Source organism: Streptomyces sp. DSM 116795, from assembly GCF_055792905.1.
This window is the reverse complement of the sequence record NZ_CM147707.1, coordinates 4,691,026-4,805,000: the sequence shown is the minus strand read 5'-3', so window position 1 is coordinate 4,805,000 and position 113,975 is coordinate 4,691,026. Positions and strand designations below refer to the sequence as shown.

Annotated in this window: 96 protein-coding genes and 1 tRNA gene (2 of these 97 only partly in view); 44 read left to right on the top strand and 53 right to left on the bottom strand. The window is 71.1% G+C overall.

Features of this window, described 5'->3' with window-relative positions; genetic code table 11:
• Nucleotides 1–371, top strand: partial view of an RDD family protein gene (locus ACSMXX_RS20730; protein ID WP_473180204.1) — the final stretch only. It extends 586 nt beyond the left edge of the window; the window shows 371 of its 957 coding nt (coding positions 587–957); its start codon lies beyond the left edge, outside the window; its stop codon occupies nt 369–371.
• A 69-nt stretch (nt 372–440) separates the two neighbouring features.
• Here the strand turns inward: ACSMXX_RS20730 and ACSMXX_RS20725 are convergent, their stop codons facing one another.
• From ACSMXX_RS20725 to ACSMXX_RS20690, 8 genes are all read right to left on the bottom strand, one after another.
• Complete coding sequence (locus ACSMXX_RS20725; protein ID WP_473180203.1) at nt 441–1,055, bottom strand: hypothetical protein; 615 nt, start codon at nt 1,053–1,055, stop codon at nt 441–443.
• Nucleotides 1,056–1,184: 129 nt separating this feature from the next.
• Nucleotides 1,185–2,642, bottom strand: a complete 1,458-nt coding sequence (ahcY, locus tag ACSMXX_RS20720; RefSeq protein ID WP_473180202.1) for an adenosylhomocysteinase — start codon at nt 2,640–2,642, stop codon at nt 1,185–1,187.
• 433 nt (nt 2,643–3,075) lie between these two features.
• Nucleotides 3,076–4,008 carry a cation diffusion facilitator family transporter gene (locus ACSMXX_RS20715; protein ID WP_473180201.1) on the bottom strand — a complete coding sequence of 311 codons (933 nt, stop codon included), beginning with the start codon at nt 4,006–4,008 and terminating at the stop codon, nt 3,076–3,078.
• Between the two features lie 132 nt (nt 4,009–4,140).
• On the bottom strand, nt 4,141–5,391 hold the full coding sequence (gene manA, locus ACSMXX_RS20710) for a mannose-6-phosphate isomerase, class I (RefSeq protein WP_473180200.1): 1,251 nt from the start codon (nt 5,389–5,391) through the stop codon (nt 4,141–4,143).
• A gap of 71 nt (nt 5,392–5,462) precedes the next feature.
• Nucleotides 5,463–6,821, bottom strand: coding sequence for an SIS domain-containing protein (locus ACSMXX_RS20705; RefSeq protein WP_473180199.1), 1,359 nt, complete (start codon nt 6,819–6,821; stop codon nt 5,463–5,465).
• Nucleotides 6,822–6,950: 129 nt separating this feature from the next.
• Nucleotides 6,951–7,124 (bottom strand): Trm112 family protein, encoded by a 174-nt coding sequence (locus tag ACSMXX_RS20700; RefSeq protein WP_473180198.1) that lies wholly within the window; start codon nt 7,122–7,124, stop codon nt 6,951–6,953.
• 195 nt (nt 7,125–7,319) lie between these two features.
• Nucleotides 7,320–8,681, bottom strand: a complete 1,362-nt coding sequence (locus ACSMXX_RS20695) for a phosphomannomutase/phosphoglucomutase (RefSeq protein ID WP_473180197.1) — start codon at nt 8,679–8,681, stop codon at nt 7,320–7,322.
• Between the two features lie 179 nt (nt 8,682–8,860).
• Nucleotides 8,861–9,259 (bottom strand): DUF3499 domain-containing protein, encoded by a 399-nt coding sequence (locus ACSMXX_RS20690; RefSeq protein ID WP_473180196.1) that lies wholly within the window; start codon nt 9,257–9,259, stop codon nt 8,861–8,863.
• Nucleotides 9,260–9,584: 325 nt separating this feature from the next.
• On the opposite strand from ACSMXX_RS20690, the gene ACSMXX_RS20685 reads away from it, so the two are divergent.
• From ACSMXX_RS20685 to ACSMXX_RS20675, 3 genes are all read left to right on the top strand, one after another.
• On the top strand, nt 9,585–10,061 hold the full coding sequence (locus ACSMXX_RS20685) for a metallopeptidase family protein (RefSeq protein ID WP_473180195.1): 477 nt from the start codon (nt 9,585–9,587) through the stop codon (nt 10,059–10,061).
• A gap of 146 nt (nt 10,062–10,207) precedes the next feature.
• A complete protein-coding gene (locus ACSMXX_RS20680) occupies nt 10,208–10,552 on the top strand; it encodes an ArsR/SmtB family transcription factor (protein WP_473180194.1) in 345 nt (114 codons plus the stop codon).
• A 79-nt stretch (nt 10,553–10,631) separates the two neighbouring features.
• Nucleotides 10,632–11,165 (top strand): SRPBCC family protein, encoded by a 534-nt coding sequence (locus tag ACSMXX_RS20675; protein WP_473180193.1) that lies wholly within the window; start codon nt 10,632–10,634, stop codon nt 11,163–11,165.
• 51 nt (nt 11,166–11,216) lie between these two features.
• On the opposite strand, the gene ACSMXX_RS20670 is transcribed toward ACSMXX_RS20675, so the two are convergent.
• The 3 genes from ACSMXX_RS20670 to ACSMXX_RS20660 form a co-directional block, all read right to left on the bottom strand.
• Nucleotides 11,217–12,800 carry a DUF5719 family protein gene (locus ACSMXX_RS20670; protein ID WP_473180192.1) on the bottom strand — a complete coding sequence of 528 codons (1,584 nt, stop codon included), beginning with the start codon at nt 12,798–12,800 and terminating at the stop codon, nt 11,217–11,219.
• Nucleotides 12,797–16,618 carry a glycosyltransferase family 2 protein gene (locus tag ACSMXX_RS20665; RefSeq protein ID WP_473180191.1) on the bottom strand — a complete coding sequence of 1,274 codons (3,822 nt, stop codon included), beginning with the start codon at nt 16,616–16,618 and terminating at the stop codon, nt 12,797–12,799. Before ACSMXX_RS20665 ends, ACSMXX_RS20670 begins: the two co-directional genes overlap by 4 nt.
• A gap of 312 nt (nt 16,619–16,930) precedes the next feature.
• Entirely contained in the window at nt 16,931–17,194 is a 264-nt protein-coding gene (locus ACSMXX_RS20660; protein ID WP_473180190.1) for a WhiB family transcriptional regulator, read from the bottom strand.
• A gap of 706 nt (nt 17,195–17,900) precedes the next feature.
• On the opposite strand from ACSMXX_RS20660, the gene ACSMXX_RS20655 reads away from it, so the two are divergent.
• The 3 genes from ACSMXX_RS20655 to ACSMXX_RS20645 all read left to right on the top strand — a co-directional run bounded on the left by ACSMXX_RS20655 (nt 17,901) and on the right by ACSMXX_RS20645 (nt 20,920).
• Nucleotides 17,901–18,404, top strand: a complete 504-nt coding sequence (locus tag ACSMXX_RS20655) for a cysteine dioxygenase (protein WP_473180189.1) — start codon at nt 17,901–17,903, stop codon at nt 18,402–18,404.
• 84 nt (nt 18,405–18,488) lie between these two features.
• Nucleotides 18,489–19,490, top strand: a complete 1,002-nt coding sequence (gene cofD / locus ACSMXX_RS20650) for a 2-phospho-L-lactate transferase (RefSeq protein ID WP_473180188.1) — start codon at nt 18,489–18,491, stop codon at nt 19,488–19,490.
• On the top strand, nt 19,487–20,920 hold the full coding sequence (locus ACSMXX_RS20645; RefSeq protein ID WP_473180187.1) for a coenzyme F420-0:L-glutamate ligase: 1,434 nt from the start codon (nt 19,487–19,489) through the stop codon (nt 20,918–20,920). The genes cofD and ACSMXX_RS20645 overlap by 4 nt, the downstream gene beginning before the upstream one ends.
• A gap of 100 nt (nt 20,921–21,020) precedes the next feature.
• Here the strand turns inward: ACSMXX_RS20645 and ACSMXX_RS20640 are convergent, their stop codons facing one another.
• The 3 genes from ACSMXX_RS20640 to ACSMXX_RS20630 all read right to left on the bottom strand — a co-directional run bounded on the left by ACSMXX_RS20640 (nt 21,021) and on the right by ACSMXX_RS20630 (nt 24,733).
• The gene (locus ACSMXX_RS20640; protein WP_473180186.1) at nt 21,021–21,938 is read right to left on the bottom strand and encodes a DNA-3-methyladenine glycosylase family protein; all 918 of its coding nucleotides are present in this window, start codon (nt 21,936–21,938) and stop codon (nt 21,021–21,023) included.
• A 109-nt stretch (nt 21,939–22,047) separates the two neighbouring features.
• A complete protein-coding gene (manB, locus tag ACSMXX_RS20635) occupies nt 22,048–23,130 on the bottom strand; it encodes a mannose-1-phosphate guanylyltransferase (RefSeq protein ID WP_473180185.1) in 1,083 nt (360 codons plus the stop codon).
• A gap of 148 nt (nt 23,131–23,278) precedes the next feature.
• A complete protein-coding gene (locus ACSMXX_RS20630; protein WP_473180184.1) occupies nt 23,279–24,733 on the bottom strand; it encodes a peptidoglycan recognition protein family protein in 1,455 nt (484 codons plus the stop codon).
• 173 nt (nt 24,734–24,906) lie between these two features.
• Between ACSMXX_RS20630 and ACSMXX_RS20625 the strand changes: the two genes are divergently transcribed.
• From ACSMXX_RS20625 to ACSMXX_RS20610, 4 genes are all read left to right on the top strand, one after another.
• Nucleotides 24,907–25,665, top strand: coding sequence for a TIGR03089 family protein (locus tag ACSMXX_RS20625; protein ID WP_473180183.1), 759 nt, complete (start codon nt 24,907–24,909; stop codon nt 25,663–25,665).
• 198 nt (nt 25,666–25,863) lie between these two features.
• Complete coding sequence (locus ACSMXX_RS20620) at nt 25,864–27,201, top strand: LCP family protein (RefSeq protein WP_473180182.1); 1,338 nt, start codon at nt 25,864–25,866, stop codon at nt 27,199–27,201.
• Between the two features lie 164 nt (nt 27,202–27,365).
• Complete coding sequence (locus tag ACSMXX_RS20615; protein WP_473180181.1) at nt 27,366–29,048, top strand: LCP family protein; 1,683 nt, start codon at nt 27,366–27,368, stop codon at nt 29,046–29,048.
• A 218-nt stretch (nt 29,049–29,266) separates the two neighbouring features.
• A complete protein-coding gene (locus ACSMXX_RS20610; RefSeq protein ID WP_473180180.1) occupies nt 29,267–30,805 on the top strand; it encodes an LCP family protein in 1,539 nt (512 codons plus the stop codon).
• Nucleotides 30,806–30,970: 165 nt separating this feature from the next.
• On the opposite strand, the gene ACSMXX_RS20605 is transcribed toward ACSMXX_RS20610, so the two are convergent.
• Nucleotides 30,971–31,954: a glycosyltransferase family 2 protein gene (locus ACSMXX_RS20605; RefSeq protein ID WP_473184882.1), complete on the bottom strand. Its 984-nt coding sequence runs from the start codon at nt 31,952–31,954 to the stop codon at nt 30,971–30,973.
• A gap of 158 nt (nt 31,955–32,112) precedes the next feature.
• On the opposite strand from ACSMXX_RS20605, the gene ACSMXX_RS20600 reads away from it, so the two are divergent.
• Nucleotides 32,113–33,606 (top strand): LCP family protein, encoded by a 1,494-nt coding sequence (locus ACSMXX_RS20600; protein WP_473180179.1) that lies wholly within the window; start codon nt 32,113–32,115, stop codon nt 33,604–33,606.
• A 55-nt stretch (nt 33,607–33,661) separates the two neighbouring features.
• Here the strand turns inward: ACSMXX_RS20600 and ACSMXX_RS20595 are convergent, their stop codons facing one another.
• Nucleotides 33,662–34,222 (bottom strand): acyl-CoA thioesterase, encoded by a 561-nt coding sequence (locus ACSMXX_RS20595; RefSeq protein ID WP_473180178.1) that lies wholly within the window; start codon nt 34,220–34,222, stop codon nt 33,662–33,664.
• A 148-nt stretch (nt 34,223–34,370) separates the two neighbouring features.
• On the opposite strand from ACSMXX_RS20595, the gene ACSMXX_RS20590 reads away from it, so the two are divergent.
• A complete protein-coding gene (locus tag ACSMXX_RS20590; protein ID WP_473180177.1) occupies nt 34,371–35,588 on the top strand; it encodes an LCP family protein in 1,218 nt (405 codons plus the stop codon).
• A gap of 12 nt (nt 35,589–35,600) precedes the next feature.
• Here the strand turns inward: ACSMXX_RS20590 and ACSMXX_RS20585 are convergent, their stop codons facing one another.
• Nucleotides 35,601–35,978: a VOC family protein gene (locus ACSMXX_RS20585; RefSeq protein WP_473180176.1), complete on the bottom strand. Its 378-nt coding sequence runs from the start codon at nt 35,976–35,978 to the stop codon at nt 35,601–35,603.
• A 76-nt stretch (nt 35,979–36,054) separates the two neighbouring features.
• Between ACSMXX_RS20585 and ACSMXX_RS20580 the strand changes: the two genes are divergently transcribed.
• On the top strand, nt 36,055–36,606 hold the full coding sequence (locus ACSMXX_RS20580; protein ID WP_473180175.1) for a CGNR zinc finger domain-containing protein: 552 nt from the start codon (nt 36,055–36,057) through the stop codon (nt 36,604–36,606).
• Nucleotides 36,607–36,826: 220 nt separating this feature from the next.
• On the opposite strand, the gene ACSMXX_RS20575 is transcribed toward ACSMXX_RS20580, so the two are convergent.
• Nucleotides 36,827–38,179 carry a UDP-glucose dehydrogenase family protein gene (locus ACSMXX_RS20575; protein ID WP_473180174.1) on the bottom strand — a complete coding sequence of 451 codons (1,353 nt, stop codon included), beginning with the start codon at nt 38,177–38,179 and terminating at the stop codon, nt 36,827–36,829.
• Nucleotides 38,180–38,411: 232 nt separating this feature from the next.
• On the opposite strand from ACSMXX_RS20575, the gene ACSMXX_RS20570 reads away from it, so the two are divergent.
• Nucleotides 38,412–39,599 (top strand): acyl-CoA dehydrogenase, encoded by a 1,188-nt coding sequence (locus ACSMXX_RS20570; protein ID WP_473180173.1) that lies wholly within the window; start codon nt 38,412–38,414, stop codon nt 39,597–39,599.
• Nucleotides 39,600–39,742: 143 nt separating this feature from the next.
• On the opposite strand, the gene ACSMXX_RS20565 is transcribed toward ACSMXX_RS20570, so the two are convergent.
• Nucleotides 39,743–40,753: an alpha/beta hydrolase gene (locus ACSMXX_RS20565; RefSeq protein ID WP_473180172.1), complete on the bottom strand. Its 1,011-nt coding sequence runs from the start codon at nt 40,751–40,753 to the stop codon at nt 39,743–39,745.
• A 163-nt stretch (nt 40,754–40,916) separates the two neighbouring features.
• Entirely contained in the window at nt 40,917–42,419 is a 1,503-nt protein-coding gene (locus ACSMXX_RS20560; RefSeq protein WP_473180171.1) for a peptide MFS transporter, read from the bottom strand.
• 539 nt (nt 42,420–42,958) lie between these two features.
• Here ACSMXX_RS20560 and ACSMXX_RS20555 point away from each other — a divergent pair.
• Together ACSMXX_RS20555 and ACSMXX_RS20550 are read left to right on the top strand one after the other, a co-directional pair.
• Nucleotides 42,959–43,639: a response regulator transcription factor gene (locus tag ACSMXX_RS20555; protein ID WP_473180170.1), complete on the top strand. Its 681-nt coding sequence runs from the start codon at nt 42,959–42,961 to the stop codon at nt 43,637–43,639.
• A gap of 22 nt (nt 43,640–43,661) precedes the next feature.
• Nucleotides 43,662–44,945, top strand: a complete 1,284-nt coding sequence (locus ACSMXX_RS20550) for an ATP-binding protein (protein WP_473180169.1) — start codon at nt 43,662–43,664, stop codon at nt 44,943–44,945.
• Here the strand turns inward: ACSMXX_RS20550 and ACSMXX_RS20545 are convergent.
• On the bottom strand, nt 44,859–45,395 hold the full coding sequence (locus tag ACSMXX_RS20545; RefSeq protein ID WP_473180168.1) for a GtrA family protein: 537 nt from the start codon (nt 45,393–45,395) through the stop codon (nt 44,859–44,861). The two genes, ACSMXX_RS20550 and ACSMXX_RS20545, sit on opposite strands and share 87 nt — an antisense overlap.
• Nucleotides 45,396–45,589: 194 nt before the next feature.
• On the opposite strand from ACSMXX_RS20545, the gene ACSMXX_RS20540 reads away from it, so the two are divergent.
• From ACSMXX_RS20540 to ACSMXX_RS20530, 3 genes are read left to right on the top strand one after another with little or no spacing between them, the layout of a single operon-like run.
• Nucleotides 45,590–46,861 (top strand): 5-(carboxyamino)imidazole ribonucleotide synthase, encoded by a 1,272-nt coding sequence (locus tag ACSMXX_RS20540; protein ID WP_473180167.1) that lies wholly within the window; start codon nt 45,590–45,592, stop codon nt 46,859–46,861.
• Entirely contained in the window at nt 46,858–47,394 is a 537-nt protein-coding gene (purE, locus tag ACSMXX_RS20535) for a 5-(carboxyamino)imidazole ribonucleotide mutase (RefSeq protein ID WP_473180166.1), read from the top strand. Before ACSMXX_RS20540 ends, purE begins: the two co-directional genes overlap by 4 nt.
• The gene (locus ACSMXX_RS20530) at nt 47,394–48,605 is read left to right on the top strand and encodes a dipeptidase (protein ID WP_473180165.1); all 1,212 of its coding nucleotides are present in this window, start codon (nt 47,394–47,396) and stop codon (nt 48,603–48,605) included. The genes purE and ACSMXX_RS20530 overlap by 1 nt, the downstream gene beginning before the upstream one ends.
• Nucleotides 48,606–48,655: 50 nt before the next feature.
• On the opposite strand, the gene ACSMXX_RS20525 is transcribed toward ACSMXX_RS20530, so the two are convergent.
• A complete protein-coding gene (locus tag ACSMXX_RS20525) occupies nt 48,656–49,174 on the bottom strand; it encodes an ATP-binding protein (protein ID WP_473180164.1) in 519 nt (172 codons plus the stop codon).
• A gap of 512 nt (nt 49,175–49,686) precedes the next feature.
• Entirely contained in the window at nt 49,687–50,067 is a 381-nt protein-coding gene (locus tag ACSMXX_RS20520; protein WP_473180163.1) for an STAS domain-containing protein, read from the bottom strand.
• A gap of 260 nt (nt 50,068–50,327) precedes the next feature.
• Between ACSMXX_RS20520 and ACSMXX_RS20515 the strand changes: the two genes are divergently transcribed.
• Nucleotides 50,328–51,269: an RNA polymerase sigma factor SigF gene (locus ACSMXX_RS20515; RefSeq protein ID WP_473180162.1), complete on the top strand. Its 942-nt coding sequence runs from the start codon at nt 50,328–50,330 to the stop codon at nt 51,267–51,269.
• 149 nt (nt 51,270–51,418) lie between these two features.
• Here the strand turns inward: ACSMXX_RS20515 and hutI are convergent, their stop codons facing one another.
• The 4 genes from hutI to hutU form a co-directional block, all read right to left on the bottom strand.
• The gene (gene hutI, locus ACSMXX_RS20510) at nt 51,419–52,597 is read right to left on the bottom strand and encodes an imidazolonepropionase (RefSeq protein WP_473180161.1); all 1,179 of its coding nucleotides are present in this window, start codon (nt 52,595–52,597) and stop codon (nt 51,419–51,421) included.
• Nucleotides 52,598–53,575: 978 nt separating this feature from the next.
• Complete coding sequence (locus tag ACSMXX_RS20505) at nt 53,576–54,976, bottom strand: formimidoylglutamate deiminase (RefSeq protein WP_473180160.1); 1,401 nt, start codon at nt 54,974–54,976, stop codon at nt 53,576–53,578.
• Complete coding sequence (locus ACSMXX_RS20500; RefSeq protein WP_473184881.1) at nt 54,973–56,232, bottom strand: allantoate amidohydrolase; 1,260 nt, start codon at nt 56,230–56,232, stop codon at nt 54,973–54,975. Before ACSMXX_RS20500 ends, ACSMXX_RS20505 begins: the two co-directional genes overlap by 4 nt.
• A gap of 227 nt (nt 56,233–56,459) precedes the next feature.
• The gene (hutU, locus tag ACSMXX_RS20495) at nt 56,460–58,151 is read right to left on the bottom strand and encodes a urocanate hydratase (protein ID WP_473180159.1); all 1,692 of its coding nucleotides are present in this window, start codon (nt 58,149–58,151) and stop codon (nt 56,460–56,462) included.
• Nucleotides 58,152–58,288: 137 nt separating this feature from the next.
• Between hutU and ACSMXX_RS20490 the strand changes: the two genes are divergently transcribed.
• On the top strand, nt 58,289–59,857 hold the full coding sequence (locus ACSMXX_RS20490) for a type III PLP-dependent enzyme domain-containing protein (RefSeq protein WP_473180158.1): 1,569 nt from the start codon (nt 58,289–58,291) through the stop codon (nt 59,855–59,857).
• A 64-nt stretch (nt 59,858–59,921) separates the two neighbouring features.
• Here ACSMXX_RS20490 and ACSMXX_RS20485 read toward each other — a convergent pair whose 3' ends face one another.
• Nucleotides 59,922–60,875 carry a LysR family transcriptional regulator gene (locus ACSMXX_RS20485; RefSeq protein ID WP_473180157.1) on the bottom strand — a complete coding sequence of 318 codons (954 nt, stop codon included), beginning with the start codon at nt 60,873–60,875 and terminating at the stop codon, nt 59,922–59,924.
• 165 nt (nt 60,876–61,040) lie between these two features.
• Here ACSMXX_RS20485 and ACSMXX_RS20480 point away from each other — a divergent pair, with 165 nt between their 5' ends.
• On the top strand, nt 61,041–61,277 hold the full coding sequence (locus ACSMXX_RS20480; RefSeq protein WP_473180156.1) for a hypothetical protein: 237 nt from the start codon (nt 61,041–61,043) through the stop codon (nt 61,275–61,277).
• Between the two features lie 86 nt (nt 61,278–61,363).
• On the opposite strand, the gene ACSMXX_RS20475 is transcribed toward ACSMXX_RS20480, so the two are convergent.
• Nucleotides 61,364–62,533, bottom strand: coding sequence for a 5-methyltetrahydropteroyltriglutamate--homocysteine S-methyltransferase (locus ACSMXX_RS20475; RefSeq protein ID WP_473180155.1), 1,170 nt, complete (start codon nt 62,531–62,533; stop codon nt 61,364–61,366).
• Nucleotides 62,534–62,792: 259 nt separating this feature from the next.
• On the opposite strand from ACSMXX_RS20475, the gene ACSMXX_RS20470 reads away from it, so the two are divergent.
• The 3 genes from ACSMXX_RS20470 to ACSMXX_RS20460 all read left to right on the top strand — a co-directional run bounded on the left by ACSMXX_RS20470 (nt 62,793) and on the right by ACSMXX_RS20460 (nt 65,405).
• Entirely contained in the window at nt 62,793–64,172 is a 1,380-nt protein-coding gene (locus tag ACSMXX_RS20470) for an APC family permease (RefSeq protein ID WP_473180154.1), read from the top strand.
• A 74-nt stretch (nt 64,173–64,246) separates the two neighbouring features.
• A complete protein-coding gene (locus ACSMXX_RS20465; protein WP_473180153.1) occupies nt 64,247–64,621 on the top strand; it encodes a VOC family protein in 375 nt (124 codons plus the stop codon).
• 46 nt (nt 64,622–64,667) lie between these two features.
• Nucleotides 64,668–65,405, top strand: a complete 738-nt coding sequence (locus tag ACSMXX_RS20460; RefSeq protein WP_473180152.1) for a maleylpyruvate isomerase family mycothiol-dependent enzyme — start codon at nt 64,668–64,670, stop codon at nt 65,403–65,405.
• Nucleotides 65,406–65,946: 541 nt separating this feature from the next.
• Here ACSMXX_RS20460 and ACSMXX_RS20455 read toward each other — a convergent pair.
• The gene (locus ACSMXX_RS20455; protein ID WP_473180151.1) at nt 65,947–66,798 is read right to left on the bottom strand and encodes a MurR/RpiR family transcriptional regulator; all 852 of its coding nucleotides are present in this window, start codon (nt 66,796–66,798) and stop codon (nt 65,947–65,949) included.
• A gap of 121 nt (nt 66,799–66,919) precedes the next feature.
• Entirely contained in the window at nt 66,920–68,440 is a 1,521-nt protein-coding gene (locus ACSMXX_RS20450; RefSeq protein ID WP_473180150.1) for an aromatic amino acid ammonia-lyase, read from the bottom strand.
• 161 nt (nt 68,441–68,601) lie between these two features.
• Between ACSMXX_RS20450 and ACSMXX_RS20445 the strand changes: the two genes are divergently transcribed.
• Genes ACSMXX_RS20445 through ACSMXX_RS20420 form a run of 6 tightly spaced genes read left to right on the top strand, consistent with a single transcriptional unit; the run spans nt 68,602 to nt 74,236 of the window.
• Nucleotides 68,602–69,843, top strand: a complete 1,242-nt coding sequence (locus ACSMXX_RS20445; RefSeq protein WP_473180149.1) for an ABC transporter ATP-binding protein — start codon at nt 68,602–68,604, stop codon at nt 69,841–69,843.
• A gap of 41 nt (nt 69,844–69,884) precedes the next feature.
• The gene (locus ACSMXX_RS20440; RefSeq protein ID WP_473184880.1) at nt 69,885–70,574 is read left to right on the top strand and encodes an ABC transporter permease; all 690 of its coding nucleotides are present in this window, start codon (nt 69,885–69,887) and stop codon (nt 70,572–70,574) included.
• A 2-nt stretch (nt 70,575–70,576) separates the two neighbouring features.
• The gene (locus ACSMXX_RS20435; protein WP_473180148.1) at nt 70,577–71,248 is read left to right on the top strand and encodes an ABC transporter permease; all 672 of its coding nucleotides are present in this window, start codon (nt 70,577–70,579) and stop codon (nt 71,246–71,248) included.
• Nucleotides 71,249–71,276: 28 nt separating this feature from the next.
• Nucleotides 71,277–72,230 (top strand): ABC transporter substrate-binding protein, encoded by a 954-nt coding sequence (locus ACSMXX_RS20430; protein WP_473180147.1) that lies wholly within the window; start codon nt 71,277–71,279, stop codon nt 72,228–72,230.
• A 34-nt stretch (nt 72,231–72,264) separates the two neighbouring features.
• Nucleotides 72,265–73,785 carry a purine-cytosine permease family protein gene (locus tag ACSMXX_RS20425; protein ID WP_473180146.1) on the top strand — a complete coding sequence of 507 codons (1,521 nt, stop codon included), beginning with the start codon at nt 72,265–72,267 and terminating at the stop codon, nt 73,783–73,785.
• 10 nt (nt 73,786–73,795) lie between these two features.
• Nucleotides 73,796–74,236, top strand: a complete 441-nt coding sequence (locus ACSMXX_RS20420; protein ID WP_473180145.1) for a hypothetical protein — start codon at nt 73,796–73,798, stop codon at nt 74,234–74,236.
• A gap of 410 nt (nt 74,237–74,646) precedes the next feature.
• Here the strand turns inward: ACSMXX_RS20420 and ACSMXX_RS20415 are convergent, their stop codons facing one another.
• Complete coding sequence (locus ACSMXX_RS20415; RefSeq protein ID WP_473180144.1) at nt 74,647–76,038, bottom strand: cystathionine beta-synthase; 1,392 nt, start codon at nt 76,036–76,038, stop codon at nt 74,647–74,649.
• 397 nt (nt 76,039–76,435) lie between these two features.
• Between ACSMXX_RS20415 and ACSMXX_RS20410 the strand changes: the two genes are divergently transcribed.
• The 3 genes from ACSMXX_RS20410 to ACSMXX_RS20400 all read left to right on the top strand — a co-directional run bounded on the left by ACSMXX_RS20410 (nt 76,436) and on the right by ACSMXX_RS20400 (nt 80,558).
• Nucleotides 76,436–77,464 (top strand): SGNH/GDSL hydrolase family protein, encoded by a 1,029-nt coding sequence (locus tag ACSMXX_RS20410; protein ID WP_473180143.1) that lies wholly within the window; start codon nt 76,436–76,438, stop codon nt 77,462–77,464.
• Nucleotides 77,465–78,203: 739 nt separating this feature from the next.
• Nucleotides 78,204–79,424: an acetyl-CoA C-acetyltransferase gene (locus tag ACSMXX_RS20405; protein ID WP_473180142.1), complete on the top strand. Its 1,221-nt coding sequence runs from the start codon at nt 78,204–78,206 to the stop codon at nt 79,422–79,424.
• 240 nt (nt 79,425–79,664) lie between these two features.
• Nucleotides 79,665–80,558, top strand: a complete 894-nt coding sequence (locus ACSMXX_RS20400) for a hypothetical protein (protein ID WP_473180141.1) — start codon at nt 79,665–79,667, stop codon at nt 80,556–80,558.
• Here ACSMXX_RS20400 and ACSMXX_RS20395 read toward each other — a convergent pair.
• Nucleotides 80,542–80,880 (bottom strand): hypothetical protein, encoded by a 339-nt coding sequence (locus tag ACSMXX_RS20395; RefSeq protein ID WP_473180140.1) that lies wholly within the window; start codon nt 80,878–80,880, stop codon nt 80,542–80,544. The two genes, ACSMXX_RS20400 and ACSMXX_RS20395, sit on opposite strands and share 17 nt — an antisense overlap.
• A 98-nt stretch (nt 80,881–80,978) precedes the next feature.
• On the opposite strand from ACSMXX_RS20395, the gene ACSMXX_RS20390 reads away from it, so the two are divergent.
• The gene (locus ACSMXX_RS20390; RefSeq protein ID WP_473184879.1) at nt 80,979–81,206 is read left to right on the top strand and encodes a DUF4287 domain-containing protein; all 228 of its coding nucleotides are present in this window, start codon (nt 80,979–80,981) and stop codon (nt 81,204–81,206) included.
• Between the two features lie 103 nt (nt 81,207–81,309).
• On the opposite strand, the gene ACSMXX_RS20385 is transcribed toward ACSMXX_RS20390, so the two are convergent.
• Complete coding sequence (locus ACSMXX_RS20385) at nt 81,310–82,167, bottom strand: Bax inhibitor-1/YccA family protein (protein WP_473180139.1); 858 nt, start codon at nt 82,165–82,167, stop codon at nt 81,310–81,312.
• Nucleotides 82,168–82,433: 266 nt separating this feature from the next.
• Nucleotides 82,434–82,679, bottom strand: a complete 246-nt coding sequence (locus ACSMXX_RS20380) for a hypothetical protein (RefSeq protein ID WP_473180138.1) — start codon at nt 82,677–82,679, stop codon at nt 82,434–82,436.
• A gap of 25 nt (nt 82,680–82,704) precedes the next feature.
• Here ACSMXX_RS20380 and ACSMXX_RS20375 point away from each other — a divergent pair, with 25 nt between their 5' ends.
• Together ACSMXX_RS20375 and ACSMXX_RS20370 are read left to right on the top strand one after the other, a co-directional pair.
• Nucleotides 82,705–83,220 (top strand): DUF6153 family protein, encoded by a 516-nt coding sequence (locus ACSMXX_RS20375; RefSeq protein ID WP_473180137.1) that lies wholly within the window; start codon nt 82,705–82,707, stop codon nt 83,218–83,220.
• Nucleotides 83,221–83,312: 92 nt separating this feature from the next.
• Complete coding sequence (locus tag ACSMXX_RS20370; protein WP_473180136.1) at nt 83,313–83,942, top strand: DUF305 domain-containing protein; 630 nt, start codon at nt 83,313–83,315, stop codon at nt 83,940–83,942.
• Between the two features lie 103 nt (nt 83,943–84,045).
• On the opposite strand, the gene ACSMXX_RS20365 is transcribed toward ACSMXX_RS20370, so the two are convergent.
• Nucleotides 84,046–84,843, bottom strand: a complete 798-nt coding sequence (locus ACSMXX_RS20365; RefSeq protein WP_473180135.1) for an SAM-dependent methyltransferase — start codon at nt 84,841–84,843, stop codon at nt 84,046–84,048.
• Between the two features lie 223 nt (nt 84,844–85,066).
• Here ACSMXX_RS20365 and ACSMXX_RS20360 point away from each other — a divergent pair, with 223 nt between their 5' ends.
• A complete protein-coding gene (locus tag ACSMXX_RS20360) occupies nt 85,067–86,584 on the top strand; it encodes an MFS transporter (protein WP_473180134.1) in 1,518 nt (505 codons plus the stop codon).
• Between the two features lie 313 nt (nt 86,585–86,897).
• Here ACSMXX_RS20360 and ACSMXX_RS20355 read toward each other — a convergent pair whose 3' ends face one another.
• Nucleotides 86,898–87,800: a DMT family transporter gene (locus ACSMXX_RS20355; protein WP_473184878.1), complete on the bottom strand. Its 903-nt coding sequence runs from the start codon at nt 87,798–87,800 to the stop codon at nt 86,898–86,900.
• A gap of 267 nt (nt 87,801–88,067) precedes the next feature.
• On the opposite strand from ACSMXX_RS20355, the gene ACSMXX_RS20350 reads away from it, so the two are divergent.
• The gene (locus tag ACSMXX_RS20350; protein WP_473180133.1) at nt 88,068–88,394 is read left to right on the top strand and encodes a hypothetical protein; all 327 of its coding nucleotides are present in this window, start codon (nt 88,068–88,070) and stop codon (nt 88,392–88,394) included.
• Between the two features lie 368 nt (nt 88,395–88,762).
• Entirely contained in the window at nt 88,763–91,192 is a 2,430-nt protein-coding gene (locus ACSMXX_RS20345) for a SpoIIE family protein phosphatase (RefSeq protein ID WP_473180132.1), read from the top strand.
• A gap of 62 nt (nt 91,193–91,254) precedes the next feature.
• On the opposite strand, the gene ACSMXX_RS20340 is transcribed toward ACSMXX_RS20345, so the two are convergent.
• A tRNA-Leu gene (locus ACSMXX_RS20340) sits at nt 91,255–91,340 on the bottom strand.
• Nucleotides 91,341–91,791: 451 nt separating this feature from the next.
• On the opposite strand from ACSMXX_RS20340, the gene ACSMXX_RS20335 reads away from it, so the two are divergent.
• A complete protein-coding gene (locus ACSMXX_RS20335; protein WP_473180131.1) occupies nt 91,792–92,583 on the top strand; it encodes an ABC transporter ATP-binding protein in 792 nt (263 codons plus the stop codon).
• Between the two features lie 115 nt (nt 92,584–92,698).
• A complete protein-coding gene (locus ACSMXX_RS20330; RefSeq protein WP_473180130.1) occupies nt 92,699–95,260 on the top strand; it encodes an ABC transporter permease in 2,562 nt (853 codons plus the stop codon).
• 153 nt (nt 95,261–95,413) lie between these two features.
• Here ACSMXX_RS20330 and ACSMXX_RS20325 read toward each other — a convergent pair whose 3' ends face one another.
• The 4 genes from ACSMXX_RS20325 to ACSMXX_RS20310 all read right to left on the bottom strand — a co-directional run bounded on the left by ACSMXX_RS20325 (nt 95,414) and on the right by ACSMXX_RS20310 (nt 99,996).
• Nucleotides 95,414–96,610, bottom strand: coding sequence for a Gfo/Idh/MocA family protein (locus ACSMXX_RS20325; RefSeq protein ID WP_473180129.1), 1,197 nt, complete (start codon nt 96,608–96,610; stop codon nt 95,414–95,416).
• A gap of 101 nt (nt 96,611–96,711) precedes the next feature.
• The gene (locus ACSMXX_RS20320) at nt 96,712–98,067 is read right to left on the bottom strand and encodes an ABC transporter substrate-binding protein (RefSeq protein ID WP_473184877.1); all 1,356 of its coding nucleotides are present in this window, start codon (nt 98,065–98,067) and stop codon (nt 96,712–96,714) included.
• A 44-nt stretch (nt 98,068–98,111) separates the two neighbouring features.
• On the bottom strand, nt 98,112–99,059 hold the full coding sequence (locus tag ACSMXX_RS20315) for a carbohydrate ABC transporter permease (protein ID WP_473184876.1): 948 nt from the start codon (nt 99,057–99,059) through the stop codon (nt 98,112–98,114).
• Between the two features lie 28 nt (nt 99,060–99,087).
• A complete protein-coding gene (locus ACSMXX_RS20310) occupies nt 99,088–99,996 on the bottom strand; it encodes a carbohydrate ABC transporter permease (protein ID WP_473184875.1) in 909 nt (302 codons plus the stop codon).
• A gap of 294 nt (nt 99,997–100,290) precedes the next feature.
• Here ACSMXX_RS20310 and ACSMXX_RS20305 point away from each other — a divergent pair, with 294 nt between their 5' ends.
• The gene (locus ACSMXX_RS20305) at nt 100,291–101,397 is read left to right on the top strand and encodes an ROK family protein (protein ID WP_473180128.1); all 1,107 of its coding nucleotides are present in this window, start codon (nt 100,291–100,293) and stop codon (nt 101,395–101,397) included.
• 95 nt (nt 101,398–101,492) lie between these two features.
• Here the strand turns inward: ACSMXX_RS20305 and ACSMXX_RS20300 are convergent, their stop codons facing one another.
• The 11 genes from ACSMXX_RS20300 to ACSMXX_RS20250 form a co-directional block, all read right to left on the bottom strand.
• Nucleotides 101,493–102,833, bottom strand: a complete 1,341-nt coding sequence (locus ACSMXX_RS20300) for a class I SAM-dependent methyltransferase (RefSeq protein ID WP_473180127.1) — start codon at nt 102,831–102,833, stop codon at nt 101,493–101,495.
• A gap of 237 nt (nt 102,834–103,070) precedes the next feature.
• The gene (locus ACSMXX_RS20295) at nt 103,071–104,495 is read right to left on the bottom strand and encodes an NAD(P)/FAD-dependent oxidoreductase (RefSeq protein ID WP_473180126.1); all 1,425 of its coding nucleotides are present in this window, start codon (nt 104,493–104,495) and stop codon (nt 103,071–103,073) included.
• Nucleotides 104,496–104,925: 430 nt separating this feature from the next.
• The gene (locus ACSMXX_RS20290; RefSeq protein ID WP_473180125.1) at nt 104,926–105,852 is read right to left on the bottom strand and encodes a Ppx/GppA phosphatase family protein; all 927 of its coding nucleotides are present in this window, start codon (nt 105,850–105,852) and stop codon (nt 104,926–104,928) included.
• Nucleotides 105,853–106,012: 160 nt separating this feature from the next.
• On the bottom strand, nt 106,013–106,552 hold the full coding sequence (locus tag ACSMXX_RS20285; protein ID WP_473180124.1) for a DUF501 domain-containing protein: 540 nt from the start codon (nt 106,550–106,552) through the stop codon (nt 106,013–106,015).
• 196 nt (nt 106,553–106,748) lie between these two features.
• Nucleotides 106,749–107,222, bottom strand: coding sequence for an FtsB family cell division protein (locus tag ACSMXX_RS20280; protein WP_473180123.1), 474 nt, complete (start codon nt 107,220–107,222; stop codon nt 106,749–106,751).
• A 230-nt stretch (nt 107,223–107,452) separates the two neighbouring features.
• On the bottom strand, nt 107,453–108,733 hold the full coding sequence (gene eno / locus ACSMXX_RS20275) for a phosphopyruvate hydratase (protein ID WP_473180122.1): 1,281 nt from the start codon (nt 108,731–108,733) through the stop codon (nt 107,453–107,455).
• A 287-nt stretch (nt 108,734–109,020) separates the two neighbouring features.
• The gene (locus tag ACSMXX_RS20270) at nt 109,021–109,893 is read right to left on the bottom strand and encodes a transglycosylase family protein (RefSeq protein WP_473180121.1); all 873 of its coding nucleotides are present in this window, start codon (nt 109,891–109,893) and stop codon (nt 109,021–109,023) included.
• A 353-nt stretch (nt 109,894–110,246) separates the two neighbouring features.
• Entirely contained in the window at nt 110,247–111,497 is a 1,251-nt protein-coding gene (locus ACSMXX_RS20265) for a cytochrome P450 family protein (RefSeq protein ID WP_473184874.1), read from the bottom strand.
• Between the two features lie 185 nt (nt 111,498–111,682).
• A complete protein-coding gene (locus ACSMXX_RS20260; RefSeq protein WP_473180120.1) occupies nt 111,683–112,072 on the bottom strand; it encodes a DUF6479 family protein in 390 nt (129 codons plus the stop codon).
• A gap of 366 nt (nt 112,073–112,438) precedes the next feature.
• On the bottom strand, nt 112,439–113,500 hold the full coding sequence (locus tag ACSMXX_RS20255; RefSeq protein WP_473180119.1) for a nucleoside triphosphate pyrophosphohydrolase: 1,062 nt from the start codon (nt 113,498–113,500) through the stop codon (nt 112,439–112,441).
• A 106-nt stretch (nt 113,501–113,606) separates the two neighbouring features.
• A protein-coding gene (locus ACSMXX_RS20250; RefSeq protein ID WP_473180118.1) for a SurA N-terminal domain-containing protein crosses the window boundary here: on the bottom strand, nt 113,607–113,975 show its 3' portion. It continues 324 nt past the right edge of the window; the window shows 369 of its 693 coding nt (coding positions 325–693); its start codon lies beyond the right edge, outside the window; its stop codon occupies nt 113,607–113,609.

Genomic DNA, 113,975 nt, shown 5'->3' with positions numbered 1-113,975 from the left:
AGCTGGACGAGGCCGTGAGCCGTTCCATGGCGGAGCAGCTCGCCGCCGATCTCGTCTCGTGTACGGGCGTTCCGGCGCCGTACGGCGTGCCCGCGGCGGCGTATCTGGCGGGTGTCGTCGCGGAGCGGCAGGCCAGGGAGGCACATCGGACTTTCGGCGCCGAGGGGGTCGTGTCACCTTCGGGGCCGCTCCCGTCCGCCGCCTCCGCCGGAGCCTCCTCGTCCGCGGACTCCGGGGGGCAGAAGTCCGGCGGGCATCCGTGGGTGCCGGTTTCGGGGCCGCCCGCGAACGCGCGGCCGGTGCCGCCCGGGGAGGTTCAGGAGAAGGTGCCCGAGGCTCCGCGCCGGACGGGCTTCGTACCGCCGTCCTGAGGCACGGCGCGGTAGGAGGCGGCCTCGTGGTACGGCAACGTGGCATGGCCCCGTGGCCCGGGCGGCCGTTCAGCCGAAGCCGGAGGGTGGTGACTCCAGCTCCTCCAGTTCGATGCCGGGGGCGGAGAGTACGACGTCACCGGCGATGTGGACGGGGTGCTGTTCACCGGTGTCGACCTCGCCGACCTGGTAGTTCCCGACTGCGAGGGCGCCGCTGTCAGTGGCGTGTGTTTCAGTTCCGGTCAGCGTCCATGACTGGTCGAGCGTGCGCGGAGCGAGTACGGGGGGTGTGAGGGCGACGAGGCGGACACGGACGGCGGGCCCGCCGGAGGCCGGCCGCAGCAGCCGGGACGTCGCGACGAGAAAGGCGGGGGACGCGCCGGTGAAGGAGTGGGCGGCGGCGTTGCCCTCTTGAGCGTGTTCGCCGGCCGGGTCGGTACGGACCCAGGTGACCCCGTCCAGGACGGCGCCGCGCACCTGCCAGCCGCCGGCGTGGAGTTCGAGCCGGACCGGGCGGCCGAGTTCGTCGATGGCCAGATCGACCGAGCCGGCGTGGTCGCCGGAAGGGGTGGTGATCTGCGAGACGTAACGCCAGCCGGAGGGGCCGGTGGCGCAGTGGAAGTGCTCGTCGCCGAGGGGGGTGTGATCGTGCGGGTCGTGAAGCGAATACCGGCCGCGTGGCATGCGTGGACTCTACGTGCGGGCCTGAAGGGCAAGCCGAAGGCCCCCGCCACGGGGGCAGGGGCCTCGGCCTCGTTCAGGGGTGCCCGCCGACGCCCCGGCTGAGGGGTCGGCTCGACGGGCGGCCGCCTGTCAGTACCGGTAGTGGTCCGGCTTGTACGGGCCCTCGACGGGGACGCCGATGTAGTCGGCCTGGTCCTTGCGGAGCGTGGTGAGCCGCACTCCGAGGGCGTCCAGGTGCAGACGGGCGACCTTCTCGTCGAGGTGCTTGGGCAGCACGTAGACGTCGGTCGGGTATGCGTCGGTCTTCGTGAACAGCTCGATCTGGGCGATCGTCTGGTTGGCGAAGCTGTTGGACATCACGAACGAGGGGTGCCCGGTCGCGTTGCCCAGGTTCAGCAGTCGGCCCTCGGACAGCACGATGATCACCTTGCCGTCCGCGAAGGTCCAGGTGTGCACCTGCGGCTTGAGCTCTTCCCGGACCACGCCCTTGATCTCGGCGAGGCCGGCCATGTCGATCTCGTTGTCGAAGTGACCGATGTTGCCCACGATGGCCTGGTGCTTCATCCGGGCCATGTCCGAGGCCATGATGATGTCCTTGTTGCCCGTGGTGGTGATGAAGATGTCCGCCGTCTCCACGACGTCTTCGAGGGTCACCACCTGGTAGCCGTCCATCGCGGCCTGGAGCGCGCAGATCGGGTCGATCTCGGTGATCAGGACGCGGGCGCCCTGACCGCGCAGCGAGTCCGCACAGCCCTTGCCGACGTCGCCGTAGCCGAAGACCACGGCGGTCTTGCCGCCGATGAGGACGTCCGTGGCGCGGTTGATCCCGTCGATCAGCGAGTGCCGGCAGCCGTACTTGTTGTCGAACTTCGACTTGGTGACGGAGTCGTTGACGTTGATCGCCGGGAAGAGAAGCGCCCCCTCCTGGTGCATCTCGTACAGACGGTGCACGCCGGTGGTGGTCTCCTCGGTCACACCGCGGATCTCGGACGCGAGCTTGGTCCACTTCTGGGGGCTCTCCCGCAGCGTGCGGTTCAGCAGCTCCAGGACCACCCGGTGCTCGTCGTTCTCCGCCGTGTCGACGGAGGGGGCGGCGCCGGCCTTCTCGTACTCGACTCCCTTGTGAAGCAGGAGCGTGGCGTCACCGCCGTCGTCGAGGATCATGTTCGGTCCGCCGGTGGCGGCGCCGGGCCAGGTGAGGGCCTGCTCCGTGCACCACCAGTACTCCTCCAGCGTCTCGCCCTTCCAGGCGAAGACCGGGACGCCCTGGGGGTTGTCCGGGGTGCCGTCGGGGCCCACGACCGCAGCCGCGGCGGCGTGGTCCTGGGTGGAGAAGATGTTGCAGGACGCCCAGCGGACCTCTGCGCCCAGGGCGGTCAGAGTCTCGATCAGGACTGCCGTCTGCACGGTCATGTGGAGCGACCCGGTGACACGGGCCCCGGTGAGGGGCTTGTCAGCGGCGTACTCCCGGCGGATCGCCATCAGGCCGGGCATCTCGTGCTCGGCCAGGCTGATCTCCTTGCGGCCGAAGGCCGCAAGCGAAAGGTCCGCGACCTTGAAGTCCTGGCCGGTGGAGGTCGTCGTCATGCGAGCTGCTCTCCTCGATGTCGAGGTCATGGCTGACAGGTCCGTGCTGCGGCGCTCGGGCTCCGTGTGCGGTGCCTGCACTGCGTAACACACCACAGCGCACACGGGCACACTGATCCCTTGCTCGCAGCCCAGTCCGTCGGAGGCCCTCTCTCCCTCGGTGGCCCACGTGGCGGGCCGGCCGATCTGCCATCAGCAGCGACGTCTGTGCACTACGAATTTACACCGCTCGTCCAGTCGAACGGATTGCTCACGGTGCGAGCAAGGGCGGACCTGGTCTGATTTCGGCCGCACAGTGCGCGCAGTTGTGCCGATGCCCAACACTGGGCCCTCCCACACCTCTGCACATAATTTGACAAACGGCGCGAAGTGATGCATTCCCCCTGCGACGGGGGGAGTTCAGCGACGAGCGAACCCGGACGATACGGGGCGATCAGGTCGACGAAGCCGACGCCTCCGGCCGGTAGATGTCCGGCTCGAGATAGATCACACGGGCGCTCGGCACCGACTCCCGGATGCGGTCCTCCGCGGCGTCGATCGCACGCGCGATCTCGACCGCGGTGTCGTCGTGCTGCACCGCCACCTTCGCGGCGACCAGCAGTTCCTCCGGGCCCAGATGCAGCGTCCGCATGTGGATGATCCCCGTCACGGTCTCGCCGTCGACGAGCGCGGAGCGGATCTTCTCCCGCTCCTCCGGGTCCGCCGACTCGCCCAGCAGCAGCGACTTGGTCTCGGCCGCCAGGACTATCGCGATCACCACCAGAAGCACGCCGATGCACAGCGTGCCGATGCCGTCCCAGACGCCGTTCCCCGTCGCGAGTGCTGCACTGACTCCGAAGAGGGCGAGGATGAGACCGACGAGCGCGCCGAGGTCCTCCAGCAGGACGATGGGCAGCTCGGGCGCCTTGGCACGCCGTACGAACTGGCCCCAACTCAGCTTGCCGCGTACCTCGTTGGACTCCTTGATGGCCGTACGGAAGGAGAGGGTCTCGGCGATGATGGCGAAGACCAGCACACCCACCGGCCAGTACCAGTCCTTGATCTCGTGCGGGTGCTTGATCTTCTCGTAGCCCTCGTAGAGGGCGAAGACGCCGCCGATGGTGAACAGGACGATGGAGACCAGGAATCCGTAGATGTAGCGCTCACGGCCGTAGCCGAAGGGGTGCTCCTCGCTCGCGTCCTTCTTGGCCTTCTTGCCGCCGAGCAGCAGCAGGGCCTGGTTCCCGGAGTCGGCGACCGAGTGCACGCTCTCCGCGAGCATTGAGGACGAGCCGCTGAAGATCCAGGCGACGAACTTGCCCACGGCGATGGCCAAGTTCGCGCCCAGCGCGGCGATGATCGCCTTCGAACCGCCTGATGCACTCATACGAGTCGGTCGTCCCTCTCTCGGTGATACGCGTGCTTTCGGTGATACGCGTGCTCTCGGTGATCCCCGTGAACCCGCGGAGTCGTGGGTGCTTTCCGCCCGTGGCCGTCCACGGCCGCGCGGGTGTGCGCGTCAGACATCCACTGTGGCCCGGAAGAGCGTACCGTCACCCGTCATCCCGACCCGCTCGCCCGCTCGTACATATGCGGACTGGCCACGTTCCAGGGGCAGTTCGTCCCCTTCGCCCCCTTCGTCCCGACCGGTGGCGGCGCGCAGCACGACGCGGCCGGAAGTGCACAGCAGGATCTGCGGCGTACGGGCGCCGACGGGGCCCACCGCCGCGCCCGGTGCGACGACATAGCGGGAGAGGCGGAATTCGCCGATGGGGACCTCGTACAGCTCCTCGCCCCCCGGACCGGCCTCCGGGCGCAGAACAGCCGGTTCTCCCGGCTCGAAGCGGACGATCCGCAGCAGCTCCGGCACGTCGACGTGCTTCGGAGTCAGGCCGCAGCGCAGCACGTTGTCGGAGTTCGCCATGATCTCCACGCCGAGGCCGCTCAGATAGGCGTGCGGCACCCCTGCGCCGAGGTAGAGGGCCTCCCCCGGGTGCAGACGTACGTGGTTGAGCAGCATGGCCGCGATGACGCCGGGGTCGCCGGGGTAGTGGTGGGCGAGCGAGGCGCAGACGGCGTACGCACCGGCGTGGGTGTGGGCCCCGGTGCCGGTGTCCGTGTCGTTGCGCCCAGCGTCGGAGAGGCGAGCCGCCGCCCGTGCGGCCTCACCGACCGTGGCGGCGATCTCGTCCCGGTCGGCGGTGAGCACGGCGGTCAGGACCTCGCGCAGCGCCGCGCTCTCGGGGCTGGCCCGCAGGATGTCGACGTACGGCTTCAGCGCGTCGACGTCGAGCCCCGCCAGCAGATCCGCCGCGTCCCTCGCCCGCCGGAACCCGCAGAGGCCGTCGAAGTCCGTCAGCGCGCAGATGAGTTCGGGCTTGTGGTTGGTGTCCTTGTAGTTGCGCTCGGGTGCGTTGACGGGGACGCCGCGCGCCTCCTCGTCTGCGAAGCCCTGCCGCGCCTGCTCGCGGTCCGGGTGGACCTGGAGCGACAGCGGCGAGGCGGCAGCGAGCAGCTTCAGCAGGAAGGGCAGACGCGGCCCGAAGGCCCGTACGGCCTCCGGCCCCAACTCCCCTTCCGGGTCGGCCGCGATGACGTCCGTGAGCGGCTGCTCACGGCCGGCGCGGCCGACGGTCGAGGGGGCTCCCGGGTGGGCGCCCATCCACAGTTCGGCCTGCGGTTCGCCCGTGGACGGCGTCCCGAGGAGCTCGGGGATGGCTGACGTCGAGCCCCATGCGTAGGGCCTGACTGTGTTGTTGAGGCGGTCCATGCGGTGGTGCTTCGCTTCCTTACGGCAACTGCGGGGGCGGGGAGGGGACGAGGGCAGGGGCAGGGGCGGCGTTACGGCGACGATGATGCGCCGCCGTCGGCCAGCGCGAGGTAAACGGCGGCGAAATCCACGGTGGCGATCAGCTCGGCGGCGGCCTCGAGGGGGCCGCTGCCCTCGGCGGGTTCGAGTTCGCCGAGCGGGACGTCGTGCGCGTACGCGAGGTCCCGTGCCGCGACGACGGCGGACTCCGCGGACGGGGCACGGTCACGCAGCAGCAGGATCCGGGCGTGCAGCGATTCCGGCTCCTCCACGCGGTCGCGGAAGAAGTCGTCCGGGTCAGAACCTGCCGCGAGCGTGCCGGACAGCAGCGCGCTGTGTGCCGCCATCGCCTCGGGAAGCCCGGCGGCCAGCGCGGGAACGCCGGGGAGCGCGGCCAGGTTGCCGGCGCTGTACCGTGCGACGGCGCCCGCGAGGGGCCCCTCGCTCCACAACAGCGGGAAGGTTCCGGAGAGTTCGGTGGCGAGCGACTTGGCCGGATTGCTGTACGTGGCCACGGCGGGGCCGCAGCGTTCCGCGACCTGGTCGAGCCGGTCGGCCAGCGACGCCAGCGCGGGCTCGGGGGCGGCGAACAGACCGAGGCGGTCGGAGAGCACGAGGAGCGGGGTCAGCAGAGTCCACAGGAGGCCGGGAGCGGCCGTCGTCCGCGGCTCGGCGGCCGTCGTCCGCGGCTCGACGGGCGGTGCATGCGGTACGGCGGGACCCTCGGCACCGTCCGTGCCCCGGCTGTCCGGTGCGCCGGTGAGGTGCGTCGCGGTGGCGTCGTCGTCGCCGTTCGCGCGCTTCGCACCGTTCCCGGGGTCGTCGCCGCCCGCGGCCGCGGCCCCGTACCGGCCCGGGGAGCCGTCCCGTCCCGGGGAGCCGTCCCGTCCCGCCGGCGCGGGCGACGCCAGGGGCACCGCCAGCCCGTGCGTCTCCCCCGTCGTCTCCGCCACCGGCGAACCGGCCCGGCAGAGCGTCACGACGGTGCATCCGCGCCTGTACGCCTGCTCGATCAGGGCCGTCAGACCGGCCTCGGACCCGTCCGGTGTCGTCACCAGCAGCAGATCGAGCGAACCGGCCCAGCCGGGCAGGGTCCAGCGCAGCGCACCGGGCGCGGCGAGGGCGCCGGTTGGACGCAGCAGCGTGACGGGGACGGCGTCGTTGCTGAACGCCCCGAGCAGTTCCGCAACGCAGGCCGTCGCAGGTCCGGGACCGGCGACGAAGATCGCACGCGGCCGCCCTTCGGGGCGCAGTGCTGCCAGCCCCGTCTCGGTGGCCTGGCGCATCGCCGTACGTACGCGGGCTCCTGCTTCGGCGGTGCCGCGCAGCAGCGCCTCGGTGTCCGCACGGGCGATGGCTTCTGGAGAGTCGAGCAGTGACTCGTCGAGCATCTTCCGGAGCCTCCGATCGGCCGCTGGACGACGAGCTGCCCGCGCCGTGTGGTGTGAATGAAGGGGCGTGTTGCCGGGGACGGTCGGGCCGGCCCGGCGTTCAGCCGGGGCCGTTCAGCCGGGTGCCGTTCAGCCGGGGCGGCGCGCCTCGTCCACCAGAAGAACCGGAATCCCGTCGCGCACCGGGTAGGCGAGTCCGCACTCGGCGCCGCCCGTGCAGACCAGCTCCTCGGCCTCCTCGCGGAGCGGCGAGTGGCACGCCGGACAGGCGAGGATCTCCAGAAGACCGGCTTCGAGCGGCATGGGTTGTCCCTTTCGGACGGCGGGCGCGGCTGGCGGCCAAGCGTACCGCCGGGCGCCGGGCCCCCGCCCGCGGGCTGCGGGGCCTGCGGGCGGGGACGGGGACGGGTGCTGCGGGTGCGCCGGGGCCGCGGCCGGGCCCCGCCGGTTCTGGAGGTGTGGAAGGGCGTGCGGTGGCCGCGTGCCCGAACAGCACACCTAGGCCCGCACGATGGCGAGGACCTCGTCCCGCACCGTGTCCGCCGTCGCCTGGTCGCGCGCCTCGACGTTCAGCCGCAGGAGCGGTTCCGTGTTGGAGGCCCGCAGGTTGAACCACCAGTCGGCGGCGGTGACCGTCAGCCCGTCCAGCTCGTCGGTCTCGACGCCTTCCCGGTCCTGGTAGGCCGCCCTGACCGCCGCCGCGCGGCCGGCCTGGTCGTCGACCCTGCTGTTGATCTCGCCTGAGGCCGCGTAGCGGTCGTACTCGGCGACGAGTCCGGACAGCGGCCCTTGCTGACCGCCCAGCGCGGCGAGTACGTGGAGGGCCGCGAGCATGCCCGTGTCCGCGTTCCAGAAGTCGCGGAAGTAGTAGTGCGCGGAGTGCTCACCGCCGAAGATCGCGCCGGTGCGGGCCATTTCGGCCTTGATGAAGGAGTGCCCGACGCGCGTGCGTACCGGCGTGCCGCCGTTCTCCCGTACGACCTCGGGCACGGACCACGACGTGATCAGGTTGTGGATGACGGCGGAGCCGGGCGACTTGGCGAGTTCGCGCGCCGCGACGAGTGCGGTGATCGCCGACGGCGGGACGGGGGCGCCCTTCTCGTCGACGACGAAGCAGCGGTCGGCGTCGCCGTCGAAGGCCAGCCCGATGTCCGCACCGGTCTCTCGCACACGCTGCTGCAGGTCGACGATGTTCTTCGGATCGAGCGGATTGGCCTCGTGGTTGGGGAAGGTGCCGTCCAGTTCGAAGTACATGGCGTCCAGTTGGAGCGGCAGGCCCTCGAACACGGTCGGGACGGTGTGACCTCCCATGCCGTTGCCCGCGTCCACGACGACGGACAGCGGCCGGATGGAGGTGAGATCGACGAGCGTGCGCAGGTGCTCGGCGTAGTCGGAGAGCACGTCGCGCTCGCCGATCGTCCCTTCGGGTGTGCCTCCACGCTGGGGAGGGCCCGACTCGGCCCAGCTCTCGACGAGTTCGCGGATCTCGGCAAGCCCGGTGTCCTGGCCGACGGGGAGCGCGCCCGCGCGGCACATCTTGATTCCGTTGTAGCGCGCTGGATTGTGGCTGGCGGTGAACATCGCGCCGGGCAGGCCGAGTTGGCCGCTGGCGAAGTAGAGCTGGTCCGTCGAGCACAGGCCGATCTCCGTCACGTCGGCGCCCTGCCCTGCCGCTCCGCGCCCGAACGCCCGTGACAGGCCCGGCGACGAGGGCCGCATGTCGTGTCCCACCACGATCGCGGACGCGTCCGTGACGCGTACGAAAGCGGCTCCGAACAGCGCCGCCAGCGACTCGTCCCACTGGTCCGGCACGACGCCGCGCACGTCGTACGCCTTCACGATCTCCGACAGATCAGCCACGGGACAGCCCTCTCCTGGGTCCTCGGGTTCTCGGTTCTCAACAGCTCACTGAGTGCCCAAACCTACCTGCTGAGAACGCGATCTCCGGTGCCGTCAGGGCCTGTCGGACGCGCCGCGTGAGACCGGACGGAGTCCGGGAGAGGGACGTGCCGGGAGCAGAACTCAGGGCTCGGGCGACCTCAGGGCTCCGGCGACCTCAGTACGCGGAGATGGCCGCGGCGCGCGACCTCCATCGGATCGGAATCGCGCCCTTCCGGTCCGCCGACGGCATCCGGAGGCGCCGCCGCGGACGGATCGCGCCGCGGCGTACGGGCCGCCTCACGCACGGCGTTGGCGAGCGCTTCGAGATCGTCGCCGCTCGGGCGGGCCGGGCCCGACTCGACTGCCAGGCGCACGACTTCCCATCCGCGGGGGGCCGTCAGACGCTCGGAGTGCTCCGAACACAGGTCGTAGCAGTGCGGTTCGGCATATGTGGCCAACGGGCCGAGTACGGCGGTGGAGTCCGCATAGACGTACGTCAGCGTCGCGACGGCGGGACGGCCGCAGGCGGTTCGCGAACAGCGACGTACAGGGCTCACGACGATGGACCGTACCGCACTCTTGAGCGGCCTGCGACGACTCTCCTTGACGTCACTCCGTCGTGTCGTCCCGGTTGGCCGGAAACACCTGATCTGCGGGAAAGCGAAAGCGCCGACACCCTTGCGGCCGGGGAGAGTCGGGGATCTCACACGAAGTGGTCGGGAGTGGTCTGGAACAGGAAAACGGTCGCGAGATCACCGGTCTCTACGGGTACACGAAGCGACCCGAAAGACCCTGAGACCGATCACCCTGTGACACGGCCGTGAATGTTCCTGTGACCGCGGTTCCCGTCCGCCCGACCGCCCGACCGCTAGGCTCATGACGATGAACAGCCCTGTACCGCCTCGCGGTCCCGGCCGGGCCGACGAGCCCGGTGACTCCGAACACGGACCGCGCCGGCGCGACCGTCACGGGCGCGGCATGCGCGGACCCGTCGCACCGCCCCAAGTGCCCCTCGCCGTCAGCCGTTCGGAAGCCTTCGACGATCTGGTGCGCGATTCGGTCAGCAGGCTGGAGCGGCGCTGGCCGCAGCTCACCGGCGTCGAGTTCGCGGTGCAGGAGGTGCCACACAGCGACGACGGCGAACTCGACGAACAAGCCGAGGCCGTGCCGCTCGGGAGGGTCGCCGAGTCGAAAGGCGGGCGGCCCGACCGGATCGTCGTCTACCGCCGCCCCGTCGAGATCCGTACGCGCAACCGCGACGAGAGGGCACTGCTGGTGCACGAGGTCGTCGTGGAGCAGGTCGCCGAACTGCTGGGCCTCTCACCGGAGTCGGTCGATCCCCGTTACGGGCAGGATTAGGCCACCGTCGACTTCACGGCGCAGACACCGGAGTTGGACACGGTGCGTGTATTTCCCACTACTCACCGCATCAACAGCTCGCCTGCTCGCGACTGTACTCTTATATTCCTTGACACGTATATACGCGAGGAGGCATATTGCCTTCCGTGACGGATGCCACATGGACGGCGCTGGCCGATCCCCATCGCCGGGCGATGCTCGACGTGCTGCGCGTACGCGCATGTGCGGTGGGCGAGATCGTCGACGAACTGGGCTTCACACAGCCGACTACGTCCAAGCATCTGCGGGTTCTGCGCGAGGCGGGCCTGGTGAAGGTGCGCACCCACGCACAACGGCGCATCTATTCGGTCGACCTCGAGCAGATGGCCGAACTCGACGCCTGGCTGGCCCCGTTCCGCCGGCTGTGGAACGAACGGCTCGACGCGCTCGGCAAGCACCTCGACATGAGCGAGGACGTGGCCGGAAGCGAGAACCCGGAGCGCGGACGCTGACAGCGCAGCGCGCGCAGCAGAACTGCCGGAGAGCACCCGAGAACAAGAGCCCAGGAGCACGAGAGCAGGGGAGCAAGTCATGGACCGTGGAAGCTACTTCAAGTACGAGGGCCGCCCGGCGGTGCGGTTCCAGCGGACCTACCCGCACCCTGCCGAAAGGCTGTGGGCAGCGGTGACCGAGTCCGGGGAACTGGCGCACTGGTTCCCCAGCGCCGTGCGCATGGACGCGTACGCGGGCGGAAAGATCGAGTTCTCCGACGACCCCAACATCGAAGCGTCCGCGGGCACCGTCCTCGTCTACGAGCCACCGCGGCGCCTCGCATACACCTGGGGCGGCGACGAACTGCACTTCGAAATCGAGCCCGTTGACGACACCGCCTGCACCCTCACGCTGATCAACGTGCTGGAGGCGGAGGACACCGCCGCACGCAACGCCGCCGGCTGGACGGTGTGCCTGGCCGAACTCGGCAAGAGCCTCTCGGGCGCGACCGCGGAAGGCCCGCACAGCGAATCCGCACAGCCCTGGCGTCCCCTCTACGACGACTACATCGCCTCCGGCATGCCCTCGGGCGCCCCGATCCCGGGCGATCCCGAGTTCGAGTCCGGGCGCTGATCCGGGTCCGAGTCCGAGTCCGGCGGGCCTTCGCACGGGAGCTGAGCGGGCTCAGCCGCCGTCCGTCAGCACCGACAGGTCCTGCCCCGATTCGGGGACCAGCACCTTGCCGCGGTCGTCCGGCAGTGTCTGCACGGTGAAAGCGGGCAGCTTGCCCTTCTTCTCCTCCAGCATCCGCGAGGCGTACAACTGCCCGCCTGAGAGCCGGTCGACGGTCACCGCGTAGCCGCCCTTGACGCCCTTGGGCCGGGGCGGGACGAAGGACTTGGTCGTCTTCCCCTTGACCGTGTACGTCTCGCTGACGGGGCTGCCGCCCTCGCTGCCCGCCGACGCCGTCACCCGCACCTTCACGGCCTTGCCGGTGGCCGTGAGGGAGAGCTTGGAGCCCTTCTCGCGGTTGTCGGCGGCGGTGGCACGGTCCGTGAGGGGCGCGGTGCCGGGGATGAAGGCCGTCTCCTGGTTCTTCCCCTTGCCGCGGACCACGCGCAGCGCGGCGACCACCGGGGTCGCATCGCTCCCGCCCTCGGTCGGAGAGAGGACGAGTGAGCCCGCCTCCCCCTTGGTGAGGTCCTTCAGATCGACGGCGGTGGCCATACCGCCGCGTACATGCAGCGTCTCGTGACCGGCCGGGGCGATCTGCCCGGACGAGCTCGCGAGCCTGACCTTCAGATCGGCGTCGTTCTCACCCGGCGCGAGCACGACCAGCCGTACGGCCGTGGCGTCACCGGGGATTCCCGGCAGCACGGCGCCCGTGCCGGGGTCGGCGACGGAGGACACCCAGTCGCCGCCGAGCTTCTCGTCGACCGCCTGCAGTTGCGCGCCCACGCGCCCGGCACGGGCCACGACATGGACGCCGAGGTTGGTCACCGGCTCCGGTGTGAGCGTGGAGAGGAGCACGGGCACGGTCGAACGGGGCGGGATCGTGATGCCCTCACCGGTCTCGGAACCCACCCGGCCCTCCTTGCCGTACAGGTTCAGGTCCACGACGGCGCTGGAGTCGTCGGGGTTCGTGAGATGGACGTAGTCCTGCCGCTCCTTGTCCGTGCTCGCGCCCGGGAACCAGAAGTCGGTGTCCGGCACGGTGCAAGCCGTCCCCTGCATTCCGCGGCCGGCTCCTACGGCGACGTTCGTCGTCTGCTGCACCGTCCAGCCGGGGGCCAGCCCGCCGTCGGCGGAGCCGAAGAGGGCGGCTGAGCCCGGGGCCTTGGAATCGGCCGTCACCGGCTTGCCCGGCGTACGCAGCGGGGCGAACGGCTTCGGCTCGGACTTCTCCTTGTCCTTGCCGTCGCCCTTGTCCTTGTCCTTGTCGTCGCCCTTGCCCTTGCCGTCGCCCTTGTCGCCGCCCTTGCCCTTGTCGCCCCCGTCGTCGGAGCCGCCGGTGTCCGCCTTCTCCGCCGGATAGAGCTCGGCGCCGCCCTTCCCCTGACCGCCCTTCGGCGTGAAGGCCGTGTACCGGGTCTCCGCGACGTCGGAGACGCTGGGCTGCGGACAGACCAGCGTGGAACGCTCGACGGGCCTGCGTCCGGCCGCGGCCGCGCCGGACTCCCCGGCGTCCGGCGCCGCGAGCGCCGCGACGCCGGTCAGCGCGGCCAGCGCCGTGGCCGCGCCGATGAGGGTCGTGCTCGTGCGGTTCACTGCTGATCGCTCCTGTTGCCGTACCTCGGGTCGTAGCCGTACGGGTCGGCCTGCCCTTCGTACGCGTCGTACTGCCGCGCCGGGTAGCGGTCGCCGTAACCCTGCTCGTATCCCTCGTCGTAGGGCGGCGGGTCGCCGTAGGGCCGCTGCTGGGGCTCGAACGGCGAGGGCTCGTACGACGAGGTGTCGTACCCCGGGGACCCGTACTGCGGGTCGTACTGCGAAGGCTCGAACTGCCGCTCGCCGTAACGCTGTTCGTACTCCTGCCCGTACGGCGCCCCGCTGCCGGAGTCCGTCCCGAACGGCACCTGCTCGGGTACATGAGGAGCACGGACCGGGGGCTCAGGCACACCCGCGCCCCCTGCCTCCCCGGCCTCGGCGGCCCGCGCCGCCTCCGCCGCGGCCAGCCTGCGCGCCCGGCGGCCGCCCGCCTCGGCGCCCTGCGCGGGAACAGCCGGAGCCGCAGCCTCCGGAAGGTCGTCGTCCACCTGACGGCGCCGGCCGGGCAGTGCGAGTACGACCACCACGAGCGCCAGGAAGCCCTGCAGCCACACCCAGCCGGTGTGCGCCGCGCTCGTCTCGTGCGTGAGGTCCAGCCGGCCGCCGCCCGCCGGAAGTTCGAAGCCCTGCGCCCAGCCGTCGACCGTCACTGGGTCCAGCGGCTTGCCGTCGAGCGTCGCGCTCCAGCCGGGGTCGGCGGCGTCGGCCACCCGCAGGATCCGCCCGGACTCCCCCGGCCGCAGATCCGTGTGCACCTCCAGCGGGCCTGCCGCCACGGGCACGGCCGCCGCCTCGTCACCGGCGGCACCGCTGCCCTTTCCGGCACCGGCGGGCACCACGGTGACCCGGGAGACCTGACGGTCCACCCGCCACAGTGCGCTGCCGTCCTCCTGGCTGAGCCGGGTCATCCCGGGCGTCGCGTCCAGCACGCGGCTCATCTGACGGGGCGCCCCGTCCTGCACGAGCACATAGCGCACCGCGTAGCCGCCGAGCTGCTCCGTCTGGTCGGCACCCGAGCCCGCCACGAGGTTGGCGACCACCCGTTCCAGCCGTGCGTCGTCTCCGCCGGCGGCCGCCAGATCGCCGTCGCCGAGCCTCGCTCCGGAGCCGCGGACGATCGAGTACGAGACATCGGACGGCGCACGGGAGGCGTCGTCCGCCTCGCCGGACAGCACGAGGGTGCGGGCCTGGTCCCGCGTGTTGCCCTCCTCCGCGACGAACGCCGGCACCTGCACCGGATCACGCCGCGAGAGGGGCCCGTCGGCGCCGCCGGCCATCCAGCCGACGGCAGCGACGAGCGGCGCGGCGACAGCGGCCGCGGCCACGATCGCCGCCGCCGGCTGCTTCCAGCCGAAGCTCTGTTCCGCGACCCGCTCCTTGGCGCCCTCGGCGCCCATCACGGCGGCGCACAGCAGCGCCAGCCCGTACACGAGAGTGGCCGGTCCGGCCCAGGCGACGCTGTTCGCCAGCCCCGCATACAGCAGCCCCACCAGGGCCACGGCCCATGCGGCGCGTACGGCAGGCTGCCGTTCCCCGCGCAGCAGTGCGGCCAGCGCCGCGAGCACAACGCCGATCAGCAGCAGCCCGCCCGCGGCACCCGGGCCGCCCGGCGTCAGGGTGAGCAGGCCGAGCGCGTCACCGGAACCCGCGCCGTACGGCAGCCCCGCCTCACGGAAGAAACCTGACGGGCTCATCAGCAGCGACAGCGACCACGGGGCCAGCAGAACCATGGGCGTCACGAGAGCGACTACGGCGCGCACGGCCGTTCCCCGCACAGGCCCGTCGGCCGCACCGCCGAAGGCGCCGGAGACACCAGAGACACCGGAGACACCCGCACCGGAGACCCCGGCACCGGAGCCGCCCGCCTCCGGCTCCCCGCCCACCGTGTCCGCCAGACCCAGCCGCCGCAGTACGAACAGCACCACGGCCAGCGTCAGTGCGATCAGCCACACCAGCGGCGTGAAGGCGGTCGTCAGGGTCAGCAGCAGCGCATACCCCCACACGGCACGCCATCCCGGCCGCCCCCGCAGACCGCTCACGGCGACGGCTGAACGCGCCAGCAGCGGCAGCGTGATCGCCAGTACGGCCGTGCCGATCCGCCCGCCCGCGAGCGCACCCGTCGCCGCGGGCAGGAAGGCGTACGCGACGCTTCCCCAGGCGCGCAGCAGCCGCGACTCCACCAGCGGCCGCGATGTGAAGTACGCGGTGAAACCGGCCAGCGGCACCGAGCAGACCAGCAGCAGCGTGAGCGCGAAGCCGGTGCTGCCCAGGAAGACGGTGGCGACCATGGCCACGATCGCCAGGTACGGCGGCGCCGTCTGCGTGCCGCCGATGCCGACGGGATGCCAGCCGTCGACGTAACGCCCCCACAGGTCCGACACGTCGGCGGGCGCCGGCAGCAGCGCACCCCCGGCGAGCGCACCGCTTCCCAGCAGTTCGCGGCATGCGATCAGGGAGACCACGAGCAGGACCGCGAAGAGCACCGGCCCCGGCTTCCGGCCGATCTGCTTCAGCCGCGCGAACTGCTCGACCTGCAGATAGTCCGCCTCGTCATCCCCGGGCCCGGACTCCACGGCGCCGTGCCGGCCCCCTGACGACATGTCCGGTTCCGCGCGGCCGCCGAAGTTGCTGGCGACCTGCTCGGCGGTGGCCCGCACGGTCGCGCCGGGCGGCGGGAAGAGATGCCGCAGTTCGTTGTACGGAACGGCCGGCTTGCCTCGCCTGCGGCGCGCCCCCAGGAGCCTCCCGGGCCGCAGCAGCGTCCCGGTCAGCCCTCGCACCTCGTCGAGGGCCTGCCCCGGCGCCTTCCCCACGAGATAGGCGAGCGTGCGCAGCATCGTCCCGAGTACGAGACGCAGCATCACCCAGACGAGCTTCGAGGCGGGCACGTTGGCGAGCAGCGTGTAGACGGCTCCGGCCTTGTCGACGCGGTGCGGGCTGGCGCCGCCGCGCGCTCCCCGGCCGACGCAGTCGACGGGGCGCCGCTCACGCGAGGCCGCCTCCGCGTGCCGTACCACCGCGTCGGGGACGATCAGCACCTTGTGCCCGGCGGAGTGCGCACGCCAGCACAGGTCGACGTCGTCACGCATCAGGGGCAACCGCCGGTCGAAGCCGCCGAGTTGCTCGAAGACGTCCCGCCGGATGAGCATTCCGGCGGTGGAGACCGACAGGACCGTCCGCACCTGGTCGTGCTGCCCCTGGTCCTGCTCGCGCCGTTCGACGCCGGTCCAGCGGCGGCCGCTGTTCGCGATGGACACCCCGGCTTCCAGCAGCTGCCTGCGGTCGTACCAGCTGCGCAGCTTCGGGCCGACGAGAGTGGCACCGGGGTCGGCGTCGACGATCCTCAACAGCCGTGCCAGGGCGTCCGGTTCGGGAGCGCAGTCGTCGTGCAGCAGCCACAGCCACTGGACGGGCTCACCGTGCGGCAGCTCCGGCATGTCGTACGCGTCGTCGCGCCAGGTGCGCGTGACGGGGTCCCAGCCGCTGGGGCGTTTCAGATACGGAAGGTCGTCCGGGGTCGGTACGTGCGCGGTCCTTGCGGCCTCGTCCACGGCCGCGCCGAATCCCGTACGGCGGGCCATGTGCAGCACGCGGTCGGATCCGAGGGTCTCCGTGAGCAGCTGAGCCGACTCGTCCGCACTGCCGGTGTCGGCCGTGATGACGTCCTGCACCGGGCGCTCCTGGGAGAGCAGGCCCGACAGCGCCTCGGGCAGCCACCTCGCGCCGTCGTGCGAGACGAGCACGGCGGTGACGACGTGCCGAGGGAACTCAGGTGTGGCCGCCTCGTACTGGGCAGCCGTGTGGCTGTGCACGGACATCGAGGTGCGGGCCCCTCCCCGGGGGTGCGGGGGCGATCCCCCGAAGACGCTGCTACGGACTCGTAGGCGCACCGCCCCGCGGAGGGGCCGCGCACCAAGGACGGGCCACACACTAACGGCTCAGTGCGCACTCCCCATCCGGTCCTGCAAGCTGTCGCACAACCAGGGGTACTTCACGTCGGCGAAACGCAGCGGCTGCGGGGATGCACCCGCGGTCCCACGGGCCACGGCTGCGGGATTCCCTTTGCACCCGAAGCCGTTGCCGGGGACTTCTGCGACGCGAAGCCGTGGGCTTTCGAGCCCCGAACTCCCTCAGACGGCGGCCTTCTTCAGGCGCCGCCGCTCACGCTCGGACAGTCCGCCCCAGATACCGAAACGTTCGTCGTTCGCGAGGGCGTACTCAAGGCATTCGGAACGGACCTCGCAGGCGAGGCAGACCTTCTTCGCCTCCCTGGTGGAGCCACCCTTCTCGGGAAAGAAGGACTCGGGATCGGTCTGGGCGCACAACGCGCGTTCCTGCCAGCCGAGCTCCTCGTCAATCTCTTCGACCAGCACTTCCTGGAACAGCTCGGTCATGTGCGCCCCTCGTCCGTCTTTGCGTCCCCGTGATGCCGTCGTTATCGATCGCAGCTGAACGACACGTGTGAAATTACAAGTGTGCCGATCCGCGCCAGTCAAGCCGAGATCTGCTATTGAGTCCGTTATTCACTCTGCGGAACCAAGCAGAACCGGAAAGTGTTGATATCACCATGAACCATCCCAAACACTCCGGTGATCATTCTCCGAACCTTTGTCGACCGGAGTCCGTACGCCCGATCCCGGCGAATCGCCGCCACCGGCCCGGACAGCCGTGATCACGGCTCGGTCACAGATGCACAACGACGTTCACGTGCACGGGTGTTGCGCCATTTGTCCTCGATCCACGGAGAACAAACCTTTCGCCGTGCACCCCTACCGGATGTGATGAACCCCCCACGCCGGACACGACGTCCGAGTTGACAGCGCCACGGGTCAGTCGGTCTCCTTGACCCCATGCCAGTGACTCCCGAGCTCTTCACGGCCGCCGCCGCGCGGCCTCTTCGCGCGGTTCACGCTGCTCGCGTCGCCACGGGTCACTGCCGCTGTCGCTGTCGCTGCTGTTGAGGCACCTCTTCCGGCCGGTCACCGGCCGGAATCCGGCCGGTGCACGCTCCGGCCCGTTTCCCGACCGGTCGCACGGTCGTCTCCGGTTCCTCGCCCGGTCCGCTCCGGGCTTCCTCCAGCGCGAAAGACCATCACCGACGTGAACAGCGACAACGAGATCGCGGGCGACCCGCTCGCCCTCCCTCACCTGATGCCGCCGGCCCCCGGCCACCCCTCGACCGTGGCGGGCTTCGCGGGGCTGGCCCGTACTATCGCCGCCGACCGCGCGAGCTGGGAGCCGCTGGTGCGGTACGACCCGGCCACCCGCTGGTATCACCGGCTGCGCACCGGCCCCGGCTACGAGGTGTGGCTGCTGAGCTGGCTGCCCGGGCAGGGCAGCGGGCGTCACGACCACGGGCCGTCCTCCGGTGTCTTCACCGTCCTGCAGGGCGAGCTGACCGAGCACGCACGCGGGGCGGTCCGAACGCTCGGGACCGACGCGTTGCGCACCTTCGCGCCCGGATATGTGCACGAGGTCGTCAACGACAGTCTGCTTCCGGTCGTCAGTCTGCACATCTACTTCCCGGGGCTGACCGAGATGCCGATGTACGAGCCCGTCGCCGCGTGCAGTGCCGCGGACCAGGTGCCCCTGACCGCCGACTGAGCACGGTCCACCCCGGTACGGGGCGCGCAGCCGGGCGGTGACCGCCCTGCTGTTCGACTGCTGTCTGCTGACACACTGGTCCGCATGGAGCGGATTGTGGTTCTGGCCGGGGGCATCGGTGGTGCCCGCTTTCTGCGCGGACTGAAGTCCGCCGTGCCCGACGCGGACGTCACCGTCATCGGCAACACCGGTGACGACATCCATCTCTTCGGGCTGAAGGTCTGTCCCGACCTCGACACGGTGATGTACACGCTCGGCGGCGGCATCAACGAGGAACAGGGCTGGGGCCGCGCCGACGAGTCCTTCGCGGTGAAGGAGGAGCTTGCGGCCTACGGAGTGGGCCCCGGGTGGTTCGGGCTCGGCGACCGCGACTTCGCCACCCACATCGTCCGTACGCAGATGCTGAGCGCCGGATATCCGCTCAGCGCCGTCACGGAGGCCCTGTGCGCGCGCTGGCAGCCGGGGGTGACGCTGCTGCCGATGACCGACGACCGCGTCGAGACGCATGTGCTCATCGACACCGCGGACCTGGACGAGTCTCAGCGCGGCGAGGGCGGCGAAGGCGGCGAGAGCCGCAAGGCCGTGCACTTCCAGGAGTACTGGGTGCGGCTGCGCGCCTCCGTCGACGCGCACGCGGTGGTGCCGGTGGGTGCCGAGTCCGCCAAGCCCGCGCCCGGCGTGCTCGACGCCATCGCGGACGCTGACGTGATCCTCTTCCCGCCGTCCAACCCCGTGGTCAGCGTGGGCACGATCCTCGCCGTGCCCGGGATGAGGGAGGCCATCGCCGAGGCCGGGGTGCCGGTGGTCGGGCTGTCGCCCATCGTCGGGGACGCGCCGGTGCACGGCATGGCGGACAAGGTGCTCGCCGCGGTGGGCGTGGAGGCCACGGCGGCCGCTGTCGCGCAGCACTACGGCAGCGGCCTGCTGGACGGCTGGCTCGTGGACACGGTGGACGCCGGTTCGACGCAGGCCGTCGAGGATGCCGGAATCCGCTGCCGCGCCGTCCCGCTGATGATGACCGGCACCGATGCGACCGCCGCCATGGCGCGTGAAGCACTCGCGCTGGCGGCAGAGGTGAGCGCGTGACGACAGGCCCGGGCGCCGGTACGGGCGAGTCCGCCGGAAGCCCGCAGCCCCCCGCGTACCGGGTGTGGGCGCTGCCCGGAATCCCCGAAGTGCGCCCCGGCGACGACCTGGTGAAACTCATCGTGAACGCGGTGACGGGCGCCGGGCCCGGGCCCGATTCCCCCGGACTTGCCGACGGTGACGTGCTGATCGTCACGTCGAAGATCGTGAGCAAGGCCGAGGGGCGGATCGTGCGTGCGGACGACCGCGAAGCGGCCATAGACGCGGAGACCGTACGGGTGGTGGCGCGCCGCGGCCCCGCGCGCATCGTGGAGAGCCGGCACGGCTTCGTCATGGCGGCGGCGGGCGTGGACGCGTCCAACACCCCCAAGGGGACTGTGCTGTTGCTGCCAGAGGACCCGGACGCCTCGGCCCTGCGGATCCGCGAGGGCGTGCGGGACGCGCTGGGCGCCGATGTGGGCGTGGTCGTCACGGACACCTTCGGACGGCCGTGGCGCGAAGGGCAGACCGATGTGGCGATCGGCGCCTCGGGCGTACGTGTCCTGGAGGATCTGCGCGGCGGCCGCGACACGTTCGGCAACCCCCTCGGCGTGACGGTCACGGCCGTCGGGGACGAGCTGGCCGCGGCCGGCGAGCTCGTCAAGGGCAAGGCGGACGGCTTCCCCGTCGCCGTCGTGCGGGGGCTTCCGCAGCATCTGCTGCAGCGTCAGGAGACAGAGGTGTCCGAGGAGACAGCGGGGCCCGGGGGCTCGGCGGAGCCGGGTCCGGCCGCCGGGTCCGCCCGGGCACTGGTGCGGGACGCCGCGCAGGACATGTTCCGGCTGGGCACCTCCGAGGCCGTACGGGAAGCGCTCGCGCTGCGCCGTACCGTTCGCGAGTTCACATCCGAACCGGTGGACGGAGGTTCGGTGCGCCGAGCCGTCGACGCGGCGGTGACGGCGCCGGCGCCGCACCACACGACGCCGTGGCGCTTCGTACTGCTCGAGTCGCCTCAGTCGCGGCTGGCGCTGCTCGACGCGATGCGCGGGAAGTGGATCGCCGATCTGCGGGCGGACGGCAAGAGCGAGGAGAGCATCGCCAAGCGGGTCCGGCGCGGCGACGTACTGCGCAACGCGCCGTATCTGGTGGTGCCTTGCCTCGTGACGGACGGCTCGCACGACTATCCGGACGCGCGGCGCTCCGCGGCGGAGCGGGAGATGTTCGTCGTCGCGTGCGGCGCGGGCATCCAGAACTTCCTTGTGGCGCTGGCCGGTGAGCAACTGGGCTCGGCGTGGGTGTCGTCGACGATGTTCTGCCGTGACGTGGTACGCGAAGTACTCGAACTGCCCGGCGAATGGGACCCGATGGGCGCTGTGGCCGTCGGACATGCGGCGGCCCCGCCTCGGCAGCGGCCGCCGCGCCGGGGCGACGACTTCACCGAGGTGCGCTGAGCGGCCCGGCGGCCGCAGGAAGGGGCACGAGCCGGGCCGCGTCACAACCCGCCGTACCCGTCGGGCACCCGGCCGCACCGCCGCGGGAGCGGCCGCCGCGTCACAGACGCGCGATGTCGCCGATGGGGAACCGGGGCTGACGCCGTGCCGGGGCCCGCCCCGCGAGCAGGATCAGCCGCGCCGCGCGGTGCCGCTGTCCCTCGTACGGGGCGAGCAGTTCCAGCATTCCGGCGTCGTCGGTGTCCCGCGCACCGGTGAGCGAGTAGCCGACGATGCGCGGCAGATGCAGATCTCCGACGGTCAGCGCATCGGGGTCGCCGTTGCTGCGCTGGAGGGTCTCGGCAGCGGTCCACGGGCCGATGCCGGGGATGAGCTGGAGCCGCCGCATCGCGGCCGCCAGCTCCATCGACCCGGCCTCCTCCAGCCGGGGCGCCCGCTGGGCCGCCCGTATGACGGCCGCGGAGCGCTTGCTGTCGACGCCCGCACGGTGCCACTCCCAGGAGGGGATGCGGCACCAGGCGCGGGGCTCCGGCATGACGTACAGGTTCTCGTGCGGGCCGGGCGCGCGCTCTCCGTACCGGCGCACCAGGAGCCGCCACGCGCGGTACGCCTCATGGGTGGTCACCTTCTGCTCCAGCACCGACGGGATCAGCGCCTCCATGACCAGTCCGGTGCGCGGCAGCCGGAGCCCGGGGTGGCGCCGGTGCGCCTCCCTCGTAAGCCGGTGGTGCGGGACGAAGGCTGACGGGTCGTCGTCCGCGCCCAGCAGCGAGGGCAGCCGCTCCAGGCACCACTCGCCGCCCGCGCCCCATGCTTCGGCGTGTACGGCGGCGGCCCCGGCGTCCGCGGTGATGCGCAGCGTCGCCGGCCCGTCCGGGGTGCGGGTCGCCCGCCACACCGCGCCGCCCTCGGTGCGGTAGCAGGGGTCGTACGGTCCGCGCCGCAGCACGCGCAGGTTGCTCCGCAGGTCGTACGACGCGGGCGCGGTCCAGGAACGGGTGGTACGGGCGGCAGGCACGCCCGACAGCGTATGCGCGCGGCGTCCGGTGCTCCCCGGGCGGGGCACGACCGGCCCTCGGACGAGGGTCGATCGACGTACCGCGGTCAGGGAGTTCGCCGTACCGCGGTCACTGGTCGGACGAGAAGCGCACCGCGCCCGCCGGAATGCGCGCGCCGCACCACACGCGGATGCCGTCGCGCAGCTCGTTGCCCTCGCCGACGACGGCTCCGTCGCCCACCACGGCACCGTCGAGGACCGTGGCCGAGCCGATGCGGGCTCCGGCGCCGATCAGCGAGTCCCGCACGTCGGCGCCGGGTTCGATGACGGCGCCGTCGAGCACCGTCGAGCCGTCGACCCGCGCGCCGGCGCCGACCGACGCACCCTCGCCCACGACCGTCCCGCCCGTCAGCTTCGCGTCGGGCGCGACGCGCGCCGTGTCCAGTACAAGCCGGTCGCCGCAGCGGCCCGGCACCGCCGGCGAGGGCGCTCTGCCGAGCACGAGATCGGCGGAGCCGCGTACGAACGCCTGCGGTGTGCCCAGGTCCAGCCAGTAGGTGGAGTCGACCATGCCCTGCAGGTGCGCGCCGCCGGAGAGCAGACCGGGAAAGGTCTCGCGCTCCACCGAGACCGGACGGGCCGCGGGAATGGTGTCGATGACGGAGCGGTCGAAGACGTACGCACCGGCGTTGATCTGGTCGGTGACGATCTCCTCGGGAGTCTGCGGCTTCTCCAGGAATGCGGTGACGCGCCCGTCGTCGTCCGTCGGCACCAGGCCGTACGCACGCGGATCGTCGACGCGGGTGAGGTGGAGCGAGACGTCGGCCCCGGTGCGGGTGTGCACGTCCACGAGCTCGCCGATGTCGAGGCCGGTGAGGATGTCGCCGTTGAAGACGAGCACCGGGTCGGACGGGGCGGAGTGCAGCCGAGGCGCGACGTTGCGGATGGCTCCGCCCGTGCCGAGCGGCTCCTCCTCCGTGACGTACTCCAGGTGCAGCCCGAGTTGTGAGCCGTCGCCGAAGTACGGCTCGAAGACCTCGGCCAGATAGGACGTCGCCATCACCACGTGGTCCACGCCGGCCGCACGCGCCCTCGCCAGCTGATGAGCGAGGAAGGGCACGCCTGCCGCCGGCACCATCGGCTTCGGCGTGTGCACTGTCAGCGGGCGCAGCCGGGTGCCCTTGCCGCCGACAAGGAGGATCGCTTCTGTCACCGGTTTGTCTTCGCTTCCTGACTGGCTGAGCCGGCGGAGGAGGCCTGAGCCGGGTGGTCGGCGGCCAGTTTATGCAGCGGTGCCGGGCCGCAGGGGCGGACACCCGCAGGCGCCTGTCGCCCCCGCGGCGGAGCCGGCGGCACCTGTGTCAGCGGCGGCCCTGGAGCCGTGCCGCGTCGGTGCGTACGGAGGGGAGTTCGCGGTAGAGCTTCTCGCCGGGGCACTCCGTGACGAATCCGTCGCGGTGCCCGGAGACGGCGTTGAACACCACCTTGCTGCCCTTCTTGTGCTTGGTGCCGCCTGCGGACGTCAGGGTCACCTTGCCGTTCGCGGCGACGCCGTGCACTCCGAGCTTCCAGGCCGTCAGCTTGGAGAGCGCCTCCTTGGCGGCCTTCGACGGCACTTCTTTCGAGTACGTGCCGAGGACCGCGATCCCCGTGGTGTCCGCGTTGAAGCCGAGCGTGTGGGCGCCCATGACCGGCTTGGCCACTCCGCCGGCGCGGCCCTCGTAGATCTTGCCGCACTTGTCGACGAGGAAGTTGTAGCCGATGTCGCGCCAGCGGCTGCTCGACACGTGGTAGCGGTAGATGCCGCGGATGATGGCCGGCACGTCGCCGCAGTCGTAGTCGTTCGTCTCGGCCGAGTGGTGCACGAACGCGGCCTTCATGGCCTTGCTGTAGCTGAACTCCCGCTCCCGCATGCCCTCGTCCGCGCCCCAGCCCTTACGGGTGACGATCTCCGGGCGGGGTCCGATGCGGCTGTCCTCCGCCCGGTCCTTCCTCGAGGGAGTCGCGTCGGCGGCGTCGTCTCCGTACGTGGAACGGGTATCGGCCCTGCTGAGACCGGGCAGGACACCGCCGGGGCGCTTCGCCGGGTCGTCGCCGCGTGCGGTGTCGCCGGCGCCGTCGCCCGCGCGGGAGCCGGAGCGCGGTGACTTGCCCGGGTCGACGAGTTCAAGGCGCGCGCCGTCGGGCAGCCCGGCCTCTCCCTTCCGGCCGCCCGAGGCGCCGCCCGCCTTCGTCCCGTCGGTGCCCGGCAGGATGCGTACGCGCACCGCCGTGGAGTCCCCGACCCACATGGGGGCCGAGGCGCCGAGCGCCCCCCGGCCAGTGCGGTCCCGCTCGGCCGGCCCGGGTCTGCCGTCGCCGTGCGTGTTCAGAGTCCGCCACGCGGACCACTTGTCCGTGTCATCGGCACGCGTCTGCACCTGGAGCCGGCCGGGCGGCACGGCACCGGGATCGTTCCAGACCACGCCGACGAGCGAGAAGGGCTTCACCTTCCGGGAGGTCACGCGTCTCCCGCCCGACGGGTCGTCCTCCCATGCGGAGAGCAGTCTGTCCCCGGAGCGGGTGCCGTCACCGCGTGCGCGGAGCGGGAGCGACTGGGTGCTGCCGGGGACCGAACCGTCCCTGTCCGCGGCGGCGGCACGGGTGCCGCTTCCCGCGGCACCGGGCCCGCGGGGGGCGGCGGGGGGTGCGGCGTCCTCGGCGGACTCCGAGTGCTTGCCCGACAGCATGGATTCGGCGGACTCGGTGGGCGCGAGCGGCAACAGCACAGCTCCTGCACACGCGACACCGATCGTGGTGACTAGTAGTGCTCGCATGACGCGATCGTGCACATAGGCCTAGATATCTGTCTATTCGGGACAGAATGGTGCAGCTGATGCTCCGTCCGATACCTCTGGTCACACTCCGTCAGTACGGAGGAGGCGGCGGGCCGTCCGCCGCAGTGGCCGTCCCCGCAGAGCCGCCGCACCCGCACGCGTAGGCTTATCGAGTGAGCACTCCCCCACGCACCCCCGCCGACCTGCTGCGTTCCGCCCTCGACCAGGATTCCGGGCGTCCGCTGGTGACCTTCTACGACGACGCCACCGGCGAGCGCGTCGAGCTCTCCGTCGCCACTTTCGCCAACTGGACGGCGAAGACCGCGAACCTGCTCCAGGACGAACTGGCCACCGAGCCCGGTGACAGGCTCGCCCTGCTGCTGCCCGCGCACTGGCAGACCGCCGTCTGGCTGCTGGCCTGTTCCTCCGCCGGCGTCGTCGCCGACATGCAGGGGGATCCGGCGGGCGCCTCGCTCGTCGTCACCGGCCCCGAATCACTGAAGGCCGCGCGCGCGTGCGGCGGCGAACGCGTCGCGCTGAGCCTGCTTCCGCTCGGGGCGCGCTTTCCGGAGCGTCCCGAGGGCTTCGTCGACTACGCGGCCGAAGTGCCGGGCCAGGGCGACCAGTTCATGCCGTACGTGCCCATCGACCCCGGCGACCCATTCCTCGTCCCGCCCGGCGGACCGGCGGCCCTGACGGGGGGCGAAGCCGTCGATCGCGCGCTCGCGGACGCGGAGTCGCTGGGCCTGGGGCCCGGCTCGCGAGTGCTCTCGCGCCGCCCGTACGACAGCTGGGACGGACTGAGCGCCGGGCTGCTGGCCCCACTGGCCGTCGGCGGTTCGGTCGTACTGTGCCGCAATTCCCAGCACCTGGACGCCGCTGCGCTCGGCAAACGCGGTGAGGACGAGCGCGTCACCCACACCATCGACTGAGCGGGCTCTCCGACCCGCCTCTCCTCCCCGCCCGACTCGGCACGGTCAGCGATGATCAGCGGTATTCATCAGTGATCAGCAGCGATCAGCCTTGCGTACAACCTTGTACGGGTATCGGGCGTCTGCCTTCGTGACCGGCGCCCACACGCCTGTACGCGTCCCGCACGCGCCGCCGAGACCACGAGGGATGACGCAGACGTGACCGACTCCGGGCCGGACGACGACAGAGCAACCGAGAACGGCACCCCAGGCACCGCAGTTACCGCAGGCGCCGCAGGCACTTCAGGCACCGCGGATGCCACCCGCCCCGCGCCACCGCCGCGCCGGCGCCCCCGCCGCTGGCTGCGCGTCGTCTCCCTGGCCGCCTCGGTGCTCGTACTCGCCGCGGCCGGCGCCGGCTGGACCCTCTACAACAAGCTCGACGGCAACATCCGCACGGATGTCGGCACCGCGCAGCAGCTCGAACACTACGAGGCTCAGCGCCCCGACCCCGCCGCGGGCGAGGCCGAGAACATCCTGCTGCTCGGCTCCGACAGCCGCCGCGGCGGCAACAGCGAATACGGACACGACCAAGGCGGCCAGCGGTCCGACACCGCGATCCTTCTGCACATCTCCGCCGACCGCCGCAGCGCCACCGGCGTCTCGCTCCCCCGCGACCTGATGGTCGACATCCCCGCGTGCACCGGCAGCGACGGCAGCCGCACCCGGGCACGCTTCGCACAGTTCAACAGCGCGTTCCAGACCGGCGGCGCCGCCTGCACCATCCGTACCGTCGAGACGCTCACGGGGCTGCGCGTCGACCATCACCTCGTGGTCGACTTCACCGGCTTCAAGTCACTGGTCGACAAGGTGGGCGGAGTGGAGGTGTGCCTCCCCGGCGCGGTGCGCGACCGCGACGCCAAGCTCGAACTCCCGGCGGGCCGGCAGACACTGGGCGGCGAGGACGCCCTCGGCTACGTACGGACCCGGCACGGGCTCGGAAACGGCAGCGACACCGACCGCATGAGCCGGCAGCAGCAGTTCCTCGGTTCACTGGTGAAGAAAGTGCGCAGCAATGGTGTCCTGCTGAATCCGGCGAAGCTTTATCCGGTGCTGCACTCGGCGACCTCCGCACTCACCGCGGACCAAGGGCTGGATTCCCTCGGTGAGCTGTACGAACTCGCGCGCGGTGTACGGAACATCCCCGAGAACCAGGTGCGCTTCCTCACCGTCCCGAGACAGTCGTACAGACTCGACGGAAACCGCGACGAACTGGTCCAGCCGGACGCCGGCCGCCTCTTCACGCAACTTCGCGAAGACCGCGGAGTGCGGGTCGGCAGACCGGCCGGCGACGGCACCGGCGGAAACGGGCAGACCACCCCGGGCCGCTCCGCAGGCCCTGATCAGGGAGACAGGAACCAAGCCGCGGGCAATGCCGTCAGATCCTCGGTGCGCAGGGGGCCGGCAGGCCCCGCACCGGACGGCAGTCGTCATCCGGAAGAACCGGCGCCGGTTTACCGGGGGACGACGGCGGCGCGGGATGTCTGCCGCACATGACATCTCCACCACCGACCAGGCTGGGATTGGAACGAATTGACCACTTCTGAGGTCGTGGAATTTGTCACCGCCGTCGCTCGGCGCCGAACCTGCCGGATAGTGTGGCCGCTCCGGTCCGCCCCGACAGGGCGGTGCCAGGCGGCAAATGGAGGACTTACGCAATCGTGAACGCGCAAGGCCGTGGGCGCGCGGGAGACGTAGATCCCGCGGATCAGTGGGTGTTCGATCCGAGCACCGGCAGCTACAAGCTGCGACTGAACTCTGATGCCGGCGACTCCCGGAGTCCGTCGGCCGGCAGCCGTCCCGACGCCCCGCGCCAGAGGAGAGCCTCCGCTGCAGAGGAGGCCGAGCCCCGGCTTCCCTCGCAGCGCCGCCGCGGTGGCCGCTCCCAGCCGCCGCCCCCCGTCGCGGGCCACGGCCGCCGCAAGCGCAGGCCGGGCCCGTCGAAGAAGCAGAAGGTGCTGCGCTGGGGCGCCGGGACCCTGGGGCTGATACTGGTCGCCGGGGGCGTTGCAGGCTACTTCCTGTACGACCACTTCAACGGGAACATCAGCAAGGTCGACGTCGGCAAGAACAACGCCGCGGTCACCGACGGCCCCGTGAACATACTCGTCCTCGGCACCGACTCCCGTAAGGGCAAGGGCAACGGCGGCTACGGCGACGCCGCGAGCGTCGGCCACGCCGACACGACGTTCCTCTTCCACGTCTCCGAGGACCGCACCAACGCCACCGCGCTGTCCATCCCGCGCGACATGATCACGGACATCCCCGCCTGCCCCACGAAGCAGGGGGACGGCTCGACGAAGACCATTCCCGGTCAGACGGACGTACGGTTCAACACCAGCCTCGGCCAGTCCGGCCGCGACCCCGGCTGCACGTGGCGCACGGTCGAGAAGATGACCGGCCTCAAGATCAACCACTTCATGATGGCGGACTTCAACGCCGTCAAGGAGCTCTCCACGGCGGTCGGCGGCGTGCAGGTGTGCACCGCGAAGCCGATCAAGGACCCCAAGTCCCATCTGAACCTCACGGCCGGCAAGCACACCGTCAAGGGCGAACAGGCCCTGGCCTTCGTGCGTACCCGGAAGACGGTCGGCTTCGGGAGCGACCTGGACCGCATCAAGCTCCAGCAGCAGTTCCTCAGCTCGATGATCCGGAAGATGAAGTCCGGAGACACCCTCAGCGACCCGTCGAAGCTGTTCGACCTGGCCAACGTCATGACCAAGGCGCTGACCGTCGACACCGGCATCGGCACCGTCGGGAAGCTGACGGACCTGGCCAAGGACCTTCAGCGAGTGGACGTCAAGAACATCACCTTCGCCACTGTCCCGGTCGTGGACAACCCTGAGGACCCGGCGACCGTCGTACTCGATGAAGCGAAGTCGAAGCCCCTCTTCAAGATGGTGCAGGCGGACAAGTCGCTCACCAAGACGAAGAAGGGCTCCAAGGGGAAGGATCCGTCGAAGGCGAAGAAGGTGCCGGCCTCGCAGGTGCGCGTGGATGTGCGCAACGGCGGCGGCCCGGTGGGTGCGGCCCAGCAGACCGTCGACTGGCTGCAGAACCAGAAGGGCGTCGGGCTCTCGACCAACGCCGGCAACGCCCCGTCCCAACTGTCCAAGACCAGGCTGGAGTTCTCCTCCAGCCAGGCCGGGCAGGCGGCCACGCTCGCGGACCTGATGGGCCTGCCGAAGTCGGCCCTGAAGCAGTCCTCGAGCGTGGGCAAGTCCATGGAACTGACCCTTGCCAAGGACTTCACCGCGGCAGGCGAGCCGGTCGCCGCACCCGAGAAGGCGCCGGACGGCGTCCAGAACGTCAAGGCGAACGACAAGAAGGTCTGCGCGAAGTGACGTAGTGCCCTCGGGGCGCCCCGCCGGGTGACCCCAGGGCACGCACACACCGCGTGGGACGGAAACGGGGAGGTCCCGTGCGGCAGCGGAACGGCACCGGTGGTGACAGGGGGATGCAGGGCGGCGTGCCTGTGCGCGACCGCCGGTGGGACTCGCAGCACGAAGCAGGCCGCGTGCCGCGACAGCGACAGAGGTACACACAGACAGGCGGCGGCGGTATGGACTCGGACGGTTTCGGCGGCGGCGGGGACGGAGGCGGCGACACCCCTCCTCCCCGTAAGAAGAGACGCGTCCTGCGATGGTTCACGATCTGCCTGTCGCTGCTGATACTCGCGACCGCGGGAGCGGGCTACTTCTACGTGGAGCATCTGAACGGCAACCTCGGCAGGGACGTGCTCAACCTCGGCGACAGCAAGCTGGACAAGAGCAGTCCCAACGCCGCCGGGCAGACCCCTATGAACATCCTGCTGCTGGGCTCGGACTCACGGCAGTCGAAGGAGAACGTCGATCTCGGCGGCGCGAAGGGCGACGGCGAAAGGCCGCCCCTCGCCGACGTCCAGATGCTGCTGCACGTCTCGGCGGACCGCAGCAACATCTCGGTGATCTCCGTCCCGCGGGACACGAAGGCGACGATCCCCAAGTGCACGGACCCCGATGACCAGAAGGTCTACGAGGAGACCACCGGCAAGATCAACTCCAGCCTCCAGCGCGGCGGACCCGGCTGCACCGTCGCCACCTGGGAAGAGCTGACCGGCATTCCCGTCGACCACTTCATGATGATCGACTTCGCAGGTGTCGTCTCCATGGCGGACGCGGTGGGCGGCGTCCCCGTCTGCGTGAACAACAACGTCTACGACCCGCAGTCCAAGCTCCGGCTGAAGAAGGGCAAGTCCGTCGTACGCGGCGAGCAGGCCCTGCACTGGCTGCGCACCCGCCACGGCTTCGGCGACGGCAGCGACATCGGCAGGGCCCGCGCCCAGCACATGTACATGAACTCGATGGTCCGGCAGCTGAAGTCCGGTACGAAGCTCACCGACCCCGGCCAGATGCGCGATCTCGCCGAGGCGGCCACCAAGGCCCTCACGGTCGACGAGGGCCTCGGAAGCGTGAAGAAGCTCTACGACCTCGGCAACGACCTCAAGCGCGTGCCCACCAAGCGCATCACCATGGCGACGATGCCCTGGGAGTACGCCCCGGGCGGCTACGTCGTACCGAAGAAGGGCGACGCGGACCACACGTTCTCGCTCGTACGCAACGACATCGCCCTGGACGGCAAGGACAAGAAGAAGACCCCCGCGAAGAAGCCGGAGCCGAGCGAGCCCACCGTGCCGAAGTCGGAGATCCCCGTACGGGTGATGAACGGCACCGGAAGCGCGCTCCAGGCGCCGGTGAGCGGGCGGGCCGGCGTCATCTCCGAGCAGCTCGGACGGAAGGGCTTCGCCCAGGCCACGGCCGACCAGACGCCCAAGTCCCAGGCGGACACGACGATCCGCTATCAGCGCGAGAACCAGCGCGGCAACGCCCTGGCCGTCGCCAAGGCGATCGGTCTGCCGGACAGCGCCGTCAAGCACTCCAGCGGGGTGCAGGGCGTGACGCTGGTGATCGGCGGCGACTGGCGCGACGGGTCGGTCTACCCGAAGGACGCCGGAGGCGGCTCCGGCAAGAAGAAGGAGAACAAGGCGCCCGACAGCGCCGACGCCCTGCGCGGCGACGACGACCGGGCCTGCATGGAGGTCAACCCGGCCAACCAGTGGTGACCTGAGGACCGGTCGGCCCAGCGAGAGCCGCCGGGACGGCAGGGAGCAGGGAGCAGGCAGCGGAAACGAGAGAGGAGGGGCGGCCGCTTCGGCAGCCGCCCCTCCTCTGTGTGGTCGTCGTGGTCGTCGTGGTCGTCGCGGCACCGGGGCCCGCGACGACCGGCGTCACTGCGTCGCCGGCACCGGAGCCCTGCGGGACGCGATGACCCTGCGTGCCAGCTTCCGCGGGCTCGTCAGGAAGCCCCAGCCCCAGGACATGTGCATCGTGGCCAGCGCGACGGGAATCCACGCCCTGCTCTTCACCGGCAGCCCGCTGCCCGCCGGCAGCGAACCGAGCACGACGGCGGCCAGATAGCCGCCGGGGACGACGAACCCCACAGGCAGCCCCGCAAGCCCGGCGCCCGTGCCCAGCGCGATGGCGCACAGCGCGACGGGCGGCGCCAGATAGCGCAGGTTGATCGACCCGGGGTGGTACCGCGCGACGACGTGCCGCCAACGCCCGTAGTTGCGGTACTGCTTGGCCAGCGCACGGACGCTCGGCCGCGGGCGGTATTCGACCTTCAGCTCCGGCGAGAACCAGACCTTGCCGCCCGCCCCGCGGATGCGGAAGTTCAGCTCCCAGTCCTGAGCCCGGATGAACTCCTCGTTGTAGCCGCCCTGTTGCTCCAGTACGTCACGCCGGAACACCCCTAGATAGACGGTCTCGGCCTCGCCCGCCTGCCCGCCCGTGTGGAAGGCGGCGTTGCCGACGCCGATCTTCGAGGTCATGGCGGCGGCGACGGCGCGCTCCCAGTCGTTCTCACCCTCGGCGTGCATGATGCCGCCGACGTTGGCGGCGCCTGTCTGCGACAGCAGCCGTACGGCCGTGGTGATGTACCCGGGCGAGAGCATCCCGTGCCCGTCCACCCGCACCACCACCGGATGCCGGGACGCCTTTATGGCGGCGTTCAGCGCCGCGGGCGTGCGGCCGCTCGGATTCGGGACCGTGTGCACCCGGGGATCCTCGGCCACCAGCTCCGCCGCGATCTCGTCCGTACGGTCCTCCGAGGGCCCGAGGGCGATGACGACCTCCAGCTCTCCTTCGTATTCCTGCTGGAGGATGTGCTTGACGGAGCTGCGCAGATGCCGTTCCTCGTTGAGAACCGGCATGATCACCGAGACCGCGGGCAGCTCCGCACCCGGGGAAGTCCATTCAGTCACCTGTTCACGTTACCGCGACGGAACGAGGCCCCCGCACGCCAGCCGGGTGCCCTCCTGATCGCGCGACGGCGTGTGTTCAAGTGCCGCAGATCGTATCGCCCTACGGTATGGCAATGCGCGCGGAAGCTCACAAAAACGGCCGTAACCCCCGCTGGGGGGTGCGCCTGGCGACGGCCCTCTCCGTGCTGGTGCTCGGGGCGAGCGGCGTCGGCCATCTCATGGTCAGCGGACTCAACGCGGACGTGAGCCGGGTGGATCCCTTCCAGGGGCTCACCGACCGCCCACGGGACACCGGCGGCGTCAACTTCCTTGTCGTGGGCACCGACCGGCGCGACAAGCTCTCCGACGAGGAGCGGCAGAAGTACCGTCTGGGCGGCTCGGCCTGCGACTGCACGGACACCCTGATGCTCGTGCACCTCTCGGCCGACCACGACCGCGCGAGTGTCGTCAGCCTCCCCCGCGACTCGTACACGAAGCTCCCCGCGCACACCGACCCGGGCGGCGGCGGCAAGCAGCACCCGGCCGAGCCCGCGAAGCTCAACTCTGCCTACGCGCACGGCGGTGCGCATCTGACCGTCCGCACCGTCGAGTCCATGACCGGCATCCACATCGACCACTACCTCGAGGTCGACTTCACCAGCTTCATGCGCACGGTCGACGTGCTGGGCGGGGTGCCCGTCTGCACGGAGAAGGCCCTCCACGACAGCCACTCCGGCCTGAATCTCCCGGCGGGCACGACCAATCTCAACGGCGGTCGCGCCCTGCAGTACGTACGCGCACGGCACCTGGGCGACGGCTCCGACCTGGGCCGGATGGAGCGCCAGCAGCACTTCCTCGCCGCCGTGATCGAGAAGGCCACAGACAGCGGCGTACTGATGAACCCCGTGAAGCTGAAGAAGGTCGCCTCCACGGTCCTCGACTCCGTACGGGCGGACGACGGACTCGGCAGTGCGGAGATGCTCGAACTCGGGCGTGCGCTGCGGCGCTTCAACTCCGACTCCTCGGAGTTCGTCTCCATTCCCGTCCAGGACGCGGACTACCGGGTCCCGAAGCTGGGCTCCACCGTGAAGTGGGACGAGCGCAAGGCCCGCAAGCTCTTCGCGGCCCTGCAGGACGACAAGCCCCTGACGGAGAAGAAGCCCCAGGACACCGAGCGGGCGCAGGGCTCCGGCAAGAAGGAGGGCGAGGACGCCGCCCCTGCCGTGGTCGTCGGCATCCCGCCGGGCGCCGTCCAGGTGCAGGTGGACAACGGCACGCGGCGGAAGGGACTCGCGCGCGGCGTCGACAGGGAACTGCACGCCACCGGCTTCGCCACGACGGGCTCGCCGGGGTCGGCGGACCGCGACGACGCCTCCCGTACGACCATCTCCTACGACCCGCGCTGGGACCGCTCCGCGCGGACGCTGGCCAAGGCCCTGCCGGGCGCCGAGCTGGTGGAGGAGCCCGGCCGCGGGCCCGTCATGAGGGTCACGGTCGGCGGGGAGAACCAGAGCGTACGGAAGGTGCGCGTCAGTTCGCCCTCGGCCGAGGCGCCCTCGCCGGGTGCCGACGCACCCGACCACGGGGCGGTCAAGGGCGGCGAGCAGGCGTCCTGCGCCTGACGGGCATGGTCTTCAGTCAGGTCCTCGGCCGGGTCCGTCCGTTCCGTTCGCGGCGTCAGCCGGTGCTCTCCGGCATGGAACGCTCCCGCTGCTTGCGGGCCCGCAGCTCCTTGATGGCGCGGCGGCTCGCCAGCCGGTGCGTGCGGCGGATCTGCGCCTCCTGATGACGCCGCTCGTCCTGCTCCGTCTGCGGCAGGACCGGAGGTACGGTGCGGGGCCTGCCGTCGGAGTCGACGGCGGCGAAGACCAGATACGCAGAGCCGACGTGGGTGGCCGGCACCGCCTCGTTCCAGCGTTCTGCCAGGACCCGCACGCCGACCTCCATCGAGGAGCGGCCCGTCCAGTTCACCTGCGCCTTGACGTGCACGAGGTCGCCGACGCGCACCGGCTCCAGGAAGACCATCTCGTCCATGGAGGCCGTGACCGCGGGCCCGCCCGAGTGCCGTCCCGCGACCGCGCCCGCCGCGTCGTCCACGAGTTTCATGATCACGCCGCCGTGCACGGTGCCGAGGAGGTTGGTCTCGTTGCCCGACATGATGTGCGACAGCGTGGTCCGGGAGGCGGCGGTGGGCTTGCCCTGCAGGCCGTTCCCCGAGGCGGGGGCATGGTCGGTCATGCGCCCCACCCTAGAGCTTGCTCCGCTGTGACCAGCCGGTGGCCTTACAGGGGACGAACAGTGCCTTTGCATCAGAACGGCTACAGCATCTGTCCGATCTCGCCCCCGGACTGTGTTCCGCCGGGCGGGTCAAGGCAGACTGCCCTCCATGAATGAGTGGCCCGGATGGAACGACTCACACGACAGGTATGGCAGCCCGCGAGCCCACAGAGGCGTGCCGCCGCAGTCGAGAGGCGGCTATGACGCGGGCTACGGCGGGCAGCCGGGTTATTACGACGACCCGGCGGCCGGCTACGACTCGGGATACAACACCGGTCAGGTCTACGGCGGGAACCGCGGTTACGACGACTACGCCCCGTACGACGACTACGACGAGCCGCGCCGGAGGCGCAGGCCGCGCTTCAAGACCGTGGTCATATCCCTGCTCGTCATCCTGCTGGCGTGGTCGGTCGGCACGTACTTCTGGGCCGACTCCAAGCTCCGGCGCGAGGTCGATCTCAGCATCGTCCAGGACCGTCCGGAGACCGGCCAGGGCACCAACTACCTGATCGTCGGCTCGGACAGCCGCGAGGGCCTGTCCGCTCAGGAGAAGAAGGACTTCAAGACGGGCTCGGCCGAGGGCAAGCGGACCGACTCGATGATGATCCTGCACGTCGGCAGCGGCGGCCCGACGCTGATCTCGCTGCCGCGTGACTCCTGGGTCGAGATCCCGCCCTTCAAGGGCTCCGAGTCCGGCAAGCAGTTCGAAAACACCCAGCAGACCAAGCTCAACGCCGCCTACTCGCAGGACGGCGCCCCGCTTCTCGTCCGTACGGTCGAGCACAACACCGGGTTGAAGATCGACCACTACGCCGAGATCGGCTTCGGCGGCTTCGCGCAGATCGTGGACGCGGTCGGCGGCGTGGAGATGAACATCCCGCAGGACATCAAGGACAAGGACTCCGGCGCGGACTTCAAGAAGGGCAAGCAGGTACTGGACGGCAAGCAGTCCCTCTCCTTCGTCCGCAACCGTCACGCGGGGACCGGCGACAGCGACCTCGGCCGTACGAAGAACCAGCAGAAGTTCCTGGCGGCCCTGGCGAACCAGACGGCGACCCCCTCGACGGTCCTCAACCCGTTCCGGCTGTACCCCACCATGGGCGCGGGCCTGGACACCCTCGTCGTCGACACGGACATGAGCCTGTGGAACCTGGGCTCGATGTTCTTCGCGATGAAGGACGTCAACAGCGGTGAGGGCAAGCGGATGAACATGCCGATCTCCGGGCCCGCACCGGCCGGTTCGCTGCAGTGGGACAAGGCGAAGGTGAAGCAGCTCACCGAGCAGCTGAAGAACGACGAGAAGGTCACCGTCACGTCGGACCGGTGACCGTTCGGCTCGTCAGTCGCAGGCGCACAGACAGAACGGGTGCCCGGCAGGGTCCAGATAGACGCGGAAGCCCCGCTTGCCTCCGTCGTCGCCCTGGATCAGCCGGGCGCCCAGTTCGATCACCTCTTTCTCCGCCTCGTCGAGGCGGTCCTTCGGCACGTCCAGATCCAGATGCAGCTGCTGGGCGTGCTCCAGGCTGGGCCACTGCGGCGGGATGAATCCGGTCGACTCCTGGAATGAGAGCCGCTGACCGGTGGGGCCGGTGACGTCAACCCATTCCTTCGTCCCGTCCGGGTCGACCTTCCAGTCGAGGACCTGTGCGTAGAACTCGGCGAGGCGCTGGGTGTCGGGACAGTCCAGGACCACGGTCTGCAAGCCGGCAATCGCCATTGTTACCCCTTGAAGTCGTTAACCGGTAACGCTCTCGGTTACCACATCATGGCCCTTCGTCGGTAACGTGGCAAGGGTGACGGACCGACCGCCCCCGGAAGCACTCGTCCTGGTGCAGGAGCTGACGAACACGCTCGACGTCGAGACGGGCGAGGACTCCCTCGCCGCGCCGGGCGGCGTCGAGGAGTTCGCGCGGCGTCACGGGATCGAGGGGCTGGGAGGCGAGACCTCCGCCGGGCGTCAGCTCGCCGTGCTGCGCGAGCTGCGGGAGGCCCTGCGGGCCGCGTGCCTCGCGCACACGGGCACGGACATGCCGTCCGGGGCGTCCGAGGCGCTCGGCCGACGCCTGGCGGAGGCACCGCTCGTCGTCGCCGTCGACGGAGCGGGACGCGCCACGCTGCGTCCCGCGGCAGGGCTGACGGGCCCCGCCCTGCTCACCGCCCGTATCGCCGCGGGCATCGCCGCGGCGGAGTCCGACGGCACATGGCAGCGCCTCAAGGCCTGCGAGGCGCACGACTGCCTCTGGGTCTTCTACGACCGCAGCCCGGCGGGGCGGGGCCGCTGGTGCTCCATGGCGGTGTGCGGAAGCCGCGCGAAGATGCGCACGTACCGCGCGAAGCGCCGGTAGTCGCTCCGGCTTTCCGGGGACCGCTCCCCGCTCCCCGCGGGGCCGCACGTCCGGCCGCGTGTCGCGCGTGAACTGTGCGCCGCCGCCCATCGGTTGCGGGGGACGGCCGCCGCACACCGGGCAGCGGCTCCGGCTACGGGGCGCCCGCACCGACCCCGTACGGAGTTGCCGGAGGCCCCAAGGCCTCCGGGTCCCGGCATGCCGGAGGGTGCGCGGCGCGCTACGCCGTTGGGCGGCCCAGCGCGCGGAACTTCCAGTTCGCCTTGCGCCACAGGGCCGGATCAAGGGTGTTGCGCCCGTCCAGTACGTGCCGTACGGCCACGACCTCGCCCAGCGCCGCCGGGTCCAGCTCCTGGAACTCCCGCCACTCCGTCAGATGCAGTACGACGTCCGCGCCGCGCACCGCCTCCACCGCGCTCGGCGCGTAGCGCAGGGTCGGGAAGAGCGCGCGGGCGTTCTCCATGCCCTTGGGGTCGTAGACCGTCACCTGTGCGCCCTGCAGATGCAGCTGCCCGGCGACGTTCAGCGCGGGCGAGTCCCGTACGTCGTCGGAGTCCGGCTTGAAGGTGGCTCCCAGGACGCCGATGCGCGTGCCCAGCAGCGTGCCGCCCACCGCGTCACGGGCCAGCTCGACCATCTGGGCCCGGCGCCGCATGTTGATGGAGTCGACCTCGCGCAGGAACGTCAGGGCCTGGGAGGCGCCGAGTTCGCCGGCGCGGGCCATGAAGGCGCGGATGTCCTTGGGCAGGCAGCCGCCGCCGAAGCCGATGCCGGCGCGCAGGAACTTCCTGCCGATGCGGTCGTCGTGCCCTATGGCCTCGGCGAGCTTCACCACGTCGCCGTCGGCGGCCTCGCACACCTCGGCCATGGCGTTGATGAAGGAGATCTTCGTCGCGAGGAAGGAGTTGGCCGAGGTCTTGACCAGCTCGGCCGTCGGGAAGTCGGTGACGACGAAGGGCGAACCCTCGGCGAGCGGCTTCGCGTACACCTCGCGCAGCTGCTGCTCGGCGCGCTCACTGCGCACGCCGACGACGATGCGGTCCGGGTGCAGCGTGTCCTTGACGGCGAGGCCCTCCCGCAGGAACTCCGGGTTCCAGGCCAGCTCCGCGTCCTTGCCGGCGGGCGCCAGCTCCGCCAGCCGGTCAGCGAGCCGCGCGGCGCTGCCGACCGGCACTGTCGACTTGCCGACGACGAGAGCGGGGCGCGTCAGACGGGGCGCGAGCGACTCGACCGCGCTGTCGACATAGCTCATGTCGCACGCGTACTCACCGTGCTTCTGCGGGGTGTTGACGCAGACGAAGTGGACGTCGCCGAACTCCGCCACCTCCTCGTACGAGGTGGTGAAGCGGAGCCGTCCGCTCGAACCGGGGTGCCCCGCGACGTGCTTGCGCAGCAGCTCCTCGAGACCCGGTTCGTACATCGGGGTCTCGCCGCGCTCCAGCATCGCGACCTTCTCCGGCGAGATGTCCAGGCCCAGCACCTCGAAGCCGAGTTCGGCCATGGCGGCGGCGTGCGTGGCGCCGAGATAGCCGGTGCCGATCACTGTGATCTTGAGCGGTGCCCTGTTGGCCATGGTTGGGTTGCTCCTGTAGGACGACGCGGACGGCGCTCGGGCCGCTCCGGAAACGCTGCCCGCGCAGCATATCGGGGGCCGCCTGTCGCGAAACTCACGTATCCCGTGCGGACCGGCGGGCCCTAGAATTCGGGTTACTTAACGGTAATTAGCAGATGCCCGCGCGTGCTGGTGCCGGGAGGGGCACTGGTCGCCGTGCCGGCACAGCACAGCTGATGAGGAGTGAGACACCTTGGCGTCATCGGGAAAAAGCGCAGCCGCTGACTTCGGCCTCTACCGGCCTTCCGAAGAGCACGACATGCTCAGGGACTCGGTGCGCGCCCTCTCCGAGGCGAAGATCGCGCCCTTCGCCACCGAGGTGGACGAGGAGGCCCGCTTCCCGCAGGAGGCCCGGGACGCGCTGGAGGCCAACGACCTGCACGCCGTGCACGTGCCCGAGGCGTACGGCGGCGCGGGAGCCGACGCCCTCGCGACCGTCATCGTCATCGAGGAGGTCGCCCGTGTGTGCGCGTCCTCCTCGCTGATCCCGGCGGTCAACAAGCTCGGGTCGCTGCCCGTCATCCTCTCCGGCTCCGAGGAGCTGAAGAAGCGGTACCTCTCACCGCTCGCCGCCGGAGAGGCGATGTTCTCGTACTGCCTGAGCGAGCCGGACGCCGGTTCGGACGCGGGCGGCATGAAGACCAAGGCCGTACGGGACGGCGACCACTACGTCCTCAACGGCGTGAAGCGCTGGATCACCAACGCCGGCGTCTCCGACTACTACACCGTCATGGCCGTCACCGACCCGGACAAGCGCACCAAGGGCATCTCCGCCTTCGTCGTCGAGAAGGACGACGAAGGGGTCTCCTTCGGCGCCCCGGAGAAGAAGCTCGGCATCAAGGGCTCCCCGACCCGCGAGGTCTACCTCGACAACGTGCGCATCCCCGCCGACCGGATGCTCGGCGAAGAGGGCACGGGCTTCGCCACCGCCATGCTGACCCTGGACCACACCCGCATCACCATCGCGGCCCAGGCCCTCGGCATCGCGCAGGGCGCCCTCGACTACGCCAAGGGGTACGTCGCTGAGCGCAAGCAGTTCGGCAAGCCGATCGGGGACTTCCAGGGCGTGCAGTTCATGCTCGCCGACATGGCGATGAAGCTGGAGGCGGCCCGCCAGCTGACGTACGCGGCGGCCGCCAAGTCCGAGCGCATCGCCCTCGGCGGCGAGGGCGAGGACCTGACCTTCTTCGGCGCGGCCGCCAAGTGCTACGCCTCGGACGCGGCCATGGAGATCACCACGGACGCCGTACAGCTGCTGGGCGGGTACGGCTACACGCGTGACTACCCGGTCGAGCGGATGATGCGCGACGCCAAGATCACGCAGATCTACGAGGGCACCAACCAGGTCCAGCGGATCGTGATGGCCCGCAACCTGCCGTAGGGCGGCGTCCGGAGCGACTCCGGAGCGACTCCGGAGCGACTCCGGAGCGACTCCGGAGTGGCACGTGCGCACAGGACAGGCTGAGGGCGCTCCCTGCGCGGGAGCGCCCTCAGCCTGTGCAGTGCGTACCGCCGGCGCCGGCCTCAACCGCGGCCGCCGCCGCGCTGGGCGACGCCGGACACCGGTGTGCGTGCCGCGATCCAGCTCATCACCATCCGCTCGACACCGGGCCTGTTCAGGAGCCCGCCGCCGTGCTCCGCGCCCGGCACCGTCGCGACGGTGACGTCGCCCGGCGCCATGCCGCGCCGCAGCTCGGCCGCGCGGAGCGCCTCCGAGTGCGCGACGGGTACGAAGTCGTGCCGGGAGTGGACCAGCAGCATGGGCGGATCGTCGCCGCCGGAGGCGTGCTCCGTCGCCGACATGTCCTGCCACACGCGCCGGCACAGCCCGGCCTTGTCCTGCCTCCCGCGCTCCTGCTTCCCTCTCCCCTGCTTCCCCCGCTCCTGCTTCCCGCGAGGCGGGTCGGGCTCACAGCCCGCCAGCCGCGCGGCGTTGGCGCGCAGCACCGCCATGCCCGCGCTGTCGCCGTCGGGTGCGTTCGCGGTGCTCCAGGAGCGGTACGGGTCGACCACCGGGGAGAGCGCGACGACCCCGGCGAGGTGCCGGCGCCCCGCCCCGTACGTACCGGCGCTCGTGGCGAGCTGCCCGCCCGCCGAGGAGCCGAGGAGGACGATCCGGTGCGGGTCCACGCCGAAGTGCCGTGCGCGCTGCCTGATCCAGCGCACGGCGCGCAGCACGTCCTCGCGCTGGGCGGGCCAGGAGGCGTCGGTGTTGCGGCGGTAGCCGAGGTTGAAGACGGCGGGGCCGGCGCCGGCGATCCGCCGGGCCCACCTGTTCCACCCGGCCGACCTGTCCTGGTACCAGAAGCCCCCGTGCACGATGACGACGCCCGTACGGAGCGGACCGGGGCGTGCCGCGTTCCCGTCGCTGACTGCGACCAGCTTCTGCCGCGGCAGCGGTCCGTAGGAGTACGTGCGACGCTCCGATTCCGGCCGGGACTGCCCGGGCCCGCGCTCCTGGCCGCCGCGCACCACGGGCGACGTGCAGAGAATCAGCGCCAGACATGTCACGAGGACGACGGGGAGTCTGTGCACGTCACCAGCGTCAGGGCCGCTCGTCCAAGCCGCAACAGCACTCTCCGTGACCGGAAGCCGCCGGCCGGACATGCGGCGGCCCCGGCTCCGCGAGTACGGAACCGGGGCCGCCGGACAGACGCAGGACAGGCCGCTGGAAGCCCGCCGCGCACGCGGCGCGGTGCTACTTCACAGTGCCCAGCAGCGGATTGATCCGCTTGCGGGCCGCCAGGAAGACGAAGCCCGCGAGGGCCGCTAGCACGCCCTGGACCGCGAAGCTCGTCGTGCTGCTCGCCGCGTCGCCGAGTACGAGCTGGACGATCGCGAAGACGCAGTCGCCGGCGGTGACCGCCAGGAACCACACGCCCATGAGCTGGCTCGCGTACTTGGCGGGCGCCAGCTTCGTCGTGACCGACAGCCCGACCGGCGAGAGGCACAGCTCCGCGACGGTCTGCAGCAGGTAGACGGTGATCAGCCACAGCGGAGTGACCTTGTCGCCGCCGGAGGCCGAGGCGATGGCCAGCATCATCACGCCGAAGGAGACGCCGATGCCGATCAGGCCGAAGGAGAACTTCGTCGTCGTGGCCGGATTGCGGCTGCCGAGCTTCACCCACAGCGCGGCCAGCACCGGGGCAATGATCATCACCCACAGCGGGTTGACCGACTGGAACCAGCTCGTGGGGAACTCGATCCCCAACAGGTCGGTCGAAGTGCTCTTCTCGGCGAACAGGTTCAGCGTCGAGCCGGCCTGGTCGAAGATCATCCAGAAGATGGCGGCCGCGACGAAGAACCAGATGTAGCCACTGAGCTTCTTCCGCTCTTCCTCGGTGACCTCGCGGTCGCGGCGCATCTTCACGAAGTAGTACGTGGGCAGCACCAGGCCCGCGATGCTCAGCGGCCACAGCACCCAGTCGATGGTGAAGGCCTCGGCGAGCACGACGGCCGTGTAGAAGACGCCGACCACGGCGGCGGCGATCAGGGTGTTGCGGATCGCCTTGTTGCGCTCGCTCACATCCAGCGGCTGCGGTACGACGCTGGACTGCGCAGGCAGCTGCCGGGTGCCGATCAGGAACTGGATCAGGCCCAGGGCCATGCCGACCGCGGCCAGGCCGAAGCCCAGGTGCCAGCTGACCTTCTGGCCCGCCCAGCCGATCAGCAGCGGGGCGGCGAACGCACCGATGTTGATCCCCATGTAGAAGACGGTGAATCCGCCGTCCCTGCGGGGGTCGTTGGGGCCCGCGTAGAGGTGGCCGACCATCGTGGAGATGTTGGCCTTCAGCAGACCGGAGCCGACGCCGATGAAGACGAGCCCGGCGAAGAAGAGCGCGTTGACGCCGGTGGCCAGCAGCGCGTGGCCGATCATGATCACGAACGCGGATATGGAGACCGTCTTGCGCGGCCCCCAGACGCGGTCGCCGAGCCAGCCGCCCGGCATCGCCATCAGATAGACGGTGGCGTTGTAGACCGAGTAGAGCGCCACGGCGGTGGCCGAGGCCATGCCCATGCCGCCCTCGGAGACGGCGGCCGTCAGATAGAGGACGAGCAGGGCGCGCATTCCGTAGAAGCTGAAGCGCTCCCACATCTCGGTCATGAAGAGGGTGGCGAGACCGCGGGGGTGACCGAAGAAGGTCTTGCCGTCGGCCGCAGGCGGTTGCTGCGGCGCGTCCTTGGACGTTGTGGACGCCATGTGGGGGGTTTCCTCGCTGTGTGAGAAGGGGGCCGGTGCCGGCCGCCGGCAAGGTGCGCAGGCGTCCGGTACAGCCCCGCGTGCTTCTCACAGCGCAGGGCCCGGCACTGGGGACAGTGAGCTGGTGCGGCTTCCGCCGTACGTCCCCGAGGCCGGGAGGTGACGGGAGGGTCTTTGCGTACGGACGTTCCTGAGGTCCGGGCAGAGGGGGACCGGATCGTACGCGTGCTCGTCCGCCCCCTCGGCGGAAGTCCGCCGCCGGACCGGCCGGCCGAGGCGCTGGGCGCAGACGGCCGACGACACAGGATCACCACCGCACTGACTCCGCCGGGGTCCGTCCGTCCCCTGGGTGATCACGCCGGAAGTCGGCTCACCATACGTCACGGGGGTACTGGTAACGGAAGGGATTGGGAGCGAGATCACAGGCACTGGGGGTAAATTCCCAGTCAATTCGAAGGTAACGAGTTCGCATCTCCGACGATCTGCGCTGGTTGGCAGGGACCGGCCTTACGCTCGGCGACGAGGACTACCATCGGGCCATGACCCGTGTACTGCTCGCCGAGGACGACGCCGCGATCTCGGAGCCCCTGGCCCGCGCGCTGCGCCGTGAGGGATACGAGGTCGAGGTGCGCGAGGACGGCCCCGGAGCGCTCGACGCAGGACTCAAGGACGGCATCGACCTGGTGGTGCTCGATCTCGGTCTGCCCGGCATGGACGGCCTGGAGGTCTGCCGCCGGCTGCGCAACGAGGGACACACCTTCCCCGTGCTCGTCCTCACCGCGCGCGCCGACGAGGTCGACACCGTTGTCGGCCTGGACGCGGGCGCCGACGACTACGTCACCAAGCCGTTCCGCCTGGCCGAGCTGCTCGCGCGGGTACGTGCTCTGCTGCGCCGGGGCGCGGCCGCCGAACCCGCCGCGCCGCCCGCCACCCACGGCGTGCGCATCGACGTCGACTCGCACCGGGTGTGGATGGGCGAGGACGAACTGCAGCTGACGGCCAAGGAGTTCGACCTGCTGCGGGTCCTCGTGCGGGACGCCGGCCGGGTCGTCACCCGCGACCAGCTCATGCGCGAGGTCTGGGACACCACGTGGTGGTCGTCCACCAAGACCCTGGACATGCACATCTCCTGGCTCCGCAAGAAGCTCGGCGACGACGCCGCCAACCCGCGCTACATCGCCACCGTGCGAGGCGTCGGGTTCCGCTTCGAGAAGAGCTGAGAGACGGCGTGGAGGGCTGCACGTGCGCCGCAGGCTGATCCTCTCGACGCTGGCCGTCGTGCTCGTCGTGGTCGCCGTCTTCGGCATCTCCCTGATCCTCGTCGAGTCCCGCTCCATCGAGAACAGCGCCCGCGACAGCGTGAAGTCGGAGGCCGTACAGCTGGTCTCCGTCGTGGAGAGCCGCATCGTCGCCGGGGAGCAGGTGTCTCCCGCGACCATGAACAACGCCGTGCCCGAGAACCGCCACGTCCGCATCGACGTGCCGGGAAAGAAGACCATCACCCTGGGGCAGCGCCCCGAGGGCAAGGTCATCGAGGCGTCGCAGACCGGCGCTCACGGCGAGCGCATCACCGTACGGCAGGGATACAGCACGGTTCAGGACGAGCTCGGCCGTACGCTGCTGATCATCCTCGCCGTCGCGCTGCTCGCCGTCGCTGCCGCCGCCATCCTCGCCGTACGCCAGGCGCACCGCGTCGCCGCTCCGCTCACCGACCTCGCCGAGACCGCCGAGCGCCTCGGCTCGGGCGATCCCCGTCCCCGGCACCGGCGCTACGGCGTACCCGAACTGGACCGCGTGGCCGACGTGCTGGACGGCAGCGCGGACCGGATCGGCCGGATGCTGACGGCCGAGCGCCGGCTCGCCGCGGACGCCTCGCATCAGTTGCGTACGCCGCTGACCGCTCTGTCGATGCGGCTGGAGGAGATCATCGCCACCGCCGACACCGACGACCCGGACGACCGGGCGACCGTCAAGGAGGAGGCGACGATCGCGCTGGCCCAGGTCGAGAGGCTCACCGACGTCGTGCAGCGTCTGCTGACCAACTCCCGCGATCCGCGGTCCGCTTCGGCCGTCGGTCTCGACCTCGACGAGGTGATCAAGCAGCAGGTGGAGGAGTGGAAGCCCGCCTACAGAAGCGCGGGACGCGCGATCGTACGTTCCGGAAAGCCCGGGCTGCGGGTCGTGGGCACGCCGGGCGCGATCGCGGGAGTGCTGGCGACGCTCATCGAGAACTCCCTGATGCACGGGGCCGGCCGGGTCGCGCTGCGTACCCGCGTGACCGGCAACCAGGTCGTCGTGGAGGTGACGGACGAAGGCCCCGGCGTGGACTCCGAGCTGGGATCGCGCGTCTTCGAACGGACCGTCAGCGGCCACAACTCCACCGGCCTCGGACTCGCCGTCGCCCGCGATCTGGCGGAGGCCGACGGCGGCCGGCTGGAGCTACTTCAGCATCACCCGCCGGTTTTTGCCCTCTTCCTCAGCCGGGAGACCGTCGCCCGAGGCGGAACCGGCGAGAATGCGGCCTGAACGGGAGCGGAAGACCCAGGTGCGGTACGTCCAGAAGCGGAAGACCGTGCCGATGCCGAGTCCGACGACGTTCTTCGCGATGTTGTCCGCGAGCGGCGAGGTGTAGTCCAGACCGTAGTGGGAGACGGCGAGGACGGCGTTCTCGATGACGAGCGCGATGCCGCTGAAGAAGAAGAAAAGGACCGTCTCGCGGTGGATCTGGCGCTTGTCGGTGTGCCGGTACGTCCAGTAGCGGTTGCCGAGGTAGTTGGTGCCGATCGCGACGACCTGGGAGATCACACCCGAGCGGATGGGCGCCAACTGAAAAGTGTGGATGCACAGATTGAAGACGGCCACGTTCACCAGGAAACCGACCGCGCCCACGGCGCCGAACTTCGCCGCCTCGCGGACGAGCCGTTCGAGCCGGGTGCGCAGCCCTCTGAGCGTGCGTGCCGCACTCCAGTCACCCATGGTGCCGATTCCCCGTTCCGGTCGCCGTCGTCCTTCCCCCAGGCCACATGCTAACCAGCACGCATCAGCTCTCGCAGCGCAGCGAAGCGCGGGCCCGTGCGGGCAGGACACCGGGCGGCGCGTCGGCCTGCGGGCCGTCTGCCGTGCATTCCACGGCGGCCGCTGCCGCGCTTCGTACGGTCACCCACCGCGCTATGCGTGGAGACGCGTGCGGATACGCTGAGGTTGTGACGTTCCCCGTAGTCGGCATGGTCGGTGGCGGCCAGCTAGCCCGCATGACCCATGAGGCGGGCATCCCGCTCGGCATCAGATTCAGGCTTCTGTCCGACACCCCGCAGGACTCCGCGGCGCTGGCCGCGCGCGACGTGGTGGTCGGCGATCACCGCGATCTCGCCACTCTGCGTGACTTCGCTCGCGGCTGCGACGTGATCACCTTCGACCACGAGCACGTACCGACCGAGCACCTGCGGGCGCTGGAGGCGGACGGCATCCCGGTACGGCCCGGTCCCGACGCGCTGGTGCACGCCCAGGACAAGGGCGTCATGCGGGCGCGGCTCGACAGCCTCGGCGTGCCATGCCCGCGGCACCGCATCGTGCGGGATCCGGCTGCCGTAGCGGCGTTCGCGGCGGAGACGGCAACAGCCGCGTTCGCGGCGGAGACGGCGCGAGGCCCGTCCGCGAAGGAGCCGGATGCGGCGGCCGGGGAGTCGGCCGGCGGGGCTGCCGGTGCCCGCTTCCCCGTACCCGTGGTGCTGAAAACGGTGCGCGGCGGCTATGACGGCAAGGGCGTCTGGGTCGTGCGCACCGCCGCCGAGGCGGCCGTCCCCTTCAAGGCGGGGGTGCCCGTGCTGGCCGAGGAGAAGGTCGACTTCGCACGCGAGCTCGCCGCCTGCGTGGTGCGCTCGCCGCACGGGCAGGCGGTCGCGTACCCCGTCGTGGAGTCCGTCCAGGTGGGCGGCGTATGCGACACGGTGATCGCGCCGGCACCCGGCCTTCCGGGTGACGAGGCCGTACGGGCGCAGGAGATGGCGCTGCGGATCGCCCAGGAACTCGGCGTCGTCGGGCACATGGCGGTGGAGCTCTTCGAGACGCGCGACGGGCGCGTGCTCGTGAACGAGCTGGCGATGCGCCCGCACAACTCCGGTCACTGGACCCAGGACGGCGCGGTCACCTCGCAGTTCGCCAACCACCTGCGCGCCGTGCTCGACCTCCCGCTCGGCGATCCGCGCCCCCGCGCGCCCTGGACGGTGATGGCCAACGTGCTCGGCGGCGACTACCCGGACATGTACTCGGCGTACCGCCACTGCATGGCCCGCGACCCGCAGTTGAAGATCCACATGTACGGCAAGGACGTGAAACCCGGCCGCAAGGTCGGCCACGTCAACACCTACGGCGACGACCTGGCCGACGTACGCGAACGCGCCGCACACGCCGCCGGATACCTGCGAGGAACGATCACGGAATGACGTCTGAATCCCCGCTCGTCGGCCTCGTCATGGGCTCCGACTCCGACTGGCCCGTCATGGAGGAAGCCGCCAAGGCGCTGGACGAGTTCGAGGTGCCCTACGAGGCGGACGTGGTCTCCGCGCACCGTATGCCGCGCGAGATGGTGACGTACGGAGAGGAGGCCGCCGCACGCGGACTCCGCTCGATCATCGCGGGCGCCGGCGGCGCCGCCCATCTGCCCGGCATGCTCGCCTCGGTGACACCGCTGCCGGTGATCGGCGTGCCGGTGCCGCTGAAGTACCTGGACGGCATGGACTCCCTGCTCTCCATCGCGCAGATGCCCGCGGGCGTGCCCGTCGCGACGGTCTCGGTGGGCGGCGCGCGCAACGCGGGCCTGCTGGCCGTACGGATGCTCGCGGCGGCCGACCCCGAACTGCAGGAGCGCATGCGGCGGTTCCAGGACGAGCTGAACGAGGAGGCGACCGAGAAGGGCCGCCGGCTGCGCAGCAAAGTGGCCGCCGGCCGGGCCGGTTTCGGCTTCGGGGGCAGCTGATGGCCGGCGGCGGAGCGGCTGTTGATCCGGCCCTGCTGGCACGGGCGCGCGAACTGCTCGCGGGGCACCCGGTGGTGGACGGGCACAACGATCTGCCGTGGGCGCTGCGCACGCAGGTCGCCTACGACATCTCGCGCCGCGACATCTCCCTCGACCAGTCGGCGCATCTGCACACCGACATTCCGCGGCTGCGGGCGGGCGGCGTGGGCGCCCAGTTCTGGTCGGTTTACGTCAGCACGGAGCTGGCCGGGGACGCCGCCGTGAGCGCCTGTCTCGAACAGATCGATGCCGTACGGCAGTTGACGGACCGGTACCCGGCGGATCTCCGGCTCGCGTTCTCCGCGGACGGCATGGAGAAGGCGCGCTCCGAGGGCCGCATCGCCTCGCTGATGGGCGCCGAGGGCGGGCACTCCATCGCCAACTCCCTTGCCACGCTGCGCGCGTTGCACGAGCTGGGCGTGCGCTACATGACGCTCACGCACAACGACAACACCGACTGGGCGGACTCGGCGACGGACGAGCCGCGCCACGGCGGCCTCACCCGCTTCGGCGAGGAGGTCGTACGGGAGATGAACCGGTCCGGGATGCTCGTCGACCTCTCACACGTCGCGGCCACCACGATGCGGGACGCACTGCGCGTCAGCGAGGCGCCCGTGATCTTCTCGCACTCCTCGGCCCGCGCGGTGTGCGACCACCCGCGCAACATCCCCGACGACGTGCTGGAGGCGCTGCCGCGCAACGGCGGTGTGGCGATGGCGACGTTCGTGCCGAAGTTCGTCCTGCCTGCGGCCGTCGCGTGGACGAAGGCCGCCGAGGACAATATGCGCGCGCACGGCCTGCGTCCGCTGGACACCGGCGAGGAAGGCATGCGCGTACACCGGGCGTACGAACGGGAGCACCCGCGTCCTCTCGCGGACGCCGGCACCGTCGCGGACCATCTGGACCACATGCGCGAGGTCGCCGGCATCGACCACCTCGGCATCGGCGGCGACTACGACGGCACGGCGTTCGTGCCGTCGCAGCTGGAGGACGTCTCCGGCTATCCGAACCTCGTCGCCGAACTGCTGGGGCGCCGCTGGTCGGAGGAGGACCTGGCGAAGCTGACGTGGCGGAACGCGGTGCGGGTGCTGGGCGACGCGGAAGCGGTCGCACGGGAGTTGCGCGGCAGGCGCGGGCCCTCGGTCGCGATGATCGGCGCGCTGGACGGGTAGAGCCCGTCCGGCTCGGCCAGCCGAACGCGGCGCGTGGGTGCGGTTCAGGTTCAGCCCGGTGCGGCCAGCTCCGCCCAGACCGTCTTGCCCAGGCCCTCCGGGTTGCGGACGACGCCCCAGTCCAGGCAGAGGCGCTGCACGATGAACATGCCGTGCCCGCCCGGGCGTCCGGCACGGTGCGGCGTACGCGGCGCGGGCGAACCGCTGCCCTGGTCGACGATCTCCAGGCGCAGCACCTCGGCGCCGCTGCCGACGCGCAACTCCTCGGGCCCGTCCGCGTGCAGGCACGCGTTCGTGACCAACTCGGAGACGACCAGCAGGACATCCTCGGCGGCGGCACGCTGGTCACCGGTGGCGGCGGGCAGCCAGCCCCAGTCCTGCAGCGCCTGGCGTACGAAGTCACGGGCACGGGGCACGGCACCGCTGACGCCGACCAGGCGCAGCCTGCGCACCTGGCGCATCGGATGACCCTTCCCGGTCTCTCCCTGTGCGGACTTGCCGGTCTGCTGCGCCGCCGCCGGGGCGGTGTGCGATGCGGCAGCGGCCGTTGAGACGCCTTCCGGCTGCACGGACGGGCCTGACGGACCGGACGGGACGGAGGGACCGGACGGGCCACTCCCGCCGGCACCGCCAGCTGAACCGTCCTGATCGGCTTGGGCTGTCTTGCCCTGCGCACCGGGCCGCTCGGGCCCGCCGGCGGCACCCGCCGCTCCGGACGGCCCCGACGATGCCCCGGACATGCCTGTCAAGGCCCCGGCCCCGGCGCTCCCGGCCCCGGACGGAGCTGCCGCCGTCGCGGCGCCCTCAGGCTCCGGACCGCAGTCGCCCGCCGGAGACGGCCGGGTGGTGCTCATCAGTGGTTCACCTCACCGATCACCGATAGTGCCTCTCGTCGCCGCGTGCCAGGCCGGCGAGCAGCAGCATCGCGAGTGTCTGACTGTCCATTTGGGACTGTCCATCTGGGCTGGCTCAGAGGATCTCCTGCCCTACGGAACCGTGAGAACACCCACTGATGCCGGCCGAGTGATGTGACACGTGTAACTCCCGCGTAGCGGCCCGTACACACGCCCGGCGAACCGCATCACGCCTCCGCCACATTGGCCAGTGCGGCATCGAGGTCGTCGTGGAGCGTGAACACCGCGCTCGCGCCCGTGATCTCGAAGACACGGGCGACGACCGGCAGCATCCCCGCCAGGTGAACGCCTCCACCGGCGGACTCGGCCTGCAGCCGCGCCCCGAGCAGCACGTTCAACCCGGTGGAATCGCAGAACTGCAGCCCCGCGCAGTCCACCACCAGCCGGCTGCCGCCGTCCGCGAGCGCCTGCTCCAGCGCCTCGCTGAACAGGTCCGCGGTGTGGTGATCGAGCTCTCCCTCGGGAGTCACGACGGCACTGCCCCCCTGGTGCCGTACGTCGACCGTCAGCCGACCCCGGCTCGTGCTGCCGGGCATCCCGCGGTCCATGTACACCCCTCTTGATCGCCAAAGCGCCGTCTCTTCTGCCCCCGTGAACCGACTCGAACCCTACGCCTTCACCGGCAGTACCGGTAGACGAACAACCCACACATTGGGGCAAATTCGGACATTAAGCACTTGCCATGCACGTACGCGAGCGGGTAGGCGTATAGGAATACAGAAACACGTTGGCTTTGGAGGCGCCGCACCTTCGTAGTGCACGTCACGGCTTCGGCAGCCATATGCCGAGAATGATGGAGGACACCACAATGTCACCCAGGCTCGATCAAGGGATACCGGACACCGTCACCGGCCCGGCCCTCCCGGAACAGCTCGGCGAAGAGCAGTTCGGCCCGGTCGAGGTGCCGGAACCCACGAGCCCGGAAGCGGTCGAGGAGATATTCGACCAGCTCCAGCTCCCGGAGATCCCACCGTACGACGAGGTGGGCCCGGTCGATGCGCGGGCCATGTCGAAGACGCTCTTCAAGCGGCTCGAGAAGCTGGACGAGGGCACCCACGAGTTCGCGTACGTACGCAACACGCTGGTCGAACTCAACCTGGCCCTGGTGAAGTTCGCGGCCTCCCGCTTCCGCTCCCGCAGCGAGCCGATGGAGGACATCGTCCAGGTGGGCACGATCGGCCTGATCAAGGCGATCGACCGGTTCGACCTGGACCGTGGTGTCGAGTTCCCGACGTTCGCCATGCCGACGATCGTCGGTGAGATCAAGCGCTTCTTCCGTGACACCTCCTGGTCCGTACGCGTCCCGCGCCGCCTTCAGGAGCTCCGCCTGGACCTGGCCAAGGCCGGCGACGAACTGGCCCAGAACCTCGACCGCGCACCCACGATGGAGGAGCTGGCCGAGCGGCTGGACATCTCCGTCGAGGAGGTCGTCGAGGGCATGGCGGCGAGCAACGCCTACACCGCCAGCTCTCTTGACGCGCAGCCCGAGGAGGACGACAGCGAGGGCGCGCTCGCGGACCGCATCGGCTACGAGGACAACGGCCTCGAGGGCATCGAGTACGTCGAGTCCCTCAAGCCGCTGATCGCCGAACTCCCGGCCCGCGACCGCACGATCCTCTCGCTGCGGTTCGTCGCCAACATGACCCAGAGCGAGATCGGCGAGGAGCTCGGCATCTCCCAGATGCACGTCTCCCGTCTGCTCTCCCGCACGCTGAACAGGCTGCGCAAGGGCTTGATGATCGACGAGTGACCTGGGCCCCGCGCCTCGCGCGGGCCCTCGGAGAACACACGAGCGGGCCGCTCCGGTTCTGAACCGGGGCGGCCCGCTTCGTCGTTGTGACCCCCGGAGGCCCGGGCCCGGGCCCGAGCCGGGGCCGGCCCGGGCAGTGACGTGCGCAGTCACATGGGGACGGGGATTCCCCGGTGCCAGACCCGGGTGGTGAGAGGGACGCCCGGGCGGTAGGCGAGGTGGACGTGGGAGGGGGCGTCCAGCAGGGTCAGGTCGGCGCGGGCGCCGGGGCCGATGCGGCCGACGTCGGTGCGGCGAAGAGCGCGTGCACCGCCCGCCGTGGCCGACCAGACGGCCTCGTCCGGCGTCATCCCCATCTCCCGTACGGCGATGGCCACGCAGAACGGCATGGACGACGTGAACGACGAACCGGGATTGCAGTCCGTGGAGAGTGCGACCGTGGCGCCCGCGTCCAGCAGGCGGCGCGCGTCGGGATAGACGGCCCTCGTCGAGAACTCGCACCCGGGGAGCAGGGTGGCGACCGTGGCCTCCGCGCCGGCGAGGGCGTCCACGTCGGCGTCGCTGAGGTGTGTGCAGTGGTCGGCGGAGGCGGCGCCGAGTTCGACGGCGAGCCGGACGCCCGGCCCTTGAGAGAGCTGGTTGGCGTGGATGCGCGGGATGAGGCCCTTCGCCCGGCCCGCGGTGAGCACGGCACGGGCCTGGTCGCCGTCGAATGCGCCCTTCTCGCAGAAGACGTCGACCCAACGGGCGTACGGCGCACAGGCGTCCAGCATCGGCCCGGTGACGAGGTCGACGTAGCCGGCGGGATCGTCCGCGTACTCCGGGGCGACGATGTGGGCGCCCATGTACGTGACTTCGTCGGTGTACCCGGCGGCCACACGCAGCGCGCGGGACTCCTGCTCGGGGGTGAGGCCGTAGCCGGACTTGGTCTCCATGGTGGTGGTGCCCTGCCGGCGGGCCTCGTCGAGGAACCGGCCCAGGTTGCGCGCCAGTTCGCCGTCGGTGGCCTCGCGGGTCGCCGCGACGGTCGTACGGATGCCGCCGGCCGTGTAAGGGCGGCCGGACATGCGGGCGTTGAACTCGGCCGTACGGTCGCCTCCGAAGAGCAGATGGGAGTGGGAGTCGACGAAGCCGGGGAGTGCGGCGCGGCCTTCGGCGTCGTAAGCGGAGTCGGCCGCGGGTGCGTCGGCGGCCCGGCCCACCCAGGCGACCCGGTCGCCGTCGAGGACGACGGCGGCGTCCTCGACGAGGCCGAGCGGGCCGCCGTCGCCGAGGGCGGGGTCGTTGGTCACCAGGGATCGGATGTTCGTGACGACGGTGCTGGTCATGACTGGCTTCCTCGCGTGGTCGCTGGCGCTGTGCGTTCCTGATGGCTGCGGGCCCTCACGAGCGGGCCCGGCTCCCCCGGCGGGGATGCCTGCGGGCCCTCACGGGCCCGGCTCCCCGCGGCTCTTCCGTCCCGGCCCGGATCCTCCGGGGCGGGCGACGGCCCTCCGGGCGCCGGTCCTTCCCCGGGCGGTTCTCCCGGGTGCCGGTTGCTCCGGCCCCGGCTCCTCCAGGCGCCATCCCTCCGGGTGCCGGGGCCTCCGAGTGCCGGGGCATCGGGGCGGCGGTGCTTCCCCCGGCGGTTCTCCCGGGTCCCGGTTGCTCCGGCGCCGGACCCACCAGGCGCCATCCCTCCGAGTGCCGGGCTCTCCGGGCTCTGGCTCCACCGGGTACCGGTTCTCCCGGGCACCTGGCCCCCGTGCGGCGGGCCCACGGGGTGCCAGGCCCTCCCGGCGCAGGGTCTTCCGGGTTGGTTCTCCGCGTGGCGGTCTCCCGGCCGGGTTCCGTAAATGCGCACGGTCCGGCCCGCGGCGCCCGCGCCCGCGCGGGAAGGGTCCGCAACGGCGTCGCCAGCGTGTCCCGGAACGGCCCGGAGGCGTGCCGGCCGGGGCCGACGTGGCGGCGTCCCGGTCCGGCCAGGGACGCCGGAGCAGAGGCCGCGAAGCCCCATGGCCGCACCGCCGACGGCGACCCGAGCGGCACGACCGAGGGACAGCGGCCGACGGGCGGCCGGACCGCGCCTGCGTGCGATGACTCGGTGCGGCCACATGGGCGCCAGGACGCCGCAGGCCGGGCGCAGGGCCGCCAGGCCCGAAGGACGCAGCCCACGGCGGAGGGCGAAGTGCGGCGGGCCGGGCCGCGCCGGCGCGCGACGACTCGGTGCGGGCACCGGGGCGCCAGGACACCGGATGCCGGGAGCGAGGGCCGCCAGGCACCAGGGACGCAGCGCGCCGGCGGCGCCGGAGCGGGGCGGCCGGGCGTCAGTGGAGGGCACCAATGGCCTCGGAGAGGGACGCGGCGACGTCCGGGACGTGCGCGTGGCGGCCGTCCCGGACCACATGGCGGCCGCCGACGACCGTGTGGCGGATGTCGGCCGCCGTCGCCGCGAAGACCGCCGCCTCCGCGGCCATGCGCGGGGCGGGCCCCACCGTACGTACGGAGTCCAGGGAAACCGTCGTGAAGTCGGCGAGCATCCCGGCCTCCAGGCGGCCCGCCTCGGGCCAGCCGAGTGCCCGGTGCCCCTCCTCCGTCGCGGCGCGCAGGAGCTGGGCCGCCGTCCAGTGGCCGCGGGTTCGCGTACGCAGCCGCTCGTCCAGCTCCATCGCCCGCGCCTCCTCCAGGAGGTCGACGACGGCGTGGCTGTCGCTGCCCAGCGACAGCGTGGCGCCCGCGCGTTCCAGCCGGGGCGCGGGGCCGATGCCGTCGGCGAGGTCACGTTCGGTGGTCGGGCACATGCACACGCCGGCGGAGGCGTCGCCGAGCAGCTTGATGTCCTCGTCGGTCAGGTGGGTGGCGTGGACGGCCGTCGTACGGCGTCCCAGGACCCCGTGATCCGCCAGCAGCCGCGTGGGAGTGCAGCCGTGCGCCTGATGGCACGCGTCGTTCTCGGCGGTCTGCTCGGACAGATGGACGTGCAGCGGCGCCGACCGCTCCTCCGCCCACTCCACCACGGGGCCCAACTCCCGTGCGGGGACGGCCCGTACGGAGTGGATCGCGGCGCCGGTACGCGCGTGCCCGCCCTCCCCGGTGCGCAGCGCGGACGCACGCTCGGCCCATGCCGCGGCCGTGCCGTCGGAGAAGCGCAGCTGCTGCCGCCCGGGAGGCTCGCCGCGGCCGCCGCGGCCGAAGCCGGAGGCGAGGTAGGCCGTGTCGAGGAGGGTGATGCGGATTCCGGCGTCCGCGGCCGCCGCGATCAGCGCGTGGCCCATCGCGTTGGGGTCGTCGTACGGCTCGCCGCCGGGCGCGTGGTGCAGGTAGTGGAACTCGCCGACGCAGGTGATGCCCGCCAGCGCCATCTCCGCGTAGACGGCGCGGCCCAGGGCGTACGCCGAGTCGGGCGTGAGGCGGCCGGCGACCTGGTACATCAGCTCGCGCCAGGTCCAGAAGGTGCCGGAGCCGACCTGGACGGCGCCGCGCAGCGCCCGGTGGAAGGCGTGCGAGTGCGCGTTGGCGAGGCCGGGCAGGGTCAGGCCCCGCAGCGGTTCGGCGCCCTGCGGCGGTGCCCCGGCTCCCGTCCGTACGGCCGTGATCCTGCCGTCCGCGCCGGTCTCGATGAGGACCTCCGGCTCGACGGTGCCGTTCAGCCAGGCGGACGCGCACCAGTACGTACGCCCCGGCTCGGGACCCTCGTGGGACGGGTCCTCCCGGGAGGGGGATGTCATCGGCAGGCCAGCCCTTCCAGCACGTCGGCGAGTGCTCTCACCCCGGCCACGCAGTCGTCCTCGTCGGCGGATTCGGCGGGCGAGTGCGAGACGCCGGTGGGGTTGCGTACGTACAGCATCGCCGTCGGGACGGACGCGGAGAGGATTCCCGCGTCGTGCCCCGCGCCGGTCGGCAGCAGCGGGGCGCCGCCGAGCTGCCGCGCGATCCGGTCCCGCAGGCCGTGGGCGAACTCCACGACGGACGTGCGGGATTCGCGGGTGACGCCGACCCGGACGCCGTCCGCACGGGCGCGCCGCTGCGCCGCGCCCTCGATGCCCGCGACGACGGCGGCGAGGGTCTCCTCGTCCGCAGCGCGGGAGTCCAGCCAGCCCCGTACGAGGGAGGGGATGGCGTTGACGCCGTTGGGTTCGACGGCGACCTTGCCGAAGGTGGCGAGGGCCCCGGCGCGCTCCGCCTCCTCGCGGGCGGCGAGCACGGTGCCGGCGTAGGTGAGCATCGGGTCGCGGCGGTCCTCCAGCCGGGTGGTGCCGGCGTGGTTTGCCTCGCCGTGGAAGTCGAACCGCCAGCGGCCGTGCGGCCAGATCGCCGAAGCCACGCCCACGGGGCAGCCGCCCGGCCCGGCGGCAGTGTCCATGGCGGCCAAGGCGCCCAAGGCGGCCAGGGCGCGCGGGTCCGCGAGGGCACGGCCCTGCTCGACGTGGAGTTCGACGAACGCGCCGATGCGGGCGAGCCGTTCGGGATCGGGACCGATGGCGTCCGGGTCCTGCCCGGCGCGCTCCATGGCCTGCGGCAGGGTGACGCCGTCACCGTCGCGCAGCCCCCACGCGTGCTTCGCCGTCAGCCCGCCGACGCTGAGGCGGGAGCCGACGCACGCCAGCCCGAAGCGCGCGCCCTCCTCGTCGGTGAAGTTGACGATGCCCAGTGGCGCTGTGAAGTGGGCGCCTCTGGCCCGCAGTTCGTCGAGCGCGGCGAACGCGGAGACGATGCCCAGCGGGCCGTCGAAGGCGCCGCCGTCGGGGACCGAGTCCAGGTGGGAGCCGGTGACGACGGCGTTCCCGAGGGCGATCTCCTCCGCGCTCCGGACACCCAGCCACGCCCACTGGTTGCCGTTGCGGTCCGACTCGCAGGCCAGGCCGCGGGATTCGGCCTGGGCACGGAACCAGGCGCGGCAGTCGGTGTCCGCGCCGGTCCATGCGTAGCGGCGGTAGCCGCCGCTGTCCCGGTGCCGGCCCACGGGAGCGAGTTCGCGCCACATCTCATGGAACGAGGCAGGGCTCGCCGCCCGGCCGTCTCCCCCGCCGGCGCCCGCGCCGTCCGCGCGGTTCCCGCGCCGTCCGAAGTCCGGTACGGGCCGGCCGACGACCCTGCGGGGCTCCGGACGACGCTCCTCCGCGCCGTCCGCGCCCGCCGCGCCCTCGGCGCCTCCCGCGCCGCCCGCGCCCGCCGCGCCCTCGGCGCCTCCCGCTCCCGCGTCCCCCTCGGTCACGCGCCGGCCCCGCCTTCCCGGCCCTCCCGCATGGGCACCCGCACGCCCCGCTCGGCGGCGATCTCCTCGGCACGCTCGTATCCGGCGTCCACGTGGCGTACGACGCCCATGCCCGGGTCGTTCGTCAGCACCCGGCGCAGCTTCTCGCCCGCCAGCGCCGTCCCGTCGGCCACGGTGACCTGCCCGGCGTGGATCGAGCGGCCCATACCGACGCCGCCGCCGTGGTGGATCGAGACCCAGGTCGCCCCGGACGACGCGTTGACCATGGCGTTCAGCAGCGGCCAGTCGGCGATCGCGTCCGAACCGTCGCGCATCGCCTCGGTCTCCCGGTACGGGGAGGCCACCGAGCCGCAGTCCAGATGGTCGCGCCCGAGCACCAGCGGCGCCGAGAGCTCGCCGCTCGCCACCATGTCGTTGAAGCGCTCGCCCGCGCGGTCCCGTTCGCCGTAGCCGAGCCAGCAGATACGGGCCGGCAGCCCCTGGTAGTGCACGCGCTCACCGGCGAGCCTGATCCAGCGGGCGAGCGACTCGTTCTCGGGGGACTCGCTTGCGGGGAACATCTCGAGCAGCGCGCGGTCCGTCGCCTCGATGTCCTTCGGGTCGCCCGACAGCGCCGCCCAGCGGAAGGGGCCCTTGCCCTCGCAGAACAGCGGCCGGATGTAGGCCGGTACGAAGCCGGGGAAGTCGAACGCACGCCCATAGCCGTGCAATTGGGCCTCGCCCCGGATGGAGTTGCCGTAGTCGAAGACCTCGGCGCCCGCGTCCATGAAACCGACCATCGCCTCCACGTGCCGGGCCATCGACTCGCGTGCCCGCTGCGTGAAGTCGGCCGGCTTGTCCGCCGCGTACCGCGCCATGTCGTCGAAGTCGACTCCGACGGGGAGATAGGCGAGCGGATCGTGCGCGCTGGTCTGGTCGGTGACGATGTCGATCGGGGCGCCCCGCTCCAGCAGCTGCGGCACCACTTCGGCGGCGTTGCCGAGCACGCCGATGGACAGCGGGCGCCGCTCGTCGCGGGCGCTGACCGCCAACTCCAGTGCGTGGTCGAGCGAATGGGCCCGTACGTCCAGATAGCCGTGCCCGATGCGGCGCTCGATGCGGGACGGGTCGCACTCGACGCAGATGGCGACACCGTCGTTCATCGTCACGGCGAGCGGCTGCGCGCCGCCCATGCCGCCGAGCCCCGCGGTCAGCGTGATCGTGCCTGCGAGGGTTCCGCCGAACCTCTTCGCGGCGACGGCGGCGAACGTCTCGTACGTGCCCTGCAGGATTCCCTGCGTGCCGATGTAGATCCACGAACCGGCCGTCATCTGCCCGTACATGGTGAGCCCGAGGGCGTCCAGCCGCCGGAACTCCTCCCAATTGGCCCAGTCACCCACGAGGTTGGAGTTGGCGAGCAGCACGCGCGGCGCCCACTCGTGCGTACGCATGACGCCGACGGGACGGCCCGACTGCACCAGCATCGTCTCGTCGTCGCCGAGGGTGCGCAGCGTGCGGACCATGGCGTCGAAGGAACCCCAGTCGCGGGCGGCCTTGCCCGTACCGCCGTAGACGACGAGTTCGTCGGGGTGTTCGGCGACCTCGGGATCGAGATTGTTCTGCAGCATCCGCAGGGCGGCTTCCTGCGGCCACCCCCGGGCACTCAGTTCGCTGCCGCGCGGCGCCCGTACGGGTCGCGGTCCTGACATCTCCCGTGCCTCCCTGCTGTGTGCTGTCCCGGCTCCCCCGACGTCAATTATTCACACACTCTACGGAGTGAATAGACCTAGTCAACATCGCGAGTGGTCCAGACCCCTGCCGGACGCGGACGTGTTTCGCTTGTCGTATGCACGACTCAAGCAGCAGCCCCGCCACCACCGCCTTCGCAGCCTCCGCGGGCTCCTCGAGCTCCTCGGGCTCCTCGGAGTTCGAGGGCTCCCCGGACGCCGCGGCTTCCAGGACACCGGAGTCCGCGGCGGCCTCCAGGACCTCCGCCGCCTCCGCCGCCTCCCCGGCCTCCGCCGAGGCGGCCGCGCTCGCCGCACGCCGCGATCTGGCCGTACGCGCCGCCGTCGAGCAGGGCCTGGTCACCGAGGACCGGCATCCGATCGCCGCGCTGCTCGACGTCCAGGCGATACGGGAGGCGGCCGGCGCCCTCCGTGCCGCCTTCGACGGCGTGAGCGCCCTCGGCCAGAGCGTCCAGCACACCTTCGCCGTCAAGGCCGCCTCGCTCGTGCCCGTCCTGCGCCTGCTCGCGGACGAGGGCATCGGTGCCGAGGTCGCCAGCCCCGGCGAGCTGGCCCTCGCCCGGGCGGCCGGGGTGCCGGCCGGGCAGACGGTTCTGGACTCCCCCGCCAAGACAACCAGCGAGCTGCGCGAGGCCCTCGTCCTCGGCATCGCCCTCAACGCCGACAACCCGGAGGAGCTCGCCCGTCTCGACGGGCTGATCACGCCCGGCGAGCCCGCGCCCTCGCCGCTGGGTCTCCGCGTCAACCCGCAGATCGGCGAGGGCGCCATCGGCGCCATGAGCACCGCCACCGCGACCTCGAAGTTCGGCGTCGCACTCCACGACCCGGGGGCCCGTGAATGGGTCGTACGGGCGTACCGGGAACGCCCCTGGCTGACCCGGCTCCACTCGCACGTGGGCTCGCAGGGCATGCCGCTGGAGCTGATGGCGGAGGGCGCGCGGGCCACGTACGAACTCGCCGAGGAGATCAACGCGGCCGTCGGCCGGCGCCAGATCGACACCCTCGATCTGGGAGGCGGCCTCCCGGTCAACTTCGGCAGCGACGAGGTCACGCCCTCCTTCGACGAGTACGCGCGGCTGCTCGCCGCCACCGTGCCCGGGCTCTTCGACGGGCGGTACGGCATCGTCACCGAGTTCGGGCGCGCGCTGCTGGCCAAGGCGGGCACGGTCCTCGCCCGCGTGGAGTACGCGAAGTCGGCGGGCGGGCGGCCCATCGCGGTCACCCACGCGGGCGCACAGATCGCGGTGCGTACGGTCTTCACGCCGGAGGCCTGGCCGCTGCGGGTCGCCGCGTACGACGCGGCCGGCGAACCCAAGCACGGCGACGAGGCCGCTCAGGACATCGCCGGGCCGTGCTGCTTCGCGGGCGACCTGGTGGCCCGCGACCGGCTCCTGCCGCGCCTGGACGAGGGCGACCACGTGGGCCTCCTGGACACGGGCGCCTACTACTTCTCCAACCCGTTCGGCTACAACTCCCTGCCGTGGCCGGGGATTTACGGCTTCACGGTGTCCGGGTCCGGGTCCGGGCCGGCGCCCCGGTCCGCCTCCGGCGGCGCGGGTACGGCGAACGCCGGGGTGCGCTTCGTGCCCGTACGGGAGCCGCAGTCGCTCGCGGACATCGTCGAGGGCTCGGGCGGGGCGCACAGGGACGCGCTGCGGGACGTGTGAGCCCTCGCCGGGGCGCCGCCACCGGGGTCGGGCCGCGCCAGGGGCCCCGTCACGGGAGCGTCCCTCACCCTGCCGGTTCGGCCCCGGCGCCGACCGTGGACAGGCCCTGCTTCGCGGCCAGTTCGCCGAGCAGACCGAGGGCGGCGGCGACGGCGGGATGACCGTCGCTGCCGCACCGGACGACGCTCAGAAAGCGCCTGGACGGCACGTGCCGTCCCGTCAGCGGCGTACGCACGAGGTCGAGGTGCGGGGGCAGTTGAGCCAGGCGCGGCACGAGCGCGACACCCAGTCCCTGGGAGACGAGGGCGGCGACGAGGCTCCACTCGCGCGCCTCGTGCGCCACGTCCGGTGTGAACCCGGCGCTGCGGCAGGCGGCCAGCACGAGATGGCGCGCGGAGCAGCCGCTGAAGGGCATGCCGAGGATCCAGGGCTCGGCGGCGAGCTCCTCCAGTGCGGGTCCGGGCTCCCCGGCACGGGGGTGGTCCGCGGTGGTGAGCAGGTCGAACGGGTCGTCCAGAAGGGGCCGCTGGTCGAAGCGCCGGTCGCCCAGCGGAGGGTTCTCCGGCAGCGCCTCCACCACCGCGAGGTCCGTGTCGCCGGAGAACAACAGGTCGAAGCAGTCGAGCGGTTCGGCCTCCCGCACCCTTACGGTCAGTTCGGGCCAGCTCTGCTGGAGCTGCACCGCCAGGGGCGCCAGCAGCGCGGAAGCGGCGGTCGGGAAGGCGGCCGTGCGCAGCACGCCGCTCGGCTCGCCGTCGGCGGTGGCGCGCAGGTCGGCCTCCGTGCGCTGCCACAGCTCCTCGATGGCGTCGGCGTTCCTGAGCAGAGCGTGGGCGGCCTCCGTCAGCCGCACCCGCCGCCCCTGCGGCTGAAGCAGCACCACGCCCAGCTCCTTGCCGAGCTGGCGCACCTGCTGGGAGACGGCCGACGGGGTCAGATGCACGGCCCCGGCCGCCGCGGTGACGGTGCCGTACTCCGCGATCGCCCTGAGCACTGTGAGACGCCGCAAATCAATCATGTACCTGTTGTACACGGTTCAGTGAAGAAATCGAACCTGGACCTGCACGATCCACTCCCGGCAGGCTGTCTGGTGCGAAGGCGTTCACCGGTGCCGGGCGCGCCCCGCCCCGAGGCGGTCCACGCCGACGGTGACGTGATGCCCGGCGAGCGAGGAGGCTCACGAGTGTCCGAGTGCCCCTACTGCGGCTGGCCCGACGACGAGCCCGTCCGGGACCTGTCCCAGCACCCGACAGGCGAGGGAGTCCTCGTCTGGACGCGGTGCGCCTGCGGCTCCCTCCAGTCCAGGCTGCTCACCTCCGGCACCCTCAAGATCGTGACGAGGGGCAAGCCGGCGGCGTCCGCTCCGGAGGCGAGCCGCCTACGGGAGGCCCGGTGCGGGGTTCCGCCAGAGGCGGGCTGATCCGCGGTACGGGCCCGGCACGGTGCGGGGCCCGTACGGGGGGCGGCGGGGCCTCCGGGGCGGCCGTCCCGGAGGCCCCGCCGGTGTCAGACTCCGCCCCACACCTCTTCCGCCGTCTCGACGATCAGCCTCAGCTTCGCCAACTGGTCGTCGATCGTGAGGTTGTTGCCCTCCAGGGTGGAGGAGAAGCCGCACTGCGGCGACAGGCAGAGCTGGTCGATGTCGACGTAGCGGGACGCCTCCTCGATGCGGCGCTTGAGCGCGTCCTTGCTCTCCAGCTCGGGCCGCTTGCTTGTCACGAGCCCGAGCACGACCTGCTTGCCCTTCGGTACGAAGCGCAGCGGTTCGAAGCCGCCCGAGCGTTCGTCGTCGAACTCCAGGAAGAAGCCGTCGACGTCCAGTCCGCCGAAGAGCGCCTCGGCGACGAAGTCGTAGCCGCCCGAAGCCACCCACGACGAGGCGAAGTTGCCCCGGCACATGTGCGTGGTGACCCGCAGGTCGCCCGGGCGGTCCGCCAGCGCGCGGTTGATGTTGGCGATGTACGTCTCGTGCTGGTGCTCGGGGTCGCCGCCGATCTCGGCGACGTGACGGCGCTGTTCGGGGTCGTTGAGGTAGGCGAGGCTGGTGTCGTCGAGCTGGAGGTAGCGGCAGCCCAGGTCGTATACGCCGCGCACCTGGGCCGCGTACGCGTCGGTGAGGTCCGTCCAGAAGGACTCCATGTCCGGGTAGACGGTCTCGTCGATCGAGGCGCGTCCGCCCCGGTAGTGGACCATGCTGGGCGACGGGATGGTCAGCTTCGGGGTCGTACCCTCCGCGACGGCGTCACGGAGGAAGGCGAAGTGGTCGGCGAAGATCGTCCGTTCCAGCCGCACCCGCTCGTCGACGTGTGCCGAGGGCGGCGCCCACTCGATGTCGCCGTCCGCGTTGTGGAACTTCACCCGCAGGTTGCCGTCCTGGACCTTGTTGATCCCGCCGAGCGAGTAGATGAAGTCCATGTGCCAGGACTGCCGCCGGAATTCGCCGTCCGTCGCACCCCGCAGCCCGGCCTCCCGCTGCAGCCGCACCACCTCACGGATCGCCTCGTCCTCGGCGGCGCGCAGCTCGGAGGCGTCGATCCGCCCTGCGCCGTGGTCCTCGCGTGCGCTCTTGAGGGCGGCGGGCCGCAGCAGGCTGCCCACGTGGTCGGCGCGGAACGGCGGCAGCGTCCGCGCGCCGCTCGTGGCCGCGGTCGTGGGCGTCGTCGGCTCTGACGTCATGGGGTGTCCCTTCTCCCGGTGGAGAACTCACCCTGCTCCGGAGTGGTCCATTCCTCAACCAGGTGTTCCGGTGTCCGGAAGTCCGGTCCGCACTCGCCCCGACCGGGACTGTCGGGCCCTTCGCCGGCCGGGCAGCCGCCCGCGATGAGCGCGCGGTGCCAACTGACCGCGAGCCGGGGGTCCCTGAGGGAAAACGGCCGCATGAACGTACGGAACCGATCGGAGCCTGGATGCCCGCGGCGGTGGGAAACTACAGCGCATGCCCGATTCTCACGAAGCCCCTGACGCCAAGAGCCCCGCCCCCGGCGCGTCCGCGGAGGACACGCCTCTGGTCCGGGCCATCGGCCCCAAACTGCTGATCCTCTTCATCGTCGGCGACATCCTCGGCACCGGCATCTACGCCACCACCGGGAAGGTCGCGGGCAAGGTCGGTGGCGCGCTGTGGCTGCCGTTCGCCATCGGCTTCGTGGTGGCGCTGCTGACGGCGGCCTCGTACGCGGAACTCGTCGGCAAGTATCCGCGGGCCGCCGGTGCCGCGCTCTACACCCAGCGGGCGTTCAAGGTGCCCTTCCTGACCTTCATCGTGGCGTTCATGGTGATGTGCTCGGGGCTGTCGTCGGCGAGCGCGGCGGCCCTCGCCTTCTCCGGCGACTATCTGAGCGTGCTCGTGGACGCACCGCCCACGCTCATCGCGATCCTCTTCGTCCTCGCGCTGGCCGCGCTCAATCTGCGCGGCGTCTCGGAGTCGGTGAAGACGAACGTCGTGCTCACGCTCGTCGAGCTGACCGGCCTGCTGATCATCATCGCGATCGGCGTGTTCGCCGTGTTCGCGGGCGAGGGCGACCCGGGCCGTCTCGGGGACATCCACACATCGGGCGACACCGGATACGCGGTGCTGACGGGCGTCATGGGCGCGACCGCGCTCGGCTTCTTCGCGTTCGTCGGCTTCGAGGACTCGGTCAACATGGCGGAGGAGACGGTCGATCCCGCCCGCAACTTCCCCCGTGCCCTGTTCATCGGCGTGGCCGTCACCGGCACGATCTACGTGCTGGTGGCGCTGGTCTCCTCACTGCTGGTGGACTTCCGGGTGCTGGAGAAGTCCAGCGGGCCGCTGCTGGAGGTGGTCGAGGCGGGCGGTGTGAGCTTCCCGCCCGAACTCTTCGCCGTCATCGCCCTGTTCGCCGTCAGCAACTCCGCGCTCATCAACATCATGATGGCGTCGCGTCTTTGCTACGGCATGGCCAACGAGGGCATCCTGCCCGCCGCCATGGGCCGTGTGCTGCCCGCACGGCGCACCCCGGTCGCGGGCATCGTCTTCGTCTCCCTGCTCGCCGTCGCGCTCGTCTCGACGGGCGAGATCGAAGGGCTCGGCGACACGACGTCGTTCCTGCTGCTGTGCGTCTTCGCGGTCGTCAACGTGGCCGTCCTGGTGCTGCGCAAGGACCGCGTCGAGCACCGCCACTTCCGCACCCCGACCGCCCTGCCCGTCGTCGGCACGCTCGCCACGGGCCTGCTGGCCAGCCCGCTCGCCGACCGCGCTGCGGACGTGTACGTACGGGCGGGGCTGCTCGTCGCGCTCGGCATCGTGCTGTGGGCCGTGAACAGGGCGTTTCTGGGAATCGCCGCCCGGCGCCGATGAGTTCGCGCCGTCCCGCCGGTCGGTACGGGTGAGAGAAGAGGGAAGCACACCCGACCCCACGGGAGGCACAGTCCATGGCTGCGAACATCCTCGACGTCAGCGGCATCGTCCTCGGCAGCACCGACCCCGGCAGGCTCGCGGCCTGGTACCGGGCGGCGCTGGAACCGCTCGGCGCCCACTGGGAGGAGCATCTGCTCAAGATCGCGGACGGGATGTACGTGGGCTTCGACGAGCGCGACGACGTCGCCGAGCAGGCCGCCGAGCCGGGGCGCCGCCTCGTCAACTTCACCGTGCGCGACATCAGGGCGGCCGAGCAGCACCTGGACGGCCTGGGAGTGCGCTGGGTGCGTCCCGTGGAGCGGACCGACTTCGGCGCCTGGTTCTCCACCGTCGAGGACCCGGACGGCAACTACGTCCAGTTCATCCAGATGCCCGACGGGCAGGGCTGAAGAGGACACGGGACGGCGGCGGCCGGGAGAGGCAGGCGGGAGGGCGATGGATGACGGCACGCCGAACGCCGGCGCCGCGTTGCTGGAGCGGGCACTCGGGTATGCGCTGTGCGCCGTACGGCCTGTGACGCCGGAGGCGCTGGGCCGCCCCACGCCGTGCGGCCGCTGGGATCTGCGGGCACTGCTGTGGCACACCGACGACTCGCTCGCGGCGCTCTGCGAGGGGATCGAAGACGGGTACGTCTCGCTGGGCCCGGCGGTCCCGGACCTGGGAGGTGAGCAGAGCGGCGCGGACGGCGGTGAGCGCGGCGGTGAGCGCGGCGGTTCATACGGCGGTTCCTGCGGCGGGACTCACGGCGGCTCGGACGACCCCGCCACGGCCTTCCGTACCCGGGCGTCACGGCTGATGGGCGCATGGGCGGCCTCCGACAGCCCCGCCGACCGGCTCGTGGCCGTACACGACCTGCCGCTGACGGCCGCGGCCCTCGCCCATACGGGAGCGCTGGAGATCGCCGTGCACGGTTGGGACATCGCGCAGGCCACCGGTCTGCCACGGCCCGTACCGGCGGCGCTCGCCACCGCACTGATGCGTACGGCCAGGCAGCTGGTGCCACGGGCCGCGGCGCGGCATCCGCTCTTCGGGCCGCCGCTCACCGTCCCCGCGGAGGCCGATCCGAGCGACCGTCTCGTGGCGTTCCTGGGACGCGATCCGTACGGGAGGTGGCGCGGCGGACGGGACGGCGGCGGACGGGGCGGCGCGGAGGGCCGCACCGCCCCCGCGTAGCGCTCCGCCAGTCCGGCGGCCGGACGACAATGCGGCGCCCCTTGGTGCTGTGACCGGAAAGGTCCACCGGCTCGCGACGCCCGGCGCGGTACCTCGGCCCCCTGGCCTTCGGCCGGGAGGTGCCCCAGCGTTGTGGGAGTCGCCCGAGTACTCCCGCCCCTGGCTTCGCATGGGGAACCCCAGCCCTTCGAGGCATGGGGGACCCCAGTACGAGGACGGTCCTCCGCCTCGCGATGCGTCCCCTCGGCCCTTACGGGCCTGGGGAGACCCCATGCACCGAACGCCGCGGGCTTCCCGGCAATCCTTCCCGGCCACAGCACCAGCCTTGCGGCCCGGGCAGGCTCCCTGCGGCCCGTCGGCCATGCTGCCGACCCTCAAGCGAGCAGCTGCGCGGCCGCTGGCCGCAGCGGAAGGACCGCCGCGGCGGCGAGCACCCACCACGGCGGGAGTCCGGCGGCACGACGACTGCCGCGACCCGCTCGTTCGGCCCACCCGCCGGGGACGGCCCACCTCACTCCAAGCTGCGTCACTCCAAGCTGTGTCACTCCAAGAAGAGGCCGCGCTCGGCCGCCCGCGCGTCGAACTCCTCCAGCCTCGACTGCGCCTCCGGCAGCCCGTCGCACATCGCCTCCAGCAGCACCCGCCCCAGCAGCATCGGCGCACACGCGGTGTCGAAGACGAGCCCCGTGCCGACGGCCGCCGGAAGCAGCAGGTCCTCGGGGTGTGCGACGGGCGCGAAGGCGCTGTCGGCGACGGTGACGATCCGCAGCCCCGCACCCCGCGCATGGTCCAGCGTCTCGGCGACTTCCTTCGGGTGACGCGGCAGCGCGAAGCACAGCAGCACGTCCGCGCCCGCCCGTACACACCCGTCGACGCGGTCGGCCAGCATGCTGCCGCCCTCGTCCAGCAACCGCACGTCGGGGTGGACCTTGGACGCGAAGTAGGCGAAGCCGCGCGCCTGCGCCGAGGCCGCGCGCAGCCCCAGCACCGGCAGGGTGGGACTCGCCGCGAGCAGACGGGCCGCACGCTCCACGGGAGCGGGGTCGGCGAGCAGCGCGGCAAGGTGCCGCAGGTTGTCGATCTCGGCGTGCACGGCCTGCTGGTAGGCGTTGTACGGATCGGGCTCGGCGTCCCCCGTGCCCGCGGCCGTCCCCGCGTCCGGCGCCGATTCGCGCAGGTGCCGGCGGAGCGCCGGGTAGCCGTCGAACCCGAGGGCGACGGCGAAGCGTGTGACGGACGGCTGGCTCACGCCCGCCAGATCGGCCAGCTCGACGCTGGAGAGGAAGGGCGCGTCGCCGGCCTGCCGCACCATGCAGTGCGCGATCCGGCGCTGGGTCGGCGTGAGCCTGTGCCCCTCGAAGAGCTTCAGCAGCCGCGCGCTCGCGCTGCTCATCCCGTCCTCCTGCGTTCGGTCGGTCGGCGGTCGGGCCGCGGGAATGCGGCCGCGCCGTGTGGCCACGGAAATGCGGCCGGGCCGTGTGGCCGCGGAACCCGACCGCGGAACCGGGCCGCGTTCACAGCGCGGAGAGCCGGTCGAGCAGACCGACGGCCACGTCTACATCATCGGACAGCGGGCGGTCGCCCATCTCGGGATCCAGGTCCGACGCCGCAAGTTCGTAGGCCCGGCCGACCGGAAGTGCGGGATCCGGGACGGTACCGCGCTGACGCAACGCACGTATGGCCGCGACGAGTTCACAGGCCAGCACCTGCCGGTGGTACTCGGGCATCCGCAGCGCGTGCCGGGCCGCCAGGGAAGCGAAGCTGGCCACTTCCTCCACCCCGCGGGAGAGCACCGCGTGGCCGAGTGAGGCCGGCTGAGCCAGCGAGGTCAGCTCGGCGAGCGCGGCGCCCGCCGCGTACTCGAGGATCATCACCCCCGAACTGGCCGGCGTGTCCTCACTGAGGAAGGGACGCAGCCCGGTGATGCCCGGCTCCACGAGTGAGACGAGCCGCGCGGTGGACAGGCGGGCGGTCTGCAGCACGGCGAGACGGAGGCCGTCGAGCGCGGCGGCGGCATGCGCGGCGTAGAAGCTGCCGTGGTGCAGCGCGCCGTACACGCCCTGGGCGTCGGCGCTGATCAGGGGGTTCTCGGCAGCGGCGTTCAGATCGACGCCGAGCACACCCGCCAGAGTGTCGGCCGAGTCCAGTGCCGGCCCGTGTATCTGCGGCACGCACCGGAATCCGTAGGGATCCTGGATGCGCCCGCTGGGCGGTCCGGGCCGGGCGGGCGCGCCGAGCAGCGCGCGCATCCGGGCGGCGGCGGTGACGGAACCGGGGTGCGGGCGCTCCCTGTGCACGGGTTCGGCGTACGCCTCGTAGGAGCCGCCGACCGCGAGGAGGGAGAGGGCTGCCACGGCGAGGGAGGCGTTCTGCAGCCTGCCCAACTCCTCGAGGGCGAGGGCGGACTGGCCGAGGGTGAGTGCGTTGCTGCTGATGAAGGCGAGCGCGTCGTTGCCGTCCAGGACGACCGTCTGCGGCGCCGGACCGCCGGTCCACGGCTGCTCGCCGAGCAGGGCGAGTCCCGTCTGGGCGAGGGCGGCGAGGTCTCCGGTGCCGACGGCGCCGTGCTCCCGTACGACGGGGTGCGCGCCGCTGCGTACCGCCTCCAGGAGCGCGAGCACGATACGCGGATTGAGTCCGGCCCCTCCGGCGAGCAGCTGGTTCGCGCGGACGGCGAGCATGGCCCGCACCTCGCGTGCGGGGATGGGACTGCCGACGGCACCGGCGTGGCTGCGCAGCAGCCGCAGTCCGTGGCCCTCGGCGGTGGCGTCCACATCGACGTCTCCGTCGGCGCGTACGGCGGCGCGCACGGGGTCGGTGCGGTTGGCGCCGACGCCGGTGTTGCGGCCGTAGACCCGTCCGGCGAGGGCGAGTTCGCGGGCGGCGTGCCAGGAGCCCTCGACTCGGGTGAGCGCTTCGGGGCTGGGTTCACCGAGCTCGGCGGAACCGCGGGCCAACTGGACGACAGCCGTCGTATTCAGCGTCCGGCCGTCCGGGACCACTCTCCGCGGAGTGTCCACGATATGAGACGACATTCGCGTCAACCTCCTCCCACCATGGCTTCCTGCCCGGTCACCGCTGGTTCACATTCCGCATGGCGGGCGTTGGTCACGCGCATTTCACACCCGGCCCCTTGACATCTATTCACGCCACTACGACTGTGCATGACTATATGCAGTCGGGCAAGGGACTCCGGATGATCAGCTTCGAGGCAGTCAGCAAGCACTATCCCAACGGCACCACCGCCGTGGACGACCTCACACTCGAACTCCCGGAAGGCGGCCTCACGGTCCTGGTCGGATCGTCCGGCTGCGGCAAGACCACCACGCTGCGCATGATCAACCGGATGGTCGATCCGAGCGCCGGCACGGTCCGGGTGGCCGGGCGCGACGTACGCGAATCGGACGCCGCCGAGCTGCGCAGGAACATCGGCTATGTGATCCAGCAGTCCGGTCTCTTCCCGCACCGGACCGTCCTCGACAACATCGCCACCGTTCCGCTGCTGCTGGGCTGGGGCCGCCGGAAGGCCCGCAGCCGAGCGGCCGAACTGCTGGAACGGGTGGGCCTGGACAGCGGATCCGGCGACCGCTACCCGCATCAGCTCTCGGGCGGTCAACAGCAGCGCGTCGGTGTGGCACGGGCGCTCGCCGCCGACCCGCCGGTGCTGCTGATGGACGAGCCGTTCGGCGCGGTCGACCCGGTCGTACGGACCCAGCTGCAGGACGAACTGCTGCGGCTGCAGCGCGACTTGCGCAAGACCGTCGTCTTCGTAACCCACGACATCGACGAGGCCGTGCGGCTCGGCGACCGCATAGCCGTCTTCCGTACGGGCGGCCGGCTCGTGCAGTGCGCACCCCCCGCCCGACTGCTGACCCGGCCCGCTGACGACTTCGTCGCCGGGTTCCTGGGCGCCGAGCGCGGGCTCAAGCTGCTCTCGCTCACCACCCTCGGCGAAGCGGGTGTGCCGCACGAGCCCGTCACCCCCGTCCGCACGGACGAACCGGTCGCGGACATACGCGGGGGCGGAGACGGTGCGGGGCACGGAGGCGACGAGGGGGACTGGCGTGTGACGGTCACCCCGGACGGAGCGCCGGTCGGCTGGCTCGACGCCGGGGCCCTGCCCGCCGGCGGCACCGCCGGCGACGCGGAGCTGCTGCCCCTGCGGCCACTGCGCGACGAGGATTCACTGCTCGCCGCACTCGACGAATCCGTCAGCTCGCCCGCGAGGGCTGTCGCCCGTGTGGACGGCGACGGGGTGCTCTCCGGCGTGACAGGGCAAGCCGCGCTGCACGAGCGTGCCGCCGTGCATCACACCGCGGCGGCGAAGGCGGCGACGGCCGAACCGGGCGAGGACGGCGAACCGGGCGCCGGCGGCGACCGGGCCGGCCAGAAGGTCACGGACGGCGGAAGCGTCCGTACCGCTGAGGCGGCCTCGTGACGGCGGTCGACTGGGGCTGGTTCCCCGAACACATCGGCGACATGACGGCGCTCACCCTCGACCACCTCTCCATAGCCGTGCCCGCCGTGCTGTGCGGGCTGGTGATCGCGCTACCCCTGGCGGTCGTCGCCCACCGGGTGCGCGGGCTGCGCGGACTGATCCTCGGCGCGTCCAACGTCCTGTTCACGATCCCCTCTCTGGCCTTCTTCATCCTTCTGCTCCCCGTCACCGGCCTCACCCGCAGCACCGCGATCACCGGCCTGACCATCTACACGCTGGTCGTCCTGATCCGTAACTCGGTCGAGGGTCTGGACAGCGTCCCCGCCCACGCCCGCGAGGCGTCCATCGCCATGGGCTCACGGCCGCTGCGCACGCTCCTCACCGTGGAGCTGCCACTGGCCTTCCCGGTGATCATGGCCGGGGTGCGGGTGGCCACCGTGATGACCATCTCCCTGGTGAGCGTGGCCAGTTACATCGGCTACGGCGGACTCGGCCAGCTCTTCACGGACGGCTTCCAGCGCAGCTACACCACCCCCGTGATCGCCGGTGTGCTGCTGACCCTGCTGCTCGCGCTGGTCGCGGACGGCCTCCTCGTCGCCGTTCAGTATCTGTGCACGCCCTGGGCCCGGCACCGTACGAGGACCACTCGTACGAAGACGACCCGTACGACCACCGCCCGCACGACGTCGACCCGTACGACGACCGCCCGCACGCAGGGCAAGGGGGTTTGACCATGCTTCAGCTCCTCGCCGACCTCGCGCGCTGGCTGACCAGTCCGGCCCAGTGGGGAGGATCAGGCGGCATCGCCGTACGGCTGCTCGAACACCTCCAGTACTCACTGCTGGCCACCCTCGCCGGCGCCGTGCTCGCCCTCCCCCTCGGCCTGCTCATCGGACACACACGCCGCTTCGCGTTCCTCGCCATCAACCTCGCCGGCTTCGGACGTGCGCTGCCCACCGTCGGCCTGGTCACCCTGGTCTTCCTGGCGGGCGGACTGAGCATGTGGCCCGTCTACGTGGCGCTGATCGCCCTCGCCGTCCCCGTCGTCGTCACCAACACGTACGCGGGCATGACGGCCGTCGACCCGGACGTCACGGACGCCGCCCGGGGCGTGGGCATGACGGGCCCGCAGGTGCTGTTCAAGGTCGAACTCCCCCTCGCGCTGCCGCTGGTGATGACCGGGCTGCGACTGGCCATGATCCAGGTCGTCTCCACGGCGACCATCGCCGCGTACGTCAGCTTCGGCGGGCTCGGCCGCTACATCTTCGACGGGCTCGCCCAGCGTGACCTCGTCCAGGTGCTCGGCGGGGCGGTCCTCGTCGCCGTCGTCGCCGTGCTGCTCGACCTGGCGATGGCAGGTCTGCAGCGCTCGCTCTTCCGCAACCGGCCCGCCGACGCACGCTGACTCCCCCGCCCGACCCTACGGAGAAGCCATGTCCAGCATTCCCAGCCCACGCCGCCGGACCGTACTGTCAGGGCTCCTCGCCGCGGCCGCAGTTCCCGCCGTCGCGTCCTGCTCCAGCGGCATCACCTCGCTCAAGGGCAGCGGTTCAGGCGGCTCGGGTGCCGCCGACAGCGGGGCCGGACTCGTCGTCGGCACCGCCAACTTCACCGAGAACCAGATACTCGGCTACCTGTACGCCGAAGCCCTGCGCGGTGCCGGCGTGAAGGCCACCGTCAAGCCGAGCCTCGGCTCCCGCGAGGTCGTCGTTCCCGCCCTGGAGGGCGGAGACATCGACCTGCTCCCCGAGTATCAGGGCAATCTGCTGCTGCACTTCGACAAGAAGGCCGAGGAGACCGAGGCCGGCGAGTTGCAGAACGCCCTCGCCGCCGAGCTCCCCGCATCGCTGGAGGCACTGCCGTACGCGGCGGCAGAGGACAAGGACGTCTTCGCCGTCACTCGCGAAACCGCCGAGAAGCACGGCCTCAAGAGCTACGCCGACCTGCGGAAGGCCGACGGCGAGCTGGTCTTCGGCGGTCCGGCCGAGGACAAGACCAGAGTGGTGGGTCTCGTCGGCTTCCGTGAGCGTTACGACGTCACCTTCAAGGAGTTCAAGGCGCTCGACGCCTCGGGTCCGCTGGTGAAGGGAGCCCTCAAGAAGGGCGACGTCGACGTCGCGAACCTCTTCAGCACCGACCCCGACATCCGCAGGAACGGCTGGGTGGCGCTGAGCGACCCGCTGCACATGGTGCCCGCCCAGCACGTCGTCCCGGTGGTGCGCAGCGCCGTCGCCGACGCCCCCGTACGCAAGGCCCTGGCACGGCTCGGCACCGTGCTGACGACGAGTGAGCTGAGCAAGCTCAACAGGATGGTCGACGTGGACCGCAAGGACCCCGACGACGTCGCCGCGGACTGGGCCGCGGAGCACGGCCTCACCGAGAAGTGACGCAGCGCCGCAAGAGACCGGAAGGACGAGCACGATGACCGCAACCCGCGCCGAATCCCTCGTGGAGCGCCGCTCGATCGACGTCGTACCCGACGGCGAACGGCACGGCAGCGCCTTCAGCCAGTTCACGCTCTGGCTGGGCGCCAACCTCCAGATCACCGCCGTCATCACCGGTGCACTGGCCGTCGTCTTCGGAGCGAATGCCTTCTGGGCCGTGACCGGGCTGGCGCTCGGCAACCTGCTGGGCGGCGCCGTGATGGCACTCCACTCCGCCCAGGGGCCGCGGCTCGGCCTGCCCCAAATGATCTCCTCCCGGGCGCAGTTCGGCGTACGGGGCGCGATCGTGCCGCTGGCGCTGGTCATCGTGATGTACATCGGGTTCTTCGCGAGCGGCAGCGTGCTCGCCGGGCAGGCGGTGGGCGAACTCACCAGGCTCGGCGAGACGCCCGGCATCGTCGTCTTCGCCGTCGTCACCGGCATCGGAGCCGCCGTCGGCTACCGCCTCATCCACGTCCTGGGCCGGTTCGCCTCGGTGATCTGCGCTCTCGCCTTCGTGTACCTCGGCTTCCGTCTCCTGCAACGCGCCGATCTGGGCGCCCTGCTGGCCGACCGCGCCTTCGAACTGCCCGTGTTCCTCCTCGCCGTGGCGCTCGCCGCGTCCTGGCAGCTGGCCTACGGCCCGTACGTCGCGGACTACTCGCGCTATCTGCCCCGTTCGACCTCCGGCTGCGCCACCTTCTGGTGGACCCTCGCCGGCACCGGGATCGGCTCGCAGTGGTCGATGACGTTCGGCGCGCTTGCCGCGGCGGCCGCGGGCGGAAGCTTCACCGGCCACGAGGTCGAGTACATCGTCGGGCTGGGCGGCGCCGGGATCATCGCCTCCGCGCTCTACTTCGTCATCGCGCTCGGCAAGCTGACGATCAACGTGCTGAACACCTACGGCGGTTTCATGTCGATGGTCACGAGCGTCAGCGGCTTCCGCGGACAGGCCGTGCTCTCACAGCGCGCCCGTGCCGCCTATATCGGCGCGATCATGGTGGCCGGCACGGCGCTCGCACTGCTCGGCAAGGACAGCTTCCTCACCTCGTTCAAGGACTTCCTGCTCTTCCTGCTGACCGCCTTCACGCCCTGGTCCGCCATCAATCTCGTCGACTACTACCTGATCGCGAAGGAGCGCTACGACCTGCCCGCGTTCAGCGATCCGGCGGGCCGTTACGGCTCCTGGCGGTGGCGGGCCCTGACGGTGTACGGGGTCGGGCTGTTCGCCCAATTCCCCTTCCTGGCAACGCACTTCTACACCGGTCCCCTCGTGGGGCCGCTGGGCGGCGCCGACATCTCCTGGATCGTCGGGCTGGCCGTTCCCGCGGTGGCGTACTGGCTGCTCGCACGGCACGACATCGCTCACATCCCGGACCGTACGATCCTCGGCGACGGGACGGCCGAAGGGGACGCCGACGTGGACGCCGGCACCGCGGGCGACACCGGTGGCGGTGGGGCGCAGCCACCTGCGGACACGGGGGCTAGCACCACTGCACGGAGCGGCCCGCGCGCGTAGCGTGCCGCGCATGGACGCCCGTGACCCCGAGCTGACGCGAGAACTCAACGCGACGCTGCAGACCCGCAGGGAACTCGGCCAGGAGTACGAGGAAGAGCTCATCGCCTCCTTCCTGGAGAAGTTCGACCAACGGCTGGAGACCGTCGTGGACAAGCAGATGCGCCGCCAGATGGCAGAGCAGCAGATGGTCGTGGCCCGCGGCAGTGCGCGACCGCAGGCCGGTGGCGGCTCGCCGTCGTATCCGGAGGGCATGGGGGCCCGGCTCCTGGCGCTCGCCTCGCTGGTGCTCGCCGTGCCGCTCTCCGCGATCGCCGCCGTCAACACGGGGCTGGCCGGGCTGCTGGTGTGCTGGGGCGGGATCGTGGCGGTCAACGCCGTACATGCGAAGCGGAATCTGTTCCCGTTCGGCCGGGAGCGGGCGGCGCCTCGGAAGGACGGCGACTGGGAGTAGGGAGGGCGTCCCTGCCGTCCGGATTCAAGTCCAGGACCGGGGACGGTGGGACCGGGGAACCGGACTCGGCCCGGGCCAGACACCGTGCACACGGTTAAGGGGGGTGCGCGGCACGAGCCGGGCCCGGGGCCGGGCCCGGCGGTCACCCGGGCGAGGCCCCTGCGGCGGGGGGCCGCCGCACCCCGGTGCGTACACCGGGGCGGGACGAACGGCGACCCCCCGCGGGGGATACACGCCGGTCAGGACCGGTCGCGTCCCGGCGTCCACGGATCCGGGAGCCGCTCCGGAGTTCCTCGACGCCGACACACACCACTGTGCTGTACGTGTGTCAACCACACGTTTCGGCGCGGTGACACTCTCCCGCCGCTTCACCGCTCACCGGCCGCCCTCGCGTCACGGGGCCGCAAACATCACTTCTTGACGCCGCTCGCCAGATACGCCAGCAGGTCCTGCCTGCTGACCACCCCGACGGGCTTGCCCTCCGCCAACACCACCGCCGCGTCGGCGAGTTCGAGCACCGGCATCAGGTCGGCGACCGACTCGCCGGAGCCCACGTGCGGCAGCGGCTCGCTCATGTGCTTCTCCAGACGGTCGCCCAGCGACGCGCGCTGCGTGAACAGCGCGTCCAGCAGCTCCCGTTCGACGACGGACCCGACGACCTCCGCGGCCATCACATCCGGATGCCCGGCACCGGGCTTGACCACCGGCATCTGTGAGACGCCGTACTCGCGCAGCACCTCGATCGCCTCCCCGACCGTCTCCTCGGGGTGCATGTGCACGAGCGAGGGGATCGGGCCCTCCTTGTGGCGCAGCACGTCCCCGACGCGTACGTCGGTCGCCTCGCCCTCCTCCAGGAAGCCGTAGTCGTTCATCCACTCGTCGTTGAAGATCTTGCTGAGGTAGCCCCGGCCGCCGTCCGGCAGCAGTACGACGACCACCGCGTCCTCGGGCAGCTTCCTCGCGACCTCCAGGGCGCCCACCACGGCCATGCCGCACGAACCGCCCACCAGCAGGCCCTCCTCCTTGGCGAGACGGCGGGTCATCTGGAAGGAGTCCTTGTCGGAGACCGGAACGATCTCGTCCGCCACACCGCGGTCGTAGGCGTCCGGCCAAAAGTCCTCGCCCACGCCCTCCACGAGATAGGGGCGCCCGGAGCCGCCGCTGTAGACCGAACCCTCGGGGTCGGCACCGACGATCCGTACCGCGCCCTCGCTGATCTCCTTGAGATAGCGGCCCGTTCCGGAAATGGTGCCGCCGGTGCCGATGCCCGCGACGAAGTGGGTGATCCGGCCTTCCGTCTGCTCCCACAGCTCGGGTCCGGTGGTCTCGTAGTGCGAGCGCGGGTTGTTGGGGTTGCTGTACTGGTCGGGCTTCCAGGCGTCCGGGGTCTCACGCACGAGCCGGTCCGAGACGTTGTAGTACGAGTCGGGGTGGTCCGGGTCGACTGCCGTCGGGCAGACGACGACCTCGGCGCCGTAGGCCCGCAGCACATTGATCTTGTCCGTCGACACCTTGTCCGGGCAGACGAACAGGCAGCGGTAACCCTTCTGCTGGGCGACGATGGCCAGCCCGACTCCGGTGTTGCCGGAGGTGGGCTCGACGATGGTGCCGCCCGGGCGGAGTTCGCCGGACGCCTCCGCCGCCTCGATCATCCGCAGCGCGATCCTGTCCTTGACCGAACCGCCGGGATTGAAGTATTCGACCTTTGCGAGAACCGTGGCACGGATACCCTCCGTAACACTGTTCAGCTTGATCAGCGGGGTGTTGCCGACAAGGTCGATCATGGACTCGTGATACTGCAACGTGGTCTCCGCGCGTCCGTGGGCAGCGTCGTTGCATGCCCTTACCGTCACGATATTGCGCAACACGCGCACACCGGAGGGCCGTTGCGAAGGTTGCAGAGCGGTCCCCACGGGGCAACACAGTGTTAAGGGCGCTCAGCCCGCACGTCACACGACGCGCACCGAGCGCTCACACCGACTACCCAACCACGGTGCCTCTTCATGCACCCAGGCACCATCCACCGGGCACCGCCCGGCGGTGACCGAGGGAGGATCCGCGGCACGGCCACGGTGACACACGCCCCGGGCCACGCACACCGGAAGACCCAGCACACCCACCACATCCACCACATCCAGCACAGCCGACAGCCGGCAGAGCCGGCACTCACGAACCATCTGCGGGAGGCGGACCAGAAACATGCCGATGTCGAAGGCGGCGAGCGCAAGAGTGGCACGGCGGATCGCGACCGCGGCCGCGTACGGCGGGGGTGGCCTCAGCCTGCTCGGCGGCGCCGCGGTCGGACTGCTCTTCACCGAGGCCCAGCTCGCCAAGCGCAGGATCGGCGGCTCGGACGACGAACCCCCCAAGGCCGACGGGATCTACGGCGCCGACTTCACAGGACAGCACCCGGGGCGTCCCGTGCGGCTCGGTTTCCTGGGCGACTCGACCGCCGCCGGCCAGGGCGTGCACCTTCCCCGCCAGACCCCTGGTGCGCTGCTTGCCTCCGCGCTCGCAGCCGTAGCCGAACGCCCGGTGGAACTGCGCAACGTGGCTCTGCCCGGCGCCCAGTCCGACGACCTGGAGCGCCAGGTCACACTGCTGCTCAGCGAGCGGGACCTCGACCTCGCGCCGGACGTCTGCATCGTCATGATCGGCGCCAACGACGTCACCCACCGCATGCCGCCCTCCCGTGCCGTCCGGCTCCTCTCGGACGCGGTGGCGCGGCTGCGTACCGCGGGATGCGAAGTGGTCGTCGGCACCTGCCCCGACCTGGGTTCCATCGAGCCCGTCGGGCAGCCGCTGCGGTGGGTCGCCCGGCGTCTCAGCCGTCAGCTCGCCGCGGCGCAGACGATCGCCGTCGTCGAGGAGGGCGCGCGTACGGTCTCGCTCGGCGACCTGCTCGGCCCGGAGTTCGCGGCGCACCCCCGCGAACTGTTCGGGCCGGACAACTACCACCCCTCGGCGGAGGGTTACGCGACGGCGGCGATGGCGATCCTGCCGACGCTGTGCGCGTCGCTGGGCCTGTGGCCGACGGAGGACGAGCGGCCCGACGCGGCACGGCGCGAGAGCATCCTGCCGGTGGCGCGGGCGGCGGCGGAGGCGGTCGCCGAGGGCGGCACGGAGGTCGCGGGCGTCCGCGGGCCGTGGGCTCTGCTCAAGCACCGCCGGCGGCGCCGGCTGCCGCCTGCGGAGGAGATCGAGGCGGCGCGCTCCGAGGCGCGTTAGCCCTGCCGGGCGGGGCTGCCGGGTTTCTTCCGGTTCGCCCGACAGGCGCCGCCTGCGGCGTGCCGGGGCGCTTCCGGTGTGTTCGTGGTGCCGGGGGCGTGCCGCTCCGGCGGCGGCTCCGGGAAGGCATGATTTTCCTCCCTGCGCCGTTACGGGCCTTCGTTCTGCCTTCCATGTGCCGGTCCGCAAATCCTGCTTGAGTTTCCCGGAACCACCGCCTCCGCGTCCCACCCCCTCCCGCCGGTCCGGCAGCTCTCCCATCGTGGCCATTACCAACCAGCAGGCCGCTGCCATGCGGGCCTGCCGACATGTACACGTGCCTTCGGCCCCAAGTACCCCCAACAAGGGGCCTGTTGGACTCCTGGCCACTGGGCCCCGACGGGGGAGGGAGGGGCCACCGGCGGAAAGCCGCCCACGCACGGGAGGGGGCGGGACGCGCAGGGAGACACGTCCGGACACTCAAGCGTGATTTGCGGACCGGCACATGGAAGGCAGAACGAAGGCCCGTACCAGTGCAGGGAGGGAAATCATGCCGTCCGGACTGGCTCCCGGAGCGGCACGCACCCGGCACCACGAACACACCGAAGGCGCACACCGGCAACCCCGCAAAGCAAGCGCTTAGAAAAGAGAGTCCCGCATCACACCGTGCGCCCCGTGACCCCGGCGCTACGGGGAGGTAGCTTCCGCCAGGGAACTCCGCTTCCCGCCAGGGAACCCCGCCGAGCCTCTTGGAGCCGTGATGCCCGAAGCAGTGATCGTCTCTGCCGCCCGCTCGCCCATCGGACGCGCCTTCAAGGGGTCGCTGAAAGACGTACGGCCGGACGACCTGACCGCCCAGATCGTGAAGGCCGCCCTCGACAAGGTGCCGGAGCTGGACCCCTCGCAGATCGACGATCTGATGCTCGGCTGCGGTCTGCCGGGCGGCGAGCAGGGCCACAACCTCGGCCGCGTCGTAGCCGTGCAGATGGGCATGGACCACCTGCCGGGCTGCACGATCACCCGTTACTGCTCCTCGTCGCTGCAGACGACCCGCATGGCGATGCACGCCATCAAGGCCGGCGAGGGCGACGTGTTCATCTCGGCGGGCGTGGAGACCGTCTCCCGTTCGGTGAACGGCAGTTCGGACGGGATGCCCGGCACGCACAACCCGCTCTTCGCAGACGCCGAGGCCCGTACCGAAGAGCGCGCCGAGCAGGGCGGCTCCGGTTGGGAGGACCCGCGTGAGAGCGGGCAGGTCCCCGACGTCTACATGGCCATGGGCCAGACCGCGGAGAACCTGGCCCGCCACAAGGGCATCACGCGCAGGGACATGGACGAGTTCGGCGTGCGCTCCCAGAACCTCGCGGAGAAGGCGATCGCCGACGGCTTCTGGGAGCGGGAGATCACGCCCGTGGCCACCCCTGAGGGAGGAACCGTCTCCCAGGACGACGGCCCCCGTGCCGGTGTGACCCTGGAGGGCGTCGAGGGGCTCAAGCCCGTCTTCCGCCCCGACGGGTTCGTGACCGCGGGCAACTGCTGTCCGCTCAACGACGGTGCCGCCGCGCTGGTCGTCATGTCCGACACCAAGGCGCGGGAGCTGGGTCTCACGCCGCTCGCCCGCATCGTCTCCACTGGAGTCTCCGGCCTCTCCCCCGAGATCATGGGGTACGGCCCGGTCGAGGCCAGCAAGCAGGCGCTGGCACGTGCGGGAATGGGCATCGGGGACATCGATCTGGTCGAGATCAACGAGGCGTTCGCCGCGCAGGTCATCCCCTCCTACCGGGACCTCGGCATCGACCTCGGCAAGCTCAACGTCAACGGCGGCGCGATCGCCGTCGGCCACCCCTTCGGCATGACGGGCGCGCGCATCACCACGACGCTGATCAACTCCCTGCGCTGGCACGACAAGCAGTTCGGTCTGGAGACCATGTGCGTGGGCGGCGGCCAGGGCATGGCCATGGTGCTGGAACGCCTCAGCTGATCAACCGGCGTGCCGGGGATGTGATTTATCCCCCTGGGACGGTGCGTTTCTCCTGCTCACGACGGACGGGACGATGGAGGTATCAGTTCACCTCTGTCCTATTCACGGCGTTTGGGACTACGGTCTTCCCCTCGGGCTGCTCCCCACGCTTCGCTGAGGGCCCAGGGGAGGCCCCGTCCCCTCGGGCTCCGCCCTGGGGAGGCCCCATTCGGGGATCCGAACGGAACCAGGAGTACGTCAGTGAGCGCCATATCTCTGCTGCTGCTCGCGACCGCGGTGACCGCCGCCGCGGTCGGGGGCGCCGCCCTGCATTCGGCGCGCGGCCTGCGCCGGCGCCTCGACGAGTGCGCGCAGGGCGCCCACGACGCCAGGGTGCCCCGGGCGCGTTCCGCCGAGGAGCTCCGGAGCATCGTCGTCGAGGCGATCGCCGAGGAGCGCGAGCGGGAGCTGGCCGAGGCCCGTGCCGTGTGGACGGAGCAGGAGTCGGGCGCGGGCGGCCCGGACGAGACCGCGACGCTGGGCGGACGCGGCACGGAGTACGAGATCGCTCCCGTCCTCGACGCCCTGCTGAGGGGCCGCGTCGACGAGGACGTCCTGAGGAGCCTGCGCGAGCTTCGCGACCGGGACATGCCCCAGCCGGGCATCTTCGTGCCCCGGCAGGTGGAACGCGACCTGGAGCCCGCGGAGCCGGCCGAGCCGCCCGTGAAGGACGACGCTCAGGAACAGCCCGGTGTGGCAGCCGCCCGCCGCCGTCACCCTTCGGAGCCGGACTTCACGCTCCGCGGCGAACCGGCCGTGCCGGCGCAGACGCCTCTGCGCGCCAGGAGCGCCGCCGGTCATGAGCAGACGGTGGGACGCCTGGAGGAGCTGGCGCAGGCCCGTACACCGCTCTCGGACGTGCGTCAGGGCCCGCTGGGGACGCTGGACGTCTATCTCTTCCAGGACGGCACGACCGTGTGCCTCTCCCCCGGTCACCGCGAGACGGCCGAGGCCCTGTGCGCGGCGCTGCGCGAAGGTGACGTCCCGGTGCTGATGGGGGGCTCGACGGTCTCCGGTGCGTACGCGCTCACCTTCGCCTACGGCGAGGGCCGCACCGCCTATCTGCTGGCGGACCGGGTCATCGCTTCCCGGTAGCGGCGGCCGCGATACGGACCGTGGCGAGCTGTACGAGGCCGACGGCGTCGGCCAGTTCATGATCGGCGTCAACTTCGCGGAGAATTTCCGCCAGATCGTGTGCGGCCACGAGCAGCTGATCCCCTACGGCGAAAACGCCCACGTCCGGAAGCTCCCGCGGCGTGCGTCCCGGGGACTCCAGACGCTGCGCCCGAACCGCCAACTCCCGGGCCAGAGCCAGTCCTTCGGCCGCCGCGCCCCTGCGCAGACCGCTCTCCGGAAGGGTCCGCAGACGGTCCGCCGCGGGCTGCACCGCGGAGATCAAAGGGGCTGTATCGAGCACCACGCAAGCGTATGCGCCCCCCACGGACTGTTGCCAACGCCCCGGCACTCAGGCACCTTGGCGGGAAGGACTCAATGAGGCAGCATCCGGAGGCGCCGATGTCCCAGATCTTCTCCGAAGAGACCCACCGGAACATGCTCACCCGCATCCCTCAATGCACAGGCCGTGAAGTATCCGACTGGCTGCGAACTGTCGACGAAGGCCCTTCCCTCTTCCGCTTCGAGGAGAAGGTGAGCTGGCTTCGCGGCGAGCACAACCTCGCCTACGGGCACGCGAAAGCGATCATCCACGAGTACGACCTGCGGCGCGCTGCGCGCCATCGGTAGCCGCCCCCTCCACGACTTCTTGGATTTCCCGGACTCTTCCGAGCGCGTACATGCGAAGGGCCCGTGAGGCGTTCACCGCCTCACGGGCCCTTCGTCGCGTCCGTCAGTCGTTGCCTTGAAGGATCGCGATCAGGCGCAGGAACTCCAGGTAGATCCACACCAGGGTCAGGGTCAGGCCGAACGCGGCCAGCCAGGACTCCTCGCGGGGAGCACCGTAGGAGATGCCGTCCTCGACCTGCTTGAAGTCGAGCGCCAGGAAGAGCGCACCGATCAGGATGCCGACGATCCCGAAGATGACGCCCATCGTGCCGCTGCGGAAGCCGAGGCCGTCGCCGCCGCCGAAGACGGCGAACAGCAGGTTCACCATCATCAGCAGGACGAAGCCGATGGCCGCGGCCATGGCGAAGGCGTAGAAGCGCCTGGTGACCCGGATGATGCGGGTCTTGTACATCACCAGCACCGCGGTGAAGACCGCCATGGTGCCCAGCACGGCCTGCATGGCCGCGCCCTCCGCGATGTAGCTGTCGACGAAATTGCTGATGGCGCCCAGGAAGAGGCCTTCCAGGGCTGCGTACGTCAGGATCAGCGCGGGCATGGCCTTGCGCTTGAAGGCCTGGACGAGCGCCAGCACCATCGCCACGAGGCCGGCACCGATGGCCAGCGGAAGCGCCAGATCGATGATCCAGGCCACGGCCGCCATGACGACGACGAGGCCGACCGTCATGCCGGTGCGGGCGACGACGTCGTCCATCGTCATCCGGCCGGTCTGCGGCGGTGCCGCCGGCGGCGCACCATAGGGCTGGCCCACGGCCTGCGTCTGCTGCTGGGCGTAGGGGTTGTTCGCGTAAGGGCTGTTCGCGTACGGGTTCCCGGCCTGCGGCTGCTGACCGGCGTCGAAACCGGCATTGCCGCCTGAGCGGCTGAACCCCCGTCGCGAGAAGACCGGGTTGCTGCTCCTCATCTCACTCCTCCATGGCCGCACGGCACGGCACTAGCCTTCAGAGTAATGCGTTAGCAAAACCAGCACGCTACTCCAGAGTCAAGAACGAAGAAAAGCGGGTCCTGGTTCCGTCTTGGTTCCGTTCTTGTACCGCCACGAGGCGTCTTCCACACCGCCGTTCCGGGCTCGGACGGACAAGCGGCGGGCGGGCGGCGCGCGTGCGGCGGACGGACCGCCGCACGCGGGTGGGCGGCCGAGCGTGTGGGTGCCGGGGGCAGTGAGCAGTGTCAGCAGGGCGAGGCCGGCGACCGTCCAGGCCACGTGGTGCCGATGTGCCCGGACTGGAGGCGGCGCAGCGGCCCGAGCAGCCGCTCTGTGACGCCGTACGGGTGCCGCCGTACGCCCAGCAGGGCGACGCCGACGCCGAGCGCGGTCGGCTCCCGGGGGCGCAGTCGCCGGCTCGGCCGCCCGGCCGGGGCGGTCCGCTCGCGGCCGCCGGCTGCGCGCATCGGCCACAACTTCGCCTGCGTCACGGGGCGCAGCCGTACGATGGCGCCCGTGATCAGCGATCGTCCCGCGGTGTCCCCCGCACATGCTCTCCGGAGGCGTGCCCCTGGGTTGCCGCTGCTGGTCATGGCTGTGCTGTGCGGGCTGCTCGCGATGCACGGCCTGGGGGCGACGCCCCCGCGCGAGGGACACCCGCACCGGGCGATGCAGCACTCGGCGGCGACGGCCGCCGCCGATGACCACGGAGGCGCCCACGCCGACGGGTCCCCGCGGCACGGTCACAACTCCCCTCCCGCGCCGGGGAGTCAGCGCACCAAGCGCACTCAGGACACTCAGCCCCCTCAGCACGCGGACGCCTGTGAGTGCGGCGGCACCGGCGGCCATGTGTCGCACGCCGACGCGACGTGTTCGGCGAGCGGAACCAGCGGCGCCCCCTCCATGGACGGCCCGGCCGCGAGTACGTCCTCCGGCCCACAGCCCGTCAGCGGCCTCACGGGGTGCTGGTCGCGCACCGGCGGGGAACGGGCACCGCCCTCGCTGCACCAACTTCAACTCCTGCGCATATAGGGGCGCCTCACGGCGGGGGCCACCTGGCCTGGCCGCCGTGTCCGGCGCATCCAGAAGGCAGCAACTCATCGACACGCAGGAGCAGTACGAACATGACCAAACACCGTTTCGCACCGAATTCATCCGTCGGCCGGGGGCTGTTCGCCACCGCGTCGGCCGCCGTCGCGGCACTGGTGCTCGCCGCCTGCGGCGGCAGCGGCGGCCACGACAAGGCCCAGGGCGAGGGGCACGACAGCGGGAAGAAGCCCGCGAAGAGCGCCGGCGCCGCCGACGTCTCATTCGCGAAGGGCATGATCCCGCACCACCAGCAGGCCCTCGAGATGTCCCGACTGGCCTCGTCCCGCGCCGAGTCGGCGCAGGTGAAGTCCCTCGCCGAGCGGATCGGCAAGGCCCAGAAGCCCGAGATCGACAAGCTGTCCGGCTGGCTGAAGTCGTGGGGCGAGAAGGTCCCGGCCGCAGACCAGGGGCACTCGGGCCACTCCGGGCACTCCATGGCCGGAATGATGACTCCCGAGGACATGGCGAAGCTGAAGAAGATGTCCGGGGAGAAGTTCGACCGCGAATTCCTGAAGATGATGACGGCACATCACGAGGGCGCCGTCGACATGGCCCGTACGGAGGAGTCCGACGGCTCGTACAAGCCGGCGAAGGAGATGGCCGGCGAGATCCGGCGCTCACAGACCGGTGAGATCAAGGAGATGCGCGGGCTGCTGAAGGAGTAGCCGCCCCCGGCGCACCGGCGCACCGGCGGTCTCACCGCCCGGTGCGCCGGCGCCGGCCGTCCCGCGGCCGCAGGGGGTCGGCTGACGCCAGGGACGGTGGGTGTCAGGGCTTTCGCGCGACCCCCGCATGGATCAGCGCCCGGTGGTCGGGGATCTGCGGCCCCTGCCCGTCGGGACGCCAGCGCGTCACGGGCACCAGGCCCGGCTCCACGAGCTCCAGCCCGTCGAAGAAGGCGAGGACCGCCTCGTGCGAACGGGCCTGTCCGTCGCTGACGTTGGACCGGTAGAAGTCCGCGGCCTGCTCGGCTTTGTCGGGTTCGGCGGTGTCCGAGGTGCCGTGGGAGAGCACGAGATGACTGCCGGAGGGCAGCGGCTCCATCAGATCCCGCACGATCCCGTACGCGGTCTCGTCGTCGGCGACGAAGTGCAGCAGGGCGACGAGCGACAGCGCGACGGGACGGCCCAGGTCTAGCGTCCCGCGCACCTCAGACGAGGCGAGCAGTGCCGCGGGCTCGGTGACGTCGGCGTGCAGATACGCGGTACGGCCCTCGGGCGCGGAGCTCAGCAGCGCCTGCGCGTACTGCAGGACGATCGGGTCGTTGTCCGCGTAGACCACACGGGATTCCGGGACCTCCGCCTGGGCGACCTGATGGAGGTTCGGCTCCGTGGGAATGCCGGTTCCGACGTCGAGGAACTGCCGGATGCCGGCCTCCCGCGCCAGATGACGCGTCGCCCGGTGCATGAACGCGCGGTTGGCGGCGACCAGTTCGCGCACGCCGGGCCACATCTGCTCGAAGCGTTCGCCGGCCGCGGCATCGACCTCGTAGTTGTTCTTGCCGCCGAGCCAGTAGTCGTAGACGCGTGCCGAGTGCGGCTTGCCGGTGTCGGTCTCGGGATTCACGGCGGTCTCCTCACGGGCCGGGGCGCGGCCCCGTCCGCGCGGGGACCGGTGTCGTCGCTCTCCGGCAGGTTCTGGCCGGAGTTTATGCCTGCGGCGGCACCGGGAAACGACTGATTCCGGACTCCGGCACTCTTCCCGTCCTGCCGGGTACACGTCGGCGTGACCCGGCAGGACCCGCCGCGACCGGCGTGCGGAGACGGGAGCGAGGAGCGGAGGAGGGTCAGTGCCCGGAGCGAGACCGTCCGCGGACCCGGAGCCCGGCTCCCGCTCGCGCCACTGGAAGGCGCTGGCCGTCTGTCTCGTCGCGGGGTTCATGACACTGCTGGACGTCTCGATCGTCAACGTGGCCCTCCCGTCCATTCGCGAGGGCCTGCACACCACCGAGTCCGAACTGCAGTGGGTGATCTCGGGCTACGCCCTCTCCTTCGGCCTCTTCCTCGTCCCCGCGGGACGGCTGGGCGACGCCCGTGGCCGCCGTCGCCTCTTCATGGCCGGTCTGGCGCTGTTCACCCTCGCCTCCGCCGGGTGCGGAGCCGCCCGTACGAGTACATGGCTCGTGGCCGCCCGGCTGGTGCAGGGCCTGGGCGGCGGGATGATCGCGCCGCAGATCTCCGCGCTGATCCAGCAGATGTTCTCCGGACGGGAACGGAGCAGGGCGTTCGGCATGTTCGGCACGGTCGTCGGCTTCTCCACCGCCGTGGGGCCCCTGCTGGGCGGTGTGATCATCCAGGCCGCCGGGGCGGCCGACGGCTGGCGCTGGGTCTTCTACGTCAATCTCCCGACCGGCGTGATCTGCCTGCTCCTCGCCCGCCGGCTGCTCCCGGACACCCCGAGCGCCGGTACGCGGAAGTGGACGCAGAGCCTCGACCCGGTCGGCGTCGCGCTACTGGGCGCCGCGGTGCTGGCGGTGCTGCTGCCCTTCGTCCAGGCCCAGCAGTGGCCCGGAGACGGCAAGTGGCTGCTGCTGGCCGTGGCGGCGCTGCTGCTTTGGGGCTTCGTACGGTGGGAGTCACGGTGCCCCCGGCGGGGGACGGAGCCGGTCGTGTCGCTCTCGCTGTTCCGCATCCGCTCGTACTGGACGGGTTGCCTGCTGATCCTCTTCCAGTTCGCGGGCTTCACATCGATCTTCTTCATCACCACGCTCTTTCTGCAGAGCGGGCTGCGCTACAGCGCGTTGCAGGCGGGGCTCGTCATCACGCCCTTCGCGCTGGGGTCGGGGGCCGCCTCGCAAGTGGGCGGACGGTACGTGGACCGGTACGGGCGCAGCCTCGTGGCCTGGGGGCTCGCGCTGACGGCCGGCGGGCTGGCCGGGACCGCGCTCACGGCACACCAGGCCGAGGGGCCCGGCGCGGGCTGGTATCTGACGGTGCCGCTGCTGCTCGCCGGGGTGGGCACCGGGCTCGTCATCGCCCCGAACCAGGCGCTGACCCTGTCCCGGGTGCCGGTCGCGCGGGGCGGGAGCGCGGCCGGCGTACTGCAGACCGGGCAGCGCATCGGCGCGGCGGTCGGCATCGCGGGCGTCGGTTCGCTCTTCTTCACCCGGCTCAACGCGAGTAACGGCGCCCCGGGTCCGGGCGACTGGCGCGCGGCGTACCAGCACGGGCTGATGCTCTCCGTCGCCTTCGTCCTGATCGCGCTGGCGGCGGCACTCGCCGACGTATGGACGGACCGCCGCGCGGCCACGGCGGCGAGCACCGCGCGGCGACGCGGTCCGCCCGCGCCGCCGCGCCGCCCGCACTGACGCGGACCGGCGTCGTCGGCGCCGGTCATGCCTCGCAACGGCTTCGAGGTCTCGTGCCGCAGGCCTGGGGCGGGGGCCGCGCGAGCGGAGATGGCCGTCTCGTCCGCATAGCGGGCCGCGGCGAGGGCACGTCACGGCGATCGCGCCCACGGGGAACTCCGTGTACTCGTCAGGTGCGGGCGGACCACGGTCCGGGTCCGCATGACGAGCCCGCATGACGAGCCCGGTTCCGGCGGCCCGTCCGGCACTGTCCGATAGAGCCCGGCACAGTCCGCCACAGCCCGGTGCGATGAGCGTGCGGCGCCCCGCGCCGCTACCGCGGGCTGCCGCTGTCGTCGAGAGCAGGTTCCTCGCCCGAGGGGCCCGCCGTGCCGGTCGGCATCGCGGGGTGCCGTCCCAGGAGGAAGACGCCGCCGACCGCGGCACCGAGCCCGAGGATCTCCCCGAGGACCGCCAGTGGAGTCACCCGTACCGTGTCGCCGAGGAACCCGATCCCGCACACGATCGCCGAGAGCGGCTCCGCGGCCGTGAGTGAGGGCAGGGACTGCCGCAGCGGCCCGGCCTCGAAGGCGCTCTGCACCAGCACCAGTCCCACGACGGCCGAGGAGACGATGACGTACGGCTGCCAGCTCGTGACCAGTCCGACCAGGCCGGACTCGCTGAACACGATGCTGGCCTCGCGGGTCAGGGCGTCCTGGAGTCCGTAGAGCACCCCTGCCGCGCCGGCCAGCAGCGGTGGTTCCTCCACCAGACGCAGACGGCGGGCGATCACGACCATCACCATGGCCACCGCCACCACCGACCCCAGCACGAACCACCGCCGGAACGCGCCGATCTGGACGTCGTCGGTGCCCTGCGGGGATCCCGCAGCGACGAACACGGCCACGCCTCCGCTGAGGAGCACCACGCCCGCCCAGCCGGTCCTCCCCAGCCGCTGCCCGCTGATCCGCCGTGCCAGCGCCATCGCGAACAGCAGATTGGTGGCCAGCAACGGCGCGACCCGCGAGACGTCCCCCTGGGACAGCGCCAGTGCGCTCAGCAGCTGGCCGATCACCATGAAGCCGATACCCAGCAGCCACCGCGGCACCTTCATCAGGTCGAGCAGCAGCCGGAACGAGAGGATGTCGGCGAGCGGGGCGCGCGCTGCGGCCTCCTGCTGCAGTACGTACCCGAGGCCCAGAAAACAGGCCCCGACCAGGCCGTACACATAGACCATGATCGGCATGCCACTCCACGGCGCTTGCGCGGGCCCCGCGGTGCTTGCCGAGGGCCGTCCGGATCCGGTGGATCTGTCTGATACGAGTCAGCATCTCCCATATACGGGGATCCCGGAGGCCGGGAGAGGCGGACGGGACTTCGTATGTACGGACGGACAGCGGCCGTGCGGGTGCCGCTTGGCCGGAATGGCCGCATGGGGGAACGTCGTCGGCCTCGCTTCGGCAACACCCGCACTACGCGCGTGCGCGCTGAATAGCGTTGGGCCATGAGCCTGATGACCGAGGGAGAGGCGCCGGGGCCGGTGCGGTTCTACCTGGCCTGTGACGACATCGGCTGCCCCGCTCGTGCCGTGTTCGACCTTGTGATCCATGAGTCTCCCCCGCCGATCGAGGAAGACCTCTTCGGGCACATCCTGCACAGCAGCGCCCGTGCGGCTCCGTACATCGAGGAGCAGGGCTGGACGTTCACACAGGGAATCGGCTATTGGTGCCCGACCTGCTCCAAGCCGCGGTCCGAGCGCCCCACCCCGCCCAAGCCCGGGCGCCGCCACATCGCACGACGTCAGCGGCGGGACCCGCGAGGCCCGCAGTAGGACGACGGCAGCAGCCGGCCGCCGCACCGGGCGCCCACGCACCGGTGAAACGGGTCCGAGCACATGCGCGCCGGTGCGCCCCCGCAGCCACCGCGTGCGCCCGCGAAATCCGGCCTTTCCCGCTCGCACGGACCGCGCCGCCGGAGCCACGGCCTCCGCTGCTGCCGCTGCCGCCGCGAGGCCGCGGGGCCACCCCCGGGCCGGGCGCCGCGAGGCCCCCCGGGGCGCCGCCCCTCCCGGCTCATCCCTGCGGCCCTGTGTCCCGATGTTCCGCTTTCATCACGGAGGCACCCCTCTGCCCGCTGCGGTTGTATCTGCTCCCGTATGGATCGACCCTGTAAGAAACGTATCCGGGCTGGATTGGTGCCATGAATGCGTGGAGCGAGGCCGAGACCATCGACTTGCGTGGGCCACTCGACGTCACGAGTGCGGCCACGGTGCTGCTCGACAGCGAGAACGTGGTCATCGGGTGGAGCGAAGCCGCCGAAGACCTCTTCGGCTATGAACCGCGCGAGATTCTGGGCCGGCCGCTCGAAACGCTGATAGTGGGTCGTACGGCCCAGGAACAGCCGTTCATCGAGCTCCTCGACCGGTCCGTCAGCCCGGCATGCCGCAGCGAGGCCTCCATCGCCCGGCACCGGGACGGCCACCGCATGGAGGTGGCGACGACGATCTGCTCCCTCGCCGGCCGGAACGGTTCCCCTCAGATCATGGTCGCGGCCCCGCTGGAACCGCTGCGTTCCTGGGAGGCACATCAGGCCATGCTGCGCGGCCTCGCCACGCAGTCCCCGATCGGCCTTGGCATCTACGACACCGATCTGCGCCTGACCTGGATAAACGCCAAGTACCAGAGCGAAATAGACCGTAAGTTCAGCGACTACGCCGGCAAGCGCGTGAACGAGCTCTACGACGGCGGCGAGGTGATCTCGGAGGGCCACCCTCCGCGGCTCGAAGACGTCATGCGGTCCGTGATCGACACGGGCAAGCCCGTGTTCGGGCTGCTCTACGAGGCCCGGCCGCCCGTCGACCCAGGGCACGACCACGTCTGGTCGTGCGCCTACTACCGGCTCGTGGACGCCGACGGCCACGTGATCGGCGTCTGCGAGGACGCCCTCGACATCACCGAGCGCTACCGCGCACAGCAGCGGCTCGCGCTGACCGTGCGCGCGGGCGTACGCATCGGCACCACCCTCGACATGATCACCACCTGCAGGGAGATCGCCGAAGTGGCCATCCCCGCCTTCGCAGACAGCGTCGCGGTGGACCTGGTCGAGGGTGTGCTGGAGGGCGAGGAGCCCCGTCCGCACGGTGACTCCCCGTCCCTCGTCAGGGTGGTGGAACGCTTCGGCACCCCGTACGCGAACGCCGAGAGCGAGGACGCACCCTCCGCGGGCCCTTACCCGGTCGAGTACGAGACCGGCTCGCCGCAGACGACCTCGCTCGCGTCCCGCAAGGCGGTCACCGTCGACCTCGGGCGCCGGGACGAGACGGGCGAGGAGGAGACCGGAGCCCACTCCACGCTCGCGGTGCCGCTCCGCGCGAGGGGCACCACGATGGGCCTGGTCACCTTCCTGCGCAGCGACAATCCCGCCCCGTTCGAGAATGAGGAACTCGCCCTCGCCAACGAGTTGGCGACCCGCACCGCGCTGTCCATCGACAACGCCCGCCGCTACACGCGCGAGCGCGCGTCCGCGCTGACGCTGCAGCGCAACCTGCTGCCCCGGGGACTGCCGGAACAGTCCGCCGTCGACGTGGCGCACCGCTATCTGCCGTCCGACATCGGGCTGGGCGTCGGCGGCGACTGGTTCGACGTGATCGCCCTCTCCGGGACCCGCGTGGGCATGGTCGTCGGCGACGTGGTGGGCCACGGCGTGAACGCCGCCGCCACCATGGGACGTCTGCGCACCACCGTCAGGGCGCTGGCCCGGCTGGATCTCGCCCCGGACGAGCTGCTCTCCCGCCTCGACGACCTCGTGCTGCAGGGCGCCGAGGACCAGGAGGCAGGGGCCGTCCCGGGTACCGACGAAGGGCTGGGCGTGGCGTGCCTCTACGCCGTGTACGACCCCGTCTCACGCAAGTGCACCGCCGCCCGCGCGGGCCATCCGCCCGCCGCCAGCGTCGACCCCGAGGGCAACTTCAAGCTGCTCGACATCCCGGCAGGGCCTCCGCTGGGCGTGGGCGGTCTGCCGTTCGAGTCGATGGAGATCGAGCTGCCCGAGGGCAGTCTCCTCGCGCTCTTCACCGGGGGTCTCGTCCAGGACCGGGACCGCGACATCGACACCGGGGTCGCGAAGCTCAAGGGTGTGCTCACCGACCGCGAAGGCACGCTGGAGGAGCTGTGCGACCGGGCCCTGAGCGAGCTTCAGCCCGACGGCCCGGCCACCGACGACGCCGCCCTGCTCCTGGCCCGTACGCACGAACTGGGCGCGGACCAGGTCATCGGCTGGGAGCTGGACGCCGAACCCAGCTCGGTCTCCCGGGCCCGGACCCTGGTCCTCGACCAGCTCGCCGAATGGGACCTGGAAGAGCTGGCGTTCACCACCGAACTCGTCGTCAGCGAGCTGGTCACCAACGCCGTACGGCACGCGGTCGGGCCCGTCTATCTGCGCCTGATCCGGGACCGCAGCCTGCACTGCGAGGTCTCCGACAAGGGCCACACGTCACCGAATCTCCGGCACAGCGCGACCGACGACGAGGGTGGCCGTGGCCTGTTCATCGTGGCGCAGATGGTGCAGCGCTGGGGCACCCGCTACACGACGACGGGCAAGACGATCTGGACGGAACAGGCGCTGCCCTGAACGGACTTGACGGCTTGACGGGCCCTGCGCCGGAAGCCGCCGTGACGGTTCTGGCGCATGGGTGGTGCCCGGAGCCGGACTTGAACCGGCACGGCCCTCAGGGCCAACGAGGTTTAAGCTCGTCGTGTCTACATTCCACCATCCGGGCACCGGCTCCAGGTCCGCCGCCGGTTACTCAGCGCACGGGTTCCTATACCCCAGGGTGCAGGTAGAGCCTATCCAGCGTCAGGCCCCCAACTGCGGGGCGTCGGCCCGATGTTGTCTTATTTTATGGGCAACTGACGCGGCGTCAGCACCGCGTCTCCCACTTCGCAGCGTCGCTCCGATCACGTCACTGGCACGGGAAATGACGGAAAGTCGCCGTCCGGACACTGGAATTCGTCTTCCGCCGGCGGACGGCCACCGGGCCCCCGCCGCCACCGTCCCGGCCTCAGGGACGCAGTCCTACCCAGGGATGAGCGCGCGGTCCGGCAGTACCTCGGAAGGCTGGCCCCGATACGGGCACGGAGGGTGATCCGTGGGGGCGCACGGACGGACAGCATGGTGTGGTCCCGAGAATCCGGGAGATCCGTACACCGTCCCGACAGGAGCGCACTTCCGTGACCACCACCTACACCTCCCGCGTACCGGATGCCGCACCAGCACCAGCCGGCGTCGCCGCGGCACGCGCCACGGACCTCTCCAAGGTCTACGGGCAGGGCGAGACCAAGGTGGTCGCCCTGGACCGCGTCTCCGTCGAATTCCGCAGGGCCGAATTCACCGCGATCATGGGGCCGTCGGGCTCCGGCAAGTCGACGCTGATGCACTGCATGGCCGGCCTCGACTCGGTCTCCAGCGGCAGCGCGCTGATCGGTGACACCGAACTGACCAACCTCAAGGACAAGAAGCTGACGAAGCTCCGCCGTGACCGGATCGGCTTCATCTTCCAGGCGTACAACCTGCTGCCGACGCTCAACGCCCTGGAGAACATCACGCTTCCGCTCGACATCGCGGGCCGCAAGGCCGACCAGGCGTGGCTCGACCGCGTCATCGAGACCGTGGGGCTCTCCGGGAGGCTCAAGCACCGCCCGAGCCAGCTCTCCGGCGGTCAGCAGCAGCGCGTCGCGGTGGCACGTGCGCTCGCCAGCAGGCCGGAGATCATCTTCGGTGACGAGCCGACCGGCAACCTCGACTCCCGCGCCGGTGCGGAGGTGCTGGGCTTCCTGCGCAACTCCGTACGGGAGTTGGGCCAGACCATCGTCATGGTCACCCACGACCCGGTGGCGGCCTCCTACGCGGACCGCGTCGTCTTTCTGGCCGACGGACGCATCGTCGACGACATGCTCGGTCCGACCGCCGAGTCCGTGCTCGAACGCATGAAGAACCTCGACGCCAGGGTGCGTACGAGCTAGGGCGGACACGCCCTAGTGCCCCTCCCGGCAAGACCGCGCCCGCGGCGTCCGACCGTCGCCGCGAGCCGCAACCGTCCGAGCAGGAACCAGACTTCACCACTCCCAGGACTCACCCATGCTCCGTACCGCCTTGCGCAACGTCTTCGCGCACAAGGCCCGGCTGCTGATGACCGTGCTCGCCGTGCTGCTCGGCGTCGCATTCGTCTCCGGCACCCTGGTCTTCACCTCGACCATCTCCGCCGCGTACCAGAAGAGTTCGGAGAAGGGCTACAGCAACGTCGATCTCGCCGTCGAGGCGCCCACGGGCCCTCCCGGCGCACCCGGCACCCCCGGCAGCAAGCCGGGTGACGAGAAAGGGCTGACTCAGGCCACTCTCGACAAGGCCCGCGGACTGCCCGGCACGGAGAGCGCCAGCGGCTCCGTCACCGGCTTCACCGCGCTCGCCGACAAGAAGGGGAAGCTCGTCGGGGAGGGCTGGCAGACCACGGGCGGCAACTACGACGCGGGCCGTGGCGGCCGGAGCGAGGACGCCCGTTACCCGATGAAGCAGGGCCGGGCGCCGCAGACCTCCGACGAGGTCGCCATCGACGCCGCGACCGCGAAGCGCGTCGGTTTCGAGGTCGGCGACACCGCCCGCATGTCCGTCGACGGCCCGGTGCTGGAACAGCGGATCGCCGGCATCTTCAGCACCGACGACGGCAACGTGGCCGCGGGCGGCACCCTCGTCCTCTTCGACACGCCCACCGCCCAGCGGCTCTTCGCCCAGCCGGGACAGTACGACCAGATCACGCTGAAGGCCGCCGACGGCACCTCGCAGAGCGAGCTGAAGTCCCAGGCGAAGGAGATCCTCCCGGCGGGCGCCGAGGCGGTCACCGGAAAGAAGCTCGCGGCCGACCAGTCAGAGATGATCAAGAAGAGCATGAGCGGGATGCAGACGGCGATGCTCGTCTTCGCCGGCATCTCCCTGTTCGTCGGCATCTTCATCATCGCCAACACCTTCACCATGCTCGTCGCCCAGCGCACCAAGGAGCTGGCGCTGCTGCGCGCGGTCGGTGCGGGACGCCGCCAGGTGACGCGCTCGGTGCTGATCGAGGCGCTGGTCGTGGGTGCGGTCGCCGCGGTCGCCGGACTGGGGGCGGGCGTCGGAATCGGTGCCGCGCTGCGTTCACTCATGGGCAGGTTCGGGGCGACCGTGCCGGACGGGCCGCTCGTCGTCGACGGCACCGCCGTGGCCGCCTCCCTCACCACGGGCATCGTGGTGACCGTCCTGGCCGCCTGGCTGCCGGCGCGCAAGGCAGCGAAGATCCCGCCAGTGGCGGCGATGAGCAGCGTGCACGCGGCGGCGACGACTCGTTCGCTGGTCGTCCGCAACGTCATCGGCGCGCTGCTGGCCGGCGCGGGCACGGCGCTGGTGCTGTACGGGGCGGGGATGGACGACCGCGACTCGGCCAAGATCCCGCTCTCGGCCGGTGCTGCCACGCTCCTCATCGGCGTGTTCGTCCTGACGCCGCTGCTGTCGCGGCCGCTGATCGCCGCGGCCGCTCCGCTGATGCGGATCTTCGGGGTCTCGGGCAAGCTGGCGCGTCAGAACTCCGTACGCAATCCGCGCCGTACCGCCGCGACCGCGTCCGCGCTGATGATCGGCCTCACGCTCATCACCGGCATGACGGTGATCGCCGGCAGCGTGCAGCAGGCCATCGAGAAGATGGCCACCGAGTCGCTGAAGGCGGACTACACCGTCAGCATGGCCAACCAGACGCCGCTCTCGGCCGACGTCGAGCGGAAGCTCGCCCGCAACGACCAGGTCGAAGCGGTCAGTCCGCTGCGCAACTCCTCCGCGGAGGTGGGCGGTTCCTCCGCCTTCCTGACCGGTGTCAAGGGCGAGTCGATCAGCGACCTCACCGACCTGCCCTTCGTCTCCGGCGGCTGGGACGGGCTCTCCGGCAACAAGGCGGTGGTGGACAAGGACACCGCCAAGGCCGAGGGCTGGAAGACCGGTTCGACGTTCCCCGTCACCTTCGAGGACGGGAAGAAGACCCGGATGACCGTCTCAGGTGTCTACGAGGGCAACGAGATGATCCAGGGCATCATGGTCGACACCGGCACGCTCGACCCGCACACGCGGCAGATCTCCAGCATGCAGGTGATGGTGAAGACGAAGGACGGCGCGAGCGATTCGGCCAAGGCGTCCCTGGAGAAGGCCCTGGGCGACAACCCGGCCGTGCTCGTACAGGACGAGAAGGACGTCTCGGAGTCCATCGCCAAGGTCTTCACGCTGATGCTCAACATGCTCTACGGGCTGCTCGCGATGGCCGTGATCGTGGCGGTGCTCGGAGTGGTCAACACCCTGGCCATGTCCGTCTTCGAACGCTCGCAGGAGATCGGGATGCTGCGTGCGATCGGCCTCGACAGGCGGGGCATCAAGCGGATGGTGCGGCTGGAGTCGCTGGTCATCTCGCTCTTCGGCGGGGTGCTCGGGATCGGTCTGGGGGTGTTCTTCGGCTGGGCCGCGGGCAAGGTCGTCGGGCTGTCGCTGTCGACGTACTCGCTGGTGCTGCCGTGGGAGCGGATGGGGATCTTCCTCGGGCTGGCGGCGCTCGTGGGGATGCTCGCCGCGCTCTGGCCGGCGCGGCGGGCCGCCAGGCTGAACATGCTCACCGCGATCAAGACGGAGTAGCGCGGCACTCTCAGTGCGCATGCCGCAGCCCGGCCCTCATCGGAGGGCCGGGCCGCGGTGCTCCGCGGGGTGCGGTGCTCCGCGGGGTGCGGTGTTCCGCGGGGTGGGTGTGCGGCCGGATGCCGGACCAGACAGGGCAGCCGTACGCACCGGTCAGCCGGGGGCGTCTCCGAAGTCGGGGACGGCCAGCCGCTCCCCGCCACGCAGTGCCGACTCGTGCGCGACGATTCCGGGCAGCGTGTAGCGGGCGGAGACCCAGGCGTTGACGGTGGGCATCCTGCCCTCGTTCACGGCGGTGACGAAGTCGTCGGCGAGGAAGTGGTGGCTGCCCTCGTGGCCGTTGGGCGCGTGCGCGAACTCGCCCGGCAGCCGCGCGCGGTCGTGCACGGGCGCCGTGCCGGAGATGAACGCGTCACGCAGCGCGGGCGCGACCTCGGCGAGCGACGGGTCGTCGGCGGAGAGGGTCGGCACGGCCTGCAGATGCTCCGATACGTCCCGCACACCACTCTTGTCCTGCCAGAAGCTGACGGTTGCCAGCTGCTCGAAGCTCCCCTCGGTGCCGAAGAACCGGAAGCGGGACTCCCGGATGTGGGACGGGTAGCCGACACGGCGGAATTCGTTCGTACGGAACGAACCGCCTCCCGCGACCTCGAAGAGCGCCGTCGCATTGGAGAGGTCGTTGCCGAACTGGCTGATCTCCCGGTCGAACACGCCGTCGCCCCGCTCGTCGCGGACGCCGAGGGCGCTGACGCTCGTCGCGTACGTCTGCCAGGCGCCCAGCACTCCGCCGATGCTGTGGGTCGGGTAGAGCAGCGGCGGATAACTCGCGGTCTCCTTCCAGCGCTCGCCGCCGCTGTAGCGGTAGGCGTCGTAGAAACCGAGGTCCATGTCGTGCACGTAGTCGCCCTCGGCATAGAAGAGGCGGCCGAAGCCTCCCTCGGCGATCTTCTCGCGGGCGTAGACGGTGGCCGGGTTGTAGTGGCTGGTCTCGCCCATCATGTAGGTCAGGCCCGTCTCCTTGACGGCCTCGATGACGGCCGCCGTCTCCTCCTGCGAGACGGCCATCGGCACCGCGGAGTAGACGTGCTTGCCGGCGCGCAAGGCCTGTACGGCGAGCGGCCCGTGGGTCCAGCGCTGGGTGAAGAGGGCCACGGCGTCGACATCCGATTCGAGCATGTCCTCGAATGAGGCCACGGTGCCCGTAAGCCCTTCGGCGGCGACGAGCCGCTCCGCCCGCTCCGGGAGCAGGTCCGTGACATGTATTGCGCCGACACCGGGGTGCAGCCGGAAGAGCCTTGCGAACGATCCGGCGAACTGTCCGGCGCCGACGATTCCGATGGAGAAGGGCACGAGCGAAAGCCTTTCCTGTGCGTGCCGTCGTTGGTGGGTACTCAGTTGTCCTGCTGGCTCGATTGTCCCGCTGGGCTGCTGGCTCAATTGGTCCTGCTGGCTCAATTGCCCTGCTGAAAGAGGAAGTTGACCTGCCTGTTCGTCTCCGTGAGAGAGCCGGCCGGTGAATCACCCGCGTAGATCTCCTGCATGGCGGGGGTCATGATCGCGCTTATGTCGGCCGCGTGGTCGGTCACCGGGAAGGAGAAGGTGGTCCCTTCCTCGATGTGGCGGGTGAAGGGCGTGACGTCCAGCCCGTTCTCGCGGTGGGTGGCGACAGCCTTCTTCGTGCCCTCCGGGGTCGCGGGGAATACGGCCGCGTCCTCGCCCACGATGTTCTGGCACTCGTCGGAGGCGAGGAAGGCGACCCATTTCGCCGCGCCTTTCTTGTTCTTCGCATCCTTCGGTATGGAGTCGGCGAGACCTCCCATCATCGAGGCGCGCTTGCCCGTCGGGCCCCTGGGCGTAGGGGCTATGCCCAGGTCGACGCCCTTGAGTCCGGCGAACGTCTGCAGCTTCCAGGAGCCCTCCATGGCGAGTGCCGCCTTGCCCGAACCGAGCTGTACCTCCGGGTAGTTGGTGTCGGAGTAGTCCTCCAGCGGAGCCATGTAGCCCTTCTCGGCGAGGCCGAAGTACCAGTCGATGGTCTCCTGGAAGCGCTTCTGGTCGTAGTTGTAGTGCTCGCCCCACGGGTTCTTGTCCGTGTAGCTCCAGCCGTTCGAGGCGGCGAAGGAACTCCACTGCGTCTGGCCGCTGTTGTCGCCGCCGGCGTCGCCCGTGGCCAGGCCATAGCGCACGACGTTGTCTTTGTCGAAGCCGGGCTCGTCGCCGCGCTTTCCCTTGGCGTCGACCGTGAGACGGGCGAGGGTCTTCTCGAAGCTGCCGCCGTCCTCCGGGTTCCAGGCCAGGTCGCGCAGTTCGGCGTCGCTGACGCCCGCCGCCTTGGTGATCTTCTTGTTGTAGAAGACGCCGACGGTGTCCCAGTCCTTCGGGGCGCCGTAGCGGTGGCCGTCCCGCCCCATCCAGGGCTTGGCGAGGCCCGGTTCGTAGTCCGACGCCTTGATGCCGCGGGTCGGGCCGAGTTCGTCCAGCGGGCTGAGCACGCCGATCTTCTCGTACTGGGGGAACTTGGCGACGTGGTTGGTGAAGGCGTCCGGCTGGGTGCCTGCAATGAAGCTGGAGGTGAGCTTCGTCCAGTAGTAGTCCCATCCGATCTGGGTGATCTTCACGCGCAGCCCGGGGTTCTTCTTGTGGAACGCCTTCGCACACGCCTCGTACGCGGGCTGCTGGGCCGAGTCCCACATCCAGTACGAGACGGTCCTCCTGTCGCCGCCGGAGCCGGCCTGCGGGGCGCAGCCCGTTGCGGGAACGATCAGGGCCAGGGCCGCGAAGGAGGCCGCACAGGCCTTGGCGGACATGCGGCGCCGGGTGCCGCGTGGTGCGGTGCTCATCCCACTCTCCTTCACTTGATGCCGCTGAAGCCGATGGAGTTGACGATGCGCTTCGCCAGCAGGGCGAACAGCACCACCATGGGCAGCGCGGCGACGAAGGTGGCCGCCATCAGCCCCGCCCAGTCGGTGCCCGCCTGCGGGGTCTGTGCCCGGAAGATGCTCAGCGCGACTGTGAGCACCCGCGAACTGCCGCTGTAGGAGACCATCAGCGGCCAGAAGTACTCGTTCCACGCGGTGATGTAGGTGAGGATGCTCAGCGTCGCAATGGGCGCCGTGGACATCGGCAGTATCAGCCGGAAGAAGACACGGATCCGCCCCGCCCCGTCGATGAGCGCGGCCTCCTCCACCTCGCGGGATATGCCGAGGAAGAACTGGCGCAGGAAGAAGACGGCGAACGGCATCGTCATGAACACCATCGGCATCGTGATGCCGAACAGGTTGTCCACCAGGCCGGTTTCCTTGATCAGTACGAAGTTCGGCAGCAGCGTGAAGACGGCGGGGATCATCAGGCCGCCCAGCATGAATCCGAACAGGGCGTCCCGCCCGCGCCAGCGCAGCCGCGCGAAGGCGTAGGCGGCCATCGCGGCGAAGAACACCTGGCAGAAGGTGACGAGCGTGGAGACCAGCACCGAATTGGCCAGGTAGCGCCAGAAGTCGAGCGAGCCGCCTGCACCTCCCTCCGCGAGTGCCTCCTCCGTGCTCTGCAGTCCGAAGACCCGCAGGAACCCGCCGAGGCTGAAGTCCACCGGAAGCGGTGAGGCCGGAGCCTGCGCGAGCGCGGTGTTGGTGGAGAGGGCCGTCCTCAGCATCCAGTAGAACGGGAAGAGGGTGATCAGGGTGATCACTGCCATCGCCGCCCAGGCGAGCACACGCCCCCACGACAGAGGCCGTCGCTCACGCTTCCCGCGGGCCGGCTCCTCGCGGGTCTCCGCCCCGCTGCCGGTCCTGGTGTGCGTCATCGTTGCCGTCACTGCAGACCTTCCCTTCTCAGCCGAGGTCCGACCGGCCGGCGCGCATGAGCCGGTACTGCACGACGGTTATGACGGTCAGTACGAGCATCAGGGCGACGGAGATGGCGGAGGCGTAGCCGAACTGCAGGCGGTCGAACGCGAGGTCGTAGACGTACAGCTGCAGCACGTTGGTGGCGTTGGCGGGCTTGCCGTCGGTGGTGACCGAGACCGTGTCGAACACCTGGAAGGAGCCGACGACCGTGATGATCAGGACCAGCGACAGGACCGGCCGCAGCAGCGGCACGGTGATGGACCGGAACATCCGCCACTCGCTCGCGCCGTCGACGCGGCCCGCCTCGTAGACCGTCGGCGGTATGGACTGCAGGCCGGCGAAGATCAGCAGCGCCGTGTAGCCCACGTGCCGCCACACGTTCACCAGCGCGATCGTCGGTATCGCCCACGAGGCGTCACCGAAGAAGGCGATCCTGTCGAAGCCGAGCCACCCGATGATCTCGTTGCCCACGCCGAGCTGTGTGTCGAGGATCCACAGCCACACGATTCCGGCGACGACGTTCGAGACCAGATACGGCGCGAGGACGATCCCCCGGAGGACGGTCGAGCGGGTGAGCCGGTGCATCAGCACGGCTATCAGCAGCGCGACGACCGTCTGCACCCCGATGTTGACCACGACGTACTGCAGCGTCGCGCCCAGCGAGTCCCAGAAGACCGGGTCATTGACGAGACGGCGGTAGTTGTCGAGCCCAACCCACTTCTCAGCGGTGAGCAGGTCGAAGCTGGTGAAGCTGAGATAGACGCCGCGCAGCGTCGGCCACACCAGGAAGAGCAGATATCCGAGCATCGCCGGGGCGATGAAGAGCAGGGCTGTACGGGTGTCGCCGGGAGCGCGGCTGCTCGACAGCGGGTGCGCAGTCGTCGGTTTGATCACGGCCACCGGCAGACCTCCTTGTCCGCTCGTCTCCAGGTGTGGCCACCTCGATGGATTTACTTCTATGTGGAAGTTAATGTGGGTGTCAAGGCGCCTCACATTGGAGATTCTGTGCCGGAATCGAGCATTCATAGTTCCGGGCGGAACTTACTAAGCGGCTCGCCTAAGCTGAGACCCCACGTCCAAGTACCGTCACGGAGGCTGCGATTGAACGGTTCGAAGGGTTCGCGCACTCCGGGCAGTCCGGGAGGCCCGGCCCCGATCTGGAGGCCTCTGACACCCGCGGAGCGCAGGGTGGCCATCGAGGTGCTCACGAACGGCCCGACGTCCCGCAGCGAGATCGCCCGGCGCCTCGGCATGTCGGGCGGCAGCCTGACGCGGCTCACGGGTCCGCTGATCGACTCGGGCCTGCTTCTCGAAGGGCTCACGCCGGTAGCCACGGCCGGGCAGGGGCGCCCCGGACGGCCCCTGGACATCGTCACCGACCCCTGGCACTTCGTCGGTCTGAAGATCACCGGAGACACCGTCTACGGAGTGGTCACCACGCTGAAGAGCACCGTAATCAGACGTGAGGACCGGAAGCTGGGGTCCACGGAGCCCGATGCCGTCGCCGAGGCAGCTCACTCGATCGTGCGAACGTTCGCCGAGGAGTTCCCCCACCTCGCGGGCATCGGCGTCGGTCTGGGCGGCGCCGTCCGGGACAGAGCCGTGGTCGTCGAATCGCCGTATCTGGGCTGGCAGGAAGTGTCCTTCGCGCCGCTCCTGCAGGAGCGCACCGGGCTGCCGGTGGTGGTGGAGAACGACTTCAGCGCCCTGGTCGAGGCCGAGACGTGGTTCGGCGCCGGGCGCGGCTTCGACCGCTTCGTGGTCCTCACCATCGGCGCCGGCATCGGATACGGGCTCGTCATCAACGGTGAGCCGGTCCGCCCCTCCGACGACCACCGCGGCACGGCGGAGCGCTGGATCCTCGACCCGAACGGCCCGCTGACCCCGCACGGCGAGCGCGGCAGCGCCACCGCGCTGCTCACAGTCCAGAGCATCGAGTATCAGGTCCGCGCCGCGACCGGCAGCTCGGTGCGTTACGAGGAGATCCTCGACCTCGCCCGGCGGCAGGATCCGGCCGCGTCCCGCGTCATCGGCGAGGCCGCCCGCGGGCTGGGCATCCTCATCGCGAACATCTACAACTTCGCCATGCCGCAGAAGATCCTTCTCGCCGGCGAGGGCGTAGGGCTGATGGACGTCGCAGGCAGCGCGGTCTTCGACGCCGTCGACGCCAACCGGAATCCGCACTCCGACCCCGTGAGCCTGGAGACGAAGGTCTCCGACTTCCACGACTGGGCGCGCGGCGCCGCCGTGCTCGCCATCCAGGTGCTCGTGCTCGGCGACGACGCCGGCGACTGACCAGGGGCGGGGCACCGCTCGAAGCACCCCGCCGCAGGCCAGTCACCGGCCGGCCGCCGGTCAGCGGCCCGATCAGCCGCCGGTCTGCCGTTCGCTCACGCCGCGCGCCACTCCCGGGTGCGCAGCGGCAGGCCGGACGCCCCGTCGGGAGGCGTACGGACCGCGAGGATCTGGTTGATGCCGATCCGGTTGTGCTCGAAGGCGAGCGCCGACGCGGCCATGTACAGCCGCCACACCCGCGCACGCCCGTACGAGCTGAGGCGCGCGGCCTCCCCGAAGGCGGCCTCCAGATTCGCCACCCAGGCACGCAGCGTCAGGGCGTAGTGCTCACGGAGCGATTCGAGGTCGCGCACCTCGAAACCTGCTTCCTCCAGCACCGCGACCGTCTGCCCGACCGGGGCGAGCTCGCCGTCGGGGAAGACGTAGGCGTCGATGAACTCGTCGACCTCGTAGGCCGACTCGTCCGTCAGGGGACGGCGCCCGATCTGGTGGTTGAGCAGCCGCCCGCCGGGACGCAGCAGCCCGTACAGATCGTCCGCGTAGAGCCGGTAGCGCTCCCTGCCGACGTGTTCCGCCATTCCGATCGAGGAGATCGCGTCGTACGGACCGTCACGCACCTCGCGGTAGTCCTGCACGCGGATCTCGACGCGGTCCGTCAGCCCTTCCTCCGCCACGCGCTTGCGGGCGTACGTCGCCTGCTCCTGCGAGAGCGTGATGCCGACGGCGCGCACCCCGTACTCGCGAGCCGCGTGCAGCACCAGTGAGCCCCATCCGCATCCGACGTCCAGCAGCCGGTCGCCGTCCCTGAGCGCCAGCTTCCGGCAGACGAGATCGAGCTTGGCGCGCTGGGCGTCCTCGAGGGTGGGGGTGGTGCCGGGGGCGGCGGGCTCCCAGTAGGCGCACGAATAGACCATGCTCGGGCCGAGGACCAGCCGGTAGAAGTCGTTGCCCACGTCGTAGTGGTGGCTGATGGCCTTGCGGTCACGGCCGCGCGTGTGCCGGACCCCGAAGCCCCTGCGCCGCTCCTCCGCAGGCGGCGACGGCGGCGGCAACGCACCGCCGAGCGCGAGCAGTTCACGGGCTGCGGCACGTACATCAGGGTCGCGGACGCGGGCGAGGGCGGCACGGACGCCACGAGCGGGAGGCCCCACCTCCCTCTCGTTCTTCTCCCACATCAGACCTGCGAGCCGTTCGAGAAGTCCGTACAGCTCACCGTCCCCGTCGGTGTCGAGTTCCCCCGCCACCCAGGCACGGGCCAGGCCCAGTTCGCCGGGCCGCCACAGGAAGCGGCGCAGCGCGCGGCGGTGGCGGACGCGGAGGACGGGAGCACCGGGCGGGCCTGCCTCGCTGCCGTCCCAGGCACGGATACGGACCGGGAGAGGCGCGCCGAGCACCCGTTCGGTGAGCGCGCTGAGTCGTGACGCGACATCGGTCATTGCACACACCTCCATACGGAAGGGGTGGAATCCCCGTACATGCAACACGATTGTCGTGCGGACTATGCCGCCTCACACACCCATTTGTTCCCGCGTCACCTCGCGGCAGTGCAGGCGGATGTGCGGGAACGACGAAGGGGGCGCCCGCCCCACGGATGGCGGACGCCCCCTTTCGTCGGGGCTCCCCGGTGTCTGTGCCGCGTCAAGCGTCACGCGGCACGGGTCACTGGAAGGCTGTCACGAGGCCCTGGCCTCTTCCCGGTCGCGGTTCGCGGCGGCCCGGCTCTCCTTGACCCGGGTCTTGCGCTCGGCCGCGGCCTCTTCCGTCGCACTGGCGGTCACCGGCGAGGCGGCCTCGTAGAACTCCTCGCGCGGGTGCTCCATCGCACCGAGGGAGACCACCTCCCGCTTGAGGAACATCGCGAGCGTCCAGTCGGCGAAGACGCGGATCTTACGGTTCCAGGTGGGCACCGCGAGACCGTGGTACGTGCGGTGCATGTACCAGGCGAGGCGGCCCTTGAGCTTGATCCTGGTCTTGCCGAAGACGATCATCGCGACGCCCTTGTGCAGCCCGAGACCGGCGACCGCGCCCTTGTTGGGGTGCTTGTACTCGCCCTGCGGGAAGCCGCGCAGACCGGAGATGATGTTGTCGCCGAGGGCCTTGGCCTGACGCAGCGCGTGCTGCGCGTTCGGCGGGCAGAACGCGCCCTCGCCGGCGGCCAGATCCGGCACCTGTGCGTTGTCCCCGGCGGCCCAGATGTGGTCGGTGCCGCGGACCTGCATGGTCGCGTCCACGTCCACATGTCCCTTGGGGCCCAGCGGCAGGCCGAAGCGGGCCAGCGCGGGGTTGGGCTTCACGCCGGCGGTCCACACGACGGTGCTGGAGTCGACCTCCAGGCCGTTGCTGAGCTCGACGTGCCCGCCGACGCAGGAGTCCATGGAGGTGTTCAGGTAGCACTCGATCCCGCGGCTCTTCAGGTGCTCCAGACCCCACTCGCCCAGCTTCGGGCCGACCTCCGGCAGGATGCGGGGCGCGGCGTCTACGAGGATGAAGCGCATGTCCTCGCGCCGGACGTTCGGGTAGTACTTGGCGGCGTCGCGGGCCATGTCCTCGACCTCGCCGACGGTCTCCGCGCCTGCGAAGCCGCCGCCCACGAAGACGAAGGTCAGCGCCCGGCGCCGTACGTCCTCGTCGCCCGTCGAGTCGGCCTTGTCGAGCTGCTCCAGCACGTGGTTGCGCAGGCCGATGGCCTCCTCCACGCCCTTCATGCCGATGCCGTTCTCAGCGAGACCGGGGATGGGGAAGGTGCGGGAGACGGCGCCCATGGCGATGACCAGGTAGTCGAAGGGCAGGTCGTAGGCCTCGCCGACCAGCGGCGCGATGGTGGCGACCTTGCTCTGCTGGTCGATGGTCGTCACACGGCCGGTGAGGACCTCCGCCTTGGGCAGCACACGCCGCAGCGGAACGACGACATGGCGCGGCGAGATGCTGCCGGCAGCGGCTTCGGGAAGGAAGGGCTGGTACGTCATGTACGAACGCGGGTCGACGACGGTGACGGTCGCCTCGCCGTAGCGCATCTTCTTCAGGATGCGCCGCGCCGCGTACAAACCGACGTACCCGCCGCCCACTACGAGGATTCGGGGACGCTCCGTGGTGCTCATGCCATCGAGTATCCACCCGCACCCGGGGCCGACCTCGTGAGGGGCTTCACAAGCATGGTCGCACCCCCTGCTACACTGCGCGGCCACGTACTGGAGCCGCTCGGGCTCCTCCTCCCCCGGCCGGAACCGCTGAGCGGTGATCCCCGCCGTGAGCTGCACTTATCGTCTGCTCCACGAGAACGGCGCCGAAGCCGCGCGCCGTCCTTCATATGGCTGGAATCCGGCGTTCACAGAAGCCCGCTCGCCTCACGGCCTCTCACGGACCCTCTCGCGGTGTGATGTGCGTCCGACGAGGCGGTTTTCCACGTGAATTATTTCACGAGACTTCTTCCGGAGCCCTGCGCAGAGGTACGCGCACACCCTTTCAAAGGAGACCGGCAGTGCTCAAGTGAGGCTCCGGCAGGGCCTTCCGGCGGCTTCCCGGCCGGGGTCAAGTGAGGCTCCAGGCAATGCCGTCGAGGATGTCGTGCTCGCTGACGACGACCTCCTCCGCCCCCGTACGTTCCATGATCCCCAGCAGTATCGCGGCCCCGGCCGCGATCACGTCCACGCGCCCCGGATGCATGACGGGGATCGCCGCCCGCTCGTCGTGCGTCGAGGCCAGCAGCCGCTCCACGATCCCGGCGACCTGCGCGCGCGGAACGCGGGAGTGGTGGATGGCGGAGGCGTCGTAGGCCTCCAGGCCCAGCGCGATGCCGGCGACCGTGGTGACGGTGCCCGCGAGCCCGACGAGGGTACGGGCCTGCGACAGCGGCACGCTCCGCTCCACCTCGTCCAGCGCCGCCGCGACGTCCGCCCGCATCGCCTCGCGCTGGGCGGGGGTGACGGGGCCGGAGAGACCGTGGCGCTCGGTGAGCCGCACACAGCCGACGTCGACGGACCTGGCGGCACGCACGGCGTCGTCGCCGACGACGAACTCGGTTGAGCCGCCGCCGATGTCCACGACGAGATAGGGCTTCTCCAGGTCCCGGCGGCCCGTCAGCTCCTTGGTGGCTCCCGTGAAGGAGAACTGCGCCTCCTGGTCGCCGGTGATCACCTCGGGTTCGACGCCGAGGATGTCCACGACGCCCTGTACGAACTCGTCCCGGTTCTCCGCGTCCCGCGAGGCGGAGGTGGCGACGAAACGTACCCGCCGCGCACCGTGCTTCTCCACGGCCCGCGCATAGTCACGGCACGCGGCGAAGGTGCGCTGCAGAGCCTCCGGCGCGAGACGGCCCGTACGGTCGACGCCCTGGCCGAGGCGGACGATCTCCATCCGGCGCTCCAGGTCCTTCAGCTCGCCGGCGGCCGGGTCGGCGTCGGCGATCAGCAGCCGGATCGAGTTGGTACCGCAGTCCACGGCGGCGACGCGGGTCATGCGCTCTCCTCACGGTCCTTTCGCGACGGGTCGGCCCCAGCGTATTCGCGCCGGGGCGCCTCCATGTCCGTCCCGGGCTGTCCTCGGGGCTCCGTCCCCGGGCCGGACGGGACGGGCGGGGCGGACCGGGCGGCGCGGGCCGGGCTGCCCTCGCCGCGCGTCAGTCCGCTGTCGTCGGCCTGCGTCCGGCCGGCTCGACGCAGGGGCCCTTCGCCCACCACTCCGGGAGCATCGCCAGCGCCTCGTCCCCGAGCGGGTTGACTCCAGGACCTGCGACGAGCGAGTGCGCGACGAGTACGTGCAGGCACTTCACACGGTCCGGCATGCCGCCGGCGCTGGGGAATCCGACCAGCTCCTCGATGGCGTCGCGGCGGGCGAGATAGTCCTCGTGGGCCGCACGGTAGGCGGCGGCCAGCTCTGCGTCCTCCGCCAGCCGCGCCGTCATCTCGCGCATGACGCCTTCGGCCTCCAGCGTTCCGATGGCCGAGGCGGCGCGCGGGCAGGTCAGGTAGTACGTGGTGGGGAACGGGGTGCCGTCCTCCAGCCGCGGCGCCGTCTCCACGACGTCGGGCAGCCCGCACGGGCAGCGGTGGGCGATCGCGCGCAGACCGCGCGGAGGGCGGCCCAACTGCGCCTTGAACGCCGCCACATCGGCGTCCGTGGGCGGCGTGTGCTCGGTCTGCGGCGGTGGCTTTTCCATCGGGGCGGGCTCTTTCGGGATGTGGTGAGGTGCGGAACGGCGGGCAGCTGGGCGGGAGTTGAGCGGTTCGAGGTCGTCGGGGGCGGGGGCTGCCCGGTGGTCCGGCAGTCGTCGGCGTGGTCAAGGCCGATGGGCTCGGGCGGAGCCACCCGCGAAGCCGGGTCGGGGTGGCCGCGCCTCCGCTGCCGCCTCCGCCTCAGTTGCCGCCGGCTCGGTCGGCCTTGTCGACACCGTCCCAGAGGTTCTGGTACCAGGCGCGGTCGGAGCCGCGGTCGGAGGGCTTGCGTGCGTCGCCCGTACCGTCAGGCAGGGTGAAGCCCGTCTCGCCGGGACGCACGAAGTGCAGGTGTTCGCGGGCCTGTTGCTCGACGTACGCCGGGTCCTTCCAACGCGCGCGCTCCTCCCGCAGGCGCTGGACCTGCTTTCGGGCGTGCTCCGCCTGACGTTGCTGTTCGGCGATCTCCGTACGCTGCGAGACGTACTGACGCATCGGATAGGCCAGCGCCACCACCAGTGAGCAGACGACGAGCGCCAGCACCGCCGCTCTTCCCGTGAGGCGGCTGCGGCGCGGGGCGCGCACGGTGCGCCCGCGGGCGCGGTAGACGCGCTCGGCTGCCCGGGTGCCGAGCGCCCTGAGTCTGGTCGCGGTGGAGAACCGATCCGCGGGCACGTTCCTCCCCTGTCCCCTTCTCAGCTGTCCGTGTTGCTGCTGCGGGCCCGGCTCCCGTTCGCCCGCGTACGTGACTTGGCGTGCACCGTGGCGGGCGCCTGCTCCCGGCGGGCCGGGCGAGCCCCCGCCACCGTACGGGAACGGCGGCGGGGACGGGCGCAGCGACGGCACGGACGGAACCGAGGCCCGGCCCCGGGCCGCTCGGGCTCCGGCCGAGCCAGGGGCGTATGTCAGCCCTTGTAGCGGGGGAATGCGCTCCGCCCCGCGTACACGGCCGCGTCGTCGAGGATCTCCTCGATGCGCAGCAACTGGTTGTACTTGGCGACGCGCTCGGAACGGGCAGGCGCACCGGTCTTGATCTGGCCGCAGTTGGTGGCCACGGCCAGGTCGGCGATGGTGACGTCCTCGGTCTCGCCGGAGCGGTGGGACATCATGCACTTGAAACCGTTGCGCTGGGCGAGCTCCACCGCGTCCAGGGTCTCGGTGAGCGAACCGATCTGGTTGACCTTCACCAGCAGGGCGTTGGCGGCGCCGTCCTCGATGCCCCGGGAGAGCCGCTCGGGGTTGGTGACGAACAGGTCGTCGCCGACGAGCTGGACCTTGCCGCCGAGCTTCTCGGTGATGGTCTGCCAGCCGTCCCAGTCGTCCTCGTACAGCGGGTCCTCGATGGAGACGAGCGGGTAGGCCTCGACGAGTTCCGCGTAGTAGTCCGTCATCTCGGCGGCGGTGCGGTCCTTGCCCTCGAAGGAGTAGACGCCGTCCTTGTAGAACTCGGACGCGGCGACGTCGAGCGCGAGCGCGATGTCCTGCCCGATCGTGTAACCGGCCTTCTGGACGGCCTCGACGATGAGGTCCAGCGCCTCGCGGTTGGAGCCGAGGTTCGGCGCGAAGCCGCCCTCGTCGCCCAGGCCGGTGGCCAGGCCGCGCTCCTTCAGTACGGCCTTGAGCGCGTGGTACGTCTCGGTGCCCCAGCGCAGCGCCTCGGAGAAGGACTCCGCGCCGATCGGGGCGATCATGAACTCCTGGACGTCCACGTTGGAGTCAGCGTGGGAGCCGCCGTTGAGGATGTTCATCATCGGTACGGGCAGCAGGTGGGCGTTGGGGCCGCCGAGGTAGCGGAAGAGCGGAAGGTCGGAGGCCTCGGAGGCGGCGTGCGCGACGGCGAGCGAGACACCGAGGATGGCGTTGGCGCCGAGCGAGGACTTGTCCGCCGTGGCGTCCAGGTCGAACATCGCCTGGTCGATGAGGCGCTGCTCTGTGGCGTCGTAGCCGACCAGCTCCGGACCGATCTGCTCGATGACGGCGAGCACCGCCTTCTCGACGCCCTTGCCGCCGTAGCGGCCCGTGTCACCGTCGCGGAGTTCCAGTGCCTCGAAGGCTCCGGTCGAGGCGCCCGACGGGACGGCAGCACGGCCGGTGCTGCCGTCGTCGAGGCCGACCTCGACCTCGACCGTGGGGTTGCCTCGCGAGTCGAGGATCTCGCGGGCTACGACGACGTCGATGGACGGCACGAGGATCTCCTTCGTGAAGTGTCTGGCTTACTGCCCAGAGCCTAACGGGCATGGGGTGGTGCCCCCGTCGGCAAGTCGTGTCGGGCGGTGGAACAGCGGGCGACGGGGAGCGAAGGAGGCCAGTTCAGGGATGCTCCGCACAGCCTCGAATTTGTTCGGGAAGGGAAGAAAGGCGGGGCAAGGGCGGGGAGGGGAGGGGAGCCGAGGCAGCACCGGCGACCGGTGTGTGCTGCGTGTACGGCGGGGCGGGGGGCGGACGACCGGTCGTCCGCCGCCCGCCGCCGGCCTCAGAGGCGGAGTTCCTGGCCGGGCAGGATGAGGTCGGGGTCGGAGCCGATGAGCTCGCGGTTGCGCTCGTACAGCTGCTGCCAGCCGCCCGGCACCTTCTCCTCGTCCGCGATGGAGGCGAGCGAATCGCCCTGGGAGACCCGGTGTTCGCCGGCGTCGCTCCCGCTGTCCCCGCTGTTCTCGCCGCTCTCGCCCGCGTCGCCGCGACCGCCGTCTCCTTCGCGCGAGGGGCGTTCGCCGGAGTCGTCGGTGACGCCGTCGCCGGGGCCGCCGGGACCGACGGGGTCGCTCGGCTCGGTCTGTTCGGTGGGTTCAGTCGGTTCGGTCGACGGCGGCTCGGTGGGGTCGGCGGATTCGCCGGAGTCCGGTGCGCCGGCCTCGTCCTCGGGCGCGTCCGTCGACGGAGCGGTGGGATACGGGCGTTCGGCCACGGGGCCCTCCGCGACGTCTTCCGAACCGTCCGGGTCGACGTCCGGCGAGCCCGGCGAATCCTGCGAAAGACCGGCGGCCTGGGCGCAGTCGCCGAACGGTTCGGCGCCTTCGGCGTCCAGGACCCGCTCCGCCACGGTGATCTGCTGGTCGCGGCTGGCCAGATCGGGGCGTCCGGCGTACTCGGTGCCGCCGTGCTCCTCCCAGGTCTCCTGGTCCATCTGGAGCCCGCCGTAGCAACCGTTGTCCTCGTTGGCGCTCCACAGACCGCCGCTCTCGCACTCCGCGACCGCGTCCCAGGTCGTGTTGTCCGCCGCGTTCGCCGCCGTCGCGCCGAGCAGGGGGATGGCGAGGCCGGCTCCCGTCACCCCTGCAGCGACCACGAAGTTGGGGGCCTGGCGGGGGCGGCGGTGGCGCCCGTTCCCGGAAAACAGCGGCGGCATGCGGGGTGACCTCTCGTAGGGACACGGGACGTTGCGCGGTGGCGCTCGCGCGGTGCGAGGGGGTGGTGCAGGTGCGTGGTGCGGGGGTACGCGGTGCAGGGTGCGCGGTGCAGGTGCGTGGTGCCGTGCGGGAGCGTGGTGCTGCGGCGTGGTGCGCCTGACGTGCTGTGCGGTTGCGGAGAGACGCGCGAGTGACGGTTGCGCGGCTTCGCGACCGCCGCCCGAAGGTAGCCTCCCGGCGTTCATCATCACAAGGTGGTGTCGTGCACATCACGCGAAAGTCACACCCGTGATGTCCCGTCACTCCCGTCGCACAACACCGCCCCCGCGCCGCGTCGTCATCGCCGTCCCCGTCACTCCGTCCGGCGCTGCGGCGTGAACTCCACCGGCAGCGTGCGCAGTCCGCGCATGATGAGGCCCCCGCGCCAGCGCAGCTCGTCCGGCGGGACGGCGAGTCTCACGTCGGGCAGCCGGTGCAGCAGCGTGCTCAGCGCGACCCGGCCTTCCAGCCGTGCGAGCGGCGCCCCGAGGCAGTAGTGGATGCCGTGGCCGTAGCCCAGGTGCTGGTTGTCGCGCCGCCGCAGGTCCAGTACGTCCGGATCGTCGAACTTCGCCGGATCCCGGTCCGCGGCGGCGAGCACCACGAGCACCGGCTCACCCCCGGCGATGCGTACGCCGCCGATCTCCAGCGGCTCGGTCGCGAAACGCCACGTCGCGATCTCCACCGGCCCGTCGTAGCGCAGGAGTTCCTCGACCGCGGTGGCCAGCAGCCCGTCGTCGCCGGCGGCCACGGCGTCGCACAGCAGGGCCCGCTGCCGCGGATCGCCGAGCAGCGCGTACGTGCCGTTGCCGATGAGGTTGACCGTCGTCTCGAAACCGGCGAAGAGGAGGATGAAGGCCATCGCCGCGGCCTCGTTCTCGGTGAGGTGCTCGCCGTGGTCGCTTGCGCGGATCAGTCCGGAGATCAGATCCTCGTCCGGCTTCTCCCTTTTGCGGTGGATGAGTTCGGCGAGGTAGTTGCGCATCTTCTTCACGGCGCGGCCGACGCCGCCGCGCGGAGGGCCCGGCTCACCGGGCTTGTGGTGGCGCAGCATCATGCCCGCCCAGTCGCGGAAGTCGTCCTGGTCCTCCGCCGGTACGCCGAGCATGTCGCAGATCGCGTAGATGGGCAGCGGGAAGGCGAACTCGTGGATCAGATCCGCCTCGCCGCGCGCCGCGAAGCCGCCGATGAGCCGGTCCGTCAACTCCCTGACCCGCGGCTCGAACTCGGAGACGCGGGCGGGCGTGAACGCCTTCGACACCAGACGCCGCAGCCGCGTGTGGTCCGGCGGATCGATGTTGAGCAGGTGCGTCATCAGGTTCGCGCTGCGTTCGCCGGGGATGCCGACCTTGCCCTTGCCGTGCGCGGAACGTTCGTGGTGGTGCACGGGGTTCTTGCTCAGCCGCTGGTCCGCCAGGGCCTGACGTGCGTCGGCGTAGCGGGTGACCAGCCATGCCTCGACGCCGCTGGGCAGCCGGGTCCTGTGTACGGGCGCGTGCTTGCGGAGCCAGGCGTAGGCGGGGTACGGGTCGGCCGCGAACTCCCAGCCGAAGAGCGGGGGCATGGGCGCGCCGGTGTGGTCGGAGTCGTCGGTGTCGTCGGTGTCGTCTCGCACGCAACGACGCTAACCGGTGGCGCGAGGGCGTCCCGCCGGCGTTTTGGGGCGCGGTCCCCGGGACTGTCCCCGGGGCCGTACGGCGGCTCCAACTGGTCATGGGGGCAGCCGGGGCAGAGGCAGCCGGAGACCGGTCAGGTGTGCCCGGGGCCGCCGCTGCCGAACCCGCCGCTGCTGCCCTCGTCCCACTTACGGGGTGGCCGCTCGTGCTCGCCGGGGTGGCTGTCGGAGTCGTAGTCGTGGAATTCGTACGGCATGCGACGCTCGCCGTCGTGCGGCACCTCGTCGGGGACCCGGTGCCTGGTCTCGTACTCCTGGGGCGAGTTCGGGCCCTTCTCCCCGGGGCTCGAAGGGCGCTGGTCGCCCCTGGCCCGGATGCGGATGCCGTAGGCGACGGCCAGGATCAGGCCGACGACGACCACGATGCCTGCGACGAGCGGCGCGATGCCCACGAGCAGGTCGCGCTCGGCGGCCAGCACCGGGAGCGCAGCGAGCGACTCGGATGCGGCTTGTACTGCGTACATGGCACACGGGTACCCCGGCCTCGGCCGGTATGCCGGTATGAGGGGCATGAGCCGTGGCGTTTGCTGGGGAGCGGTGCTCCCAGGGGAGAGCGGCGCTCACCTAGAAGAGCCCAGACACCGGGCGGGAGCGGTGCTCACCTAGGGGAGCGCCAACCCCAGGCAGGAGCGGTGCTCCTAGGCGAGAGCAGCGCTCACGAACGAGACAACGCCCCCAGCAGGATCAGCGCCCCGATATGAGAGCGGTGCTCTCGAAACCTCGCCGACCTCTCTCCGGCCCCCTCGCTCCTCCCTCCTTACACCGCCCGACCGACGTAAGGGTTCGGACGGCCGCGACCCGAGCGCCGACCCGGTTCGAGAGCGCTGCTCTCACTCTGGGTCGGCGCTCACGCCCTCGACGACTCGAATCGCGTCCCGGTATCGGCGGGCCGCTGCCCGCAGGGCCGTCTCCGGATCGATGCCTTCCGCTTCTGCGCGCACGGCCAGCGCGAGGAGCTCGCCGCCGACGCCGCCGGCGCCGTCGTCCGCCGCGCCCGTCCCGCCCGTCCCGCCCGGCCCGGCCGGTCCGCCCGGCCCGGCCGGGCCGGGCGGCCCGGCCGCCCCGGCCGCCACGTCCAGCTCCGCCAGCCGCACCCGCTGCGCCAGCTTCGCGGCCAGCGCCAGCGCGGGCTGCCCCAACGGGATCCCCTCCGTCACCGAGTCCCGCCGCTTCTCGACGGCCTTCGTACGGAGCCAGTGCTCCCGCACCTCCTCCGCCGTCGCCGCCTGCTCCTCCCCGAACACATGCGGGTGCCGGTGGATCAGCTTCTCCACGATGCCGCCGGCCACGTCGTCGATCGTGAAGGGCTCCTCCGGGTCCTCCTGTGCGATGCGGGCGTGGAAGACCACCTGCAGCAGCACGTCCCCCAACTCCTCGCACAGCGCGCCCCGGTCGTCCTCCTCGATCGCCTCGACGAGTTCGTACATCTCCTCGATGCCGTACTTGACCAGCCCTTCGTGCGTCCGGGCCCCGCTCCACGGGCAGTCCCGGCGGATGCTGTCCATGACCTGCACCAGGTCGAGGACCCGCGCGCCGGGCAGATCGTACGAGCCGGGCAGCAGCTCCAGCTCCGGCATCGACGTACGCCCCGAACCGGCCAGCGCGGCCAGTCCGTCGGTCAGCCGCGGCTCACCCTCGGCGGCGGCGATGACGACGGTCGTACGGCCTTCCGAGCACGCCTCGACCAGTTCACGGGCCGTCGGCAGCGGCCCGGTGCCGACGTCGACGCCCGCCTCCCGCACGTACGGCAGCAACGGGTGTTCCGGATCGCCGCACACGACGCGGTCGGCGGCGCGCAGCGCCTCCCAGGCGGGCCAGGACAGCAGCCCGGGCGCCACACGGTGGCTGGTGGTGAGGAGGACGATGCGACCGGTACGGGGAGATGCGTTCACCCGTCGAACGTAACGCAGCGGCGGTACGGCCCCGCTCGTGGCCGGAGCCGGGACGGGCGGCCCCGTCAGCGCCGCTCGTCGCCGGAGCCGGGCCGGGCGGCCCGCGTTACATCTGCGGCTGCGGCTGTTGCTGCTGCCGGTCCTGCTGCTTGCCGGTCAGGTCCCGCAGCCAGGGATCGGTGTCGTTGCCGAGAGTGGCCGCCTTCGCGTCCCACTTCCCGTAGCGCGGGTTGACGTCGATGTGCAGGTCCTCGGAGGTGGTGGAGAACTTCTTCCGCAGCGCCGCGTTGCCCTGCGGCGTCCGCGGGTCGATGTCGCCGGCCTTCGCGATCTTGTCCACGGCGACCTGCATGCGCAGCCAGTCGTCGATCTGCGAGGGAGCGACGGCCTGCTGCTGCAGCAGCGCGTCCTTCAGCTGCTTCTCCCCGCCCGCCTGTTTCCTCAACTCCGCGTGGTACTTGCCCACTTCGCGGCG

What these genes read in the sequence shown, in the direction of transcription:
- ACSMXX_RS20540 (WP_473180167.1), top strand. Translation starts at nt 45,590, where the DNA reads ATGCGTGGAGACGCGTGCGGATACGCTGAGGTTGTGACGTTCCCCGTA.
- ACSMXX_RS20590 (WP_473180177.1), top strand. Translation starts at nt 34,371, where the DNA reads ATGAATGAGTGGCCCGGATGGAACGACTCACACGACAGGTATGGCAGC.
- ACSMXX_RS20450 (WP_473180150.1), bottom strand. Translation starts at nt 68,440, where the DNA reads ATGTCGTCTCATATCGTGGACACTCCGCGGAGAGTGGTCCCGGACGGC.
- ACSMXX_RS20385 (WP_473180139.1), bottom strand. Translation starts at nt 82,167, where the DNA reads ATGAGGAGCAGCAACCCGGTCTTCTCGCGACGGGGGTTCAGCCGCTCA.
- ACSMXX_RS20295 (WP_473180126.1), bottom strand. Translation starts at nt 104,495, where the DNA reads ATGAGCACCACGGAGCGTCCCCGAATCCTCGTAGTGGGCGGCGGGTAC.
- ACSMXX_RS20610 (WP_473180180.1), top strand. Translation starts at nt 29,267, where the DNA reads ATGGACTCGGACGGTTTCGGCGGCGGCGGGGACGGAGGCGGCGACACC.
- ACSMXX_RS20560 (WP_473180171.1), bottom strand. Translation starts at nt 42,419, where the DNA reads ATGGCGTCCACAACGTCCAAGGACGCGCCGCAGCAACCGCCTGCGGCC.
- ACSMXX_RS20435 (WP_473180148.1), top strand. Translation starts at nt 70,577, where the DNA reads ATGCTTCAGCTCCTCGCCGACCTCGCGCGCTGGCTGACCAGTCCGGCC.
- ACSMXX_RS20585 (WP_473180176.1), bottom strand. Translation starts at nt 35,978, where the DNA reads ATGGCGATTGCCGGCTTGCAGACCGTGGTCCTGGACTGTCCCGACACC.
- ACSMXX_RS20320 (WP_473184877.1), bottom strand. Translation starts at nt 98,067, where the DNA reads ATGTCCGCCAAGGCCTGTGCGGCCTCCTTCGCGGCCCTGGCCCTGATC.
- ACSMXX_RS20470 (WP_473180154.1), top strand. Translation starts at nt 62,793, where the DNA reads ATGCCCGATTCTCACGAAGCCCCTGACGCCAAGAGCCCCGCCCCCGGC.
- ACSMXX_RS20600 (WP_473180179.1), top strand. Translation starts at nt 32,113, where the DNA reads ATGGCAATGCGCGCGGAAGCTCACAAAAACGGCCGTAACCCCCGCTGG.
- ACSMXX_RS20555 (WP_473180170.1), top strand. Translation starts at nt 42,959, where the DNA reads ATGACCCGTGTACTGCTCGCCGAGGACGACGCCGCGATCTCGGAGCCC.
- ACSMXX_RS20685 (WP_473180195.1), top strand. Translation starts at nt 9,585, where the DNA reads ATGAACAGCCCTGTACCGCCTCGCGGTCCCGGCCGGGCCGACGAGCCC.
- hutI (WP_473180161.1), bottom strand. Translation starts at nt 52,597, where the DNA reads ATGACCAGCACCGTCGTCACGAACATCCGATCCCTGGTGACCAACGAC.
- ACSMXX_RS20700 (WP_473180198.1), bottom strand. Translation starts at nt 7,124, where the DNA reads ATGCCGCTCGAAGCCGGTCTTCTGGAGATCCTCGCCTGTCCGGCGTGC.
- ACSMXX_RS20485 (WP_473180157.1), bottom strand. Translation starts at nt 60,875, where the DNA reads ATGATTGATTTGCGGCGTCTCACAGTGCTCAGGGCGATCGCGGAGTAC.
- ACSMXX_RS20390 (WP_473184879.1), top strand. Translation starts at nt 80,979, where the DNA reads ATGTCCCAGATCTTCTCCGAAGAGACCCACCGGAACATGCTCACCCGC.
- ahcY (WP_473180202.1), bottom strand. Translation starts at nt 2,642, where the DNA reads ATGACGACGACCTCCACCGGCCAGGACTTCAAGGTCGCGGACCTTTCG.
- ACSMXX_RS20490 (WP_473180158.1), top strand. Translation starts at nt 58,289, where the DNA reads ATGCACGACTCAAGCAGCAGCCCCGCCACCACCGCCTTCGCAGCCTCC.
- ACSMXX_RS20330 (WP_473180130.1), top strand. Translation starts at nt 92,699, where the DNA reads ATGCTCCGTACCGCCTTGCGCAACGTCTTCGCGCACAAGGCCCGGCTG.
- ACSMXX_RS20440 (WP_473184880.1), top strand. Translation starts at nt 69,885, where the DNA reads ATGACGGCGCTCACCCTCGACCACCTCTCCATAGCCGTGCCCGCCGTG.
- ACSMXX_RS20405 (WP_473180142.1), top strand. Translation starts at nt 78,204, where the DNA reads ATGCCCGAAGCAGTGATCGTCTCTGCCGCCCGCTCGCCCATCGGACGC.
- purE (WP_473180166.1), top strand. Translation starts at nt 46,858, where the DNA reads ATGACGTCTGAATCCCCGCTCGTCGGCCTCGTCATGGGCTCCGACTCC.
- ACSMXX_RS20505 (WP_473180160.1), bottom strand. Translation starts at nt 54,976, where the DNA reads ATGACATCCCCCTCCCGGGAGGACCCGTCCCACGAGGGTCCCGAGCCG.
- ACSMXX_RS20605 (WP_473184882.1), bottom strand. Translation starts at nt 31,954, where the DNA reads ATGCCGGTTCTCAACGAGGAACGGCATCTGCGCAGCTCCGTCAAGCAC.
- ACSMXX_RS20665 (WP_473180191.1), bottom strand. Translation starts at nt 16,618, where the DNA reads ATGTCCGTGCACAGCCACACGGCTGCCCAGTACGAGGCGGCCACACCT.
- ACSMXX_RS20345 (WP_473180132.1), top strand. Translation starts at nt 88,763, where the DNA reads ATGAATGCGTGGAGCGAGGCCGAGACCATCGACTTGCGTGGGCCACTC.
- manA (WP_473180200.1), bottom strand. Translation starts at nt 5,391, where the DNA reads ATGGACCGCCTCAACAACACAGTCAGGCCCTACGCATGGGGCTCGACG.
- ACSMXX_RS20520 (WP_473180163.1), bottom strand. Translation starts at nt 50,067, where the DNA reads ATGGACCGCGGGATGCCCGGCAGCACGAGCCGGGGTCGGCTGACGGTC.
- ACSMXX_RS20420 (WP_473180145.1), top strand. Translation starts at nt 73,796, where the DNA reads ATGGACGCCCGTGACCCCGAGCTGACGCGAGAACTCAACGCGACGCTG.
- ACSMXX_RS20285 (WP_473180124.1), bottom strand. Translation starts at nt 106,552, where the DNA reads ATGGAAAAGCCACCGCCGCAGACCGAGCACACGCCGCCCACGGACGCC.
- ACSMXX_RS20530 (WP_473180165.1), top strand. Translation starts at nt 47,394, where the DNA reads ATGGCCGGCGGCGGAGCGGCTGTTGATCCGGCCCTGCTGGCACGGGCG.
- ACSMXX_RS20350 (WP_473180133.1), top strand. Translation starts at nt 88,068, where the DNA reads ATGAGCCTGATGACCGAGGGAGAGGCGCCGGGGCCGGTGCGGTTCTAC.
- ACSMXX_RS20430 (WP_473180147.1), top strand. Translation starts at nt 71,277, where the DNA reads ATGTCCAGCATTCCCAGCCCACGCCGCCGGACCGTACTGTCAGGGCTC.
- ACSMXX_RS20500 (WP_473184881.1), bottom strand. Translation starts at nt 56,232, where the DNA reads ATGTGGCGCGAACTCGCTCCCGTGGGCCGGCACCGGGACAGCGGCGGC.
- ACSMXX_RS20445 (WP_473180149.1), top strand. Translation starts at nt 68,602, where the DNA reads ATGATCAGCTTCGAGGCAGTCAGCAAGCACTATCCCAACGGCACCACC.
- ACSMXX_RS20270 (WP_473180121.1), bottom strand. Translation starts at nt 109,893, where the DNA reads ATGCCGCCGCTGTTTTCCGGGAACGGGCGCCACCGCCGCCCCCGCCAG.
- hutU (WP_473180159.1), bottom strand. Translation starts at nt 58,151, where the DNA reads ATGTCAGGACCGCGACCCGTACGGGCGCCGCGCGGCAGCGAACTGAGT.
- ACSMXX_RS20315 (WP_473184876.1), bottom strand. Translation starts at nt 99,059, where the DNA reads ATGACGCACACCAGGACCGGCAGCGGGGCGGAGACCCGCGAGGAGCCG.
- ACSMXX_RS20460 (WP_473180152.1), top strand. Translation starts at nt 64,668, where the DNA reads ATGGATGACGGCACGCCGAACGCCGGCGCCGCGTTGCTGGAGCGGGCA.
- ACSMXX_RS20465 (WP_473180153.1), top strand. Translation starts at nt 64,247, where the DNA reads ATGGCTGCGAACATCCTCGACGTCAGCGGCATCGTCCTCGGCAGCACC.
- ACSMXX_RS20455 (WP_473180151.1), bottom strand. Translation starts at nt 66,798, where the DNA reads ATGAGCAGCGCGAGCGCGCGGCTGCTGAAGCTCTTCGAGGGGCACAGG.
- ACSMXX_RS20575 (WP_473180174.1), bottom strand. Translation starts at nt 38,179, where the DNA reads ATGGCCAACAGGGCACCGCTCAAGATCACAGTGATCGGCACCGGCTAT.
- ACSMXX_RS20545 (WP_473180168.1), bottom strand. Translation starts at nt 45,395, where the DNA reads ATGGGTGACTGGAGTGCGGCACGCACGCTCAGAGGGCTGCGCACCCGG.
- ACSMXX_RS20370 (WP_473180136.1), top strand. Translation starts at nt 83,313, where the DNA reads ATGACCAAACACCGTTTCGCACCGAATTCATCCGTCGGCCGGGGGCTG.
- cofD (WP_473180188.1), top strand. Translation starts at nt 18,489, where the DNA reads ATGGAGCGGATTGTGGTTCTGGCCGGGGGCATCGGTGGTGCCCGCTTT.
- ACSMXX_RS20630 (WP_473180184.1), bottom strand. Translation starts at nt 24,733, where the DNA reads ATGCGAGCACTACTAGTCACCACGATCGGTGTCGCGTGTGCAGGAGCT.
- ACSMXX_RS20725 (WP_473180203.1), bottom strand. Translation starts at nt 1,055, where the DNA reads ATGCCACGCGGCCGGTATTCGCTTCACGACCCGCACGATCACACCCCC.
- ACSMXX_RS20265 (WP_473184874.1), bottom strand. Translation starts at nt 111,497, where the DNA reads ATGCCCCCGCTCTTCGGCTGGGAGTTCGCGGCCGACCCGTACCCCGCC.
- ACSMXX_RS20290 (WP_473180125.1), bottom strand. Translation starts at nt 105,852, where the DNA reads ATGACCCGCGTCGCCGCCGTGGACTGCGGTACCAACTCGATCCGGCTG.
- ACSMXX_RS20425 (WP_473180146.1), top strand. Translation starts at nt 72,265, where the DNA reads ATGACCGCAACCCGCGCCGAATCCCTCGTGGAGCGCCGCTCGATCGAC.
- ACSMXX_RS20410 (WP_473180143.1), top strand. Translation starts at nt 76,436, where the DNA reads ATGCCGATGTCGAAGGCGGCGAGCGCAAGAGTGGCACGGCGGATCGCG.
- ACSMXX_RS20300 (WP_473180127.1), bottom strand. Translation starts at nt 102,833, where the DNA reads ATGACCGATGTCGCGTCACGACTCAGCGCGCTCACCGAACGGGTGCTC.
- ACSMXX_RS20675 (WP_473180193.1), top strand. Translation starts at nt 10,632, where the DNA reads ATGGACCGTGGAAGCTACTTCAAGTACGAGGGCCGCCCGGCGGTGCGG.
- ACSMXX_RS20660 (WP_473180190.1), bottom strand. Translation starts at nt 17,194, where the DNA reads ATGACCGAGCTGTTCCAGGAAGTGCTGGTCGAAGAGATTGACGAGGAG.
- ACSMXX_RS20515 (WP_473180162.1), top strand. Translation starts at nt 50,328, where the DNA reads ATGTCACCCAGGCTCGATCAAGGGATACCGGACACCGTCACCGGCCCG.
- ACSMXX_RS20715 (WP_473180201.1), bottom strand. Translation starts at nt 4,008, where the DNA reads ATGAGTGCATCAGGCGGTTCGAAGGCGATCATCGCCGCGCTGGGCGCG.
- ACSMXX_RS20705 (WP_473180199.1), bottom strand. Translation starts at nt 6,821, where the DNA reads ATGCTCGACGAGTCACTGCTCGACTCTCCAGAAGCCATCGCCCGTGCG.
- ACSMXX_RS20595 (WP_473180178.1), bottom strand. Translation starts at nt 34,222, where the DNA reads ATGACCGACCATGCCCCCGCCTCGGGGAACGGCCTGCAGGGCAAGCCC.
- ACSMXX_RS20355 (WP_473184878.1), bottom strand. Translation starts at nt 87,800, where the DNA reads ATGGTCTATGTGTACGGCCTGGTCGGGGCCTGTTTTCTGGGCCTCGGG.
- ACSMXX_RS20475 (WP_473180155.1), bottom strand. Translation starts at nt 62,533, where the DNA reads ATGACGTCAGAGCCGACGACGCCCACGACCGCGGCCACGAGCGGCGCG.
- ACSMXX_RS20260 (WP_473180120.1), bottom strand. Translation starts at nt 112,072, where the DNA reads ATGTACGCAGTACAAGCCGCATCCGAGTCGCTCGCTGCGCTCCCGGTG.